General features: G+C 73.0%; 96 protein-coding genes, 1 tRNA gene and 2 pseudogenes. 52 read left to right on the top strand and 47 right to left on the bottom strand.

Translation table 11 applies throughout. The features are described 5' to 3' along the window. Positions 1 to 2,105 (bottom strand): annotated as a pseudogene (locus tag ACGFZF_RS21105) (sugar-binding protein); the annotation flags it as partial. A gap of 525 nt (positions 2,106 to 2,630) precedes the next feature. Between ACGFZF_RS21105 and ACGFZF_RS21110 the strand changes: the two are divergent. After that, positions 2,631 to 5,759: a hypothetical protein gene (locus tag ACGFZF_RS21110; protein WP_393556215.1), complete on the top strand. Its 3,129-nt coding sequence runs from the start codon at positions 2,631 to 2,633 to the stop codon at positions 5,757 to 5,759. A 190-nt stretch (positions 5,760 to 5,949) separates the two neighbouring features. Here ACGFZF_RS21110 and ACGFZF_RS21115 read toward each other — a convergent pair whose 3' ends face one another. Beyond that, the gene (locus tag ACGFZF_RS21115; protein ID WP_393556217.1) at positions 5,950 to 6,978 is read right to left on the bottom strand and encodes a DUF3533 domain-containing protein; all 1,029 of its coding nucleotides are present in this window, start codon (positions 6,976 to 6,978) and stop codon (positions 5,950 to 5,952) included. Between the two features lie 150 nt (positions 6,979 to 7,128). On the opposite strand from ACGFZF_RS21115, the gene ACGFZF_RS21120 reads away from it, so the two are divergent. The 3 genes from ACGFZF_RS21120 (at position 7,129) to ACGFZF_RS21130 (ending at position 12,948) form a co-directional block, all read left to right on the top strand. Next, positions 7,129 to 10,839, top strand: coding sequence for a DNA polymerase III subunit alpha (locus tag ACGFZF_RS21120; protein ID WP_393556219.1), 3,711 nt, complete (start codon positions 7,129 to 7,131; stop codon positions 10,837 to 10,839). Continuing rightward, positions 10,836 to 11,795, top strand: coding sequence for a hypothetical protein (locus ACGFZF_RS21125; protein WP_393556221.1), 960 nt, complete (start codon positions 10,836 to 10,838; stop codon positions 11,793 to 11,795). Before ACGFZF_RS21120 ends, ACGFZF_RS21125 begins: the two co-directional genes overlap by 4 nt. Positions 11,796 to 12,087: 292 nt before the next feature. Beyond that, positions 12,088 to 12,948, top strand: a complete 861-nt coding sequence (locus ACGFZF_RS21130; RefSeq protein WP_393556223.1) for an esterase/lipase family protein — start codon at positions 12,088 to 12,090, stop codon at positions 12,946 to 12,948. Between the two features lie 14 nt (positions 12,949 to 12,962). Here ACGFZF_RS21130 and ACGFZF_RS21135 read toward each other — a convergent pair whose 3' ends face one another. Then, the gene (locus ACGFZF_RS21135) at positions 12,963 to 13,997 is read right to left on the bottom strand and encodes a lytic polysaccharide monooxygenase (protein WP_393556225.1); all 1,035 of its coding nucleotides are present in this window, start codon (positions 13,995 to 13,997) and stop codon (positions 12,963 to 12,965) included. Between the two features lie 570 nt (positions 13,998 to 14,567). Here ACGFZF_RS21135 and ACGFZF_RS21140 point away from each other — a divergent pair. Further along, a complete protein-coding gene (locus tag ACGFZF_RS21140) occupies positions 14,568 to 15,170 on the top strand; it encodes a hypothetical protein (RefSeq protein ID WP_393556227.1) in 603 nt (200 codons plus the stop codon). 22 nt (positions 15,171 to 15,192) lie between these two features. Here ACGFZF_RS21140 and ACGFZF_RS21145 read toward each other — a convergent pair whose 3' ends face one another. Next, positions 15,193 to 15,861 carry a response regulator gene (locus ACGFZF_RS21145; RefSeq protein ID WP_393556229.1) on the bottom strand — a complete coding sequence of 223 codons (669 nt, stop codon included), beginning with the start codon at positions 15,859 to 15,861 and terminating at the stop codon, positions 15,193 to 15,195. 122 nt (positions 15,862 to 15,983) lie between these two features. Here ACGFZF_RS21145 and ACGFZF_RS21150 point away from each other — a divergent pair, with 122 nt between their 5' ends. The 5 genes from ACGFZF_RS21150 to ACGFZF_RS21170 all read left to right on the top strand — a co-directional run bounded on the left by ACGFZF_RS21150 (position 15,984) and on the right by ACGFZF_RS21170 (position 20,022). After that, entirely contained in the window at positions 15,984 to 16,967 is a 984-nt protein-coding gene (locus tag ACGFZF_RS21150; RefSeq protein ID WP_393556231.1) for a Bug family tripartite tricarboxylate transporter substrate binding protein, read from the top strand. After that, positions 16,964 to 17,539, top strand: coding sequence for a tripartite tricarboxylate transporter TctB family protein (locus ACGFZF_RS21155; protein WP_393556233.1), 576 nt, complete (start codon positions 16,964 to 16,966; stop codon positions 17,537 to 17,539). Before ACGFZF_RS21150 ends, ACGFZF_RS21155 begins: the two co-directional genes overlap by 4 nt. A 3-nt stretch (positions 17,540 to 17,542) precedes the next feature. Next, a complete protein-coding gene (locus ACGFZF_RS21160) occupies positions 17,543 to 19,039 on the top strand; it encodes a tripartite tricarboxylate transporter permease (protein WP_393556235.1) in 1,497 nt (498 codons plus the stop codon). Then, on the top strand, positions 19,036 to 19,500 hold the full coding sequence (locus tag ACGFZF_RS21165) for a GNAT family N-acetyltransferase (RefSeq protein ID WP_393556237.1): 465 nt from the start codon (positions 19,036 to 19,038) through the stop codon (positions 19,498 to 19,500). The genes ACGFZF_RS21160 and ACGFZF_RS21165 overlap by 4 nt, the downstream gene beginning before the upstream one ends. Before the next feature lie 69 nt (positions 19,501 to 19,569). Beyond that, entirely contained in the window at positions 19,570 to 20,022 is a 453-nt protein-coding gene (locus ACGFZF_RS21170) for a DUF6299 family protein (RefSeq protein WP_393556239.1), read from the top strand. A 178-nt stretch (positions 20,023 to 20,200) separates the two neighbouring features. Here the strand turns inward: ACGFZF_RS21170 and ACGFZF_RS21175 are convergent, their stop codons facing one another. Further along, positions 20,201 to 20,695: a DUF402 domain-containing protein gene (locus ACGFZF_RS21175; RefSeq protein WP_393556241.1), complete on the bottom strand. Its 495-nt coding sequence runs from the start codon at positions 20,693 to 20,695 to the stop codon at positions 20,201 to 20,203. Next, positions 20,676 to 21,599, bottom strand: a complete 924-nt coding sequence (locus tag ACGFZF_RS21180; RefSeq protein ID WP_393556243.1) for a GNAT family N-acetyltransferase — start codon at positions 21,597 to 21,599, stop codon at positions 20,676 to 20,678. The genes ACGFZF_RS21175 and ACGFZF_RS21180 overlap by 20 nt, the downstream gene beginning before the upstream one ends. Before the next feature lie 71 nt (positions 21,600 to 21,670). Here ACGFZF_RS21180 and ACGFZF_RS21185 point away from each other — a divergent pair, with 71 nt between their 5' ends. Continuing rightward, positions 21,671 to 22,045, top strand: coding sequence for a GntR family transcriptional regulator (locus ACGFZF_RS21185; protein WP_393556245.1), 375 nt, complete (start codon positions 21,671 to 21,673; stop codon positions 22,043 to 22,045). A 152-nt stretch (positions 22,046 to 22,197) separates the two neighbouring features. Here ACGFZF_RS21185 and ACGFZF_RS21190 read toward each other — a convergent pair whose 3' ends face one another. Then, positions 22,198 to 23,343 carry a DUF5925 domain-containing protein gene (locus ACGFZF_RS21190; protein ID WP_393556247.1) on the bottom strand — a complete coding sequence of 382 codons (1,146 nt, stop codon included), beginning with the start codon at positions 23,341 to 23,343 and terminating at the stop codon, positions 22,198 to 22,200. Positions 23,344 to 23,616: 273 nt separating this feature from the next. Between ACGFZF_RS21190 and ACGFZF_RS21195 the strand changes: the two genes are divergently transcribed. Further along, complete coding sequence (locus ACGFZF_RS21195; RefSeq protein WP_393556249.1) at positions 23,617 to 24,426, top strand: SGNH/GDSL hydrolase family protein; 810 nt, start codon at positions 23,617 to 23,619, stop codon at positions 24,424 to 24,426. Here ACGFZF_RS21195 and ACGFZF_RS21200 read toward each other — a convergent pair. After that, on the bottom strand, positions 24,410 to 26,023 hold the full coding sequence (locus ACGFZF_RS21200; protein ID WP_393556251.1) for a serine/threonine-protein kinase: 1,614 nt from the start codon (positions 26,021 to 26,023) through the stop codon (positions 24,410 to 24,412). The two genes, ACGFZF_RS21195 and ACGFZF_RS21200, sit on opposite strands and share 17 nt — an antisense overlap. Before the next feature lie 337 nt (positions 26,024 to 26,360). Between ACGFZF_RS21200 and ACGFZF_RS21205 the strand changes: the two genes are divergently transcribed. After that, positions 26,361 to 26,624, top strand: a complete 264-nt coding sequence (locus ACGFZF_RS21205; protein ID WP_356601104.1) for a hypothetical protein — start codon at positions 26,361 to 26,363, stop codon at positions 26,622 to 26,624. 191 nt (positions 26,625 to 26,815) lie between these two features. Here the strand turns inward: ACGFZF_RS21205 and ACGFZF_RS21210 are convergent, their stop codons facing one another. The 3 genes from ACGFZF_RS21210 to ACGFZF_RS21220 all read right to left on the bottom strand — a co-directional run bounded on the left by ACGFZF_RS21210 (position 26,816) and on the right by ACGFZF_RS21220 (position 29,886). Further along, positions 26,816 to 28,012: a CaiB/BaiF CoA transferase family protein gene (locus ACGFZF_RS21210; RefSeq protein ID WP_393556254.1), complete on the bottom strand. Its 1,197-nt coding sequence runs from the start codon at positions 28,010 to 28,012 to the stop codon at positions 26,816 to 26,818. Positions 28,013 to 28,135: 123 nt separating this feature from the next. Continuing rightward, on the bottom strand, positions 28,136 to 28,951 hold the full coding sequence (locus ACGFZF_RS21215; protein ID WP_393556256.1) for an ABC transporter permease: 816 nt from the start codon (positions 28,949 to 28,951) through the stop codon (positions 28,136 to 28,138). After that, positions 28,948 to 29,886: an ATP-binding cassette domain-containing protein gene (locus tag ACGFZF_RS21220; protein WP_393556258.1), complete on the bottom strand. Its 939-nt coding sequence runs from the start codon at positions 29,884 to 29,886 to the stop codon at positions 28,948 to 28,950. Before ACGFZF_RS21220 ends, ACGFZF_RS21215 begins: the two co-directional genes overlap by 4 nt. Before the next feature lie 62 nt (positions 29,887 to 29,948). Here ACGFZF_RS21220 and ACGFZF_RS21225 point away from each other — a divergent pair, with 62 nt between their 5' ends. Continuing rightward, the gene (locus ACGFZF_RS21225) at positions 29,949 to 30,671 is read left to right on the top strand and encodes a TetR/AcrR family transcriptional regulator (protein WP_393556260.1); all 723 of its coding nucleotides are present in this window, start codon (positions 29,949 to 29,951) and stop codon (positions 30,669 to 30,671) included. 15 nt (positions 30,672 to 30,686) lie between these two features. Here the strand turns inward: ACGFZF_RS21225 and ACGFZF_RS21230 are convergent, their stop codons facing one another. The 3 genes from ACGFZF_RS21230 to hmgA form a co-directional block, all read right to left on the bottom strand. Then, entirely contained in the window at positions 30,687 to 31,898 is a 1,212-nt protein-coding gene (locus ACGFZF_RS21230) for a type ISP restriction/modification enzyme (protein ID WP_393556261.1), read from the bottom strand. Between the two features lie 74 nt (positions 31,899 to 31,972). Next, positions 31,973 to 32,725, bottom strand: coding sequence for a GntR family transcriptional regulator (locus ACGFZF_RS21235; protein WP_393556262.1), 753 nt, complete (start codon positions 32,723 to 32,725; stop codon positions 31,973 to 31,975). Between the two features lie 23 nt (positions 32,726 to 32,748). Next, positions 32,749 to 34,071 (bottom strand): homogentisate 1,2-dioxygenase, encoded by a 1,323-nt coding sequence (gene hmgA / locus ACGFZF_RS21240; protein ID WP_393556263.1) that lies wholly within the window; start codon positions 34,069 to 34,071, stop codon positions 32,749 to 32,751. A 153-nt stretch (positions 34,072 to 34,224) separates the two neighbouring features. Here hmgA and ACGFZF_RS21245 point away from each other — a divergent pair, with 153 nt between their 5' ends. From ACGFZF_RS21245 to ACGFZF_RS21285, 9 genes are all read left to right on the top strand, one after another. Continuing rightward, positions 34,225 to 36,483, top strand: a complete 2,259-nt coding sequence (locus ACGFZF_RS21245) for a right-handed parallel beta-helix repeat-containing protein (protein ID WP_393556265.1) — start codon at positions 34,225 to 34,227, stop codon at positions 36,481 to 36,483. Then, positions 36,480 to 37,514, top strand: coding sequence for a hypothetical protein (locus ACGFZF_RS21250; RefSeq protein ID WP_393556267.1), 1,035 nt, complete (start codon positions 36,480 to 36,482; stop codon positions 37,512 to 37,514). Before ACGFZF_RS21245 ends, ACGFZF_RS21250 begins: the two co-directional genes overlap by 4 nt. Then, complete coding sequence (locus ACGFZF_RS21255) at positions 37,511 to 38,800, top strand: hypothetical protein (protein ID WP_393556269.1); 1,290 nt, start codon at positions 37,511 to 37,513, stop codon at positions 38,798 to 38,800. The genes ACGFZF_RS21250 and ACGFZF_RS21255 overlap by 4 nt, the downstream gene beginning before the upstream one ends. Positions 38,801 to 38,819: 19 nt before the next feature. Then, positions 38,820 to 39,461, top strand: coding sequence for a TetR/AcrR family transcriptional regulator (locus tag ACGFZF_RS21260; RefSeq protein ID WP_393556271.1), 642 nt, complete (start codon positions 38,820 to 38,822; stop codon positions 39,459 to 39,461). Between the two features lie 125 nt (positions 39,462 to 39,586). Further along, positions 39,587 to 41,806, top strand: a complete 2,220-nt coding sequence (locus tag ACGFZF_RS21265) for a molybdopterin oxidoreductase family protein (protein ID WP_393556273.1) — start codon at positions 39,587 to 39,589, stop codon at positions 41,804 to 41,806. A gap of 278 nt (positions 41,807 to 42,084) precedes the next feature. Beyond that, positions 42,085 to 42,957, top strand: a complete 873-nt coding sequence (locus ACGFZF_RS21270; protein ID WP_393556275.1) for a hypothetical protein — start codon at positions 42,085 to 42,087, stop codon at positions 42,955 to 42,957. Beyond that, positions 42,944 to 43,717, top strand: coding sequence for a class F sortase (locus tag ACGFZF_RS21275; RefSeq protein WP_393556277.1), 774 nt, complete (start codon positions 42,944 to 42,946; stop codon positions 43,715 to 43,717). The genes ACGFZF_RS21270 and ACGFZF_RS21275 overlap by 14 nt, the downstream gene beginning before the upstream one ends. Positions 43,718 to 43,936: 219 nt before the next feature. Then, positions 43,937 to 45,328 carry an aldehyde dehydrogenase family protein gene (locus ACGFZF_RS21280; RefSeq protein WP_393556279.1) on the top strand — a complete coding sequence of 464 codons (1,392 nt, stop codon included), beginning with the start codon at positions 43,937 to 43,939 and terminating at the stop codon, positions 45,326 to 45,328. A gap of 20 nt (positions 45,329 to 45,348) precedes the next feature. Then, complete coding sequence (locus ACGFZF_RS21285) at positions 45,349 to 46,428, top strand: zinc-binding dehydrogenase (RefSeq protein ID WP_393556281.1); 1,080 nt, start codon at positions 45,349 to 45,351, stop codon at positions 46,426 to 46,428. A 133-nt stretch (positions 46,429 to 46,561) separates the two neighbouring features. Here the strand turns inward: ACGFZF_RS21285 and ACGFZF_RS21290 are convergent, their stop codons facing one another. The 4 genes from ACGFZF_RS21290 to ACGFZF_RS21305 all read right to left on the bottom strand — a co-directional run bounded on the left by ACGFZF_RS21290 (position 46,562) and on the right by ACGFZF_RS21305 (position 49,660). Beyond that, positions 46,562 to 47,077 carry a DinB family protein gene (locus ACGFZF_RS21290; protein ID WP_393556283.1) on the bottom strand — a complete coding sequence of 172 codons (516 nt, stop codon included), beginning with the start codon at positions 47,075 to 47,077 and terminating at the stop codon, positions 46,562 to 46,564. Positions 47,078 to 47,117: 40 nt separating this feature from the next. Then, the gene (locus ACGFZF_RS21295; protein ID WP_393556285.1) at positions 47,118 to 48,131 is read right to left on the bottom strand and encodes a DMT family transporter; all 1,014 of its coding nucleotides are present in this window, start codon (positions 48,129 to 48,131) and stop codon (positions 47,118 to 47,120) included. Between the two features lie 32 nt (positions 48,132 to 48,163). Continuing rightward, positions 48,164 to 48,859, bottom strand: a complete 696-nt coding sequence (locus tag ACGFZF_RS21300) for an ArsR/SmtB family transcription factor (RefSeq protein ID WP_393556287.1) — start codon at positions 48,857 to 48,859, stop codon at positions 48,164 to 48,166. 135 nt (positions 48,860 to 48,994) lie between these two features. Beyond that, positions 48,995 to 49,660, bottom strand: coding sequence for a TetR/AcrR family transcriptional regulator (locus ACGFZF_RS21305; protein WP_393556289.1), 666 nt, complete (start codon positions 49,658 to 49,660; stop codon positions 48,995 to 48,997). A gap of 74 nt (positions 49,661 to 49,734) precedes the next feature. Here ACGFZF_RS21305 and ACGFZF_RS21310 point away from each other — a divergent pair, with 74 nt between their 5' ends. The 3 genes from ACGFZF_RS21310 to ACGFZF_RS21320 all read left to right on the top strand — a co-directional run bounded on the left by ACGFZF_RS21310 (position 49,735) and on the right by ACGFZF_RS21320 (position 52,028). Continuing rightward, entirely contained in the window at positions 49,735 to 50,886 is a 1,152-nt protein-coding gene (locus ACGFZF_RS21310) for an acyl-CoA dehydrogenase family protein (protein WP_393556291.1), read from the top strand. A gap of 61 nt (positions 50,887 to 50,947) precedes the next feature. Then, the gene (locus ACGFZF_RS21315) at positions 50,948 to 51,235 is read left to right on the top strand and encodes a YiaA/YiaB family inner membrane protein (protein WP_147977281.1); all 288 of its coding nucleotides are present in this window, start codon (positions 50,948 to 50,950) and stop codon (positions 51,233 to 51,235) included. Between the two features lie 166 nt (positions 51,236 to 51,401). Then, the gene (locus tag ACGFZF_RS21320) at positions 51,402 to 52,028 is read left to right on the top strand and encodes a TetR/AcrR family transcriptional regulator (protein ID WP_393556293.1); all 627 of its coding nucleotides are present in this window, start codon (positions 51,402 to 51,404) and stop codon (positions 52,026 to 52,028) included. Here ACGFZF_RS21320 and ACGFZF_RS21325 read toward each other — a convergent pair. Then, positions 52,019 to 52,480: a MaoC family dehydratase gene (locus ACGFZF_RS21325; RefSeq protein WP_393556295.1), complete on the bottom strand. Its 462-nt coding sequence runs from the start codon at positions 52,478 to 52,480 to the stop codon at positions 52,019 to 52,021. The two genes, ACGFZF_RS21320 and ACGFZF_RS21325, sit on opposite strands and share 10 nt — an antisense overlap. 116 nt (positions 52,481 to 52,596) lie before the next feature. Here ACGFZF_RS21325 and soxR point away from each other — a divergent pair, with 116 nt between their 5' ends. Then, positions 52,597 to 53,070, top strand: coding sequence for a redox-sensitive transcriptional activator SoxR (gene soxR, locus ACGFZF_RS21330; RefSeq protein ID WP_393556297.1), 474 nt, complete (start codon positions 52,597 to 52,599; stop codon positions 53,068 to 53,070). Positions 53,071 to 53,185: 115 nt separating this feature from the next. Here the strand turns inward: soxR and ACGFZF_RS21335 are convergent, their stop codons facing one another. The 5 genes and pseudogenes from ACGFZF_RS21335 to ACGFZF_RS21355 all read right to left on the bottom strand — a co-directional run bounded on the left by ACGFZF_RS21335 (position 53,186) and on the right by ACGFZF_RS21355 (position 58,570). Beyond that, entirely contained in the window at positions 53,186 to 54,256 is a 1,071-nt protein-coding gene (locus tag ACGFZF_RS21335; RefSeq protein ID WP_393556299.1) for an RNA ligase (ATP), read from the bottom strand. Between the two features lie 161 nt (positions 54,257 to 54,417). Next, positions 54,418 to 54,702, bottom strand: a pseudogene (locus ACGFZF_RS21340) (3-keto-5-aminohexanoate cleavage protein); the annotation flags it as partial. 18 nt (positions 54,703 to 54,720) lie between these two features. Then, positions 54,721 to 55,332, bottom strand: coding sequence for a hypothetical protein (locus ACGFZF_RS21345; RefSeq protein WP_356601078.1), 612 nt, complete (start codon positions 55,330 to 55,332; stop codon positions 54,721 to 54,723). Between the two features lie 500 nt (positions 55,333 to 55,832). Next, on the bottom strand, positions 55,833 to 57,062 hold the full coding sequence (locus ACGFZF_RS21350; protein ID WP_393556302.1) for a serine-threonine protein kinase: 1,230 nt from the start codon (positions 57,060 to 57,062) through the stop codon (positions 55,833 to 55,835). A gap of 266 nt (positions 57,063 to 57,328) precedes the next feature. After that, positions 57,329 to 58,570 (bottom strand): exo-beta-N-acetylmuramidase NamZ domain-containing protein, encoded by a 1,242-nt coding sequence (locus ACGFZF_RS21355; protein ID WP_393556304.1) that lies wholly within the window; start codon positions 58,568 to 58,570, stop codon positions 57,329 to 57,331. Positions 58,571 to 58,737: 167 nt separating this feature from the next. Between ACGFZF_RS21355 and ACGFZF_RS21360 the strand changes: the two genes are divergently transcribed. From ACGFZF_RS21360 to ACGFZF_RS21380, 5 genes are all read left to right on the top strand, one after another. Further along, positions 58,738 to 59,508 (top strand): SDR family oxidoreductase, encoded by a 771-nt coding sequence (locus tag ACGFZF_RS21360; protein WP_393556306.1) that lies wholly within the window; start codon positions 58,738 to 58,740, stop codon positions 59,506 to 59,508. After that, positions 59,505 to 61,151 (top strand): AMP-binding protein, encoded by a 1,647-nt coding sequence (locus ACGFZF_RS21365; protein ID WP_393556308.1) that lies wholly within the window; start codon positions 59,505 to 59,507, stop codon positions 61,149 to 61,151. Before ACGFZF_RS21360 ends, ACGFZF_RS21365 begins: the two co-directional genes overlap by 4 nt. A 29-nt stretch (positions 61,152 to 61,180) precedes the next feature. Further along, on the top strand, positions 61,181 to 61,774 hold the full coding sequence (locus ACGFZF_RS21370) for a TetR/AcrR family transcriptional regulator (protein ID WP_356601073.1): 594 nt from the start codon (positions 61,181 to 61,183) through the stop codon (positions 61,772 to 61,774). A gap of 70 nt (positions 61,775 to 61,844) precedes the next feature. Beyond that, positions 61,845 to 61,994, top strand: coding sequence for a hypothetical protein (locus ACGFZF_RS21375; protein WP_356601072.1), 150 nt, complete (start codon positions 61,845 to 61,847; stop codon positions 61,992 to 61,994). A gap of 108 nt (positions 61,995 to 62,102) precedes the next feature. Then, on the top strand, positions 62,103 to 66,365 hold the full coding sequence (locus ACGFZF_RS21380; RefSeq protein WP_393556311.1) for an AAA family ATPase: 4,263 nt from the start codon (positions 62,103 to 62,105) through the stop codon (positions 66,363 to 66,365). A 12-nt stretch (positions 66,366 to 66,377) separates the two neighbouring features. On the opposite strand, the gene ACGFZF_RS21385 is transcribed toward ACGFZF_RS21380, so the two are convergent. Further along, complete coding sequence (locus ACGFZF_RS21385; RefSeq protein WP_393556313.1) at positions 66,378 to 67,592, bottom strand: acyl-CoA dehydrogenase family protein; 1,215 nt, start codon at positions 67,590 to 67,592, stop codon at positions 66,378 to 66,380. A 6-nt stretch (positions 67,593 to 67,598) separates the two neighbouring features. Next, entirely contained in the window at positions 67,599 to 68,621 is a 1,023-nt protein-coding gene (locus ACGFZF_RS21390) for a phosphotransferase family protein (protein ID WP_393556315.1), read from the bottom strand. Positions 68,622 to 68,784: 163 nt separating this feature from the next. Between ACGFZF_RS21390 and ACGFZF_RS21395 the strand changes: the two genes are divergently transcribed. Then, entirely contained in the window at positions 68,785 to 70,056 is a 1,272-nt protein-coding gene (locus tag ACGFZF_RS21395) for a glucarate dehydratase family protein (protein ID WP_393556317.1), read from the top strand. 59 nt (positions 70,057 to 70,115) lie between these two features. Here the strand turns inward: ACGFZF_RS21395 and ACGFZF_RS21400 are convergent, their stop codons facing one another. Together ACGFZF_RS21400 and ACGFZF_RS21405 are read right to left on the bottom strand one after the other, a co-directional pair. Further along, positions 70,116 to 71,027, bottom strand: coding sequence for an MBL fold metallo-hydrolase (locus ACGFZF_RS21400; protein WP_393556319.1), 912 nt, complete (start codon positions 71,025 to 71,027; stop codon positions 70,116 to 70,118). Positions 71,028 to 71,133: 106 nt separating this feature from the next. Continuing rightward, entirely contained in the window at positions 71,134 to 71,430 is a 297-nt protein-coding gene (locus ACGFZF_RS21405) for a hypothetical protein (RefSeq protein ID WP_393556321.1), read from the bottom strand. Positions 71,431 to 71,633: 203 nt separating this feature from the next. Between ACGFZF_RS21405 and ACGFZF_RS21410 the strand changes: the two genes are divergently transcribed. Then, a complete protein-coding gene (locus ACGFZF_RS21410) occupies positions 71,634 to 72,572 on the top strand; it encodes an NADP-dependent oxidoreductase (protein WP_393556323.1) in 939 nt (312 codons plus the stop codon). 56 nt (positions 72,573 to 72,628) lie between these two features. Here the strand turns inward: ACGFZF_RS21410 and ACGFZF_RS21415 are convergent, their stop codons facing one another. From ACGFZF_RS21415 to ACGFZF_RS21430, 4 genes are all read right to left on the bottom strand, one after another. Beyond that, the gene (locus tag ACGFZF_RS21415; RefSeq protein WP_393556325.1) at positions 72,629 to 72,937 is read right to left on the bottom strand and encodes a DUF202 domain-containing protein; all 309 of its coding nucleotides are present in this window, start codon (positions 72,935 to 72,937) and stop codon (positions 72,629 to 72,631) included. Continuing rightward, on the bottom strand, positions 72,934 to 73,329 hold the full coding sequence (locus ACGFZF_RS21420) for a YidH family protein (protein WP_147977266.1): 396 nt from the start codon (positions 73,327 to 73,329) through the stop codon (positions 72,934 to 72,936). The genes ACGFZF_RS21415 and ACGFZF_RS21420 overlap by 4 nt, the downstream gene beginning before the upstream one ends. Before the next feature lie 9 nt (positions 73,330 to 73,338). Beyond that, positions 73,339 to 73,869: an NUDIX hydrolase gene (locus ACGFZF_RS21425; RefSeq protein ID WP_393556327.1), complete on the bottom strand. Its 531-nt coding sequence runs from the start codon at positions 73,867 to 73,869 to the stop codon at positions 73,339 to 73,341. Positions 73,870 to 74,005: 136 nt separating this feature from the next. After that, positions 74,006 to 74,659 (bottom strand): TetR/AcrR family transcriptional regulator, encoded by a 654-nt coding sequence (locus tag ACGFZF_RS21430; RefSeq protein WP_393556329.1) that lies wholly within the window; start codon positions 74,657 to 74,659, stop codon positions 74,006 to 74,008. An 84-nt stretch (positions 74,660 to 74,743) separates the two neighbouring features. On the opposite strand from ACGFZF_RS21430, the gene ACGFZF_RS21435 reads away from it, so the two are divergent. After that, complete coding sequence (locus ACGFZF_RS21435; RefSeq protein WP_393556331.1) at positions 74,744 to 76,399, top strand: FAD-binding dehydrogenase; 1,656 nt, start codon at positions 74,744 to 74,746, stop codon at positions 76,397 to 76,399. A 76-nt stretch (positions 76,400 to 76,475) separates the two neighbouring features. On the opposite strand, the gene ACGFZF_RS21440 is transcribed toward ACGFZF_RS21435, so the two are convergent. The 3 genes from ACGFZF_RS21440 to ACGFZF_RS21450 form a co-directional block, all read right to left on the bottom strand. Continuing rightward, positions 76,476 to 76,901, bottom strand: a complete 426-nt coding sequence (locus tag ACGFZF_RS21440) for an ASCH domain-containing protein (RefSeq protein WP_393556333.1) — start codon at positions 76,899 to 76,901, stop codon at positions 76,476 to 76,478. Positions 76,902 to 77,034: 133 nt separating this feature from the next. Beyond that, positions 77,035 to 78,432 carry a GntP family permease gene (locus ACGFZF_RS21445; protein WP_393556335.1) on the bottom strand — a complete coding sequence of 466 codons (1,398 nt, stop codon included), beginning with the start codon at positions 78,430 to 78,432 and terminating at the stop codon, positions 77,035 to 77,037. A 109-nt stretch (positions 78,433 to 78,541) separates the two neighbouring features. After that, positions 78,542 to 79,066, bottom strand: coding sequence for a gluconokinase (locus ACGFZF_RS21450; protein WP_393556337.1), 525 nt, complete (start codon positions 79,064 to 79,066; stop codon positions 78,542 to 78,544). Positions 79,067 to 79,202: 136 nt separating this feature from the next. Here ACGFZF_RS21450 and ACGFZF_RS21455 point away from each other — a divergent pair, with 136 nt between their 5' ends. The 4 genes from ACGFZF_RS21455 to ACGFZF_RS21470 all read left to right on the top strand — a co-directional run bounded on the left by ACGFZF_RS21455 (position 79,203) and on the right by ACGFZF_RS21470 (position 83,500). Then, positions 79,203 to 79,904 (top strand): FadR/GntR family transcriptional regulator, encoded by a 702-nt coding sequence (locus ACGFZF_RS21455; protein WP_393556339.1) that lies wholly within the window; start codon positions 79,203 to 79,205, stop codon positions 79,902 to 79,904. A gap of 276 nt (positions 79,905 to 80,180) precedes the next feature. Then, positions 80,181 to 81,650 carry an amino acid permease gene (locus tag ACGFZF_RS21460; RefSeq protein WP_393556341.1) on the top strand — a complete coding sequence of 490 codons (1,470 nt, stop codon included), beginning with the start codon at positions 80,181 to 80,183 and terminating at the stop codon, positions 81,648 to 81,650. A 135-nt stretch (positions 81,651 to 81,785) separates the two neighbouring features. Further along, positions 81,786 to 82,871 (top strand): S-(hydroxymethyl)mycothiol dehydrogenase, encoded by a 1,086-nt coding sequence (locus tag ACGFZF_RS21465; protein ID WP_356601055.1) that lies wholly within the window; start codon positions 81,786 to 81,788, stop codon positions 82,869 to 82,871. Then, positions 82,871 to 83,500 carry an MBL fold metallo-hydrolase gene (locus ACGFZF_RS21470; RefSeq protein WP_393556343.1) on the top strand — a complete coding sequence of 210 codons (630 nt, stop codon included), beginning with the start codon at positions 82,871 to 82,873 and terminating at the stop codon, positions 83,498 to 83,500. The genes ACGFZF_RS21465 and ACGFZF_RS21470 overlap by 1 nt, the downstream gene beginning before the upstream one ends. Here the strand turns inward: ACGFZF_RS21470 and ACGFZF_RS21475 are convergent. Continuing rightward, the gene (locus ACGFZF_RS21475; RefSeq protein WP_393556345.1) at positions 83,484 to 84,410 is read right to left on the bottom strand and encodes an RluA family pseudouridine synthase; all 927 of its coding nucleotides are present in this window, start codon (positions 84,408 to 84,410) and stop codon (positions 83,484 to 83,486) included. The genes ACGFZF_RS21470 and ACGFZF_RS21475 overlap by 17 nt on opposite strands. 150 nt (positions 84,411 to 84,560) lie before the next feature. Here ACGFZF_RS21475 and ACGFZF_RS21480 point away from each other — a divergent pair, with 150 nt between their 5' ends. After that, positions 84,561 to 84,911, top strand: coding sequence for a hypothetical protein (locus ACGFZF_RS21480; RefSeq protein ID WP_393556347.1), 351 nt, complete (start codon positions 84,561 to 84,563; stop codon positions 84,909 to 84,911). 81 nt (positions 84,912 to 84,992) lie between these two features. On the opposite strand, the gene ACGFZF_RS21485 is transcribed toward ACGFZF_RS21480, so the two are convergent. Further along, positions 84,993 to 85,080, bottom strand: a tRNA-Leu gene (locus ACGFZF_RS21485). 229 nt (positions 85,081 to 85,309) lie between these two features. Here ACGFZF_RS21485 and ACGFZF_RS21490 point away from each other — a divergent pair. From ACGFZF_RS21490 to ACGFZF_RS21500, 3 genes are all read left to right on the top strand, one after another. Next, complete coding sequence (locus tag ACGFZF_RS21490; protein ID WP_147977252.1) at positions 85,310 to 86,638, top strand: M20/M25/M40 family metallo-hydrolase; 1,329 nt, start codon at positions 85,310 to 85,312, stop codon at positions 86,636 to 86,638. A 146-nt stretch (positions 86,639 to 86,784) separates the two neighbouring features. Beyond that, a complete protein-coding gene (gene chpH, locus ACGFZF_RS21495) occupies positions 86,785 to 87,018 on the top strand; it encodes a chaplin ChpH (protein WP_147977251.1) in 234 nt (77 codons plus the stop codon). A gap of 154 nt (positions 87,019 to 87,172) precedes the next feature. Further along, positions 87,173 to 87,952: a chaplin gene (locus tag ACGFZF_RS21500; RefSeq protein ID WP_393556350.1), complete on the top strand. Its 780-nt coding sequence runs from the start codon at positions 87,173 to 87,175 to the stop codon at positions 87,950 to 87,952. 50 nt (positions 87,953 to 88,002) lie between these two features. On the opposite strand, the gene ACGFZF_RS21505 is transcribed toward ACGFZF_RS21500, so the two are convergent. Further along, positions 88,003 to 88,191, bottom strand: a complete 189-nt coding sequence (locus tag ACGFZF_RS21505) for a DUF5703 family protein (protein ID WP_147977249.1) — start codon at positions 88,189 to 88,191, stop codon at positions 88,003 to 88,005. Positions 88,192 to 88,238: 47 nt separating this feature from the next. Here ACGFZF_RS21505 and ACGFZF_RS21510 point away from each other — a divergent pair, with 47 nt between their 5' ends. After that, positions 88,239 to 88,883, top strand: coding sequence for a hypothetical protein (locus ACGFZF_RS21510; RefSeq protein ID WP_356601049.1), 645 nt, complete (start codon positions 88,239 to 88,241; stop codon positions 88,881 to 88,883). 102 nt (positions 88,884 to 88,985) lie between these two features. On the opposite strand, the gene ACGFZF_RS21515 is transcribed toward ACGFZF_RS21510, so the two are convergent. After that, entirely contained in the window at positions 88,986 to 91,286 is a 2,301-nt protein-coding gene (locus tag ACGFZF_RS21515; protein WP_393556353.1) for a helix-hairpin-helix domain-containing protein, read from the bottom strand. After that, on the bottom strand, positions 91,283 to 92,269 hold the full coding sequence (locus ACGFZF_RS21520; protein ID WP_393556355.1) for an aldo/keto reductase: 987 nt from the start codon (positions 92,267 to 92,269) through the stop codon (positions 91,283 to 91,285). The genes ACGFZF_RS21515 and ACGFZF_RS21520 overlap by 4 nt, the downstream gene beginning before the upstream one ends. A 129-nt stretch (positions 92,270 to 92,398) precedes the next feature. Between ACGFZF_RS21520 and ACGFZF_RS21525 the strand changes: the two genes are divergently transcribed. Both ACGFZF_RS21525 and ACGFZF_RS21530 read left to right on the top strand, forming a co-directional pair. Beyond that, positions 92,399 to 93,448: an LLM class F420-dependent oxidoreductase gene (locus ACGFZF_RS21525; protein ID WP_356601046.1), complete on the top strand. Its 1,050-nt coding sequence runs from the start codon at positions 92,399 to 92,401 to the stop codon at positions 93,446 to 93,448. Positions 93,449 to 93,663: 215 nt separating this feature from the next. Beyond that, positions 93,664 to 94,449 (top strand): ferritin-like domain-containing protein, encoded by a 786-nt coding sequence (locus tag ACGFZF_RS21530; RefSeq protein WP_393556357.1) that lies wholly within the window; start codon positions 93,664 to 93,666, stop codon positions 94,447 to 94,449. Between the two features lie 25 nt (positions 94,450 to 94,474). On the opposite strand, the gene ACGFZF_RS21535 is transcribed toward ACGFZF_RS21530, so the two are convergent. Continuing rightward, positions 94,475 to 95,458 carry a magnesium and cobalt transport protein CorA gene (locus ACGFZF_RS21535; protein WP_393556359.1) on the bottom strand — a complete coding sequence of 328 codons (984 nt, stop codon included), beginning with the start codon at positions 95,456 to 95,458 and terminating at the stop codon, positions 94,475 to 94,477. Between the two features lie 166 nt (positions 95,459 to 95,624). Here ACGFZF_RS21535 and ACGFZF_RS21540 point away from each other — a divergent pair, with 166 nt between their 5' ends. The 5 genes from ACGFZF_RS21540 (at position 95,625) to ACGFZF_RS21560 (ending at position 102,413) form a co-directional block, all read left to right on the top strand. Further along, positions 95,625 to 96,314 (top strand): histidine phosphatase family protein, encoded by a 690-nt coding sequence (locus ACGFZF_RS21540; RefSeq protein ID WP_361315262.1) that lies wholly within the window; start codon positions 95,625 to 95,627, stop codon positions 96,312 to 96,314. Between the two features lie 77 nt (positions 96,315 to 96,391). Further along, a complete protein-coding gene (locus ACGFZF_RS21545) occupies positions 96,392 to 96,982 on the top strand; it encodes a DUF3090 domain-containing protein (RefSeq protein ID WP_147977241.1) in 591 nt (196 codons plus the stop codon). Then, a complete protein-coding gene (locus ACGFZF_RS21550; protein WP_393556362.1) occupies positions 96,946 to 97,869 on the top strand; it encodes an SCO1664 family protein in 924 nt (307 codons plus the stop codon). The genes ACGFZF_RS21545 and ACGFZF_RS21550 overlap by 37 nt, the downstream gene beginning before the upstream one ends. A 145-nt stretch (positions 97,870 to 98,014) precedes the next feature. After that, on the top strand, positions 98,015 to 99,244 hold the full coding sequence (gene mshC, locus ACGFZF_RS21555; protein WP_393556364.1) for a cysteine--1-D-myo-inosityl 2-amino-2-deoxy-alpha-D-glucopyranoside ligase: 1,230 nt from the start codon (positions 98,015 to 98,017) through the stop codon (positions 99,242 to 99,244). 115 nt (positions 99,245 to 99,359) lie between these two features. Beyond that, complete coding sequence (locus ACGFZF_RS21560; protein WP_393556366.1) at positions 99,360 to 102,413, top strand: NPCBM/NEW2 domain-containing protein; 3,054 nt, start codon at positions 99,360 to 99,362, stop codon at positions 102,411 to 102,413. Between the two features lie 69 nt (positions 102,414 to 102,482). Here the strand turns inward: ACGFZF_RS21560 and ACGFZF_RS21565 are convergent, their stop codons facing one another. The 6 genes from ACGFZF_RS21565 to ACGFZF_RS21590 form a co-directional block, all read right to left on the bottom strand. Beyond that, complete coding sequence (locus ACGFZF_RS21565) at positions 102,483 to 103,556, bottom strand: PAC2 family protein (RefSeq protein ID WP_393556368.1); 1,074 nt, start codon at positions 103,554 to 103,556, stop codon at positions 102,483 to 102,485. Positions 103,557 to 103,697: 141 nt separating this feature from the next. Further along, positions 103,698 to 104,759 carry an LLM class flavin-dependent oxidoreductase gene (locus ACGFZF_RS21570; protein WP_393556370.1) on the bottom strand — a complete coding sequence of 354 codons (1,062 nt, stop codon included), beginning with the start codon at positions 104,757 to 104,759 and terminating at the stop codon, positions 103,698 to 103,700. A 156-nt stretch (positions 104,760 to 104,915) separates the two neighbouring features. Beyond that, positions 104,916 to 106,526 carry a glycerol-3-phosphate dehydrogenase/oxidase gene (locus tag ACGFZF_RS21575; RefSeq protein ID WP_356601037.1) on the bottom strand — a complete coding sequence of 537 codons (1,611 nt, stop codon included), beginning with the start codon at positions 106,524 to 106,526 and terminating at the stop codon, positions 104,916 to 104,918. A gap of 16 nt (positions 106,527 to 106,542) precedes the next feature. After that, positions 106,543 to 108,069 carry a glycerol kinase GlpK gene (glpK, locus tag ACGFZF_RS21580; protein WP_147977234.1) on the bottom strand — a complete coding sequence of 509 codons (1,527 nt, stop codon included), beginning with the start codon at positions 108,067 to 108,069 and terminating at the stop codon, positions 106,543 to 106,545. A 51-nt stretch (positions 108,070 to 108,120) separates the two neighbouring features. Beyond that, a complete protein-coding gene (locus ACGFZF_RS21585; RefSeq protein ID WP_356601035.1) occupies positions 108,121 to 108,909 on the bottom strand; it encodes an MIP/aquaporin family protein in 789 nt (262 codons plus the stop codon). A 381-nt stretch (positions 108,910 to 109,290) separates the two neighbouring features. After that, on the bottom strand, positions 109,291 to 110,052 hold the full coding sequence (locus ACGFZF_RS21590; RefSeq protein WP_393556373.1) for an IclR family transcriptional regulator: 762 nt from the start codon (positions 110,050 to 110,052) through the stop codon (positions 109,291 to 109,293). 291 nt (positions 110,053 to 110,343) lie between these two features. Between ACGFZF_RS21590 and metH the strand changes: the two genes are divergently transcribed. Next, positions 110,344 to 113,853, top strand: coding sequence for a methionine synthase (gene metH / locus ACGFZF_RS21595; RefSeq protein WP_393556375.1), 3,510 nt, complete (start codon positions 110,344 to 110,346; stop codon positions 113,851 to 113,853). The last annotated feature ends 38 nt before the right edge of the window (positions 113,854 to 113,891 follow it).

The following is a 113,891-nucleotide window of genomic DNA, read 5'->3' on the forward strand; positions in this document are numbered from 1 at the left end:
CCGGTGCGCTGGATCGACTCCAGCCACAGGGCCGTGTTCGGGCCGGTCTTCAGCTCCGCGAAGCTCTGGTTGAGCTGGTACTCGTCGACGACCTGGCGGGCGGTGGTGTCGGTGCGGCGCTGGGCGGAGGTGGTGATCTTGTCCAGGCGCTTGCGGGTCCAGAACGTCGGTCCGGCGTTCCAGCACTTCTTGCCCGACTCGCAGCGGAGGTCGGCCGGGGTGTCGAACCAGATCCGGTAGTCGCCCGGGTTCTTCGACTTGAAGTTGGTGTCGGTGCAGGTCACCGCGCCGACGTCGTAGCAGCGTTCCTTGACCTCGAAACCGATCCGCGCGGGCGCGGTGGCCGAGAAGATCGAGTCCTTGCGCTGTCCGTAGTAGATGTGGGACAGGTAGCCGTCACGGTGGTACTCCACCGGGGACTTGAAGTTGAAGTTGCGCGCGTAGTAGTTGCTGTCGCGCTTCCACCACAGCGACATCGCGTTGCCGTGGACGTCCTCGACGTAGTCGAGGTTCCAGCGCCAGGCCTGGTTGCAGTAGGAGTGGGCCCAGTCGCCGGCCTTGTAGCAGGGCTCACCGGCGTGGTTGCCGTAGACCGGCGTCGCGAGGACGGAGTCGGTGTACGGGTCGTCGGCGGCGGTGCCGTTGTCCGACCAGCCCGGCAGCTTGTTCAGGCCGAAGTGGTACTTCGTGCCGTCCTTGGTGGTGACGACCCAGTACTCGCCGTCCGCGTCCTTCATGCCGGAACGCGGGTCGGTGGAGGTGTCCTTGACCCGCTCGATCTTCGAGCCGTCGCCGTTGCCGGTGAACCACTTGCCCTTGGACTCGTCCCAGACCAGCTCGGTGGTCGTGCCGCCGAGCGAGAGGGTGGCGTTCTCCGAGCCGTAGCAGAGGTCCGCGGTCTTGTGGGTGGCGTTGTTGGAGCCGGCCTTCTTGGAGTCCTGGCGGCAGTTGACATACGTGCGCGTGATGGAGCCCGCGTTGTAGTCCCAGCCGTCACCGATCCAGGAGGCCTGGTTGTTCGTCGACGAGGTGCGGCCGTCCACGGACTGCGAGGAGTAGGACAGCGCGACCTTCGGCATCAGACCGCCGGCGGTCTCCGGGCTCTGCACCTGGTACGAGTAGGTGAAGGCACCCGACGAGGAACCCGCCGACCACGAACCCGACGACAGCAGCGGGGACGCGGTGAAGTCACCCTGCACGGACGAGCCGGTGTCCATCGCGCCGATGACCTGCGAGCCCGAGGTGTCCGCGGCGGAGAACGCCGCGGTGCGGGCCGAGGCGCCCGAGACCGTCGAGGCGGTCTCTCCGCCGAGGAGGTCGGCGACCGGAACGGAGCCGGTGAGGATCTTGCGCGACTTGGCGTTCTTCGCCGCGGTGGTCCTGGTGGGAGCGTCCTTCGGAGCCACCACCTGGACCGAGCTGCGCAGCCGCTCGAACGACTCGGTGTCGTCCTTGCCCGCCATGGTCTCCACGCCCTCTTCGACGGCGCAGTCGCCGGTGTCGGGGGAGGAGATGACGCACTCGGGCAGCAGGACCAGGCCGAAGCGGTCGGCGGCCTGCGGACCGTAGAGGTCGGCGAACGCCGTCGTGTCGACGCTCAGCGAGACCTGCGCGGCCGGGTCGACCGTCGCCGGCGGCGTGACCTTCATGATCAGGCCGGAGACGCCCGCGTCCTGGGACGTCTCGGGGGCGGTGAGGTCGACGGTCCACTGACCGGCGAGAGCGGCCGGGTCCGTTCCCTGGGGAACTCCGAGGGCGACCGGCAGACCGTTGGAGACGGGAACCGTCTCACCCGCAGGCACCGTGCTCAGGTCGGCGGATCCCGTTCCCTGCGTCCACGGGGTGGTGTTCTTGGGGTCGTACGGGTCGACCGGGACCTCGGGCGCCAGGGTCAGCGCCTTCTCGGCGGTCGAGTCCCCGTCGGCCTCCGTGGCCTCGGGCAGGTCCGGCAGGTCGACCTGCGCGTTCTCCTGCTCGCGGCTCATGCCCGGGCCGGGGATGGCGAGCGCCTGCCCGCCCAGGCTCGTCACGGTCAGCGTCGAGGACAGCAATAGGACGATCGCCGCGCGGCTTCGCCGCCGGCGCCGTCGTTGTGACTCTGTCATGGCGAGGCGTCCCCGCCCCAGCCATGACAGTGGACCTGAAGCACGCATACGCGTTGACTCCCACCCAGGCAGATCGATCATCGGACGAGGTGCGGAAACACCAAAGAGCACGCACCTGTCTCAGGCGCGTGCGTGCGCACTCTCTGTCATGAACGCCTCGCATGACAAACGGAGAAAGGCGAGGTCAGAGGGGGTAGAGTGAGTTGGATCACGGTCGAGTTCAGGCCAGAGAGCCCCACGGGTGATCTTCGACGCGCAACGGTCATTTCGGAGCAACTGCATCACCACGGCCGGGCAAATGCCGCAGGTAAGCGCATTGTTGATCGCACGTCAAGGCCACCCCACCTCCGGGTAACGGATTCATAAAATCCTCATGTGTGGACGGCGTGTGGCGAGTGTGTGATCGTGTGCCCGCCCTCTGCCCCGCGGCCTGCCGTTCGGGGCTGTCTGTGCTGTCCTCAATCCGCCTGGTTCACACGGGAGTAGACCGCAGTGACTGCGCTGCCTCGTTTTCTCAGCCCCTTCGTGCGCACGCGCACCAGGCTGATCTGCACTTTCGGCCTTGTTCTGGCCGCTCTGACCGCCTCGTTGCTGCCCTGGTGGCAACCCGATGCCTCGCCCACCGCCCATGGCGGTTCGGCTACCGAAGCGAAGCCGGCCTCGACCGGCCCCCGCGACGCGACCGCCGCCAGGGCCGAGGCGCGACGTACCCGCAAGCAGGTGCTCGTCGACACGGCGACCACCGCCACCGAGCTCACCTGGGCGCTGCCGAACGGGCAGTTGCGCACCCGGATCCACGCGCTGCCCCAGCGGGCCAAGAACGCCAAGGGCCAGTGGGCCCCGATCGACAACAAGCTGACCCGGACGAAGAAGGCCCCCCGCGGCCTCGGCATCGCGCCGGCCAACCCGGCCGTCCCGGTCCGCTTCTCCAGCGGCAGCACCGATGCGACCCGGGCCGACCGCTCGTTCGCACGCGCACCGCAGCCCGGCGAGACGACGCTGGCCGAGGTCGACCTCGGCGGCCACACCATCGCCTACACCTGGCCCGGCACCCTGCCCGAGCCGGTGCTCGACGGCCCCCGTGCCCTCTACTCCGAGGTCATGCCCGGCGTCGACCTGCTGCTCGTCGCACGTGAGGAAGGCGGCTTCGCCCAGGCCCTCATCGTGAAGACCCCGGAGGCCGCGAAGCAGGAGGCGCTCACGTCCGTCTCGTACGGGCTGCGCTCCGCCACCGCGACCTTCCAGCACGACACCAGGACCCACCGTGTCCTGGTGCTGGACAAGGGCGGCAAGGAGGTCGGCTCGATCCCGACGCCGTTCGCCTGGGACTCCAGCGGCCGCGACCCCGAGCTGCCCGAGGGCACCGTCAACCGGACCGCCACGGCCACGCCGGCCGACGTGCTGAAGCTGTCCGGTCTGACCGGTATCGAGCCGGGCGCCAAGTCCGCTCAGCTTCCGGTCCAGCTCGACGGTGACAGGACCGGTGCCGCCCGCCTCGCGCTGAACGTGGCTGCCACCAAGCTCCTCGACGACAAGAACGTCACGTTCCCGCTCTTCGTGGACCCGACCATCAACTCGGGCTGGCAGGCGTGGACGACGGCCTACCGCCCGTACCCGAGCAGCAGCTTCTGGAACGGCACCAACTTCTCCTCCGGCACCTCCGACGCCCGCGTCGGCTACGAGTCGGACACCGGCGGCCTCGGCCGCTCCTTCTGGCGCATGGGCTTCTCCTCCAGCATCAAGGGCGCCACGATCACCAGGGCCTCGTACAAGGTCCTCAACAACCACTCGTGGTCGTGCACCACCCGTGAGTTCCAGTTCTACCTGACGGGCGCGATCTCCTCCGGCACCACCTGGAACGCGCAGCCGAGCTGGACCACGCAGCTGCAGAAGAAGTCCTTCGCGCACGGCTGGTCCTCCAGCTCCTGCCCCGATGACTACGAGATCTTCGACAACGCCACCGTGAAGGCCGCCGCCCAGACGGCCGCCGACAACGGCTGGTCGAACATCACCTTCGGCATGCGGGCCACCTCCGAGTCCGACACCCAGACCTGGCGCAAGTTCCGCGCCACCTCGGCGACGTTCGAGGTCGACTACAACACCAAGCCGTCCGAGCCCACGGCCGGCACGACGTCGCCCGGTGGCGACTGCGTGCCCGGCCCCGGCGGGGGTCTGACGGTCGCCAAGACCAACATCACCCTGTCGGCGAACGCCAAGGACCCCGACGGCAACCTGTCCAAGCTGCGCTTCCGCTTCCTGAAGACCGGTGGCACGCCGACCGAGTACCTGGCGACCCCGAACGCCTCCGGTACGGCCACGGTGACGATCCCCGCCACCTTCCCGCTGGACGACAAGACGATGTACTCGTGGGACGTGCGGGCCGAGGACTCGACCGGAGCCGTCTCCACGTTCTTCCCGCCCGGCACCGAGCCCTGCCGGCTCACCATCGACGCGACCGCGCCGCCGCAGCCCGACGTCACCAGCGCCGTGTTCAAGAAGGCCACGTCCGACGGTGCGACCTGGGCCACGGTGAACTTCGGCGGCACCGGTGCGATCACCTTCAAGTCGGCGGGTGCGGCGAAGTTCCGCTTCGGCTTCGAGGGCATCAACTACGTCGACGTCAACGCCGTCAACGGCGAGTACACGAAGACCGACCTGACCCCTCCGCACGCCGGCCCGAACTGGCTGCACGTCTTCGCCCTCGACGCGCTCGGCAACGTCAGCGCGCGGACGGACTACAACTTCTACGTCCCGCCGCGCGACACCGCCGACGGTCCCGGTGACGTGGGCGGCGACGGCATCGCCGACCTGCTCGTCATCGACGCCAACGGCAACCTGTTCTCGTACCCCGGCTACCCGGGCGGCGAGCTGTACGCCGGCCTGGCCGGCTCGTACACCACGGACAAGAAGCTCCACCCGGCGGGCCACTGGTACGACTCGGCCACCGGCAAGGCCGCGCTGATCAGCAAGTACGGCGACGTCTACCCCGGCGACGGCACGACCGACGTGTTCGCCCGTACCCCGGACGGCGGCTTCTGGCTGTACCCGGGTGACGGCTACGGCACCTTCAACGTCGACGACCGGATCAGGATCCGGCTGCCCGCGAACGCGCCGGCGCCCTCGACCTGGACGCAGATGAAGGCCGTCGGCGACATCACCGGCGACAAGCTGCCCGACGTGGTCCTGCGGGCCGGCACGGCCTTCTGGACGCTGTCCGGTTACACCGGCGCCACCTTCCAGACGGCGACCCTGATGAACGCCGACGTGTGGGAGCGCCGCGAGATCGTCAACGTCGCGGACATCGACCTGGACAACACGCCCGACATGCTCTGGCGCAGCCTGGACTCCGGCACGATCTACCTCCGGTACGGCAAGCCGGGTCCGGTGGCGGGCAGCGTGGACATCAACTCGCTGATGGTCGCGGCCAACTCCCGCGGAGGCGTCGACGTCTCGTACGGCACGAACTGGACCGAGGCCAACATCTCCGCGATCGTCGGCATCCCCGACGTCAACGGCGACCGGATCCCCGACCTGTGGGTCCGTTACGCCTCGGACGGCACGATGAAGGTGTACTACCCGTCCACGACCAACACCAACGCGGCGGTCAAGACCGTCCTGTCGGTCAACTGGAGCGGCATCAAGTCCTTCGGATGACGCCGGGCGGACGGTGACCCGTCTGCCGTGACCGAGCCCCGGCCGCCCCTTCGGGCGGCCGGGGCTCGGTCGTTCCCGGCGGCACTCCCGCGCGCCGATCGACCGGACCTGCGTGCCCGCTTCCTGCGTTCCGCTTCCTGACCGCCCGCCGCCCGCCTTCTGCTCGCCCGCCCTTCTGACCGCCCGCCTTCTACGCGCCCGCCTCCCGCGCGATCGGCTCCGCCGGCGGCCTCCGCTTCAGCGAGGCCGTCACGAGCGTGATCGCGGTGCCGGCGACCGCCCACGCGGAGAGGACCAGCAGGGGGCCCGTGACGTCGTTGCCCTTGAAGTAGGCGATCGAACGGGCCACCCAGGTGCCCGCGCCCGGTGGCAGGGCCGGGCCGATCGCGTTCCAGAAGGGGGGCAGCATCGGCAGGGGGAAGGCGCCGCCCGCGCTCGGGTTGCCCGCGACCACGATCAGCAGGATCGCCAGGCCGATGCCCACGATGCCGAAGACGGACTGCAGGGCCAGGGTCGCCGCCCCGACGGCGAAGACGACCAGCGTGCCCAGGCCCCACAGGGCCGCGACGCTGCCCGGCAGGGCGCCCAGGATCGGGCCGACGATGATCGCGCCGCCGAGTCCGCCGATCACCGAGTAGACCGCGAGCGTGCCGAGCCGGATGACCGCGCGTGTGGTGTTCGCGGGCCGGGAGCCCGCGCTGATGGCCAGGATCGCGGCGCAGATGTAGCCGCCGACGCACCAGCCGACCACCAGGTAGAACGCCGAGAGCCCGTCGAAGTCCTGGGGGGAGGCCGGGGCCACGTCGACGGTGCGGACCGTGCGCCGGTTCGCCGCCTCGACCGTGGTGAAGAGCGACTCCAGGGTGGAGGACAGTACGGTGCCGCCGCCGGAGGCGACGAGCAGGGTGTCGGTGGACCCGGCCGGGTCCACCAGCAGGGCTCCGTCGATGTCCCGGTTCATGATCTGGCGCCTGGCCTCGTCCGCGTCGGCGACCGGCCGGGGGGCCAGCGGCTCGCCGGGGAGCCGCTCCAGCCGCCCGACGAGCTGGGCCGTGACCTGCTGCGGCGCGACCACGCCGAAGGGCACGTCCCGCGGCTTCGGGTCGTGCAGCGCCCCGACGTAGGAGGCGATGAACAGCAGCTGGAGGGCGAGGACGCCGACGACGAGAAGGGCTGCTCGGGGCGTGACGGCACTCTTCAGCTCATCGACGAAAGTCATGCCCCCACGCTCCGGGGCGAGGGGTGTCCACGCAGGTGGGGTGGGGCCGGATGGCTGACGTGCGCGCAGTATCGTACGCGCGTTCGAAATGAGCTAGGGTGAGGAAGAGGGGGGTGGGAACAAACGTACGAATCGATGCGGGAGGTGCGCATGCCGGGATTCACGCATCTGCACACCGCGTCGGGCTTCTCCCTGCGCTACGGCGCCTCGCACCCCGAGCGGCTGGCCGAGCGGGCCGCGGAGCGCGGCATGGACGCCCTCGCCCTCACGGACCGGGACACGGTCGCGGGCGTGGTGCGCTTCGCGAAGGCGTGCGAGAAGGCGGGCATCCGTCCCCTGTTCGGCGCCGACCTCGCGGTCGCGTCATCCCCGCCCTCCTCGGCCGGGGCTTCCTCGTCCTCCCCGGGCCGTCGTGGCGCCGGCGCGGATCCGTCCGCCTCCACACCGCCGGCCGGCCCCCGCGGCCGGAGCGTCGTGGGCGCCACCGCCCCCTCCGGTGACCACGACGTCTCCGGCCGGTCGGGTGACCACGACGTCTCCGGACGCTCCCGCGCCGGCCGCGGGCGCGCCCCGTCCGGTACGGGAGCGTCCGAGGGTGTGCGGTGGCCCGGGTCGGGAGAGGTGCGGACCTCCGCGCGGCGGGTGCCCGTACGGGGCGGGGCCTTCGTGGACGAGTCCGCGGCCCGGGCCGTCCTGCTCGCCCGCTCCCGGGAGGGCTGGGCCGCCCTCTGCCGGATGATCACCGCCGCCCACGCCGGGGGCGGGCAGCCCCTGCTGCCCTGGGACGCCAACCACGGCGACGGCCTGTTCGCGCTCCTCGGCCCCGACTCCGACGTCGGCCGGGCCCTCGCCGCCGGCCGCCCCGACCGGGCCGCCCGGCTGCTCGCCCCCTGGCGCGAGCGGTACGGCGACGCGCTGCGGCTGGAGGTCGTCCACCACGACCGCGCCGGCACGGGCCCCGGCTCGCTGCGGCTCGCCGCCCGTACGCTCGGCTTCGCCGCCGAGCAGGGCGTCCGCCCGGTCCTCGCCAACGCCGTCCGCTACGCCGACCCCGGCCAGGGCCTCGTCGCCGACGTCCTCGACTCCGCCCGCCGCCTCGTCCCCATCGACCCGCGCAAGCAGCTCGACAGCGGCCGGTCCTGGCTCAAGGGCGCCGACGCCATGCTGGCCGACGCCGAGCGGATCGTCGAGGCCGCCGGTTTCCGCCGGGACACCGCGTACCGGCTGCTCGAACAGACCCGGACGGTCGCCGAGGCGTGCCTGCTCGACCCCCGGGACGACCTCGGCATGGGATCCGCCCACTTCCCCGAGCCCCGGCTCGTCGGCGCCGGTCACCGCACCGCCCAGCGCGTCCTCACCTCCCGGGCCGCCGCGGGGATGGTGCTGCGGGGCTACGACCGGCGCCGCGACCACCGGGTCTACTGGGACCGGATGCGCCACGAGCTCGACATCATCGCCCACCACGGCTTCGCCACCTACTTCCTGACGGTCTCTCAGGTCGTCGACGACGTGCGCCGGATGGGAATCCGGGTCGCCGCCCGCGGGTCCGGAGCCGGCTCCCTCGTCAACCACCTCCTCGGCATCGCCCACGCCGACCCGGTCGAGCACGGTCTGCTGATGGAGCGCTTCCTGTCCAAGAACCGCACCGCCCTGCCCGACATCGACATCGACGTCGAGTCCGCCCGCAGGCTGGAGGTCTACCGCGCGATCATCGACCGCTTCGGCGCCGAGCGCGTCGCCACCGTCTCCATGCCCGAGACCTACCGGGTGCGTCATGCCGTACGGGACGTGGGCGCCGCCCTGTCCATGGACCCGGCCGAGACCGACCGGATCGCCAAGGCGTTTCCGCACATCCGCGCCCGCGACGCGCTCGCCGCCCTCGACGAACTCCCCGAGCTGCGCGAACTCGCGGGGGAGGTCCGGCGCGGCGGGGAGAGGTACGAGAGGTTCTGGCAGCTGGTCGAGGCCCTCGACGCCCTGCCGCGCGGCATCGCCATGCATCCGTGCGGGGTGCTGCTCTCGGACGCCTCGCTGCTCACCCGTACCCCCGTCGTCCCCACCAGTGGCGAGGGGTTCCCCATGTCGCTGTTCGACAAGGAGGACGTCGAGGACCTCGGGCTGCTCAAGCTCGACGTGCTCGGAGTGCGGATGCAGTCCGCGATGGCGCACGCCGTCGCCGAGGTCGAGCGGGCGACGGGCGCCCGGGTCGACCTCGACGACCCGGAGCGGGTACCGCCGGGGGACCCGGCCACCTACCGGCTCATCCAGTCCACCGAGACCCTCGGCTGCTTCCAGATCGAGTCGCCCGGCCAGCGCGACCTGGTCGGCCGGCTCCAGCCCGCCACCTTCCACGACCTCGTCGTCGACATCTCGCTCTTCCGGCCCGGCCCGGTCGCCGCCGACATGGTCCGCCCGTTCATCGAGGCCCGCCACGGCCGGGCACCCGTCCGCTACCCGCACCCGGACCTGGAGGGGGCGCTGAAGGAGACGTACGGCGTCGTCGTCTTCCACGAGCAGATCATCGAGATCGTGCGGATCATGACCGGCTGCGGTCGCGGCGAGGCCGACCAGGTGCGACGGGGTCTCTCGCACCCCGAGTCGCAGGGCCGGATCAAGCTCTGGTTCGCCCGGCAGGCCGCGCTGCGCGGTTACGAGGACGACGTCGTCGCCCGCACCTGGGAGATCGTGGAGGCCTTCGGCTCGTACGGCTTCTGCAAGGCGCACGCGGTGGCCTTCGCCGTACCGACCTACCAGTCCGCCTGGCTCAAGGCGCACCACCCGGCCGCGTTCTACGCCGGGCTGCTCACGCACGATCCGGGGATGTACCCGAAACGGCTGCTGCTCGCGGACGCCCGCCGGCGCGGGGTGCCGGTACTGCCGCTGGACGTGAACCGGTCCGCGGCCACTCATCGGATCGAACTGGTGTCCGAGTCGCCCGAGGTGTGGGGGCTCCGGCTCGCGCTCGCCGACGTCCACGGCATCAGCGAGGCGGAGAGCGCCCGGATCGCGGCGGAACAGCCCTACGCCTCGCTGCTCGACTTCTGGGAGCGGGCCCGCCCCCGCAAGCCGGTCGCCGAACGGCTCGCGCAGGTCGGCGCGCTGGACGCCTTCGGCGCCAACCGCCGCGACCTGCTGCTGCACCTGACCGAACTCCACCGCACCCAGCGCGGAGCCGCCTCCTACGGCGGCCAGCTCCCGCTCGCCCAAGGCCGCAGGACCGCCCCCGTCGGCCTGCCCGACCTCGACGAGTCCGAGCGGCTCAGCGCCGAGCTGGGCGTGCTCGGCATGGATGCCTCACGCCATCTGATGGGCGACCACGACGCCTTCCTGCGCGAACTCGGCGTCGTCTCCGCCCGGCGGCTGCGCGAGACCCCGCACGGCGCGACCGTGCTCGTCGCGGGCGCCAAGGCGGCCACCCAGACCCCGCCGATCCGCTCCGGCAAGCGCGTCATCTTCAGCACGCTCGACGACGGGACCGGCCTGGTCGACCTCGCCTTCTTCGACGACGCCCACGAGGCCTGCGCGCACACCGTCTTCCACTCCTGGCTGCTGCTCGTCCGGGGCGTGGTGCAGCGCCGCGGCCCCCGCAGCCTCAGTGTGGTCGGGGCCGCGGCCTGGGACCTCGCCGAGCTGGTCGAACTGCGGGCGGCGGGCGGCCTGGAGGCGGTGGGCGCGCGGCTCGCGGAGCCCGTGCCCACGTCCTCCGGCTCCGGCTCCGGTGACAACGGTCGCCGGATCACGATGGGGACCGGATACGAGATGAACCCCTGGGCGGACCTGAAACCGGCCGGCGAGGGCGCGCAGCCCGCGGCGAGGAAACTGAGGAAGCTGTGGCACCAGAGTCAGGGGAGCGCGGGATGATCCTCTGCGTGCGGTTCCGGCTCGCGCCGATGCACGAAGCGCTGCTGCCCCGACTGGTCGCGCTGCTGGGCGAGTTCACCCCCGTCGTCGAGGCCGCCCCGCCCGACACCCTGCTCGCCGACGTGCGCGGCGCGCTGCGCTACTTCGGCTGGAGTCCGACGGAACTGGCCTCGGTGGTACGGGTCAGGGCGCTCGCCCTGTACGGGGTCGACTGCGCCATCGGGGTCGGGCCGAACCCGATGCTGGCCCGGATGGCGGCCCGCGAGGCCCTGCCCGGCACCACCCCGGTCGTCGAGGACCCGGCCGCATTCCTCCGGGACCGGCCGGTCGTCGCGCTCGACGGGGTCGGCCGCGCCCTCGCCCGTACGCTCTGCGGCTACGGCCTCGACTCCGTCGGCCGGGTCGCGGACGCGCCGCTCGCCGTCCTCCAGCGGCTCGTCGGGGCGAAGGCCGGCCGTGACCTGTCCGAGCGGGCGCGGGGCGTCGACCGCACACCCGTCGTCCCGAACGCGGTCTCCCGCTCGACGGCGGCCGAACGGTCCTTCCCGCACGACGAGCTGGACCACGCCGCCCACCGCAGGGCGCTGCTCTCGCTCGCCGACGAGCTGGGTGCCCGGATGCGGGCCGAGGGGCAGGTGTGCCGGTCCCTGACGGTCACCGTGCGCTACGCGGACCGGTCCGTCACCAGCCGGACCCGGACCCTGTCCGAGCCGACCGCGCACTCGGCGGCGCTCACCGCCCTCGCCTATACGGTGCACGCGTCGTTCGGGCTGCAGCGCGCCCGGGTGCGGGGGATCGCGCTCCGGGCGGAGGGGCTGTCCGCGGCGGAGGGGACGGCCCGTCAGCTCTCCTTCGACCCGGCGGACGAGAAGGCCCGGCGGATCGAGGCGGTGGCGGACCGGGCCCGGGCGAAGTTCGGCCCGAGAGCGGTCCTGCCGGGCTCGCTGGTGGCCTGAGGGGCGATCGGGGCGGCGGAGCCGTACGGGCACGGCGGCGGTCCGGTCCGTGCCGGCGGCGGTCCGGGGCCCGACACGATCGGCGGTCCGGATCGGCCGCGGTGGTGGTGGACCGGTCTCCGGGGTGGCGCGTTCGGCCGTATTGACGACAGGTCAGTTTTTACCGACGCGTAACTTCCCAGTGAAGGCTACCCGTCCGTAGCTTGTTGAGTGCAGAGCATCCCCACTTGTGGTCCGGACCGCAGGGCTCCACGCATCCATCACTCCCCTTGAGCCGCAAGGAGATCACCCGATGCTGCCCTGGAAGCACGCGCTCAGAGCTGTCTCCGTCCTGCTGCTGACCGCCGCCGCCACCCTCGCCCCCACCGCTTCTGCCCAGGCCGCCGCCGCCCCCAGCCGGGGCTGGAACGACTTCGCCTGCAAGCCCTCCGCCGACCACCCCCGCCCGGTCGTCCTGGTCCACGGGACGTTCGGCAACTCCGTCGACAACTGGCTTGGCCTCGCCCCGTACCTGGTCAACCGCGGGTACTGCGTCTTCTCGCTCGACTACGGCCAACTGCCGGGCGTGCCCTTCTTCCACGGGCTCGGCCCGATCGACAAGTCGGCCGAACAGCTCGACGCGTACGTGGACCGGGTCCTCGCCGCCACCGGCGCCGCCGAGGCCGACCTCGTCGGGCACTCGCAGGGCGGCATGATGCCGCGCCACTACCTGAAGTTCCTCGGCGGCGCCGACAAGGTCAACGCACTCGTCGGCATCGCCCCCGACAACCACGGCACCACGCTGCTCGGCCTGACCAAGCTGCTGCCGTACTTCCCCGGCGCGGAGGACCTCCTCAACGCCAAGACCCCCGGACTCGCCGACCAGGTGGCCGGCTCGCCGTTCATCACCCGCCTCAACGCGGGCGGGGACACCGTGCCGGGCGTCCGCTACACGGTCATCGCGACCCAGTACGACGAGGTCGTCACGCCGTACCGCTCCGGGTTCCTCTCCGGCCCGAACGTCACCAACATCGTCATCCAGGACAAGTGCGTCCTCGACCTCTCCGAGCACGTGGCGATCGGGACGCTGGACCGGGTGACGTTCCACGAGGTGACCAACGCCCTCGACCCGGCTCACGCGACCCCGACCACCTGTCTGTCCGTGATCGGCTAGGGCTCAAGACGCCCCTAGCGGCTGTGTCGGCCCGCCGGCAGCGACCTGCGGCGGACCGTGGTGAAGAGCAGCGCCGCGCCCAGCGCCAGCACCGTGGCGCCACCGGCCGCCAGGTACGCGGTCGACGAGTCGCCTCCGGTCTCGGCGAGGTTCTCGCCGGAGCCGGCGGCGGCGGGCTCGTTGGGCGCGGCGGGCTCCTCGGAGGCCGGGGCGGCCGGGTCCGTGCCGGCCTCCGTGCCGTCCGCGTCCGTCGTGGCGGCCGGAGCCGCGGCGGTCTCCTTCGCTCCCGTCCCGGCGTCGGCGTCCCCGTGCCCGCCGTGCTCGACCGAGGACTCGTCCGTGCCGTCCTCGATCTGCTCGTCGGTCGGCGCGCTCGCCGTCGGCGCCGGGGCACCGCCCGCGCTGCCGTTGTCCTTGCCGAAGACGACGTCGGAGCAGGTGTAGAACGCCTCGGGGGAGTCGGAGCGCTGCCAGACCGAGTAGATCAGGTGCCGGCCGGACTTGCTCGGCACGGTTCCGTCGAAGACGTAGTCACCGTTCTCCATCCGCGGGTCGGTCACCGTCGCGAACGGCTTCTCCTCCAGGTCCGACCACTTCAGCGGCTTGGTGGGGTCGTAGCCGTCCTTGGTGACGTACAGCGCGAACGACCCCTTGTGCGGGGCGGTGCCCTTGTAGCGGAAGGTGTGCTTGCCCGAGGCGAGGTTGCTGGCCGGCCAGTCGCCACGCGCGAGGTCCAGCCCGCGGTACTTGTCGTTGCCCGCGCTGCACAGCTTGCCGTCCGGGATCAGCTCACGGTGCTTGCCGGCCGCGTTGGCGATGTTCACCGCGTTCCAGTCGTAGAACGCCTGCGTCCCGCTCGCCGCCACCGCCGCCTTGCACGCGGCGGACTTCGGGCTCTCCGGCCCCTCCGCGTAGCACGCGGACACCCGGCTCACCGGATCGGTCATCGACCCGTGCGCGACGGCCGGCGCGGCGCCGATCCCGGCGAGCGCGAGGGGCGCGATGCCGAGCGTGAGAACGGTGGCGACCGTACGACGACGAGAGGTCATGACGGGGCAACTCCTTCGAGGGGGGAAGTGGGGCCGCGGAACAGCCGCGGTCCACGGACCCGCCTGCTCCGGCGCTCAGCAAGCTAGCCCCTGGGAACGCCGAATCCGGCTGCCGGGACGGGGTGACGGTGATCCTTATGGTCGCTTTAAGGGGCCTGTAAGCGGCGGCTCAGGAACACACCGCCGAGCCCGGGAAAGGGCATGCGGGCGGCTCACCCAGGAGTCGCTGCCGCCGTGTCAGCGCACCACACGATGACTTCGCCGGGACCAAGGGGCGTTGTCAGTGCCATGTGTTGGGATGGGCGGTGGGGCGGACCATGCAGAGGAGACGCAGAGAGTGGCGACGGACACGGACTTCATCCATCGTGTGGGGGACCTCGCACCAGCTCGACGGACGCCGGAGAGCATGATCGCGCTCTGCCCGAACTGCCACACCCTCAAGACGCGGGGGAGTGGCCGGCGGCAGCTGCGTCAGGCCTTGCTGGTGCGCGCTCAGGCACTGCACCGGTCGTTCGCAGGAAGCCAGGGCGAAGGCAAGGAGGGGCGGGAACCGACGACCGGGAGGCCCCTGTGACCGGCCCCGGCATGCCGTTGCTGCCGCGCGTGTTGCGGACGCTGCCCTTCGACTGGGGGGCGTGGCCCGCCGAGGAGAGTGGCGAGCTGGTCGCTCTCGCGCGGGCGGTGCTCGAAGCCGGGCTGCCGGATCGGCGACTCGACGTGGCGGAGCCGCCGGTGGAGGTGGATGAGTCGTGGCTACCGGACGGTGTCCTCCCGCCCGACTGGGTCGACGTCCGAGCCGTCCTGCTGTCGGCGGTGCGCAGCCTTCCGACCGTCACCGTGGAGCAGTTGGCCGCCGTCGAGGCCGAGTGCGCCCGGCGGGGGCTGGACACCACGGACTTCGTGGAGGTCTGGACGCGGCGGATCACGGCGTGGGTGGTGGAGCACGCGCTGGTGTGGTGCGGGCTGATGGTCGACGATCTTGACACGCTCGCCCCCTGGTTCCCCCGGCTCGCCGGACTGTACGTCCGGCGTCGCATGGCCGTCGACGCGGCGGTCGGGGCCCTCATCGCCACATGCGAGCTGCCGGGGAGCCGGACGGTCCTGGCCGGGCTGGCGGCGGACGCCTGCCTGCCGGGCGGGACCCGCGAGAGGATCACGGAGGCGCTGGGGTAGCGGCGCGCACCGCCCCGCCGCTTCAGCCCAGTCGGCGGTAGCGCCGCTCCGGGCGACCCGTCCCCCCGTACCGCAGCGTGATCTCCGCGCGGCCCGTCTCGGCGAAGTGCTCCAGGTAGCGCCGGGCGCTCACCCGGGACAGGGCGCCCTCCCGTGCGCACTCCGTCGCCGACAGGCCCTCCGGGTGCGCCCGCAGGATGCCGTCGACCAGCTCCGCGGTCGGGGCGGCGAGGCCCTTGGGGAGGTCGCGCGAGCCGGGCGGACGGGTGCCGAAGATCTGGTCCACGTCCTCCTGGCGCGCCTCGTCCAGAGCGTCCAGCCGGGTGCGCAGCGAGGCCACGTGCCGCAGCTGCTCCTGCAGCGCGGTCTGGTGGAAGGGCTTGATCAGATAGTGCAGCGCCCCCGCGCGCAGCGCCGAGCGGATCGTCCCCGCGTCCCGTGCCGCCGTGATGAACAGGGCGTCGACGGCCAGCCCCGTCCCGCGGAGCGCGCGCAGCACGCTGATCCCGTCCATGTCGGTCAGGAAGATGTCGAGCAGCACGAGGTCCGGGCGCAGCCGGTCCGCCGCGCGCAGCGCCTCCGCGCCGTTGTGCGCCACTCCCACCACGGAGAAGCCGTCCACGGCGGAGACACAACGGCTGTGCAGCTTCGCGACCATGAAGTCGTCGTCCACCACCAGCACCTTCGTCACGCCGACACGCTAGGTGGTGACCACAAGGACCACAACGTCCGTTGGTTGCGGAAGAGAGACAGCTTGTTCACGCGCGGGCAACATGTGGGCCACTTCACATCCCCTACCGAGAGGTGGCACCCGTGCGTCCACGCACTCCCCTCGCGCTCCTCGGGGCGGCACTGCTGGTGTTCGTGGGGCCGCCGCTGCTCTCGACCGGCAGCGGCGCCGACACCGGCACCCGGATACCCGGCCTGCGCTTCATGGTCCCGAACACCCCCGGCGGCGGCTACGACATCACCGCCCGCACCGCGGCGAAGAACGCCGAGGACGCCGGGCTGACCAACGGCATCGAGGTCTTCAACCTCCCCGGCGCCGGCGGCACCGTCGGCCTCACCCGGCTCGTCGGCGAGCACGGCAACGGCCGGCTCGCCATGTCGATGGGCCTCGGCGTCGTCGGGGCGGTCCACACCAACAAGACCCCGAGGACCCTCGCCGACACCACCCCGATCGCCCGGCTCACCGAGGAGCAGGACATCGTCGTGGTCGGCCGGAACTCCCCGTACAGGACCATCCAGGACCTGCTCGCCGCCTGGCGGAAGGACCCCGGCAAACTGCCCGTCGGCGGCGGCTCGTCGCCCGGCGGTCCCGACCACCTCGCCCCGATGCTGATGGCCCAGGCTGCCGGCATCGCGCCGAGGAGCGTCAACTACGTCCCCTTCGACGGCGGCGGGGAGCTCCTCGCCTCGATCCTCGGGGACAAGGTCGCCTTCGGCGTCTCGGGCGTCGGCGAGTACCTCGACCAGGTCAGGTCGGGCGAACTGCGCCTCCTCGCCGTCACCGGCGCCGAGCGCGTCCCCGGCCTCGACGCCCCGACCCTCCGCGAGGCCGGTCTGGACACCGAGTTCACCAACTGGCGGGGGATCGTCGCCCCGCCCGGCCTCACCGACGCCGAACGCGACAGGCTCGTCGGACTCGCCCGGGAACTGCACGCCTCCCCGCAGTGGCGCGAGTCCCTCAGGACCCACGGCTGGAACGACGCCTTCCTGGCCGGCGAGGAGTTCGGAGACTTCCTCACCGCGCAGGACCACCGCGTCGGCGCGGTACTCGAGGAGCTGGGACTGTGAGCATCCGGACCGACGCCACACCCGGCGGCGCCCCCGACGAGGCGCCCGAGGACACCACCGCCCCGGCCTCCGCGGCCAGAACCTCGTGGCTGCGCGAGCACTCCGAACTCGGCGTCGGCGTCCTCCTCTTCCACCTCGGCGTCCTCGTCCTCACGGACGCCCTCACCATGACCGTCGACCTCACCCAGCGCGGCCCGGTCGGCCCGCGGACCGTCCCGTTCGTCGTCGGCACCGGCCTCCTCGTCGTCGCCGTCCTCCTCGCGCTCGACGTCCTGCGCGGCGGCCGGGGCGAGGCCGAGGCCGGCGAGGACGTCGACCTCTCCGAGCCCGCCGACCGGCGCACCGTCCTCCTCCTGGCCGGAGTCTTCCTCGGCTTCGCCGTGCTCATCGGCCCCGTCGGCTTCCCCGTCGCCGGAGCCCTGCTGTTCTGGGGCGCCGCCTACGCGCTCGGCAGCCGTCACCTCCACCGGGACCCGCTCATCGCGGCCGTGCTCTCGCTGCTCACGTACGTCGTCTTCGACCACCTGCTCGGAGTGCCGCTGCCCGGCGGTCCGTTGATGGGAGTGCTCTGACCCATGGACTCGATCAACTCCCTGATCGACGGTTTCGGCACCGCGCTGACCCCGATGAACCTGCTGTGGGCGGCCGTCGGCGTGCTGCTGGGCACCGCCATCGGCGTCCTGCCCGGCATCGGCCCCGCGATGGCGGTCGCCCTGCTGCTCCCGGCGACGTACGGGCTCGAACCGACCGGCGCCTTCATCATGTTCGCCGGTATCTACTACGGAGCCATGTTCGGCGGCTCCACCACCTCGATCCTGCTCAACACCCCCGGCGAGAGCGCCGCGGTCGTCGCCGCCCTGGAGGGCCATCCGATGGCCAAGGCGGGCCGCGGCGCCCAGGCGCTCGCGGCGGCCGCCATCGGCCACTTCACCGGCGGCCTGGTCGGCACCCTGCTGCTCGTCGCCCTCGCCCCGACGGTCGCCGCGCTCGCCGTCGGCATCGGAGCGCCCGACTACTTCGCGATCATGGTCCTCGCCTTCATCGCGGTGACCTCGGTCCTCGGCTCCTCCCGCATCCGCGGCCTCGCCTCGCTCCTCGTCGGCCTCACGATCGGCCTGGTCGGACTCGACCAGATGACCGGCCAGCAGCGCCTCACCTTCGGCTCGCTCCAGCTCGCCGACGGGATCGACGTCGTCATCGTCGCGGTCGGTCTCTTCGCGATCGGCGAGGCTCTGTGGGTCGCCGCCCACCTGCGCCGTACGAGCGGTCAGGCCATCCCCGTCGGACGGCCCTGGCTCGGCAGGGACGACGTGCGGCGCACCTGGAAGTCCTGGCTGCGCGGACCGCTCATCGGCTTCCCGTTCGGCGCCGTCCCGGCGGGCGGCGCGGAGATCCCCACCTTCCTGTCGTACGTGACGGAGAAGCGGCTCTCCAAGCACCGGGACGAGTTCGGCAAGGGCGCCATCGAGGGCGTCGCCGGACCCGAGTCCGCCGCGTCCGCATCCGCGGCCGGCACCCTCGTCTCCATGCTGACGCTGGGGCTGCCGACCACCGCCGTGGCGGCCGTCATGCTCGCCGCCTTCCAGCAGTACGGCATCCAGCCCGGCCCGCTGCTGTTCGAGCGGGAACCCGACCTGGTCTGGGGCCTGATCGCCTCCCTCTTCGTCGGCATGGTGCTGCTGCTCGCGCTGAACCTGCCGCTCGCCCCGGTCTGGGCCAAGCTGCTGCGCATCCCGCGCCCGTACCTCTACGCCGGCATCCTCTTCTTCGCCGCCGTCGGCGCCTACGCGGTGGGCGGTGAGGCGCTCGACCTGGTCGTCCTGCTGGTCGTCGGGCTGATCGGCTTCGGCATGCGGCGCTACGGACTCCCCGTCCTGCCCGCCGTCATCGGCGTCATCCTCGGCCCGGCCGCCGAACAGCAGCTGCGCCGCGCCCTGCAGATCAGTGACGGGTCGCCGGCCGGACTGGTCGACACGCCCTTCTCGCTCACCGTCTACGCGGTCGTCGTGCTGCTGCTGGGCTGGCCGCTGCTGAGGAAGGTGATCACCCGCCGTCGTAACGTGACGGTATGACCCACGCGCTGCCCCGCCCCGCCGTCGCCACCGACGTGCCGGCCGTCAAGGCCCTGATCGACGCCGCCTTCGGGCACTACGTCGAGCGGATCGGTCTCGTACCCGGCCCGATGCGGGCGGACCACGCGTCGAACGTGGCGGCGGGGCGGGTGTTCGTCCTCGGCGATCCGGTGCGGGGACTCGTGGTCGTCGTCCCCGAGGACGACCACCTCTACCTCGACACGATCGCCGTCGACCCCGCGGCCCAGGGCACCGGCCTGGGCCGCACCCTCATGGCATGGGTCGAGGCGCGGGCCCGCGCGCTCGGCCTGCCCGAGGTCCGCCTGCTCACCAACGCGATGATGTGGGAGAACCAGAAGCTGTACGAGCGGTACGGGTACGAGGTCGTCGGGCGGCGCGTGGACGGACCGTACGACCGTATTCACTACCGGAAGCTGCTCAACTCGCCCCCGATCGAGTGAGTTTCGATGCCGGAGCGGCGTGATCCGGTATCCCTGGCGGGCGACATCCCCCCACCGAAGGACCTTCCCGTGCGTCTCCGAATCGCCCTCGCCCTCGGCACCCTGCTGCTCGCCGCCACCCCGAACGCCGCGACCGCCGCCCCGGCCCGTCCCCTCGACAGGGCGGGAGTCCTCCTCGCCGACGGGCTCACCGTCGACGGGACCGGAACGGTCGCGCCCGACGGGACGGTCACCCTCTCCGGCACCTACCGCTGTGCCGACGACAGCGCCGGAACGGTCTTCGTGAGCAGCTCGCTCGTCCGGCAGGACCGTTCCACCGGCATCGGCGGCACCCGCGCCGTCTGCGACGGCCGGGTGCGCGCCTGGTCCCACTCGGGTGTCGTCGAGGAGCCCCTCCAGCGCGCGGGCGCCGCCCACGTGCGGGCCGCGCTGATGCAGCTCGTGCCGGGCCCGATGGGGCTCCCCCTGCCCGGCGTGCGCGCCACCGAGGAGGCGGACGTCGAACTGGGCCTGCGCGCCTGACCGGTGAGCGACGCCCGTGGCCGGCGCCGCACCGGCCGCCTGACGGGTGATCACCGTGCGGAGCTGCCCGGCCGCGGTACGCGGACGGTCGGGCCGGCCGCCGCCCCGCCTGTCCGGCGGGCACTCCACCTGTCCGGCGGCCGGCGCGGCCGGTCGGCTCCGCGGGCACCGCGCCCGATCAGTGGGACGGGCCGGCGCCCAGCAGGTCGATCAGGCCCTCGCGGCCGAGGACCTCCAGCTCGTCGAGGGCGACGACGGCGCAGGCCGCCGCCTCCGGGTCGGCGGCGGCCAGGCCGCTCGCCGCGAACTCGTCCTCGTCCAGCCGCAGCACCTCGCTGCCGTCGGCCGACACCCACAGGTCCAGGTCCAGGTCCTCGACCACGACCTCGTCGCCTTCGACCGCGGCCGGCCGGGTGACGTCGCAGTACCAGCCCTTGAGCGTGCCGTCGGCGGAGCGGACCTCCTTGACCGCGTACCAGCGGTCGCGCCAGTAGTGCTCGACGAAGACGTCCCCCGGCTCGAAGCGGACGAAGCCGAAGTCCCGTACTCCCTCGGCCGCCCACGGGGCGCGGACCGTGAGCCGGCGACCGTCGTCGGACACGACGTCGGCGGGATACCGGATCTTCGTCCGGCCCGCCTTCGTCAGCACCACCTCAACCGACCGTGCGGACATGGCGCACCTCCGTCGCGCAGATCTCGTACCCGAACCACTTGTTGATCGCGAGCATCGGCTCGTTGCCCGCGTCGTTGCCGGTGAAGGCCTCGGTGCAGCCGGCGGCGCGGGCCCGGTGCAGCGAGTGGTTCTTCGCCAGCTTGGCCAGGCCGCGGCCCCGGAAGGCCGGATCGGTGCCGGTCATCCCCGAGTTGTAGCGGCCGAGGCCGTCGGTCTGGGCGGCGCTGAACGCCGCCGGCCGGCCGTCGACGACCGCGACGGTCGTCAGCTCGGGGTCGAAGAGGGGGTGGTTCCAGGTGGTCGCCAGCCAGTGCGCGTAGTCCGTGAGCTCGGCCCCCACGTCGCCCGGCTCGTCCGCGGTCGTCAGCGCGTCCAGCGTGAACAGCGGCCGCGGGTCGTCCGCGTACGCCGAGGCCGGGCGCAGTTCGACCCCCGCGGGCGGCTCGGCGAGGGGCGGGAGCTCGGCACCGGCCAGGTCGAGACGGAGGAAGTGGGCGGAACGGCGGGAGGTGTAGCCGTGCCGTTCGGCGAAGGCCCGGTTCGCCGGGGCGTCGAGGACCCAGCTGTACAGGGTGGTCGCGCCGCGTTCCGTCAGGTGCTCCTCGGCGGACCGGGCGAGCAGGGTGCCGGCGCCGAGGCCCCGGTGCTCGGGATGCACGTAGATGTTGAGGGAGCCGACGTGCGGTTCCGGTGCGTCGTGCGCGATCCGGACCTGCGCGCTGCCGATGATCTCGCCCTCGGCGGTCGCGGCCACCAGCGGCCGTTCGTGGCCGTCGGGGTGGGCGTGCGCCCAGTCGAAGGCCACCTGCTCGGCGGTGGCGAGCATGAAGGGGAGGGAGGCGCGCCGGACGCGGGCGAAGCCCTCGGCGTCCTCGGGCCGGACATCGCGAACGATCACAGTCATGGCCCGAAGGTACGCGCGGGTCGGGGACGGCCGCCTCCCAATTTTGCCCGGATCGGGGGCAGAATCGGGCCGTGACCTTGCGAATCAACGTGGACACCGGCGCCACCACCGCTCCGTACGAACAACTCCGCGCCCAGATCTCGGAGCGCGCCCGCTCAGGGGCGCTGCCCGTGGGCTACAAACTGCCGACGGTGCGCGGCCTCGCCGAGGACCTGGGCCTGGCGGCGAACACGGTCGCCAAGGCGTACAAGGCGCTGGAGGCGGACGGGGTGATCGAGACGCGCGGCCGGCACGGCACGTTCGTGGCCGCGGCGGGCGACGCGGCGGACCGGCTGGCGGCTGCCGCCGCGGCCGGCTACGCGGCGGAGGCCAGGCGGCTGGGGCTGACACGGGAGGCGGCCCGGGCGGCCGTCGAGGACGCGCTGCGGGCGGCCTACGGCGGCTGACCTGGGGCGGCCCGGCGCGGGGCCCGGGCGGCGGTCGGGGAGGACCGGCCGATCGCGCACCGGGAGCCGGAACCGTTCCGGCGGCGCCCGCCCGTCCCGATCCACGTCCCGACCCCCGTTCCGACCCCCGTTCCGGCGGCGCCGGCCCCGGCTCACAGGTAGAGGCCGGCCTCCGGGGCGCGGGAGCCGGGGACGCCGGCCGCGGGTGTGCCCCGGCGCAGCGCGAACAGCTCCGCGAGCGTGGCTCCTTCGCGCCCGATCCCCTCCTCGGTGCCGAGCCAGGTGGCCGCCTCGTGGTGCGTCAGGGCGCCCACTTCGACCCGCGCCAGGCACCGGCCCGGGCGGACGACCGCCGGGTGCAGCCGCTCCAGGTCCTCGTTGGTCGTGACGCCGACGAGGACGTTGCGCCCCTGCCCGAGGAGACCGTCCGTCAGGTTGAGCAGCCGGGACAGCGCCTGGCCGGCGGTGTGCTTCGCCTCGCCGCGGATCAGCTCGTCGCAGTCCTCCAGGAGCAGCAGCCGCCACCGCCCCTTGGCCGTGCCCTCGTCCTCGCCGATCGCGATGTCCATCAGGTAGCCGACGTCGTTGAAGAGCCGCTCGGGGTCCAGGACGCAGTCCACCTGGCACCAGTCCCGCCAGGAGCGGGCGAGGGTACGCAGCGCCGAGGTCTTGCCGGTCCCCGGCGGCCCGTGGAGGAGCAGCAGACGCCCCGCGATGTCGTCCGGGGTGACCTTCATCAGCCCGTCCATCGCGTCGGCCACCGGCGCCGTGTAGTTGGGGCGGATCTCCTCCCAGGTGCCGGCGCTGATCTGACGGGTCGTGCGGTGCGGGCCGCGCCGGGGCGAGACGTACCAGAAGCCCATCGTCACGTTCTCGGGCTGCGGTTCGGGATCGTCCTTCGCCCCGTCCGTCGCCTCCCGCAGGATCTTCTCCGCGAGGTCCGGGTCCGTCGCGGTGACGGTGACGTCCGCGCCCCGGTTCCAGCGCGAGACGAGTAGCGTCCAGCCGTCGCCCTCGGCGAGTACGGCACGGCGGTCGTCGTCCTTGGCGGCGCGCAGCACGTGGGCGCCGGCCGGCAGCAGGGTCGCGGCCGGCTTCACGCGGTCCAGGGTGGTGCTGTGGGAGTGCGGCTGCTCGCCGGTCGCGAAGCGGCCGAGGAACAGCGCGTCGACGACGTCGGCGGGGGAGTCGCTGTCGTCGACGTTGAGCCGGATCGGCAGCGCCCGCCGCGGGTCGGTCGATTCCGACGGCCCCGGTGGCCCGGACGGTACGGGCGATGTGGCAGACATGGCGCCCATGATCCGGCAACCGGGCATTTCGCGCACGGTGTTTTGAACGGGACGCTCCGCGCGTCGTATCGGACCACGTCACCGGCTTGAACCCGCTGCTCCATCCGGGGATTTCGAGCCACTCGGCCAGGGCCGTCGGCGCCCCCGAAAGCGGCTTGGGGGGCGGGTTCGTGACGGCGTCTCAGTGAGCGCTTTCCAAACGTTCTTGGCATGGACACTTCCAGAGCGTCGGGTCCGCTGCTACTACCTAGTAACGCAGAGATCCTGCTACAGGGAGGTTTCATGAAACTGTCGCGCATCACGGCGTTCACGTCCTCACTCCTGCTCGGCACCGTCCTCGCCCTCACCACCGGCGCGGGGGCCGCCCAGGCCGCCGAGACCGCCGCACTCGACTACGTGGCTCTCGGTGACTCCTACTCCTCCGGTGTGGGGGCCGGGAGTTACGACAGCGCCAGCGGCAACTGCAAGCGCTCCACGCGCGCCTTCCCGGTTCTCTGGGCGAACGCGAACTCCCCCTCCTCCTTCGCCTTCACCGCCTGCTCGGGCGCCCGAACGGGTGATGTGACGAGCAGCCAGCTCGGTCCCCTGTCCGCCGCCACCGACCTCGTCTCGATCACCATCGGCGGCAACGACGCCGGCTTCGCGGACGTCATGACGACCTGTGTCCTCCAGTCCGAATCCACCTGCATCAACCGCGTCAATCAAGCCAAGGGCTACGTCGACAGCACCCTGCCCGGGAAGCTCGACGCGGTGTACTCGGCGATCAGGACCAAGGCCCCCGCCGCCCGGGTCGTCGTCCTCGGCTACCCCCGCTTCTACAAGCTCGGCGGCGGCTGCATCGCCGGACTGAGCGAGAACGAGCGGACCGCCATCAACAACGCCGCCGACTACCTCAACGCGGCCACCGCCAAGCGCGCGGCCGACCACGGCTACACCTTCGCGAGCGTCGTCCCCACCTTCACCGGACACGAGATCTGTTCCGGCTCGGCCTGGCTGCACAGCGTCAACTGGCTCAACATCGGCGAGTCCTACCACCCCACCGCCTCCGGGCAGTCCGGGGGCTACCTGCCCTCCTTCAGGAGCGCGGCGTAACCGCACCCCCCGCGCCGGTGGCCCCGCCCGTCGGGGTCGCCGGTGCGCAGGTCACCGAGAACGCCTCCCAGTCCGACTCGACCCGGGCCGGTGCGCGGACCTCCAGCCGGACCCGGTCGCGATGCGCCCCGGCGCCCCGATCCGCCGTCTCCGTGTGGTCCAGCTGCCGCGAGGCCGGGCCGCCTTCGGGGAACTCCAGCTTCCGCCAGTCGGAGTCGGACCCCTCGCCGCTCTCCGTGACCCAGCGGTACTCGACCGAGGCGGGTGTCCGTCCCACCGCCACGGCCGCCGTGAACGCGGGCGCGGCGTCCTGCGGCGGCGGGCACGGGCCGGTGTACCGCGCGCGCACGGCGGTCACGAACACCTGCACCGTCTGAGCCGGCGGTGTGGGGCTCCCGCTCGTCGGCCCGCTCGTCGTGGGGCTCGGCGTCGGGCTCGCCGAGGCCGTCCCCTCCGACGGGGCCGACGAGGCGCTCGTCGGGGCGGTGGTGGTCGCGGGCGCGCCGGTCGTGGTCCCGCCGCCCGGAGGCGTACCGCCGGGCTCGTCGTCCCGCAGCAGTACGTACGCCAGCCCGCCCACGGCCAGCAGCAGGAGGGCGATCGCGACGGCGAGCACCACGACGGCACGCCTCTGCCGCTCCTCGTCCACCCCGCGCCGCGCGAGCGTCGGCGACTCGCCCCCGGGTCCGCGGGCCGGCGTCGGCGGAGGGGCGGGGGCGCCCCCCTCGGGTGATCCCGCCGGCCGTGCCGCGCCGGCCGGCTCCGCCCGCACCGGCCCCGAACGCGGCGTCCCGCCCGCCCCCACCAGCCGCAACTGCCGCTCGGCCTCGGCGGCCTGCAGACGCTCCTCCGGATCCTTGCGCAGCAGCCCCTCGATCACCGGGGCCAGCGCGCCGGCCCGGAGCGGCGGCGTCGGCTCCTCGTCCACCACGGCCCGCAGGGTGTCGAGCGCCGAGTCCCCACGGAACGGCGGACGGCCCTCCACGGCGCGGTACAGCAGCACCCCGAGCGACCACAGGTCCGAGGCGGGACCCGGGGTGCGCCCGAGCGCCCGCTCCGGAGCCAGGTACTCGGGCGACCCGACGAGCTCCCCGGTCATCGTCAGCGGGGAGGTCCCCGCCACGGTCGCGATGCCGAAGTCGGTCAGCACGACCCGGCCGTCGTTGGACATCAGGACGTTGCCCGGCTTCACGTCCCGGTGCAGGACCCCCGCCTCGTGCGCCGCGCGCAGGGCCGCCAGCACCTCGGCGCCGACGTGGGCGGCGCGCTGCGGGGGCATCGGGCCCTCCGCGTCCAGGACCTCGGCGAGGGTGAGCCCGGGGACCAGCTCCATCACGATCCACGGGCGGTCGTCCTCGGTGGCCACGTCGTAGACCGTCACGACGTTGCGGTGCGAGATCCGGGCCGAGGCCCACGCCTCCCGTTCCAGGCGGGCGTACAGCCGGCGCCGGTCGTCGGCGGGGAGTCCGGCCGGGGCGCGGACCTCCTTGACGGCGACGTCACGGGCCAGGGCCTCGTCCCGGGCCCGCCAGACGGTCCCCATGCCGCCCTCGCCGAGCACGTCCAGGAGCCGGTACCGCCCTGCGATCACGGTCATGGCGCGTCCCCTGTCCGGCGATGGGTGCAGTGGGGCATATCTGCCCCCGGGCGGGGTACTTCGAACTCACCCGGCCGGGTTCACGTTGATCTTGGTGGTGGAGATCACACACCGTCAGGTGATCAGGAGTGACGACCTTGAGTGCAGGATGGTTCGTGACGGTTCGGCAGGTGTTCGATCGCTGTCCAACTCGCCCTGGAATCACACGGATTCGGAGAGTGACCGTCAACCCCCGTACGAGTGTGGTCAATCGCGTCGTCGGGATACACGGGTGTCACAGCGGGGCGATAGGGTTAACCTGCCCGGGCCGGGTGCCCTCGTTAGGGTGGGGAGTGACATGGAACAGATAGCAATGCGCAGCAGGCCGCGAGTGCCTGCCATCACCTGCGGTAGCAGCGCGACCAGTTCGCGGCTCGACCGTCATCTCGCGGTGCTCGGCGGCCCCGCCGTGCCGCAGCGCGAGGCGGCCGAGGCGACGCTGCTGATGCGCGAACTGACCGCGCGCGACCGCACGCACAGCCGTCGCAGCAAGAGCGCGCGCGTCTCGCTCTTCGCCCCGCTGCGCCGCCTGCGCCGCTCGCTCTTCGGCAACCACGGCTGACGGGCCGGACCGGTCGGACCGGGACGCCGCGTGCTCCCCGCACGCGCACCCCGCCCGCTCCCCGCTCGGCCCGACCGCCGTCCTCCGCCTCACCAGCACGATCGCGGGCATCTGTTCCGCCTCCGGGTCCCGCCCGGGAAGCCGGCGGAACAGATGAACGCACCCGACGGCGCCGCCTCCCCCGGTGTCCGTCAGGCCACCACGCCCCGCTCGCGCAGCTCCCGCAGCTCGCCCTCGGCGACCCCCAGCTCCCCGAGCACCTTCGCGGTGTCCTCGCCCAGCGCCGGGATGCGGCCCATGCGCGGCTCCGGCCCGTCCGGGAACGTCACCGGCGGGAGCAGCGCACGCAGTGACCCGACCGGCGAGTCCACGGAACGCCAGCGGTCCCGCGCCGCGAGCTGCGGGTGTTCCGCCAGGTCCGCGACGGTGTTGAGCCGCGCGCAGGCGATGCCCGCCGCCTCCAGCCGCGCCAGCGCCTGGGCCGCGTCGAGCGGCGCCAGCGCCGCCGCGACCGCCTCGTCGGTCCTGCCGCGGCCGGCCACCCGCGCCGTGTTCGTGGCGAACTCGGGGTCGTCCGCGAGCTCCGGCCGCTCCAGCACCCGTTCGGCGAGACGCCGCCATTCGCGGTCGTTCTGCACGGACAGCAGCACCAGGCTCCCGTCCGCGGTCGGGTAGGCGTCGTACGGCGCGATGACGGCGTGCGCCAGACCCGTACGCGCCGGGGCCGTGCCCCCGTGCATCACATGGTGCAGAGGGTGACCCATCCACTCGGCCAGCGCGTCCAGGAGCGAGACCTCCACCGGGCCGCCGCGTCCGGTGGTGCCGCGCCGGACCAGCGCGGCGAGGACGCCCGTGTACGCGTACATCCCGGCCGCGATGTCGGCCGCCGGGACACCCGACTTGACCGGCTGGTCCGGCGTCCCGGTCACCGACACGAGCCCCGCCTCGCACTGGACGAGCATGTCGTAGGCCCGCTTGTCCGCGTACGGCCCGCCCGGGCCGTACCCCGAGACGTCGACCGCGATCAGCCGCGGATGCGCGGCGCACAGGGTGGCGGCGTCCAGGCCGAGCCGGGCCGCCGCGCCCTGGGCCAGGTTCTGCACGAACACGTCGGCCCCGGCGACCAGCCGCCGGACCAGGGCGAGCCCCCGCGGATCCTTGAGATCGACCGCGACCGACTCCTTGCCCCGGTTGCACCAGACGAAGTGCGAGGCGAGTCCGCCGGCCGCCGTGTCGTACCCGCGCGCGAAGTCGCCGCCGTCCGGGCGCTCGATCTTGACGACCCGGGCGCCGAGGTCGGCCAGCTGGCGGGTGGCGAAGGGGGCGGCCACGGCCTGTTCGACCGCGACGACCGTGATCCCCTCCAAGGGGAGTGGCTGAGTGCTCATGGAAGCCCTGCCTACCCTGCGGATACCGCCGTTGTCACCTGCCGACCGTTCCTCGGTCACCCGGCGCGGGCGGGCGCCCGCGCGGAGCGGGCGCGGCTCACCCGGCGGCCGCCCCGCACCGGCTCACCCGCGCGCGTACCGGCGTACGGCGGGCGGCGCGAAGAGGGCGATCAGGAGCAGGGACCAGAGCACCGCCCCGGCCACCGGATGCGCCACCGGCCAGGCGGCGTCCGCGGGAGCGGACGCGTTGCCGAAGAGCTCGCGCACCGCCGTCGTCACCGCCGAGATCGGGTTCCACTCGGCCACCGTGCGCAGCCATCCCGGCAGACCTTCGGTCGGGATGTACGCGTTGGACAGCAGCGGCAGCATGAACGAGGCGCTGCCGAGCTGGCCGGCGGCCTCCTCGCTGCGCGAGGAGAGGCCCAGCAGGATGCCCGCCCAGGTCGTCGCGAAGCGGAAGAGGAGCAGCAGCCCGACGGCGCCGAGCGCCTCCCAGGCCGTCCCCTCGATCCGCCAGCCCATCGCCAGCCCGGTGAGCAGCAGGGGCACCATGCCGACCGCGCTGACGAGCACGTCCGCGAGCGCCTGGCCGAGCGGCACCGCGGCCCGGCTCATCGGAAGGGTCCGGAACCGGTCCATCACCCCCCGGTGGGCGTCCTGCGCGGCCTGCATCATGCCGGTCATGAGGCCGCCGGCCGCCGTCGCCACGAGCAGGCCCGGCACCAGGAAGGCGCGGTAGTCCGCGCCGGGCATCGCGAGCGCGCTGCCGAAGACGTACCCGAAGAACAGGAGGAAGACGATCGGCATCGTCTGGGTGAGGACGACGATCGCCGGGGCGTGCCGGACCCGCCGCAGGTGCCGGCCGAGCATCGCCCACCCGTCGGCCAGCGCCGCCCGCGCGGACGGCGCCTCCGTCCCGCCCTGGACCCATGCGCTCATGCCGCGAGCTCCTTCCGGTGCGTGAGGCGCAGGAACACCTCGTCGAGGGTGGGCGGGCGCAGGCTCGCGTCGACGATCCCGACGCCGGCCGCGTCCACCGCCCGGACGAGCCGCGGCAGGGTGAGGGTGGCGTCCGTGGTCACCACGCCGACCGTGCGGCGCTCGGGGTCCAGCACCGGCGCGGAGCCGGTGAGCTGGTCCAGGACGGCGGCCGCGGCGGTGAGCAGGGCGGGGTCGGCGACCACCACCTCCGCGCGGTTGCCGATCGCGGCCTTCAGTTCGGCCGGGGTGCCCCGGTGGGCGGCCCGGCCCTCGTCGATCAGCACGATGTCGTCGGCGAGCTGATCGGCCTCCTCCAGGTACTGGGTGGTGAGCAGCACGGTCGTGCCCTGGGACGCCAACCCCCGTACGGCGTCCCAGATCCCGTTCCGGCTGTGCGGGTCCAGCCCGGTGGTGGGCTCGTCGAGGAAGAGGACCCGGGGCGGCACGAGGAGGCTCGCGGCCAGGTCCAGCCGGCGGCGCATGCCGCCCGAGTAGGTCCGGGCGGGCCGCCCGGCGGCCTCGGCCAGGCCGAACCGCTCCAGGAGTTCGTCGGCGCGGGCGCGCGGGGCGCGCAGCAGCCGGGCGAAGAGCCGCAGGTTCTCGGCGCCCGTGAGGTCGCCGTCGACCGAGACGTGCTGCCCGGTGACCGCGATGCGCCGGCGCACTCCCGCCGGATCCCGGACGACGTCGTGCCCGGCGACCCGCGCGCTGCCCCCGTCGGGGGCGACCAGGGTGGTCAACACCCGTACGGCGGTGGACTTGCCCGCGCCGTTCGGGCCGAGGACGCCGCAGACCGTGCCTTCCGGGACGGCCAGATCGAGCCCGCGCAGGGCATGGACCTCCCCATAGCGCTTCTGCAGACCTTCACTAAGTACAGCGTACGTAGTAGTCATGGCCTGACCATACCCCACTACGTACGGCGTACGTAACTACGATGGAGGCGAGGTGATGATCCATGGCGGGCCGAGCGGCCGAACCCGAAGTGATCTGGGCGCGCCCCGAGCGCGCGGGTCGCGGCCCCAGGCCGGCGTACAGCCGTGCCGACATCGTGGCCGCGGCGGTGCGCATCGCCGACGCCGACGGCATCGACGCGGTCTCGATGCGCCGGATCGCGGCCGAGGTCGGCTGCGGCACGATGTCGCTCTACAACTACGTGCCGCGCAAAGAGGATCTGTACGAGCTGATGGTCGACGCCGTCAGCGCGGAGTACGAACTGCCCGACCCGCCGAGCGGCGACTGGCGGGCCGACATGCTCGCCGTGGGCCGCCAGGCCCGGGCGATCCTGCGCCGCCACCCCTGGGTGATCCGGCTGATGACGACCGCGTACGCCTTCGGCCCCCAGGCCCTGCGCTTCCTGGAAGGATGCCTGGCGTGCCTGGACGGGCTCGACCTCCCCGGCGGCACCAAGATGGAGCTGATCGCGACGGTCAACGGTACCGTGATGACGATCGTCGCCAACGAACTCGCCCTCGCCGAGCGGGCCCGGGGGCTTCCCTGGTCCGAGGAACAGGAACAGGCCGTGCGCGGCGCCTATCTGATGGGACGGCTCGCCGAGGGCGGCCACCCGCGACTGGCCGCGGTCCTGAGCGAGTCCGGCGGCGCGCCGCTCGACCCCGAGGAGATCTTCGAACGGACGCTGGGGCGGGCGCTCGACTCGTTCGTGGTGGGTTCGGCCTGATCGGCAGGGCACCCCCTAAAGCAGCGCGAACTGGCCCTCCGGGCCTTCCTCCTGGTGGTCGAGGACGGATGCCGGGCGGCGCGCCGCCGCCGGTACCGGGAGCACCCCGGCCGCCCGGAGCTCCGCGCGGGTCGTGCCCGGGTGCGCGGCGAGCGCCGCACGCTCCGGCTCCCGCTGGGCCAGCAGCGCGAGCACCGTGATCAGCTCCAGCAGCTCCGAGGTCCACTCCTGGGGCCAGGCCGCCGGGCCCATCGCCTCCAGACTGCCCGGCTCGGCCTGCGCCGTACGGTGCGCGAACCACTGCTCCAGCATCCGCGCGCCCGACACGTGGAAGTCCCATGCCTCGGCGGGCACGGGGGAGATCCGGCCCTCGTCCAGCTCCAGGGTCTCCTGGCCCGCGTCGTACGCCACCGTGGCCGGCCGGGCCGGGATCGGGGCCCGCACGTAGGGCCGACGCCCGCCCGGCAGTCGCGGCTTCTCGCCACCGTGTGCGCCGCGCAGCTGGATGTCGGTGAGGCGCCGCCCGAGCTCCACGCCCGAGCGCCAGACGTCGGGGTCGCGTGGCAGCGGCACCCGGCACCCGGCGGGGGAGGGGAGCGCCGCCGCCACCACCCAGGCCGACAGGTCCGCGGCCGTGACGGCCTGCCCGTACCGCTCGCACAGCAGGGGCAGCAGACCGGGCGTGACGTTGGGCTCCAGACCGCCGGGGCGGCGGAACAGGGGGCGGATCCTGCCCGGCCGTCCGGCCGGCGAGCGGCCGTCGGGCACCGCGGCGGTCACCAGCAGCGCGGGCCCGGTGGCGCCCGGCACGTGACCCTGCTCGACGACGAACAGCTGGGAGGCGTCGGCGACCCGCCACAGCTCGGGCCGGGCGTTGTCGATCAGCCGGTGGTCGGGGAGCAGCCACTGTTCGTCGAAGGGCCCGTGGGCGAGGCGTACGGGTGCGGGGCAGGGGCCGTCCTCGCGGGCGAACCGGCCGGTGCCGGTGCGCTGACCCGGCAGCGCGGCCACCGAACTCGCCGTCGTACGCGCCCTGCTGGGGCGGAACAGCTCCTCCCGCTCGTCCCCGCGGGCGGCCACCAGCCGCTCCCAGCGGGCCCGCAGCGTGCGGACGTCGGGCGCCACGATCCAGGACCGCCCGAGCCGCAGCGGTGCCACGGACCAGGGCATGAGCTCGTCGAGCAGCGGCATGTCGTCGAGCCGCGGGTCTTCGGTCACGCCCCGCATGCTAAAGCGTGTTGCGGAAGTCCCTCCCCTGGGCTCCGCCCGGGAGGTGCCCCCGGCCCGCGGTGCACCGGTGCTCAGTGCTGGGCCTCGACCGTGACCGTGAAGGAGAAGCGGTCGCCGCGGTAGCGGATCCGGGCCACGTCCACGACCCGGCCGTCCTCGTCGTACGTCACGCCCGTGTAGTGCAGGATCGGCGACAGCAGCGGCACCTGGAGCAGCGCCGCCGTCTCCGGGTCCGCGAGCCGGGCCTCGACCGTGTCCGTGATGCGGCTGATCCGGACACCCACCACGTCCCGCAGCACCTTCGTCATCGGCCAGCGTTCCAGGTCCGCCGGATCCACCGCGGCCGCCAGCTCGGGCCGCACGGCGTTCTCCGCCCAGTTGGTGGGTTCGCCGCTCTCGCCGTCGCAGCGCAGCCGCCGGTACGCGACCACCTCCGGCAGGTCCGGGAAGTACTCGGCCAGCTCTCCCGGCACCGGCTCGGTGCCGTGACCGAGCACCGTCGTCCGCTCGCCCGACTGCTGGGCCACGATCGCGTCGATCGAGCCGAGCAGCCGGCGAGGGGTCGAACGACGGGCGCCCGGCTCGATGAACGTGCCGCGCCGCCGGTGCCTGCTGATCAGCCCCTCCTCCTCCAGCTCTTTGAGGGCCTGGCGCATGGTCAGCACGCTGACGCCGTAGTGCGTCGCGAGCTGCTCCTCGGTGGGCAGCCGCAGGGAGGCGTCGGGCGTGCGGCCGAGTATGGACGCGCGCAGGGACTGCGAGACCTGGTACCAGAGCGGCAGCTTGCGGTTCAGGACCAGGGAGTCGGGGGCGAAGGCGGTCACGGCGTTCTCCGTACTACGGCGTACTACGACCGGAAGTGGCGCTCAAGACCCTGCCACACGTCGTCGTACCCCTTCTGCAGATGGTCGGCGTTCGCCGCCTGCGCGGTGGCCGTGACGGGCCAGCGGGTCTCGAACATGAAGGCCAGGCCGTCGTCGATCTTCTGCGGCTTCAGCTTGGCGGCGCTCGCCCGGTCGAAGGTCTCCCGGTCCGGGCCGTGCGCGGACATCATGTTGTGCAGCGAACCGCCGCCGGGCACGAAGCCCTCCGCCTTCGCGTCGTAGGCGCCCTCGATCAGGCCCATGTACTCGCTCATCACGTTGCGGTGGAAGTACGGCGGGCGGAAGGTGTCCTCGCCCACCAGCCAGCGCGGGGCGAAGACCACGAAGTCGACGCCCGCCAGGCCGGGGGTGTCGGACGGCGAGGTGAGCACCGTGAAGATCGACGGGTCCGGGTGGTCGTACGAGATCGTCCCGATGACGTTGAAACGGTGCAGGTCGTAGACGTAGGGCGTGTGGTTGCCGTGCCAGGCGACGACGTCCAGCGGGGAGTGGGTGTAGGTCGCGGACCAGAGGTTGCCGCAGTACTTGTTGACGACCTCGACCGGGCCCTCGACGTCCTCGTAGGCGGCGACCGGCGCGCGGAAGTCGCGGGCGTTGGCCAGACCGTTGGCGCCGATCGGGCCGAGGTCGGGGAGCTGGAAGGGGGCTCCGTAGTTCTCGCAGACGTAGCCGCGGGCGCTCTCGTCGAGCAGGTCGACGCGGAAGCGGACGCCGCGCGGGATCAGCGCGATCTCTCCCGGGCGGACGGCGAGCAGGCCGAGCTCGGTGCGCAGGAGGAGGCCGCCGCGCTCCGGCACGATCAGCAGCTCGCCGTCGGCGTCGCTGAACACCCGGTCCATGGAGGCGTTGGCGTGGTAGAGGTGCACGGCCATGCCGGTCCGCTGGGTCGTGTCGCCGTTGCCGCCGAGCGTCCACAGACCGGCCAGGAAGTCGGTGCCGGGCGCGGGGTCGGGCAGCGGGTTCCAGCGCAGCCGGTTCGGGTCGGGGACGGCCTCGGTGAAGGGGGCGGACCGCAGCGCGCCGTTGTCGGCCCGGGTGAACGGCGGGTGCGCGGCCGACGGGCGGATCCGGTACAGCCACGAGCGGCGGTTGTGGGCGCGCGGCTCGGTGAACGCGCTGCCGCTCAGCTGCTCGGCGTACAGGCCCAGCGGTGCGCGCTGCGGCGAGTTCCGCCCGTGCGGCAGTGCGCCCGGTACCGCCTCCGAGCCGTGCTCGTTGCCGAAACCGGTGCTGTACGCCAGCGACTCGGCCGTCTTTCTCGCCTGCGCTGTGGTCTCCGTGGTCATCGCCCGCTCCTGTCCTGAGCCCGCAAGGGAATCCTATGGATGACCGTAGGATTCCGCGACCGCTCACGTCAACGGGATCCCGGCAGGTCTCGATTCGACGTGGTGCGTGCACGGGGGGTTCCAAAAGATGAACATTGCTCTACTCTCACGCCCATGTCGTGGACCCGCAGGCTCCTTGTCGCGCTCTCGGTCGTTCTCGCGGCGCTCGCCGCCGCGCTCGTCACCGCCCCCGGGGCCCTGGCCCACGAGGAGCGGCCCGTCACCTTCCCCGACGGCTCCGGCAGCGTGCCGGTGCTGCGCACGGGGGAGCCCGATCTCCTGGTCTGCAAGACCGACCGGGCCGACTTCGCGCGCCGGACGGCCGGCTTCCCGGCCGATCTCCGGGCCCGGAACCAGGCCCTCTTCGAACGCTGCGCCCGCACCGGACACCGCCACCTCCAGCAGGCCGTCGACGCCGTCGACCGCCCCGGCATGACCATCGCCGTCCTGCCCGGCCTGTACGAGGAGGAGCCCTCCCTCGCCCCGCCGGCCGGCGCCTGCGCCACGCTGAAGGCGCCCAAGTCGGCGCTCGGCTACCAGATCCTGTCGTACGAGCAGCAGAAGCAGTGCCCCCACAACCAGAACCTGGTCGCGATCCTCGGCAAGAAGAACCTCCAGATCGAGGGCACCGGAGCGTCACGCCTCGACGTCGTCGTGGACGCCAAGTACGCCAAGCTCAACGCCATCCGGGCCGACGAGTCGGACGGGATCTACTTCCGCAACTTCACCGCACAGCGCACCACCTTCAACTCGCTGTACGTGCTCGCGGGCGACGGGTTCGTCATCGACGACGTCCTGACCCGGTGGAACGACGAGTACGGCTTCCTGACCTTCGCCTCCGACCACGGCCTGTACAAGAACTGCGAGTCCTACGGCAACGGCGACTCCGGCATCTACCCCGGCTCGGCCTCCGACATCAACGACGGCCGCGGCTACGACGTCCCGCGCCACTCGATCGAGATCACCGGCTGCCGCAGCCACCACAACATGGTCGGCTACTCCGGCACGGCCGGGGACTCCGTCCACGTCCACGACAACGAGTTCGACCACAACATGGGCGGCGCCTCCATGGACTCCGCCTTCCCCGGGCACCCCGGCCTCCCGCAGAACCACGCCCGCTTCGAGCGCAACCTGATCCACGACAACAACCAGAACTACTACCGGTACGTCGCCGACGGCACCTGCGCCAAGCCGCCGGTGGAGCGCGGCTACGAGCAGGGCGTCGTCTGCCCGCAGATCTCCATGCCGCCCGGCACCGGCATCATCACCGCGGGCGGCAACTGGAACCTCTACGAGAACAACTGGGTGTACGGGCACCAGCGCGCCGCCTTCTTCCTCAGCGCGGTCCCCGCCTTCATCCGCGGCGAGTCGGCGTGGGGCAAGCAGACCGACACCTCCCACCACAACCGCTACGCCGGGAACCGCCTGGGCGTCGACGCGTCCGGCGCCTCCCGCCCCAACCGCACGGACGTGTGGTGGGACGGCCAGGGCGGCGGCAACTGCTGGCAGGTCGACGCGGAGGTCTCCACCCCGGGCTCGCTGCCCGAGTGCGGAGCCCGCTGGGGCGAGGTCTCCGGGAACACCGACCGGCTGGTCGGCGAACCGGTCAAGATCGCCCAGCTCCTGGTCTGCGCCGACTACAACGTCCAGGCGCGGCGGCTGCCGGCCGGCTGCGACTGGTACGGCGCCCGCGGCGTCCAGCGCGTCGAGACCCAGCTGGCCCTGGCCTGTTCGCTCGTCCTGGCGCTGGTGGGCGGCATCCTGTGGTGGCGCCGGCTGCGCGGCAGCCGGCTCGCCGGAACGGCGACCCTGCTGGGCCTCGCGGGCCTGGTCCTGGACGTGGCCGGGTCGACCCTGCGGCTCACCCCGGGCCCGCTGCCCGCGCTGGCACTGCTCCTGATCGGCGCCTGGTGGGTCGGCGTGGGCCTCGCGCTGCGCCCCACGCGCCCCGCCTTCGCCTGGACCACGCTCGCCCTCGGCGCCCTCACGCTCCTCGACGCCTTCGACAAGGCCGTCCTGATGATCCCCTGGATCCCGCTCAGCCCGGCCTGGCTGCGTGTGCTCCTCGCGGTGGTGTGGGTGCTCTGGGCCGTGATCGCCGCGGGCCGCACCACGAGCCCCGCCCCGGACGGCGGTACGGCACCGGGCGGCGGTACGGCACGGGACACCGCGGTCCCGGGCACCGAGGCGGCCGACGCGGTGGCGACGGGCGCAACGGTTCCGGGCGCGGCGGTCTCGGGCCCCGCGAACCCCGCGCAGTCCAGCGCGGCGCCCACCTCCTCGCCGGGCTCCGCACAGCCCACCGCGGCGAACCCCGCCACCGAGCCCCCCGAGCGGCCGGGCACGGATCTCCCGGCCGGCGGTGCGGCGTGAGGGCCGGAACGACGCCACCTTCGGGCGGCGACACCGACCCCGCCCGCGGCGATTTCACGGGTCACTCCGCCCGCGGCGCCGATCCGGTCGGCACAGCCCGCGGCGCCCGGCGCAGCGGGCCCGGCGGGCGCACCGGGCCCGCCCGGCCCGCCCGGCCCGCCCGGCAGGGCGACCGTACGGCAGCGCGCCCTGCCGCGACCCGCGGCACGGCAGCGCGCCCCGCCGCCTCCGTGGCCGTCGTCCTCGCCGTCGTCCTGACCGCCCTTCTCGCCGGCGGCTGCGGCGGGCGGGCCACGACCCACCACAAGCCGGGGACCACTCATCAGGAGGCGACCGGGAGCAGCGGCACGCTGCTCGCGGCGAAGGACGAGTCCGGGCACCGGCTGCGGGAGGTGCCGGCCACCGGTGCCCCCGCCGTGCGGGTCGAGGCGCGGCCCGACTCCGAGGGCGGCTGGAACATCCACCTCACCGTGGAGAGGTTCCGCTTCACCCCGGAGAGCGTCGGCGGCGCCGCCATCCCGGGCCGGGGGCACGCCCGGCTCCTCGTCGACGGACGCGAGACCGCCCGTCTCTACGGCCCCTGGCACCATGTCCCCGCCGGCGCCCGCACCCTGACCGTCCGCCTCCACGCGGACGACCACACCGTGTGGGCCGTCGCCGGGAAGCCCGTGGAGGCCACCCTCCGCCCGGGCGCCGCGGCCGCCCCCACACCGGCCCCCGCGCCGACGGCGGCGTCCTCGGCTCCGTCCCCCTCGCCGACCGCCGACCCCGGCCGCACCGTCGCCATCACCGTCACCGGCACCTCGGTCCGGCCCCGCCCCTCCCGCATCGAGCTGAAGAAGGGCGACCGCCTCACCCTCCGGGTCACCGCCGACCGCGCCGACACCCTGCACGTCCACGGCTACGACCGCGAACTCGCCCTCCAGCCGGGCCGGCCGGGCACGATCAGCCTCACCGTCGACCGCACCGGCCTCTTCGACGTCGAGACCCACGAGTCCGGACTCGTCCTGACCCAACTCGTCGTCCGGTGACCGCCGCCCCTCCCGTCCCCTTCCTGCCGCTCGCCCACGGCGTCGGCTCCCGGCACGACCTCCCGCTCTCGCCCTTCTACGCCTACGCCGGCGCCTTCGCCGCGCTCTTCGTCTCCTTCCTCGCCCTCGGCCTCCTCTGGTCCGCCTCCCGTTTCCGGGGGGCGGCCGCCGGCCGCCCCCTGCCCGCCGCCGTCCAGCGCGTCGCCGACGCCCGGGCCACCCGCGTCGCCCTGCGCGCGCTCGGCCTCGCCGCCGCCGTCACCGTCCTGCTGCACCTCCTCCTCGGCCCCGACGACCCCGACCGCAATCCCGCGCCCGGCGCCGTCTACGTCCTCCTCTGGGTCGGACTCGTCCCCGCCTCCCTTCTCCTCGGCCCCGTCTGGCGCCTCCTCAACCCGCTGCGCGCCGTCCACTCCCTGCTGCCCGCACCGCGCACCCCGCGGCCCCTGCCCGCCGCCGTCGGCATCCGTCCGGCCGCCGCCGGCCTCCTCCTCTTCGCCTGGCTCGAACTCGCCGCACCCGAACCGGCGGCCACCCCCACCCTGCTGGCCTTCCTCGCCGTGCACGCGGGCGTGCAGCTCCTCGGCGCGGCCCGCCACGGCGCCCGCTGGTTCGCCCACGCCGACCCCTTCGAGGTCTACTCCTCCCTCCTCGCCCGGCTCTCCCCGCTCGGCCGCCGCGCCGACGGCCGGCTCGTCCTGCGCTCGCCCTTCGACGGCCTGGACTCCACCCCCCAGACCCCCGGCCTGGTCGCCTGCGTCTGCGTCCTCCTCGGCTCCACCGCCTACGACGGCCTGTCCGACAACCCCCGCTGGCTCACCGCTCTCCAGACCTCCCCCCTCGGTCCGACCGTCACCGCCACCCTCGGCCTGCTCGCCACCGTCGCCCTCGTCGCCGCCCTCTACGGCCTCTGCGCCGGCGCCCTGCGCCTGATGAACCGCTCGCTGACCCGCCCCCTCACCGCCTTCGCCCACTCCCTCCTGCCGATCGCCCTCGGCTATCTCGTCGCCCACTACTTCACACTCCTCGTGACCGAAGGGCCACGTACCGTCATGATGGCAGCGGGCACTGACAACGCCCCCGCCCCGGACCCGCCCCTCGCCCCCGGCGGCCTCGCGACCCTCCAGGTCGCCGCCATCGTCACCGGCCACGTCCTCGGTGTCGTCGCCGCCCACGACCGCTCGGTCCGCCTCTTCCCGCCCGCCCGGGCGGTGGCGGGCCAACTGCCGCTGTTCGCGCTGATGATCGCGTACACCCTCGGCGGTATCGGACTGCTCATCGCCTGACCCCGAGCGGAGCGGCATCATGGTCCCCGTGCCCCAGTCCCGCCCGACCCACCCGCCCACACCGCCCGCCCTGCGCCGCACCCCCGTCCAGCAGCGCAGCGCCGAGCGGCTCACCCGGATCCTCGACGCGTGCGCCGAACTCCTCGACGAGACCGGCTACGAACAGCTCAGCACCCGGGCCGTCGCCGTCCGGGCGGGCGTCCCCATCGGGTCCGTCTACCGCTTCTTCGGCAACAAGCGCGCCCTGGCCGCCGCCCTCGCCCACCGCAACCTCGACCGCTACGCCGAGCGGATCACCGCCCGGCTCGCCGCGCTCCCGGCGATCGACGCCCGCCGGGCCATCGACACCGTGCTCGACGAGTACATCGGCATGAAGCGGACCGTGCCCGGCTTCGCCCTGGTCGACTTCGGGGTGCCCGCACCCGGCGAGGCCGGCGACGACGACCCGAACCACCTGGTCGCCGGCCGGCTCTGCGAGCTGCTGGCCCCCCCGCTCGGCCGGGCCGACGACGAGATCCTGCGCCGCAAGATCCTCGTCGGGGTCGAGGCCACCGACGCGCTGCTCCAACTCGCCTTCCGCACCGACCCGTCCGGCGATCCCGCCCTCATCGCCGAGACCCGCGCCCTCCTCCACGCGTACCTGGCACCCGCCCTGTCCTGAGGTGTCCGGCCGGGCTCCCGCCGATCCGGCCGGGCGATGTCCGCTGCCCGCGGCCAGACCCTCCCCATCATCCCTACCGGTCGGTATGCTCGGCCCAGCCCGTCGCCGCCCCAGGGGAGACCGTCATGCCCGACGCCAGGTCCGACGCCACATCCAACGCCCTGCGCATCTGTCCGCTGTGCGAAGCCACCTGCGGGCTGACCCTGACCCTGTCCGGTACCCGGGTCACCGGCGCCCGCGGCGACCGCGACGACGTGTTCAGCCAGGGCTTCATCTGCCCCAAGGGGGCATCCTTCGGCGAGGTCGACGCGGACCCGGACCGGCTCAGGGCCCCGCTCGTCCGCACCGACGGCGTCCTGCGGGAAGCCACCTGGACCGAGGCGTTCGACCTCATAGCCGCCCGCGTCCGCCCCCTCGTCGAGGAGTACGGACCGGACTCCGTGGGCATCGTCCTGGGCAACCCGAACGTGCACACCATGGCCGGCGCGCTCTACCCGCCCCTGCTGATCGGAGCCCTGCGCACGCGCAACCTCTTCACGGCCTCCACGCTCGACCAGATGCCCAAGCACGTCTCCAGCGGGCTGCTCTTCGGCGACCCCTTCGCCATCCCCGTGCCCGACCTGGACCGGACCGCGCACCTGCTCATGCTGGGAGCCAACCCGCTCGACTCCAACGGCAGCCTGTGCACCGCCCCCGACTTCCCCGGACGGCTCAAGGCGCTGCGCAGGCGCGGGGGCACCCTCACCGTCGTCGACCCGCGCCGTACCCGTACCGCCGCGCTCGCCGACCGGCACATCGCGATCCGGCCCGGGGCCGACGCGCTCTTCCTCGCCGCGCTGGCCCACACCCTCTTCGAGGAGGACCTCACCGACCTCGGTGACCTCGCCGCCCACGTCGAGGGTGTCGAAGAGGTGCGCGCGGCGGTACGGGAGTTCACCCCCGAGGCCGTCGCCGACGCCTGCGACCTGGACCCCGCCACGATCCGCGACGTCGCCCGCGAACTCGCCGCCGCGCCCTCGGCCGCCGTCTACGGACGGATGGGCAGCTCCACCGTCGAGTACGGCACCCTCGCCAACTGGCTCGTCGACGTCCTCAACGTCCTCACCGGCAACCTCGACCGCGCCGGCGGCGCCCTCTTCCCGCTCTCCGCGACCGCCCCCGCGCCCCGCCCCGCGGGCCCCGGCCGGGGCTTCGCGCTCGGCCGCTGGAGCAGCCGGGTCTCCGGTCACCCCGAGGCCAAGGGCGAGCTCCCCACGGCCGCGCTCGCCGAGGAGATCGAGACCCCGGGCGAGGGCCGCATCCGTGCCGTGATCACGATCGCCGCCAACCCGGTGCTGTCCGCGCCCGACGGGCGGCGCCTCGACGACGCCCTGGACACCCTCGACTTCATGGTCGCCGTCGACCCGTACCTCAACGAGACCACGCGGCACGCCGACGTGGTGCTGCCCCCGCCGCCGCCCTCGCAGAGCGCCCACTTCGACTTCGCCTTCAACGGGTTGGCCATCCGCAACCAGGCCCGCTTCACCCCGGCCGCCGTTCCGCTGGACGAGGGCCGCATGGACGAGTGCGAGATCCACGCCCGGCTGATCCTCGCCGTCTCCGGCATGCACGGCGCCCCGCCGTCGGCCGTCGACGACCTCGCCGTCGACACCGCGCTCGCCAAGGCCGTCACCCAGCGGCACTCCCCGCTGTACGGGGCCGATCCCGGCGAGCAGGCGCGGCTGCTCGCCGGCGGTACCGGCCCCGAGCGCCGCCTCGACCTGATGCTCCGCCTCGGCCCGTACGACCTCGGGCTGGACGATCTCCGCGCGGCGCCGCACGGCGTCGACCTCGGCCCGCTGGAGCCGCGGGTCCCGCAGGTCCTCAAGACCCGCAGCGGGCGGATCGAGCTGCTGCCCGCGCCGATCGCCGCCGACCTGCCCCGGCTGCGGGCCGCCCTGGACGCGGGCCGGGACGCGCTCGTCCTGGTGGGCCGCCGTCACCTGCGGTCCAACAACAGCTGGCTGCACAACGTCCCGTCCCTCAACGGCGGCTCGAACCGGTGCACCCTCCAGGTCCACCCGGCCGATGCCGACCGTCTGGGCCTCGCGGACGGCAAGCCCGCACGGATCTCCTCCGCGGGCGGCGCGCTGGACGTCGAGGTGGAGGTCACGGACGCGGTGCGGCACGGGGTGGTCAGTCTCCCGCACGGCTGGGGACACGACCGCCCGGGCACCCGGCTCACGGTCGCGGCCGGTCGCCCCGGCGTGAACGTGAACCAGCTGCTCGACGGCTCCCGGCTGGACCCGCTCTCGGGCACCGCCGTGCTCAACGGCTTCCCCGTGGACGTGGCACCCCTGCCGTGACCTCCCCGGTCCCGCCGGTGCCGGGCTCGGCCCGGCCGCGCTCGTCGCGGCGGGCGGCGGTACCGCGAAGCCCGCCGGTACCCCGGGGGCGGGCACCCGAGGGCGGTCCTGTCGATCAGGCTGGACCGGGCAAGATCGACAAGACACCCCCAGGACCGATGGGGTGAAGATCGGAGGGTGACGCGGCGCTGCCGCCACCCTCTGTCTCCCTGTCGCCACAGATAGTCAGATTATCTGCCGAATCATCTGGCCTCGTCGCGACCGGGAGGAACCCCTTCATGACCGTCCTGACCGTCCGTCCGCTGCTGTCCACCGCACTCGCCGCCCTGGCCGCCGGCGGCGTGCTGTGGACCGGCGCCCCCACCGCCGACGCCGTCGCCGGGGACAGCGGTGACCTCAAGATCCAACGCGTGGGCACGGACCCCGACAGCCGCGCCGACCACACCCGGGTCTGCCAGTTCCACCTCGCCGCCTTCGACTTCGAGACGCTCCGCGAGGTCGACTGGGAGATCGCGCCCCAGCCCCGGGTCGGCGCGGCGACCTCCGGCGGCCGCATCCCGCTCCGCGGCGGCAGGGGGCACACCGTGGACCTGGCCCTGCCCGAGGGCCGGTACCAGCTCACCTGGACCTTCGACGGCGCCGTCGAGACCGGCCGGGCCAAGGGCTTCCGGGTCGACTGCGCCGGTGACCTGACCAACCCTCAGCCCAACGATGCCGGAGGCGGCGGAGGCGGCGGAGGCAGCGGTGACGGCGGCGCCGGGGAAGCCGGAGGCGGCGCCCCGGGCGCGAACGGCAACGCCTGGAGTGGCGACGGCGGTGACGGCGGCGGGGAAGGCGCGGAGCCGGAAAGCGCGGAGCCGGACGGCGCCGGAGCCGACGGCGAGAGGGGTGCGGAAGCCGGCGCCGGAGGGGGTGACGACGTCCGGGCGAGCGGTGCCGACGAGGCGGTCGCCGCGGCCCGGCGCGCCGACCGCGGCGACGGCCGCCCGCCGTACGGCCCGGTCGGCGCCGGCGGCGGTGGCAGCGCCGAGGTCGCCGCGGACGACGGCTCCGACTTCGGTGCCGGGTCGGCCCTCGCCGCCGGGCTCGCGGGTACGGCCGTGCTGATCCTCGTCCGCCGGTCGCGGCGCCGCACCGATGGCACCGCGTAGATCCCGCTCCGCGCGCCGGCGACGGCGTCGCCTCCGGCTCCTGCGGACCGTCGTGGGAGCCCTGTCCCTGACCGTCGGCGGGGTCTGGTGGGCGCAGGGCGGGGAGCCGCCCGACCCGTCGGCGAACGCCGCCCCGGCCGTGGACGGGCGGCGCGCCGGTGACGGGTCGGCGGCCCACCCCGGCCCGCCGGCGGCCGGACCCGCCGTCCGGCCGGCGGCGAGACCGAAGCAGGCGGTGAGGCCGAAGCCGCCGGCGCGCCCACCGCACCCGCCCAGGCCGTCCCCCGCGCCGCTGTCCGCCTCGCGCGCGACCCGCCTGGCCATTCCGGCGATCACGATCGAGGCACCGGTGCGCGGCATTGGCCTGGACCGCTCCGGAAGGCTGGGCTCGCCGCCGGTCGACAACCCGCGCGTCGTCGGCTGGTACGCCCGTGGTGCCACGCCGGGGGAGCGCGGCACGGCCATCTTCGTCGGGCACCGCGACACCCTGACGGGCCCCGCCATCTTCCTCAACCTCGACTCGCTGACCACCGGCCACACCATCCGGGTCGCCCGGGCGGACGGCCGTGTCGCCGTCTTCACGGTCGACAAGGTCCGCACCTACACCAAGGCCGCGTTCCCCGACACGGAGGTGTACGGCTCCACGGGCCGGCCGGAGCTCCGGCTGCTCACCTGCGGGGGAGCGTTCTCGCCCAGGACCGGGTACGAGGCGAACATCGTCGTCTTCGCCCACCTCACCGACGTCGCCCGCCGGATCTGACCGGAGGCGGCGGCGCGACGGAGTCCCTGCGGACCGCCCGGCGGGCGCGCGACCACCCGGCGGGCCCGCGCCCTCGCGGCGCGGGCCCGCCGGATCCGGTACCCCGGGGCGGCCGGTGTGGGATGCGTGACAGTGGGTACGGCCGACCCTGGCGCCAGAAAACTAACAGCGCTAGTTTGGGTCCGGATGACGAACCGGCCGGCCCCAAGGAGACAGTCGATGAAGGCCCACGACGCGATGTACATCGGCGGAGCATGGCGCGCAGCCGCCTCCTCCGACACCATCCCGGTGATCAACCCGGCGGACGAGCAGGTCATCGGGCACGTCCCGGCCGGGACCGCCGAGGACGTGGACACCGCCGTACGGGCCGCCCGCGCCGCCTTCCCCGGCTGGGCCGCCACCGCGCCCACCGAGCGGGCGGCCGGCATCGCGGCCCTCCGCGACGCACTCGCGGCCCGCGCGGAGGAGATCGCCGCCACGGTCACCGCCGAGCTCGGCGCCCCGCCCCAGCTCGCGGCCGCCGTCCACACCGGGCTGCCGATCGCCGTCGCCGGCTCGTTCGCCGAACTCGCCGCCACCCACCCCTTCGAGGAGAAGGTCGGCAACTCCACGGTCTACGCCGAGCCCGTCGGCGTGGTCGGCGCGATCACCCCGTGGAACTACCCGCTCCACCAGATCGTCGCCAAGGTCGCGCCCGCGCTCGCCGCCGGCTGCACCGTCGTGCTCAAGCCCGCCGAGGACACCCCGCTGACCGCCCAGCTCTTCGCCGAGGCCGTCCACGAGGCGGGGCTGCCGGCCGGAGTCTTCAACCTGGTCACGGGTCTCGGCCCGGTCGCGGGTCAGGCGCTCGCCGAACACCCCGACGTGGACCTGGTCTCCTTCACCGGCTCCACCGCCGTCGGCCGGCAGATCGGCGCCACCGCGGGCGGGGCCGTCAAGCGGGTCGCCCTGGAGCTCGGCGGCAAGTCCGCCAACGTCATCCTGCCCTCCGCCGACCTGGGCAAGGCCGTCGCCGTCGGCATCGCCAACGTCATGTCCAACTCCGGACAGACGTGCAGCGCCTGGACCCGCATGCTGGTGCACACCGACCGGTACGACGAGGCCGTGGCGCTCGCCGCCGAGGCCGTCGCCAAGTACGTGCCGGGCGAGCGCGTCGGCCCCCTCGTCAACGCCAAGCAGCAGCAGCGCGTCCGCGGCTACATCGAGAAGGGCGTGGCCGAAGGCGCCCGGATCGTCGCCGGCGGCCCCGAGGCCCCGAAGGAGACCGGCTACTACGTCTCCCCGACCGTGTTCGCCGACGTCACGCCGCAGATGACCATCGCCCAGGAGGAGATCTTCGGCCCGGTCGTCTCGATCCTGCGCTACGAGGACGAGGAGGAGGCCCTCGCCATCGCCAACGGCACCGTCTACGGCCTCGCGGGCGCCGTCTGGGGCGACCAGGAGGCCGCCGTGGCCTTCGCGCGGCGCATGGACACCGGCCAGGTGGACATCAACGGCGGACGCTTCAACCCGCTGGCCCCCTTCGGTGGTTACAAGCAGTCGGGTGTCGGGCGCGAGCTGGGTGCGCACGGCCTGGCCGAGTACCTCCAGACCAAGTCCCTCCAGTTCTGAGACCCCGAGGAGTCACGAGCGTGATCCGCGCCGCCGTCCTGACCGCCGTCGGCTCTCCTCTGGAGATCACCGGCATCGAACTCCCCGAACCCGGCCCCGGCCGGGTGAAGGTGCGCCTGGCCGCGGCCGGGGTGTGCCACTCCGACCTGTCCCTGTCGAACGGCACCATGAAGGTGCCCGTTCCTGCGGTACTCGGACACGAGGGCGCCGGCACCGTCGTCGCCGTCGGCGAGGGCGTCGCTCATGTCGCCGTCGGCGACCGCGTCGTCCTCAACTGGGCCCCGTCCTGCGGGGCCTGCCACCACTGCTCGATCGGCGAGGTCTGGCTCTGCGCCGACGCCCTCAAGGGCTCGGCCGCGGTGCACGCGGTCGCCGAGGACGGCACCGCACTGCATCCCGGGCTCAACGTCGGGGCCTTCGCGGAGGAGACCGTGGTGCCCGCGAACTGCGTGCTGCCGGCGCCCGACGGCGTCCCTCTCACGGAGGCGGCCCTTCTCGGCTGCGCCGTCCTCACCGGCTGGGGTGCGATCCACCACTCGGCGCGGGTCCGGCAGGGGGAGTCCGTCGTCGTCTTCGGCGTCGGCGGCGTGGGCCTGGCCACGCTGCAGGCCGCCCGGATCGCCGGCGCCGGGCCGATCATCGCGGTCGACGTGTCGCCCGAGAAGGAGGAGCTCGCCCGGGCCGCCGGGGCCACCGACTACCTGGTCGCCTCGGACACGACGGCCCGGGAGGTCCGCAAGCTGACGGGGGGCCAGGGCGCCGACGTGGCCGTCGAGTGCGTGGGCCGCGCCGTCACCATCCGTACCGCCTGGGACTCCACGCGGCGGGGCGGGCGCACCACCGTCGTCGGTATCGGCGGCAAGGACCAGCAGGTGACGTTCCACGCCCTGGAGATCTTCCACTGGGGCCGCACGCTGTCCGGCTGCGTCTACGGCGACTCCAACCCGGCCGAGGACCTGCCGGTCCTCGCCGAGCACATCCGGGCGGGCCGGTTCGACCTGTCCATGCTCGTCACCGAGCGGATCACGCTGGACGGCATCCCGGGCGCCTTCGCCAACATGCTCGCGGGCAAGGGCGGCCGGGCGCTGGTCGTCTTCTAGGGCCGGTCCCGGTCCCGGTCCCGGTCCCCGTCCCCATCCCGGTCCCGGGACCAGGACCGGCTCCCGGGTGGTGTCCCGTCGATTCCGCCGCGAAGGCGGCGCGGCCGACGGGACACCGGCGTTCGGACAGACCTCAGACGCCCGTCCGGCCGTCGACGAGCTCGCGCACGATGTCGAGGTGGCCGTTGTGGCGGGAGGTCTCCTCGACGAGATGGAGGATCACCCAGCGGAGGTCCACGTGGCGGCCGTCCCGGAGGGGGCGCACGGCCTTCGCGTCCAGGTCGTGGTCGGCCAGCAGGCGACGGTAGCGGGCGCTCTGCTCCTCGTACTCGGCGAGAAGCCGGGGCAGCGGGATGTCGACCGCGGTCCGCATCTCCGGGTCGGGGTCGTCGTCGGTCGCCTCCGTGAGCGGTCCCGCGGGTTCCTCCCCCAGGAACACCACCTGGACCCAGTGGTGCTCGACCCATCGCAGATGGCTGATCAACCCGCTGATCGTCATCAGCGGCGAGCCCGGGAGCGGTGCCTTGCGGGCGTCCTCCGCGGTGACCCCCTCGCATTTGGCTCGTGCGGTGTCACGGGCGTAGTCGAGGAAGGTGGACAGCTGCGTGCGCTCGTCCCAGCTGGGCGGCGTATCGGTTCGTTGAGTCATCGAAGGGAGTGTCCCGTGGCTCGGTGGGGGCGTCGAGCGATTAACGGGCGGAACCCGCCGTGCCCTTGCCGGACTCGTCGCCCACGGGGGTGGCGGACGGGGCCGGCTTCACGGTGTCCACCGCGCCCGGGGCGTCCGCCGTGCCGGTGACCGCCACGGCGGGCTCGGCGTCCGCCGTCTTCGGACGGGAGCGCGAGACGGCCACACCCGCCAGGCACAGCACACCGCCCGCGAGGGTCAGGAGGCCCGGCAGCTCGCCCAGGAGCGCCCACGCCATGACGACCACCAGCGCCGGCACGGCGTACGTCGTCGCGCCCATCCGCCCCGCCGTCGTGCGGGCCAGGGCGTACGCCCAGGTCGTGAAGGCCAGCGCGGTCGGGAAGACGCCGAGATAGACCATGTTCAGGGTGGCCGACACCGGCGCCTCACCCAGCTCGCCGATCAGCTGCCAGGAGAAGGGCAGGCACACCACCGTGCCGATGAGGCAGCCGAACGTCGTGACCTGCAGGGCGGTGGCGTGCGCGAGCGCCGGCTTCTGGGCGACGACGCCGGCGGCGTACGTGACGGCGGCGACCAGGCAGAGCACGACGCCGAGCACCGAGGCGTGCCCCTTCCCCGACATCGACAGACCCACGGCCACCGCGCCCGCGAAGGACACGCCCATGCCGGCGATCAGCCGGGGCGGCAGCTTCTCGCCGAGGAACCGGGCGCCGAGCAGGGCGATCAGCAGGGGGCCGATGTTGACGAGCATCGCGGCCGTGCCCGCGTCCACCTCCTGCTCGCCCCAGTTGAGCGCGACCATGTAGCCGCCGAACCAGAGCAGTCCCGAGACGAGGATTCCCGGCCATGCCCCGCGGGACGGCAGTCCCTCCCGCCGGACCATCAGCACGAGAACGAGGACGAGCGAACCGGCGACGAGTCGGCCGAGCGCGAGGGCGCCGGGGGAGTATGCGGCTCCGGCGCTGCGGATGGAGACGAAGGCGGAGGCCCACAGGACGACGGAGACGCCGGCGGCGGCGAGGGCCGACCGGGAGGTGGTGCGGGAGTTCGTCATGGGGTGACCGTAGGCCGTGAACGGTTCGGTCTTCACCTAATTTCCAAGGGGTCTACTCCCAGGGCCTGTTGGAGCGCATCCTCGCCCTCGGGCGTCACCTTCACGGCCCGTTCGGACCCGATCCGCACGCACCAGCCGCGGTCGAGCGCGTGACGGCACAGCGCCGCTCCGGCGAGCCCCGCGAGGTGCGGTCGCCGCTCGGTCAGGTCGAGGCAGCCGCGGGCGACGGGCCGGCGTCCCGTGCCGGCGAGCGCGATCCCCAGATCCGCGAACCACGTCATGCCGCGGTCGGTGAGCGCGAATCCGGTGTCCTGCCGCAGCAGCCCGCGCGCGGTCATCGCCTCGGTGACGACGATCCCGAGCCGCCCCGCGAGATGGTCGTAGCAGGTACGGCCCCGGGCCATGGCCTGCCCCGCGCTCGCGGCCCGCAGCGTCCGCGGCGGATCCGGGTCGGTGGGTTCCGCGCGAGCGGCGAGGTCCTCCACGAGGTGGGCGATTCCCGGATCGGCGAGGCGAACGTACCGGTGCCGGCCCTGGCGCTCCTCCGCGAGCACCCCGCCCGCGACGAGCTTGCCCAGGTGTTCGCTGGTGGTGGAGGCGGCCACGCCCGCGTGGCGGGCGAGCTCGCCCGCCGTCCAGGCCCGTCCGTCCAGCAGGGCGAGCAGGAAGGCGGCGCGGGTCTCGTCGGCGATCAGGGCCGCGAGTGCGGCGAGGTCTCGGGGAGCCATGGAACCAGGGTCCCGCACGGTTGCTTCGGCCCCGGCCGAACGGTCCCGCCGCCGTGTGCCGAGGACGCCCGGGCACCTGTCCCGCGTCGCGCGGGCGCCCGTCCCGCTCTCCCGCGCCGACGGGCAGGCCCGGGTTCAGGCCCCGCGGCCCGCCCAGGCGCCGCGGATCCCCGCCTCGTACTGGATCGCCAGCCCGTCGAGCAGCGCGCGCAGTCCCGTCTCGAACGCCCCCTCGTCGACCTTCTGGCGGTGCTCCGCCAGGAGGTGCGCCTGGCCGAGGTGCGGATAGTCGGCCGGGTCGTACGCCGTCTCGTCGTCGACGAAGCCGCGGGCGAAGGAGCCGAGCGCCGAGCCGGTGACGAAGTACCGCATCAGCGCGCCGATGGAGGTCGCCTGGGCCGGCGGCCAGCCGGCCCGGACCATGGCGCCGAAGACGGCGTCGGCCACCCGCAGGCCCGCCGGGCGGCGGCCCGGGCCCTGCGCGAGCACGGGGACGATGTGCGGGTGGTCGGCCAGCGCGGCCCGGTAGGAGCGGGCCCAGTCGTACAGCGCGGTCCGCCAGGCGCGGCCGTCGTCCTCGTCGAACATCGACAGGTCGATCTTCGCGCTGACCGCGTCGGCCACGGCGTCGAGGATCTCGTCCTTCGTGCGGAAGTGGTTGTAGAGCGAGGGGCCGCTCACGCCCAGTTCAGCCGCGAGCCGCCGGGTGGAGAGGGCGGCGAGACCCTCCGCGTCCACGAGCGCGCTCGCCGTCTCGACGATCCGGTCTCTGCTGAGGAGGGGCTTGCGCGGTCGGGCCATGGCCCACATAGTAGGCCCGTACACCAGAAACTAGCAGTGCTAATTAAAGTCCGCGATCGAAGGTCGGTGCCGCAGTGAACCTGGAGCTCAGCGAGGAGCAGGAAGCCGTCCGGCGGCTCGCCGAGGACTTCGTCGCACGCGAGGTCGCCCCGCACGTCGTCGCCTGGGACCGCGGCGAGAGCGTCGATCGCTCGATCGTGAAGAAGCTCGGCGCCGTCGGCTTCCTCGGGCTCACGGTCCCGGAGGAGTACGGCGGCTCCGGCGGTGACCATCTCTCCTACTGCCTGGTCACCGAGGAGCTCGGGCGGGGCGACTCCTCCGTGCGCGGCATCGTCTCTGTCTCCCTCGGCCTGGTCGCCAAGACGATCGCCGCCTGGGGCGACGAGGAGCAGAAGCGCCGCTGGCTGCCCCCGCTCGCCTCGGGCGACGCCATCGGCTGCTTCGGACTCACCGAGCCCGGCACGGGGTCCGACGCCGGGAGCCTGGCGACCAGGGCGGTCCGCGACGGGGACGGCTACGTCGTGAACGGCACGAAGATGTTCATCACCAACGGCACCTGGGCCGACGTCGTCCTTCTCTTCGCCCGGACCGACGACACCCCCGGTCACAAGGGCGTCTCCGCCTTCCTCGTCTCCACGGACACCCCCGGTCTCACCCGTCGCACCATCCACGGAAAGCTCGGTCTGCGCGGCCAGGCCACCGCCGAACTGGTCCTGGAGGACGTCCGCGTCCCGGCCGCGGCCATGCTCGGCCCCGAGGGCAAGGGCTTCTCGATCGCCATGTCCGCCCTGGCCAAGGGCAGGATGTCGGTCGCGGCGGGCTGTGTCGGCATCGCGCAGGCGGCGCTCGACGCCGCCGTCCGCTACGCGGGGGAGCGCGAGCAGTTCGGCAAGCCCATCGCCTCCTACCAGCTGGTGCAGGAGCTGATCAGTGACATCGCCGTGGACGTCGACGCGGCCCGGCTGCTGACCTGGCGGGTCGCCGACCTGGTGGACCGGGGCGAGGAGTTCGCCACGGCCGCGTCGAAGGCGAAGCTGTACGCCTCGGAGGCCGCCGTGCGCTGTGCCAACAACGCTCTCCAGGTCTTCGGCGGCTACGGCTACATCGACGAGTACCCGGTCGGGAAGCTCCTCCGCGACGCCCGGGTGATGACGCTCTACGAGGGCACCAGCCAGATCCAGAAGCTGATCATCGGGCGGGCGCTGACGGGGGTCTCCGCCTTCTGAGTACCGGGATGAGTAGCCGAGCGGATGTGGCCCCCGGCACATCCGCCGGATGCTGTCGGGCATGAGTGAGACACCGGTCAAGCAGCAGAACACGGCCGCCTACCACATGCAGGCCGTCATCTCCTTCGGACTCGCCCTCACGGCGGTGGCCGTCGGGATCTACAAGCTCGAAGCGGACGCCTGGGTGCGGTCCTTCCTCGCCATCGCGGTCCTCTACCTGACGACCTCGGCCTTCACGCTCGCCAAGGTCGTCCGCGACCGCCAGGAGGTCGGCCAGATCGTCAGCCGGGTCGACCAGGCCCGCCTGGAGAAGCTCCTCGCCGAGCACGACCCCTTCCAGAAGCTCTGACGCCGTGCGCCGGCTCCGGCCCCTCCGGCGCTCCGGCCCTCGGAAGGCCCGATCCGGCTCGCCCGCTCCCGGCGTCCGGCGACAGGGATCCTGCGCCACACCTCTAAGCGCTTGCTCAGCTTCGTTGTATGGTGTTCGTCCTTGACGGATGAAGAAGGGGCGAGCGATGAGCGTGGCGGAGGAGACGCCCGGCGGCGAGGACGTGCCGTGGGGCGAGGTCACGCCCGAGGCCGCCCGGCGTCTGCTGGTCGCGGCCGTCGAGGCGTTCGCCGAGCGCGGCTACCACGCCACCACGACCCGTGACATCGCGGGCCGCGCGGGCATGAGTCCGGCCGCCCTCTACATCCACTACAAGACCAAGGAAGAGCTGCTCCACCGGATCAGCCGCATCGGTCACGACAAGGCGCTGGAGATCCTCCGGGTCGCGGCCGACGGCGACGGCACGGCCGGGGAGCGGCTCGCCGACGCCGTACGGTCCTTCGTCCGCTGGCACGCCGAGCGGCACACCACCGCGCGGGTCGTCCAGTACGAGCTGGACGCGCTCGGCCCCGAGCACCGCACCGAGATCGTGGCGCTGCGCCGCGAGTCCGACGCCGTCGTGCGCCGGATCGTCAACGAGGGTGTGGCGGCAGGGGAGTTCGACGTGCCGGACGTGGCCGGCACGACGGTCGCGGTGCTCTCGCTGTGCATCGACGTGTCCCGCTGGTTCAACACGGAGGGCCGCCGGACGGCCGACGAGGTCGGCGCGCTCTACGCCGACCTCGTGCTGCGGATGGTCGGGGCTCAGAAGTAGTAGCGGGAGACCGACTCGGCGACGCACACCGGCTTGTCGCCGCCCTCGCGCTCCACGGTCACGGTCGCGGTGACCTGCACGCCGCCGCCGGCATCCGTCACCTCGGTCAGGACGGCGCTCGCGCGCAGTCGCGAGCCCACGGGCACGGGGGAGGGGAAGCGGACCTTGTTGGTGCCGTAGTTGATGCCCATCTTCATGCCCTCGACGCGCATGATCTGCGGTACGAGCGCCGGCAGCAGCGACAGCGTCAGATAGCCGTGTGCGATGGTCCGGCCGAAGGGTCCGCCGGCGGCCCGCTCCGGGTCCACGTGGATCCACTGGTGGTCGCCGGTCGCGTCGGCGAAGAGGTCGATCCGCTTCTGGTCGACCTCCAGCCAGTCGCTCTGCCCCAGCTGCTCGCCCACTCCGGCGCGCAGCTCCTCGGCGGACGTGAAGATCCTCGGCTCAGCCATGTCCCTGCTCCCTGCCTCTCATCCGGTCGGTCCCACATCTAAGCGACTGCTTAGTCTGGCCGTATCGGGGTGCGCTGTCAACGGGTCGCCCGGACCGAACCAGTAGGGTTCGAGGAGTGCCTCAGATTCCGGAGAAGATCCACGAGCTCACCGTCGGTCAGCTGTCCGCGCGCAGCGGCGCCGCCGTGTCCGCCCTGCACTTCTACGAGACCAAGGGCCTGATCAGCAGCCGCCGTACGAGCGGCAACCAGCGTCGCTACGTCCGTGACACCCTGCGTCGCGTCGCCTTCATCCGCGCCGCCCAGCGCGTCGGCATCCCGCTGGCCACCATCCGCGAGGCGCTCGCCGGACTCCCCGAGGAGCGCACCCCCACCAAGGAGGACTGGGCGCGGCTCTCGGAGGCGTGGCGCACCGAGCTGGACGAGCGGATCGACCAGCTCGGACGGCTGCGCGACCACCTCGCGGACTGCATCGGCTGCGGCTGCCTCTCGCTGGAGAACTGCGTGCTGTCCAACCCGGACGACGTCGTCGGCGAGCGCATGACGGGCTCGCGCCTGCTGCCGGAACGCCGGCGCGCGCCGCGGGACTGAGGGCTGTCCCGTCCTCCCCGGGCCGCGACGCCCCGCTCCCCGCGCCGGACACGGCGCAGGGGCCCGACACCCCCGTGGTCGGACCCCTGCTGTTCTCGGAGGGCGGTGACCCGCCCTACTCGTACTCGGTGCCGCCCTTGCGCGTCAGGTACGCGGGGCTGACCGCCTTGGCGATGGCCCGCCCTCCGACCACCGGGCTGTACCGCTCCGTCACCGGGCGGATCACGACGCCCTCCCGCAGGTGCAGCTCCCGCCCGGAGACGGTCTCGCGGCCGGTCGCCAGCTCCAGCACGGTGCCGAGGTCGTACGGCCCCGTGTACAGCCGCGGGACGAGCGGCAGTTCACCCGGCTCCAGGACCTCGGCCGGGTCCAGCCGGCGCACCTCGCCGTCGATCTCGGCCGACACGTCGAAGACCGCGTAACCGAGGTCCTCGCCGCGCGCGTTGGCGCCGTAGCCGAGGTCCTGCACCCCGGCGCCGTACACCTCGCCGAACAGGCCGATCCGGCGCGCCCCCAGCCGCTCGGCGAGCCGTGCCGCGACGGCCGGGGCATCGTGCCCCAGGACCGCCCGCCAGTACAGGTTGCGCGGATCCTCCCGGAGGGCCAGGCCCTTCGCCCCGAACCCCTTCGAGGACACCTGGACCCGCCCGTCCTCCGCGAAGTACGTGAGCAGGCAGGCCGATCCGTGCAGCTTCTCCGTGAGGACCACCGGCTCGCCGGGCTCGAAGATCCCCGGATAACGCTGGAGGTTCTCGATGTCGCACCAGGGCAGCAGATCGGGCGCGGCCTCCACGTCCCCGGACATCGTCGTCGGGATCGGTGGTGTCCACTTGGTGATCCCGAGCAGTTCGGCGAAGTCGGTCTCCACGGCGACCGCCTCGGCCAGGTCGACGTCCGCGAGCGCCTTCGGCCGACACACGAGTCCCTGCGACAACTCACCCCGCAGGCGCACCGCCTTGACGCGGTCCGAGGCCTTTCCGGCGAGCCGCCCGGTCAGTCCGAGCTCCTCCACCAGGGCGAGCGGGAGCACCGCCTGCTCCGGGATGTAGATCGCCATGTCGCCCGTGCGGTACGCGCCCTTGGCGACGACGGCGCGGTAGAGGCCCACCTGGGCCAGCTCGAGCGCGTCGGCGTTCGGATGGGCGTGGACGGTCAGCACTTCGGCGGTGACGCGCAGCGTCGACATGGCGGTTCTCCGGTGGATTCAGGGTGTCGTCATCGCCGGACACACTGCGGCATGCGCATACCGCTGGGCCACCGATTTACCGCCTGGTACCGTCACTTGCTTCCACCGGGCACCGCGGAGCCACGAGCCGGCGAGGCGAGTTCGGCATCGCCCCTGCTCCCCGTCCACGACCGGACGCGCTCCACCCGCCGTACCGGATCGGGCTCCGCCCACGCGCCGGTCGTCACGCCCGCCGGGACGTCGACCGCGGCGCGGCTCGCGGTGAGGGTCGCCGCCGGCACCGGGGGCGAGAGCGTGTCGTCACCGCACGGCGTTCCGGGGTGGACGTGCGCGTCCACCGCCCCGGCCCCGACCGCCTGCGCCGCCGGCGGCCATGGCACCGGGCGACATCGGCACGGCCGCGGTGTCACCGGGGCCGCGCGTGCTTTCGGGCAGACCTGGATCACACGTTCCCGCTCCGCCGCTCAGGCCGCGGACACCAGACGCGGCAGGGACTCGCCCCGCGCCCGGGCCAGCGCTCCCGCGGTGAGGACCGCCTGCGGTACGACCACCCCGCAGTTCCCGCACACCGGGCCGAACCACGGTTCCTCGCGCAGCTCCGGACGCCACTCGATCCGGGGTCCCGCGCACACCGGGCAGGCATCCCCCGGGCCCGATCGCAGGGCGGCTATCAGTCGTCGCAGCACCTCGGCCAGCGGCTCCGAGGGATGCACGGCGGGATCGTCGCACCGCGCCACCCCGTTGCCGCCCCAGGTCCGCCGGTGCCAGTCGTCGAGCGCGCCCGGCCGGCGCAGCCCGTCGTGCTTCTCGCGCCGCCGCCGCTCGGCGAACTCCTCCTCGTAGGCGAGCCACACGGCCCGCGCCTCCTCCAGTTCCTCCAGTGCGGCCACCAGCCGCCCCGGATCGAGCTCCCGGTCCTCGGGCCCGAACCCGTGCCTCCGGCACAGGTGGGCCCAGGTCGCTCGGTGCCCGTAGGGGGCGAACCGCTCCAGGCACTTGCGCAGCGAGTACCGCCGCAGCGCCGTGTCGCACCCCGGATCACGCACCTGTCTCGCAAGACTCCGGAAACCGGCCATCGCTCCGCACCTCCGTCGCTGGTACTTCGGCGTCAAGGACGTTATGGGATGGACGAACGAGTGCCCCGTCCTGTTCCATCGAAAATTCGAAGAGGTCCGTGAACGGCGTACGGGGGACGTTCGGCACGGGACGCGACAGGCGGACTCGCGGGCGGTCCGGCCCTCCCGGACCGGGGGTCCGACCGGCTTGCCGACGCCGCGGACGAGGCGCTCACGGACGGGCTCGCCGTCCGTGAAGAACCGGATTCTTCCCAGGTCAGGACACCTGTGGCGCAGGGCTCCCCGAAGCCGGCCGGCGCACCGGTCCGGTCCGGCGAGGTGCCCTGGCCCGGGCTCCCGGGGGGCGGCCCGGAAGCCCTTCCGGGCGCCGCGGCCGGCGGTTCCGGCGCTCCCGAGGTCTGGCGAGAACTCGCCGCCCGACCGGCCCCCGCGGTCCGCGACGGGATCGACGGCGGGCCCGGCGGGCCCACCGACGCGACGACTCCCCGGCCGACGGACCCTCAGGCCCCGAACCGGCCCGCCGAGGCGATCACCCGTGCCAGCTCCACGTGGATGATGTCGCTGTGCGCGCCGCCGGGAGGGCCGCCGTCCTTGACCACCGCCGCCGCGTCCACGCTCACGCAGCCCGAGGCCGGAACACCGTCGCGCAGCGCCGTGGCCAGACTCAGGGAGGCCGTGCCCGGCACCGCCTGGATGCCGTCGTGGCCGATCGCCCACCAGCGGCGGTCGCTGCCGAGGATCGACTCGGCGTCCCGGGCCAGCCGCGCGGCCAGCGGGTAGATCACCCCGAGGGCCGTGTCGTGCCGGGAGTAGCAGGCCACCACCGGCCCGTCGACCCGCCGCTGCATGTCCCGCAAGGCCCCGCCCCGGCCGGGCTCGTGCGGCAGGCTCGCCGCGAAGGCGTAGTGCGAGAAGGACCCCTGGAGCAGGGTCACGGACCGGACGGTGCGCACGCCGTCGGGCAGGCCGCGCAGCGCGTACGCGACGAGCCGCCCGCCCATGCTGTGGCCGACGAGATGGATCCGCAGGCCGGGGGCGGAGCGGGCGAGCCGGCCGAGCAGCGGCCCGAGTCCCCGCTCGCCGACCGTGCCGGCCCGGCGCTTCATCGTGTAGTACGTGGCCTGGCGCAGCGCCTCGCGGGCGCCCTTCCAGTACCGTCCGAGCCGGCCCCCGAACGCCTCGCGCGGCGTCGGTACCGCCCCCGGTCCGGCCGCCTCGTCCAGCGCGTCCGCGAACATCGCGCAGACCGCCACCGGATCCCCCAGCAGGAAGTCGGGCACCGGCGGCCCCTCGGCGAGGGACCGGGAGGCCGAGCCGGTGTCGGTCAGCTCCCTGAGCAGATCGCCGAACTCGGTGAAGGCGGCCTCGTCCTCCGGCTGCTCCCGCAGCAGCACGGACAGCCGTTCCACCACGGCCTCCTTGCCGGGATGCACCGCCGCCACCGACTCGAAGTCGGGGATCGGCTCGTCCGTGAACATCGTCGACGGCCACACCACACCGGCGTACGCCGGCCGCACGCCCGGTCGCACCAAGCCCGGGAAGGGGGCGAAGAAGGCCGCGTACATACGGGTGGCCACGGACGGGTCGCTGTTCCACCCGTGGGCGAACACCACCAGGTCCGTGGTCCCCCGCGCGGTGAGCGCCGACAGCGCCTCGTGCTGCCCGGCCGCGCCGTCTCCGTCCTTGTCGAAGGTGATCTCCCGGTACGGCTCCACACTCATCCCGGCCATGGGCGGTCCGTCCCTCCGTGTCGAGGACACTGTCGCGGAAGGAGTCCGGGGGACCCCTCCCGCGACAGCATCCTGCGCGCACGGGGGGACGGCCAGGCTTTCGGCGCAGACGCGCCGCGGAGTCCACCGGGACGTGCGGCAACAGGTCGTACGAGCCGGCCGGGCGGACCGGTGCCGGGCTGCTGCCGGGGGCGCGGGGCCGTGCCGATCGACCAGGGCGGGCGGGACCCGCTCGGCCCGCGTCCCCGCAAGATCGGCAACACGCCCTAGCGGTAGAGCAGGTGCTCCCGGCGCACGGCGCGGAAGGCCGCCAGGTCCGCGGCCCAGGCGCCGACCACCTCGTCCGTGTCCGCGCCCGCGTCGACGAGGGTCCGCACCCGGGTGGAGCCGGTCAGCTTGTCGATCCAGTTGTCCGGACGCCAGGCGAACCCGCTCCACGACCGCTTCGCGCTGATCAGCAGCCCGATGCCGGTGCGTACCGGGTCGAAGACGTCGCGGTCGTGCACGTGGAGCTGGACGCCGCCGACCGTCTTTCCCTGGAACTTGGAGAAGGTCGGGGCGAAGTACGCCTCCCGGAAGCGGACCCCGGGCAGTTCCAGGGCGTTCGCCTCCTCCGCCCAGCGCCGGTCGATCCCCTCCGCGCCCAGCAGTTCGAAGGGGCGGGTCGTGCCGCGCCCCTCGGAGAGGTTGGTGCCCTCGAAGAGGCAGGTCCCGGAGTAGACGAGCGCGGTCTCCGGCGTCGGCATGTTGGGGCTCGGCGGCACCCAGGGCAGCCCGGTCGCGTCGAAGAAGTCCCGGCGCCTCCACCCCGACATCGTCACGGTCCGCAGCCGCACCGGGGTCGTCAGGAACTCGGCGTTGAACAGCAGGGCCAGTTCCGCCACCGTCATCCCGTGCGCCTGGGCGATCGGTTCGCGTCCCACGAAGGTCGCGAAGGCCCGGTCCAGGACCGGGCCGAGGGCCGCCCGCCCGGTCACCGGGTTCGGCCGGTCGAGGACGACGAAGCGCTTGCCGGCCAGGGCGGCGGCCGCCATGCAGTCGTACAGCGTCCAGATGTAGGTGTAGAAGCGCGCGCCCGCGTCCTGGATGTCGAAGACGACGGTGTCCACGCCGGAGGCGGTGAACACGTCGGCGAGCGGCTGACCGCTCTTCAGGTACGTGTCGTAGACGGGCAGTCCGGTCGCCGGGTCGTCGTGGCGGCCCTCGGAGCCGCCCGCCTGCGCGGTCCCCCGGAAGCCGTGCTCGGGGCCGAAGACGGCCGTCAGGTCCACCCGGTCGTCGGCGTGCATGACGTCCACGATGTGCCGGGCGTCGGCGGTGATCCCGGTCGGGTTGGTGACGATGCCGACCCGTTCTCCGGCGAGGAGCGCGTAGCCGTCGGCGGCGAGCCGGTCGAAGCCGGTGCGCACCCGGCGCCCACCCTCGTGCGCGGCGGCCGCGGGGGCGGCCACGGCCCCCGCGCCCAGGGCGCCGCCGGCGGCGAGCAGACCCCGTCTGGACAGGCTCATGCGGAAACCTCCTTGATCGCCTTCCCTGACATGGGCACGCACGCTAGCGCCTGCACCGGCCGCGCGGAACGAGGCGTGCGGTGCGAGGTGTCGTCGAGGAGGGCTTCCGTGACGACATACCGACTGGTTAGTCTGCTGTCACTGTCGCAACGGAGAGGCGGGTCCCGATGAGTACGGTGCAGGGCGCTGGAGTGGTCGTCACGGGTGCGGGAGGCGGGATAGGCGCCGCACTGGCTCGCCGGTTCGCCGCCGAGGGCGCCCGGGTCGTCGTCAACGACCTCGATCCCGACCGCACCAAGGCCGTCGCCGAGGAGATCGGCGGCCTGGCGATCGCGGGCGACGCCTCCGCCATCGTCGAGGAGGCCCGCGACGCCCTCGGCGGCCCCGGCTCCATCGACGTGTGGTGCGCCAACGCCGGGCTCGCCTCCCCCGGGGACGCCTTCGCCGACGAGGCCGTCTGGGCCGCCGCCTGGGACGTCAACGTCATGGCGCACGTCCGCGCGGCCCGCGCCCTGCTGCCCGAATGGCTGGAGCGCGGCAGCGGCCGCTTCGTCTCCACCGTCTCCGCCGCCGGCCTGCTCACCATGGTCGGCGCCGCGCCCTACAGCGTCTCCAAGCACGGCGCCTACGCCTTCGCCGAATGGCTCTCGCTGACCTACCGGCACCGCGGGATCAAGGTCCACGCGATCTGTCCGCAGGGCGTCCGCACGGACATGCTCACGGCCGCCGGATCGGCCGGCGAACTCGTCCTGGCCCCCACCGCCATCGAGCCCGAGGACGTCGCCGACTCCCTCTTCGACGCCATCGACACCGACCGCTTCCTGGTGCTGCCGCACGCCGAGGTCGCCGACTACTACCGGGCCCGCGCGACCGACCCCGAACGCTGGCTCGGGAACATGAACCACCTCCAGCAGAAGTGGGAGGGAGCCGGCGCATGACCTCGATCTACGCCGCGATGCCCTGGGTGGCCCAGCTCACCGAGGCGCAGCGGGCCCCGATAGCGCCGCCGCCCACCGTGCTGCACGCCTTCCGCGCCGCCGCCGCCCGCACCCCCGGTCATCCCGCCCTCGCCTACTTCGACGGCCGGCTGACCTACCGCGAGACGGACGCGCTCTCCGATTCGGTCGCCGGACACCTCGCCGCCCGGGGCGTGGCCCGCGGCGACCGGGTCGCGATCATGCTCCAGAACAGCCCCCACTTCGTGCTGGCTCTGCTCGGCGCCTGGAAGGCGGGCGCCACCGTCGTCCCGCTCAACCCCATGTACAAGTCCGGCGAGGTCGGCCACGCCCTGCGCGACTCCGGCGCCACCGCCCTGATCTGCTCCGACCGCGCCTGGGAGAGCCATCTGCGCGACACCGCGGCCGCGGCCGCCGTCGGCGTCACGCTCACCGCCTGCGAGCGCGACCTGCAGACCCGCGACGACCCCCGCGTGCTCGCCTTCGAGCGGGTCCCCACCGAGACGGACGACCTGATCGAGGTCGCCCGCGCCGGACACCCGGCCCCCGCGGACCGCGACCCCGGCGCCGACGACGTGGCCCTGATCAGCTACACCTCCGGCACCAGCGGCACCCCCAAGGGCGCGCTCAACCTGCATCGCGGCATCGTCCACAACGCCGAACGCCAACGCACCGGCCACCCGGTCCCCGAGGGCGCCGGCTACTTCGTCCTCGCGCCCCTCTTCCACATCACCGGCCTCGTCTGCGAGCTCGGCGCCTGCTTCGTCAACGCCGGCACCCTCGGCCTCGCCTACCGCTTCGAGGCCGGGGTCGTGCTCGACGCCTTCCTGGAGCACCGGCCCGCCTACACGGTCGGCCCCTCCACCGCCTTCATGGCCCTGGGCGCCCACCCCGCCGCCACCCCCGACCACTTCTCCTCGTTCCTGGTCGTCTCCTCGGGCGGCGCCCCCGTGCCGCCCGCCCTGGTCGAGAGGTTCCGCGCCGGCTTCGGCCCGTACATCCGGAACGGCTACGGCCTCACCGAGTGCACCGCGCCGTGCGCCGCCGTACCGCCGGAGAAGGAGGCCCCGGTCGACCCCGTGTCCGGGACCCTGTCGGTCGGCGTCCCCGGACCGGACACGCTCGTGCGCATCCTGGACGAGACGGGTGCCGAGGTGCCCTTCGGGGAGCAGGGCGAGATCGCGGTCCGCGGCCCCCAGGTCGTGCCCGGCTACTGGGGGATGCCCGAGGCCACCGCCGCGACCTTCCCCGACGGGGAGTTGCGCACCGGCGACATCGGCTTCATGGACACGGACGGCTGGCTGTACGTCGTCGACCGCAAGAAGGACATGATCAACGCCTCCGGCTTCAAGGTGTGGCCGCGGGAGGTCGAGGACGTGCTCTACACGCACCCGGCCGTCCGGGAGGCCGCGGTCGTCGGGGTGCCCGACGCCTACCGGGGAGAGACCGTCAGGGCCTACGTCAGCCTGCGCCCGGGAGCCGAGGCGAGTCCCGAGGAACTGGCCGCCCACTGCGAGCAGCGCCTGGCCGTGTACAAGTATCCCCGCGAGGTCGAGATCCTGGCGGAGCTGCCCAAGACGACAAGTGGGAAGATCCTCAGGCGGGAACTCCGTTCCCGCCCGTGACGACGATGACGAGAGAGAGGCGGCGGCGCATGGCCAGGACGACGGACGGGAGCGGTACCCCCGTCCCCCAGAGGCTGCTGGCCGCCGCCACCCGGCTCTTCGCCGAGCAGGGCTACGACCGGACCTCCGTGCAGGAGATCGTCGAGGCGGCGGGAGTCACCAAGGGCGCGCTCTACCACTACTTCGGCTCCAAGGAGGACCTCCTGCAGGAGGTCTACTCCCGGGTGCTGCGGCTCCAGCAGGAACGGCTCGACGCCTTCGCGGGCGCCGACGCCCCGGTCGAGCAGCGGCTCCGCGCCGCCGCCGCGGACGTGGTCGTCACCACCATCGAGAACCTCGACGACGCCTCGATCTTCTTCCGCTCGATGCACCACCTGAGCCCGGAGAAGAACAAGCAGGTGCGGTCCGAGCGGCGGCGCTACCACGAGCGGTTCCGGGCGCTGATCGAGGAAGGCCAGCAGGCCGGCGTGTTCACCACCGAGACCCCCGCCGACCTGGTGGTCGACTACCACTTCGGGTCCGTCCACCACCTGTCCACCTGGTACCGGCCGGACGGCCCGCTCACCCCCCAGGAGGTCGCCGACCAGCTGGCCGGCCTGCTGCTGCGGGCGCTGCGGCCCTGACACCACCGGGCCGCGACGGTCCCGGCGCCCCCCGGTGGACCGGGCGCCCGCGCAGGTCCACGCTGGAGACATGAGCAACCGCGTACCACGCCTGTGGAGCGCGGCCTACGGACCGTCGCGCGCCCCGCTCACCCGCCTGCTCGCCCGCGGTGCCCTGCGGATCACCGCCTTCGTCCGGGAGCTGGCCCTCGCCGACCACCGGCCGTTCGTGAGCCTGTGACCTGCGCCCCTCCGGGGTCGCACCCGCCGTCCGGCGCACCCTCCGCACCGGGTCACCGCCTTTCGGATTCCCCGGTCCCCGAGCGGGCGCGGAAGGTATAACTTCCGGGTGGAGGTCGACCGAAGGCTCGTCGTCGCCGGCACCGGCGCCTACGACCACGAAGATGAACTGCCGCTCGTCCGCGAGGAGTTGAAGGCAGCGATCCGGCTCTTCGGCGGCCTCGGCTACCGCCTCGACGAGCGGATCGAGGAGGTCACCACCGCGGAGCTCCGTTCCCGCCTGGCGGACTGGGCCTCCCGCTGCGACCACACCGGCGAAGCCGTCGTCGTCTACTGCACGGGCCACGGCGCCCAGGGCCCCGACCGGCACTATCTGCTGTGCCGGGACAGTCACGGACAACGCCTGAACGGCACCGCGCTGGCCGCCGAGGACCTCACCCGCCTCGTCCTGGACGCGGGCGCCGGACGCGTCCTGCTCGTCGTCGACACCTGCTACGCGGGCGGGGCGGGAGCGGACGCCGCCCGGATCGCCGGCACGCTGCACCGCTCGCTGCGGGACGGCGCCGGCCGATCCGGCGGCCTGACCGACTTCTCGGTCATCGCCGTCGCCCGCGCCGGGGAACCGGCCGCGCCGATGGTCTTCGCCGGCGCCCTGGAGACCGCGCTCGCCCGGCTCTCGCTCTCCCACAAGCAGCAGTACCTGTCCGTGGAGCAGGTCGTCCGCACGGTCAACGACATCTACCGCAGCGCCGGCATGCACCAGACCGCCCACGCCCACGTCGTGACCGAGGGATACGCCTTCTTCTCCTTCGAGAACTCCGGCTACCGCCCCGAGGCGCGCTACGACGACTGCGATCTCGCCGAACTCACCGTGCGCCTGAGCCCCGAGGGGCGCCGCCGCCGCGCCGAACTGGAGAACCACTTCGTCCCCCGGGGCCGCGGCTTCGAGGACGGCGGCGCGAGCGGCCGGGCCTCGTACTTCATGGGCCGCACCGCCGAACTCGACCGCCTCACCACGTGGCTGGGAGGCGGAGACGGCGGGTGGGGCCGGGGAGTGGTGGTCACCGGGAGCCCCGGGGTCGGCAAGTCCGCCCTGCTCGGCCGGCTGCTCCTGCGCGCCGCGTCCCCCGCCTCGGCGACCCCCGTCCCCACGGCGATCCACGCCCGCCACCGCTTCCTGGAGGACATCGTCGCCGGCATCGCGGACGCGGCCGGCCTCGACGGCGCGACCACCGTGCAGACGCTGCTGGTGGGCCTCGCCTCGCGCCGGGAACCGCTCGCCGTCCTCGTCGACGCCCTCGACGAGGCGGGCGAGGCAGGCGCCGACGACGCCGAGGCCCGGCGCATCGCCACCCTGCTCCTGGCGCCGCTGTCGCGGATTCCGTGCGTCCGGCTCCTGGTCGGCACGCGGCGGCATGTCCTGGACGCACTGCGCGGCGAGCTGTCGGTGCTGGACCTCGACGACCGGATCGCCGCCAGCCGGGACGACGTCGCGCGGTACGCCCGCCGGCTGCTCCAGGCCCCCGACGGACCCGGCAGCACCGGGCCCTACGACGACCCCACCGCCGTCGCCGTCGCCGAGGAGATCGCCGACCGGGCCGGGGGCAGCTTCCTCTCCGCCCGGATCGCCGCCCGCTACCTCGGCCGCATGCCCCGCTCGATCGACCTGACCGACCCGGGCTGGCGCGCCGGGGTCCCGGTGGTGGGGGAGGCGCCGGGCGACACGTTCCTGCGGGTCCTGCGGCACCGGCTCGGCGCGCAACGGGCCCGCGGCCTCCCCCTGCTGGGCGCGCTCGCCCTCGCCCAGGGCCGCGGCCTGCCACCCGACGAGGTGTGGCGGGCCGTCGCCGGAGCACTGGGCCGGAGGTCCTACTCCTGGGAGGACGTCGAGTGGATCGTCCGGGCCGCCGGCGAGCACCTCGTGGAGGACCTCGACGAGTCCGGCCGGTCCGTCTACCGGCTCTACCACCAGTCCTACGCCGACGCCCTCGCCGCCGACATCACCCCGGCCGCCCGGGACCGGGTGGCCCGGGCCCTGCACACCCTCGTCCCGCGCGCCGACCGGGTGCGGGACTGGCCCGCCGCGCCCGCGTACGTGCTGCGCCACCTCGCCGAGCACGCCGAGGGGACGGACCTCCTCGACGTCCTCGCCCTCGACCCCGCCTACCTGCTCACCGTCGACACCGACGCCCTCCGACGCGTCCTGGACCGCGCCCCGTCGGGCCCGGCCCGCGACGCGGCCCGCACCCTGAACCACGGGGCGGCCCTGCTCCGCACCACGGTGGACCCGGCCACCCGCGCCGCACGCCTGAGACTGTCCGCCCTCCAGTCCGGCGCCGGCGCACTCGCCCGGGCCGTCCGCGACCATCACCCCGATCTTCCCTGGGACACCCTCTGGGCCGACGTCGCTCCCGTCCCGTACACCACGCTCGGCACCCTCACCGCACCGGTCGGCGGCGCCGCCGTCGCGACCGCGCACGGCCGGCCGGTCCTCGTGACGGCCGAGATCGGCGGCCCGGTATCGGTCTGGGACTGCACCGACGGCCGGCCGCTGGGACTGCTGCCGGGTGACGTCGGCCGGGTGACCGGGGTCCACGGCTGCGACGGGCACCCGTGGGCGGCCCTGCGGACCCGGACCCACGTCTGGGTCTGGGACGTGGAGAGCCGGGACCTGATCGGAGCGATCGAGCACGAGGGCCGCGCCGCGCTCGTCGACTGCGCGGTACTCGCCCTGGACGGCCGGTGCGTGGTGGTGACGCTCGACGCGAGGGGCGAGGTCGTCCTGCACGACCTGACGCGGGACCGCGTCCTCGCCCGGCTGCGCGAGGGACGGCGGCGCAGACCGTGGCGGGCGGTCCGGCTGGCGGCGGGACCCGCGGAGGACGGCGGGTTCCGCGTCGCGACGGCCGTCGAGTGGGATCCGGACGAGTTCTCGTTCCGCCGGGCCCGGCTGACCGTCTGGGAGACCGGCCCGGACGCCGAGCGGCCGGCCCGGACCTGGACCCGGGTCCTGCGGGGACGCCGGGTCTCCGCCCTCGCCGTCCAGGGCGCGACCGTGGCCGCGGCCACGAGGCGCGCCTGGCTCCCGACCCGCGAGGGCTGCTCCCCCGCGCGGGAGGTGCGCGGGCTGAGGATCGTCGAGTGGGCCGGGGGCCGGCGTCATCTCCCCGCCCTGCGTGTCTGCCCCGGTGCGCCGGACGGCACGGGGCTGTGGTCCCTCTACGAAGCGCGGGGCACGGTGTACGCCTTCGACGAGCGGGGCGAGGCGGTTGCCGCGACCCCGGTCGACGCCCCGGTGCGGCACCTCCTGGCGGCCGGTCGCGGGCCGAAGGGCCTGTGGCTGGTCTCGCTGGCCCCCGACGCCGCGTCCGCCAAGTCCTGGACGCTGGCCCCCGGCGGCGCCGACGACGCCGCGGACGCCGTCGACACGTCCATGGCGGTCGGGACGAGCGACGGCCGGCCCGTGGTCGCGAGCCGCCGCGGGCCACGGGTGCGCCTGCTGGACCCGGAGACCGGTGCCGAACTGCGCGCCGACGACATCGACACCGGCCGCGTCACGGGCAGTCCGGGGGCGCCCCTGATGCGGCTGCGCCCCGGGAAGCGGGCCCCGGTCGTCCGGTGGGCCGACGAGGGCGGCAGTCCGCCCGTGCTGGATCGCCGCGGCACGGTGGAGGACCTGCGTCCCGTCCTCCTGGGCAAGGTCCCGCACCTGGCGCTGATCAAGGACTACGGCGGCCTGGGGGAGAAGTACATGGTGCTGCGGGAGGCGACCGGCGCCGCCGCCTGTGCGCGGGCGGTGGGGCTCGTACGCATCGGGCCGTTACGCGCCGTTCCGGCCGGGGAGCACGTCCTGATGGCGGTGGCCGGCGCACTTCCGAGCGGCGGCGGCAACGACCAGGGAGCGTTCGACATGGGACCGGAGCACTTCATGCTCGCGGTCCGCTCGCTGCCGGGCGATGCCGTCGACCACTGGGAGGAGGTCCACTCCCTGGACCTCGTGCACGACGTGGGCGTGTGGCCCGGAGGCCCGGTCGTCGGGTACGTCACGGCCGGTGGACGCCTGGTCGTCCGTACCCGTTTCCTGCCTCCCGGGACGAGGAGCCGGGACCGTCACCCGCCCGAGCCGGTGGCCCGGCCCGACTCCGCCCGGATCTCCGTCTTCCGGCTCCAGACCCGGCACGGGCGGCCGACCGTCCTGACGGCCACCGCCGACGGGTACGTCACCCTCTTCGTGCCGCCCGAGGCCGACGAGCGGCCCGAGGTCCTGCACCGGATCCCGCTCGGCTGCGCGGTGCGCGACCTGGAATGGGTGGACGACGAGCGGCTCGCCGTCCACACCGCCACCGGGGTGATCTGCCTCAGGCTGCCCTGAACGCGGCTGCCGCTACAGGTACTTCTTGATCTCGCGGCGCGCCAGCGAACGCTGGTGCACCTCGTCCGGCCCGTCCGCCAGCTTCAGCGTCCGCGCCGCGGCCCAGAGTTCGGCCAACGGGAAGTCCTGCGAGACGCCTCCCGCGCCGTGCACCTGCACCGCCCTGTCGATGATGTCCACCACCGCTCGGGGGGTCGCGATCTTGATCGCCTGGATCTCCGTGTGCGCGCCGCGGTTGCCGACGGTGTCCATCAGCCAGGCGGTCTTGAGGACCAGCAGCCGCAGCTGCTCGACCGTCACCCGCGCGTCCGCGATCCAGTTCTGCACGACGCCCTGCTGGGCGATCGGCTTGCCGAAGGCCGTACGGGACACGGACCGCCGGCACATCAGCTCGATGGCCCGCTCGGCCATGCCGATCAGCCGCATGCAGTGGTGGATGCGGCCCGGGCCGAGGCGCGCCTGGGCGATGGCGAAGCCGCCGCCCTCCTCGCCGATCAGGTTCGAGGCGGGGACGCGGACGTCGTGGAAGAGCACCTCGGCGTGACCGCCGTGGGAGTGGTCCTCGTAGCCGTACACCTGCATCGCGCGCCGCACCTCGACCCCGGGGGTGTCGCGCGGCACGAGGATCATCGACTGCTGGCGGCGGACGTCCGAGCCCTCGGGGTCCGTCTTGCCCATCACGATGAAGATCCGGCAGTCGGGGTTCATCGCCCCGGAGATGTACCACTTGCGGCCGTTGACGACGTACTCGTCACCGTGGCGCTCGATCCGGGTCTCGATGTTCGTGGCGTCGGAGGAGGCCACCTCGGGCTCGGTCATCGCGAACGCCGACCGGATCTCCCCGGCGAGCAGCGGCTCCAGCCACTGCTTGCGCTGCGCCTCGTCGCCGAACTGGGCCAGTACCTCCATGTTCCCGGTGTCCGGGGCGGCGCAGTTGAGGGCGGTCGGCGCCAGGTGGGGGCTGCGGCCGGTGATCTCGGCGAGCGGCGCGTACTGGAGGTTGGTCAGCCCCGCACCGTACTCCGCGTCGGGCAGGAAGAGGTTCCACAGGCCCTGGCGCTTCGCCTCGGCCTTGAGGTCCTCCACGACGTCCGGGGTGTCCCAGGGGGAGGTGAGCAGCGCCCGCTGCTCGTGCTCGACCCGCTCGGCCGGGTAGACGTGCTCGTCCATGAAGGCGAGCAGCTTGGCCCGCAGTTCCTCGGTGCGGGCGTCGAACGCGAAGTCCATGGCGGATCAGCCTTCCTGGAGGGTGGTGAGGCCGTGCTCGATGAAGACGGGGACCAGTTCGCCGATCCGGTCGAAGCCGGCGCCGACGGTCTGCCCGAGGGTGTAGCGGTAGTGGATGCCCTCCAGGATCACGGCGAGCTTGAACCAGGCGAAGGCCGTGTACCAGGAGATGGCGGAGGTGTCCCGGCCGGAGCGGGCGGCGTAGCGCTCGATCAGCTCGGCGGGATCGGGGTGCCCCGCGGCGGCCGCGGTGGTGCTGACGGGGGAGTGGGGAAGGTCCAGCTTCGCGCTGTACATCACGAGCAGGCCGAGGTCCGTCAGCGGGTCGCCGAGGGTCGACATCTCCCAGTCGAGGACGGCCTTGATGCGGTCGTCCTCGCCGATCAGCACGTTGTCCAGGCGGTAGTCGCCGTGGACGACGGTGGCGGCGGGGGAGGTGGGCAGGGCCCGGCCGAGGGCGGCGTGCAGTTCGTCGATGCCGGCCAGTTCCCGGTTGCGGGAGGCGTCGAGCTGCTTGCCCCAGCGGCGGAGCTGACGGTCGAGGAAGCCCTCGGGGCGCCCGAAGTCGGCGAGGCCGACCTCCGCGGGGTCCACGGCGTGGAGGTCGACGAGGGTGTCGACCAGGCCGAGGACGGCGGCGCGGGTGCGCTCGGGCCCGAGCGGGGCGAGCTGCTCGGCGGAGCGGTAGGGCGTGCCGCCGACGAACTCCATGACGTAGAACGGCGCCCCGAGCACCTGGTCGTCCTCGCAGAGCACGACCGGCTCCGGAACGGGCACGGCCGTCGGGTGCAGGGCGCTGATCACCCGGTGCTCGCGCTTCATGTCGTGCGCGGTCGCCAGGACGTGGCCGAGCGGCGGCCTGCGCACCACCCATTCGCCGGCGCCGTCGGTGACCCTGTACGTGAGGTTGGACCGGCCGCCCTCGATGAGCCGGGCGGTCAGCGGGCCGGAGACGAGCCCGGGCCGCGCGCGGTCGAGGAATCCGCGCAACTGCTCGGGATCGAGACCTGGCGGCGGGGCTGGGCTCATCGTGCGTACCTCCGGGTGGCTTCGCGGGCCGGGCGCGGCCGGCGGGTCGGCGTTCATGATGACCGACCAGTCGGTATGTCGTCCAGGGTCCGTCCGGCCGCGACACCGGGAAAGCCTGTCCGGCACCCTGGTCGCGAATCTGATCCATGAATAGAGTTCACATATGAATCCTGAGCTGATCGTCGACGAAGTCCGGCTGACCCCGATCCTCATCTCCGACCCGCCCCTGCTCAACACGCAGGGCGTTCATCAGCCGTACACGCCGCGCCTGGTGGTCGAGGTCGTGACGCGCGGGGGAGTGAGCGGAATCGGGGAGACCTACGGCGACGGGAGGTACGGGGAGCTCGCACGGCCCCTGGCCGAGGCGCTGCCGGGGCGATCGGTCACGGATGTGAACGGCCTGTTCAGGTTGGCCGCCGAGGTGTGCGGCGATTCACGTGCCGTCGACGGGCGGGTGGACGCGGGCGGCCTGCGCGGGGTGCAGACCGCCGACAAGCTCCGCCTGTCCGTCGTGTCCGCCTTCGAGGTCGCCTGCCTGGACGCCCTCGGCAAGGCGCGCGGCCTTCCCGTCCACGCCCTGCTCGGCGGCAGGGTCCGCGACAGCGTCGAGTACAGCGCCTACCTCTTCTACAAGCACGCCGGCCAGGACGCGTGGGGCCCCGCGCTCGACCCCGCCGGCATCGTCGGGCAGGCCCGCCGCTTCGACCGGGAGTACGGCTTCCGCTCCTTCAAGCTCAAGGGCGGGGTCTTCCCGCCCGAGCAGGAGATCGCCGCGATCCGCGCCCTGGCCGAGGCGTTCCCCGGCCGCCCGCTCCGGCTCGACCCCAACGGCGCCTGGTCCGTCGAGACCTCGCTGGCCGTGGCCCGCGAGCTCGCGGACGTCCTCGAGTACCTGGAGGACCCGGCCACCGGCACGGCGGCCATGGCCGAGGTCGCGGCCCGCACGGACGTGCCGCTCGCGACCAACATGTGCGTCACCACCTTCGAGGAGGTGCCGGAGGCCTTCGCCCGCGACGCCGTGCGGATCGTCCTCTGCGACCACCACTACTGGGGCGGCCTGCACCGCACCCGCGAACTCGCCGCGCTCTGCCGTACCTACGGCGTCGGACTCTCCATGCACTCCAACACCCATCTCGGCATCAGCCTGGCCGCCATGACCCACGTCGCCGCCACCCTGCCGCTGCTCGACCACGCCTGCGACACCCACTACCCCTGGCAGACCGAGGACGTCGTCACCACCCGGCCCGAATTCCGGGGCGGCCGCCTCGCCGTCTCCGACGCGCCCGGCCTCGGGATCGAGCTCGACCGTGACCGGCTGGCCGACCTGCACCGCCGCTGGGTGGAGGACGACGGCGCGATGCGCGACCGCGACGACGCGGCGGCGATGCGGCGCCTCGACCCGGACTGGCGGGCGCCCGCGACCCCGCGCTGGTAGCGGGCCGTGCGGCGGGCGGGCGGCGACGCTCGGGCGTCCGCCCGCCGCGCGGCCGGCCGTCACGCGTGGCAGGCCACCGGCACGCCCCCGTTCATCGCCGCCATGTCGCCGAAGACCGCCGCCGGGTCCAGCGGGGAGCCTTCCGGCAGGCCGTCCAGTTCCGCGTACGCCCGGTGCAGGTTCGCCACCAGGCGCTCGCTCTCCCGCCACGCGGCGAACTCCCCGAGATCCGCCTGTCGAGCCGTCTCCAGCGGCGTGGCCCCCTTGGCGTGACCCTCGCCGGCCAGCTCGGCGACCCAGCGCAGATAGCGCTCCGTGGCGTCGTACGCCGACGGGTCGGTGACCCTGCCGTGGCCCGGCACGACCGTCGGGGCGTCCAGCGAGCGGAGCAGGTCCAGGGCGCGCAGCGAGCCGGCGAGCGAACCCATCGGGAGGAACGGCGTCCCGCCGTGGAAGACCAGGTCCCCGGTGAAGACGATGCCGTGCCCGGGAAGGTGCACGATCGAGTCGCCCGTGGTGTGGGCGGGCCCCGGGTGCAGCACCCGCACCTCCGTCTCGCCCACGTGCAGCGTCAGCCGCTCGCTGTACGTGAGGGAGGGCGGCGCCACCTCGATGTGCCCGAAGTCCGTCTGCGGCCACAGCAGGTGCAGCTGGCGGCCGGCGGCCAGCTGTTCGGCCCGGCAGTTCTCGTGGGCCACGATCCGCGCCTCGGGCAGGAACACCCCGTTGCCGTAGGTGTGGTCACCGTGGTGGTGGGTGGAGACGACGGTCCGCGGCAGCGGCAGGCCCTCGGCGAGCACCGCCTCGCGCAGCAGCCGGGCGCGTCGCTCCGTGGCCGCCGTGTCCACGAGCAGCGTCTCGCCGCCGCCGCCGAGGAATCCGGCGTTGTTCAGGCACCAGCCGCCGTCGGGCTGGACGAAGGCGTGCACGGACGGGGCGAGCGTGACGACGTACGGATCGGTGGCAGGCAAGAGGATCCCCCCGGAAGGAAACTGACGCATGGTCGGACGACAGGAGCAGCCTGCCAGTCGGATCCGTCCGGGGGGAAGTTCGGCCGTCGCGGGGGCGCGGACGGCGTCAGTGGTCGTCCCAGTGCCCGTCGTGGGCCGCGTGCCGGTGCCCGTCGTGGACGTAGTCCTGGTGGTCGCCGTGGGTCACCGCCGGGTGCCCGCATCCGGGTCCGTGCTCGTGCGTGTGCCCGTCGTGCGCCAGGTGCCCCTTCCGCTCGCACTCGTCCCAGTGTCCGGCGTGCTCGCGGTGCAGGTGCCCGTCGTGGGCGTAGTCGACGTGGCCCTCGTGCTCGATGGCCGGGTGCCCGCAGGCCGGCCCGTGGGCGTGCTCGTGCGTGGGGTGCTCGGGATGGGGAGCGGTCATGGTGTCGCCTCGGTGATGAGGGGGTGGGTGACCGCTCCAGGCTAGTCCGTCATGCCCGTTCAGTCCGCTTTGCGGCTCCGGGGTGGCGTGGTGTCCCCCTCGGTGTACGCGCATCGATCCGGCCGATCGCGCCGCACGGCCGCCGCCCCCGGCCGGGCGACCCCGGCTTGCGGGAGGCCGGGGCCGCGTCGATCGTTCGGGGTATGAAGGCGATCAGCTACAGCCGGTACGGCGGACCCGAGGTGCTGGAGTACGGCGAGCGGCCCGACCCGAAGGTCGGACCGGACGCGGTGCTGGTCAAGGTACGCGCCGCCGCCGTCAACCCGGTCGACTGGAAGGCCCAGGCCGGGTACCTCGACGGCATGATCGACGCGGTCTTCCCCGTCGTCCCCGGCTGGGACGTCTCCGGCGTCGTCGTCCAGCCCGGCGTCTCCGTCAGCGAGTTCGCCGTGGGCGACGAGGTCATGGGCTACGTCCGGGAGGACTTCCTCGCGCGCGGCACCTTCGCCGAGTACGTCGCCGCCCCCGTCCGCACCCTCGCCCGCAAGCCGCGCACCGTCGGCTTCGAGGAGGCGGCCGCACTCCCGCTCGTCGGACTCACCGCCTACCAGTCGCTCCACCACGCCCTGGCGGTGCGCTCGGGCGAGACCGTCCTGGTGCACGCGGCGGCCGGTGGGGTCGGCTCCATGGCGGTCCAGATCGCCCGGCACCTCGGCTGCCGCGTCATCGGCGCGGCGCGCGAGGCGGGCCAGGACCGCGTCCGTGAGCTGGGCGCCGAACCGGTGGTGTACGACGAGCGGACCTTCACCGAGCAGATCCGCGCCCTCGCCCCGGACGGCGTGGACGCCGCGCTCGACACCATCGGGGGTCCCTTCCTCAAGCTGACTCCGGACGTCCTCGCGCCGGAGGGCCGCCTCGCCTCGATCGCCGACGGCGAGGTGCTCGCCCTCGGCGGCCGGTACTTCTGGGTCCGCCCCGATCCCGAGGACCTCGCCGCCCTCGCCGTGCTCGTCGACGAGGGCGTCCTGACGGTCCAGGTGGCCCGCAGCTTCCCCCTGGAGGAGGCGGCCGACGCCCAGCGCGCCAACATGGAGGGCGGCCTGAACGGCAAGGTCGTCGTCACGGTCGCCTGGCCGGACTGAGGTCCGGGGGGCGTCTTGCCGGGCTCCCGGCTGTGCGCCGATCGACACGACACCCCCTACAGCACCACCGCCACGGCGAACACCGCGAGCGCGGCCGTGCACGTCGTCGCGAGCAGCGCCCCCCGGTGCGAGAGCGCCCGCGGCGCCGGGGCGTCCAGGTGCTGGATCCGCCGGTGGGCCACCGCAAGGAAGGCCACCCAGACGAGCGCCACCCCTGCCGCGCCGGCCAGCCCGGCGGCGGTGATCTCGTCGTGGATGGCCGCCTTCGCCGCCAGTACCGCCACGATCGTGCAGGTCAGGGTCGTGCGCCGCCAGGCCAGCCGGGTTCGCTCGGGCTGCAGTCCGGGGTCCCGGACCCCGGTCATCGTCCGGCCCAGCCGAAGAGGACGACCACCACCATGGCCAGCGCCACGACGGCCACCGCCAGGCTCAGCAGGGTCGGGAAGCGCGACACCGGAAGGTCCTCGCCGCGGCGCATGGCGCGCTCGCAGCGCACCCAGTGGTTCACCGCCCGCAGGGCGCACAGCACACCCGCCGCGAGCAGTGCCAGCGCCAGCCCGACCCGCACTCCCCAGCGCAGGTCCGGGAGGAACTGGTCGACCGCGAAGCCGCCGCCGACGAGGGCGAGAGCCGTCCGGATCCAGGCGAGGAAGGTGCGTTCGTTGGCGAGGGAGAACCGGTAGTCGGGAGTCTCCCCCTCCTCGCTGATCCGCTGCGGGGCGAACCATAGCCGCAGACTCTGTACGAAGTCGCTCACGCGGGCACCTTATAGGCCCGGTCCGCCGGTCGCCCGGTACGTGAGCAGCCGCTCGTACGCCGCCCTGCCGTCCGGGACCCACTCCCAGTCGCCCAGCCTGTGCGTCAGTTCCTCCTCCGACAGGAAGGTGTGCCAGGCGACCTCCTCGGTCTGCGGACGCACCGGCAGCGTGCACCGCACCTCGTACACGGCCGACCACCACTTCCCGGCGACGCCCTCGGAGTCGTGCAGGAAACGGAACAGCGGCTCGGGGCGCGGGAGCCCGGACACGCCGAGTTCCTCCTCCGCCTCGCGCAGCGCCGCCTCGTCGTAGGACTCGCCGGCGCCGACGACACCGCCGACGAACATGTCGTAGAGGGAGGGGTAGACCAGCTTCGTCGGCGTGCGGCGGTGCACGAAGATCCGGTCCTCGGCGTCGCGGACGAGGATGAACGCGCAGCGATGGATCAGACCCCGGGCGTACGCCTCTCCACGCGGGGCCCGGCCGATCACCCGGTCGTCCTCGTCGACGACGTCGATGATTTCGTCAGTGGCGCTCATGCGGCCATCCAAGCAGGTCCGCGGGCGCCCCGGCCCGGCCTACCGGCCCATGACGTGCTGCACCGTCGGACCGGTCGTCCAGCCGCCGTCCCCGATCAGGACGGTCTTGCCCGTGAGGTCGTTCATGGAGGTCCCCTCAGGACGTGGATCGGGGGTCGGTGCCGCTCGGGGGTGCCGGAGGCGGCGCGGCGGAGAGGAGCGCCGTGGTGGTCCCGGCGAGGTCGGCGAGGAAGAGGGCCTCGCCGGTGAGGGGTTCGGAGCCGTCGAGGTACTGCCGGGCGCGGTCGGCCATCGCCGCGCCGACGACGGTGAGCGCCAGGTCCAGGCGCTCCAGGCGCAGGGGCTCGGGCAGTGCGGCCAGGCAGCCCTCCACGCGTTCGATCAGCCGCCAGTAGGCGGTGCCGGCGAGCGTGGGATGGGGGGTCCGGCTGCGCACCCCGCTCTCGTGGCTGAGCTGCGCGGAGATCCGCAGGCAGCGTCGGCCGCGGTCGGTGCGCAGCTCGCTCGCCTCGGCGGTGACCAGCGCCGTGATCAGGGCGCCCGGCTCGTCGGGGGCCGCCGCGAGCAGGGGCGCGAGCACCTGCTCCGTACGCAGCTGGCGGCCCGCCATCACCGCGTCGAGGAGCCCGCCCCGCGAGCCGAAGTGGTACTGCACCGCGGAGGGATTGCCCTGTCCGGCCCGGGCGACGATGTCGCGCAGCTGGGCGCCGTCGACGCCCTGGGTGGAGAAGACCTCCTCCGCCGCGCGGATCAGCTTCTCCCGGGTCTCCGGTCCCGATGTCCTGGCCATACCCTCATATTAATGCTGGACATTAGAAAACGGGAGGGCCCCGGGCGGTTGACTGGATACATTCGTGTATCCAAGATTCGGTCCATGTCGTACGACGCTGATGTGATCGTCATCGGAGCCGGGCTCGCAGGGCTCGTCGCCACCGCCGAGCTGGTCGACGCAGGACGGAGCGTGATCCTGCTCGACCAGGAATCTGAGCAGTCCCTCGGCGGCCAGGCGCACTGGTCCTTCGGCGGCCTCTTCCTCGTCGACTCGCCCGAGCAACGCCGGATGCGGATCAAGGACAGCCCCGAGCTGGCCCTCCAGGACTGGCACGGATCGGCCGGCTTCGACCGCGCCGAGGACCACTGGCCGCGCAAGTGGGCGCAGGCGTACGTCGACTTCGCGGCGGGCGAGAAGCGCAGCTGGCTCCACAGCCGCGGCGTGCGCTTCTTCCCGGTGGTCGGCTGGGCCGAGCGCGGCGGGTACGACGCGAACGGGCACGGCAACTCGGTGCCCCGCTTCCACATCACCTGGGGGACCGGACCGGGCCTCGTCGCCCCCTTCGAACGCCGGGTCCGCGAGGGCGTCGCCGCCGGCCGCGTCCAGCTCCGCTTCCGGCACCGGGTCACCGGCCTCGGCCGGACCGCCGGAGCGGTGGACACCGTCAGCGGCGAGATCCTGGAGCCGTCGGACGCCGAGCGGGGCACCGCGAGCAGCCGCGAGGTCACCGGGTCGTTCGCCTATCGCGCCCAGGCCGTGATCGTCACCTCGGGCGGCATCGGCGGCAACCACGACCTGGTGCGCAAGCAGTGGCCCGAGCGGCTCGGCACGCCGCCGGCGAAACTGCTGTCCGGTGTGCCCGCCCACGTCGACGGACTGATGCTGGGGATCGCGGAGGACGCCGGCGCGCACCACATCAACCGCGACCGGATGTGGCACTACACCGAGGGCATCGAGAACTGGAACCCGATCTGGGCCCGGCACGGCATCCGCATCCTGCCCGGCCCCTCCTCGCTCTGGTTCGACGCGCGAGGCCGGCGCCTGCCCGTGCCGCTCTTCCCCGGCTTCGACACCCTCGGCACGCTCGAACACATCATGCGCACCGGCCACGACCACACCTGGTTCGTGCTCGACCAGCGGATCATCGGCAAGGAGTTCGCGCTCTCGGGCTCGGAGCAGAACCCCGACCTGACCGGCAAGTCGATCCGCGACGTCATCGGACGGGCCCGGGCCGAGGTGCCCGGCCCGGTGAAGGCCTTCATGGACAACGGCGTGGACTTCGTGGTGGAACGCGACCTCGGAGCCCTGGTCCGGGGGATGAACGCGCTGACCGACGAGCCCCTGATCGACGAGGCCGACCTGCGGCGCGAGATCACCGCACGGGACCGCGAGATCGCCAACCCCTTCACCAAGGACCTCCAGGTCACGGCCATCCGGGGCGCCCGCGCGTACCTGGGCGACAAGCTGATCCGCACGGCCGCGCCGCACCGGATCCTCGACCCCGAGGCGGGTCCGCTGATCGCCGTACGGCTGAACATCCTCACCCGCAAGTCGCTCGGCGGTCTGGAGACGGACCTCTCCTCGCGCGTGCTCACCGAGAGCGGTGAGCCGCTCCCGGGGGTGTACGCGGCGGGCGAGGCGGCCGGATTCGGCGGAGGCGGCGTCCACGGATACCGCTCCCTGGAGGGCACGTTCCTCGGCGGCTGCATCTTCTCGGGCCGCGCTGCGGGCCGGGCGGCGGCCGAGGCGGTGCGGTAGGTCCTGTCCGGGCGGGGCGGGCGTTCCCGGCCCGGGGCCGTCGCCGGCCGTCGGTGTCGTGCGGGAGGGGAGCGACTCAGACGAGCCGCTCCACCACCCGGAAGCGCTCCGCGACGAGCAGCGTCGCGTCGTCGACGGTGTACCCGGGGTCGCCCAGGCCCTCCCGCATCTCGTCCGAGTGCCAGAAGCGTTCGTGCGCCTCCCGCCAGGCCGCGACCGAGGTGTACCCCTCGCCCTCGTCGACCGCGTGCCGCAGGTCGACCTCGCCGAGCGGCAGGACCCGTACCTCCGTCACCTCGACGACCGCGACCTCGCGGCCGTCGGAGTCGACGAGGGCCGAGCGCTCGCCCACCTCGGGCAGTTCCTCGTCCTCCACCGTCCATTCGGCGAGCAGCCCGGTCGTGGAGACCTTCTCGCCGGAGAGCACCGCGGCGACGAGACGGTCGCGCAGCGGACCGGGGAAGGCGAGCAGGAAGGGCTTGAGCGCGTGAGGGCCGGTCATGGCCGACAGTCTGTCAGCCATGACCGGCCCCAGGGGGATCCCCGCCGATCTCGCCGGGCCCGGCCCGGTCGGCAGGACGCCCCCTCGTCGCCCGTTCACCGTGCGGGTCGCGCCGCACGCGCCGGCGTTCGCGTCACAACACCAGCGACAGCAGCAGGACGAAGACGATGCCGACGACCGAGATGATCGTCTCCATCACCGACCAGGTCTTCACCGTCTGGCCGACGTCCATCCCGAAGTACTCCTTGACCAGCCAGAAGCCCGCGTCGTTCACATGGCTGAAGAAGAGTGAACCCGCTCCGATCGCGAGGACGAGCAGTGCGGTCTCGCTCGAGCCCATGCCCTCGGCGAGCGGGGCCACCAGACCGGCGGCCGAGATCGTCGCCACCGTCGCCGAACCGGTCGCGAGCCGGATCGCCACCGCGATCAGCCAGGCGAGCAGCAGCGCCGGGATCGACCAGTTCTCGGAGAACTCCAGGATCATCTGGCCCACACCGGCGTCGATGAGGGTCTGCTTGAAGCCGCCGCCCGCGCCGACGATCATCAGGACGCCCGCGATCGGGGCGAGGGACTTGTCGACGGTCGTGGAGAGCCGCTGCTTGCTGAAGCCGGCCGCGCGGCCCAGCGTGAACAGGCCCACGATGACGGCCGTGAGCAGCGCGATCAGCGGCGAGCCTATGACGTCGGTGACCTTCTGCAGGCCGTTGTCCGGGTTGTCCACGACGATGTCGACCAGTGCCTTGACCAGCATCAGGACGACCGGCAGCAGCACGGTGGAGACCGTCGCGACGAAGCCGGGACGCTTCTCCAGGTCCTCCGAGGGCCGGGTCGGGATCATGTTCTCGGGAGCCGGGATGTCCACCCAGCGGGCGGCGTACCGGGAGAAGACGGGACCGGCGATGATCACGGTCGGGATCGCGACGACGACGCCGAGCGCGAGGGTGACGCCGAGGTTCGCCCCGAGCGCGTCGATGGCGACCAGCGGACCGGGGTGCGGCGGGATCAGACCGTGCATCACGGACAGCCCGGCGAGGGCCGGGATGCCGATCCGCATGAGCGAGAAGTTGCCGCGCTTGGCGACGAGCAGGACGACCGGGATCAGCAGCACGATGCCGACCTCGAAGAAGAGCGGCAGACCGATCACGGAGGCGATCAGGACCATCGCCCACGGCATGGACCGGCGGCTCGCCTTGGCCAGGATCGTGTCGACGATCTGGTCCGCGCCGCCGGAGTCGGCGAGCAGCTTGCCGAGGATGGCGCCGAGGGCGATCAGCACGCCCACGCTGGCGACGGTCTTGCCGAGGCCGGCGGTGAAGGAGTCGATGGTCGCCGCGAGCGGGGCGCCCGCGAACACGCCCAGGGCCAGCGACCCGATGGTCAGGGCGAGGAAGGCGTGCAGCTTGAACTTGGTGATGAGCAGGACGATGACGGCGATGCCCGCGAGCACGGCGATGCCGAGCTGGGCGTTGCCGGCCGAGGTGATGGGCTCGACGGCGTCCGCTGCCAGCACCTCGACGCTGAGACTGGTCACGGTTGTTCCTTCTGGAGGACGGGGACGGGAAGGGGACGGGAGTGCGGCGGTCCGGGGGACCGGGACGGCGGCTGCGCGTCCCGCCGGACCGGGGGAGCGGTGACGGACCTCAGCCGGCGAGCCGGCGCAGGGCGTCGACGGCCCGTTCGGTGATCTCCGCGGGGGAGCCGGAGACGTCGACGGCGACACCGGCCTCGTCCTCCTGCAGGGGCTGCAGGGTGGCGAACTGCGAGTCGAGCAGGGCGGTCGGCATGAAGTGGCCCCTGCGGGCGCCCATCCGCCGCTCGATCAGCGCGCGGTCGCCGGTCAGATGGAGGAAGACGACACCCGGGGCGGCGGCGCGCAGCCGGTCCCGGTAGATCCGCTTCAGGGCGGAGCTGCTCACCACCCCGCCGAGCCCGGCCCGGTCGTGCGCCCACGCGCCGATCGCGTCCAGCCAGGGACCGCGGTCGGTGTCGTCCAGCGGCACGCCGGCCGACATCTTGGCGACGTTCGCCGCCGGGTGGAAGTCGTCGCCCTCGGCATAGGGGATGCCGAGCGCCTCGGCGACCAGTGGACCGATGGTGGTCTTGCCGGTGCCGGCGACGCCCATCACGACGACGACCTGAGGGGTCGTCCGGGGAGTGGTGCTCATGGGGGTGCCTCGCTGTCTTCTTCGACAGATGTCCGTCGCGCTCATGAAACCCATTGAGTACGACGTATTCAAGAGCGTGTGACATAAAAGTCATACTTTTAGTTCCCGGCTTCCCGACCCGCATAGGCTGAGCCCCATGACGACACCGGCTCAGGGGCTTCATCCGCACGTCCTCGCCACCCTGGGTCTCGCGATCACCGCGGGGGAGTACAAGCCCGGCAGCGTGCTGCGCAGCGACGAGCTCGCCCAGCGCTTCGACGTCTCGCGCACCGTGGTGCGCGAGGTGGTGCGGGTCCTGGAGTCGATGCACCTGGTCGAGTCCCGGCGCCGGGTCGGCGTGATCGTGCTGCCGACCGAGCGGTGGAACGTCTACGACCCACAGGTCATCCGCTGGCGCCTGGCCGGCGCGGACCGCCCCCGCCAGCTGCGCTCCCTGACCGTCCTGCGGTCGGCGGTCGAACCCGTCGCGGCCGGGCTCGCCGCCCTCCACGCCACTCCCGAGCAGTGCCGCGAACTGACCGAGCAGGCCCTCGGCATGGTCGCCACCTCGCGCGGCCGGCAGCTGGAGGCGTACCTCGTCCACGACGTCGCCTTCCACCGGGTCGTCCTGAACGCCTCCGGGAACGAGATGTTCGCCCGGCTCGGCGACGTGGTCGCCGAGGTGCTCACCGGCCGCACCCGCCACCAGGTGATGTTCGAGGACCCCGACCCGGCGGCCGTCACCCTCCACGTCCGGGTCGCCGAGGCGGTACGGGAGAAGGACGCGGTCCGCGCGGAGGAGCTCACCCGGCAGATCGCCGTCGGCGCCCTCCGGGAGCTGGACGTCCTCGCACCGTAGGCCGGACCCGGGAGCGGGCAGGCACAGCGCCGTCGGGGAGTCCGGCGCGCCGGCGGTTCCGGCAGGTCACGCCCCTCCCGGGTGCGAAACCGGCGCACAACGCCCGTACCTCCTTGCGCAAGCTCAGAAGTCGCTCAAATAAGGGCGTTCAGTGACATTGGCCACTGCCGACGACCCCGCCCAGCCGTGACGATGTGCGCTGGCCGCGTCGGGGACACCCCCCACCGCGTGGCCGGGTACCGCACAGACCTCCCCCTCACGAAGGCGAACAACTCCATGAGTGACCGCATGTCCCCTGCGGCCGACACGCTGTCCGCCACGCCACCGGCGTCCGCGACTCCCGCCTCCCCCCATGTCGACGCGGGCGACGCCGGCTACCGCAAGGACCTGAAGTCCCGCCACATCAACATGATCGCCATCGGCGGCGCGATCGGCACCGGCCTGTTCCTCGGCGCCGGCGGCCGCATGGCCAACGCGGGCCCGTCGCTCTTCATCGCCTACGCGGTCTGCGGTGTCTTCGCCTTCTTCGTGGTCCGGGCCCTCGGCGAACTGGTCCTCTACCGCCCCTCCTCCGGCGCCTTCGTCTCCTACGCCCGGGAGTTCATGGGCGAGAAGGGCGCCTACACGGCCGGCTGGCTCTACTTCCTCAACTGGTCGACCACCGCCATCGCCGACATCACGGCCGCCGCCACGTACGCCCACTTCTGGGCGATGTTCAGCGACGTCCCGCAGTGGATCCTCGCCCTGGTGGCCCTCGCCGTCGTCCTCGCCGCCAACCTGATCTCGGTGAAGTACTTCGGCGAGATGGAGTTCTGGTTCGCGATCGTCAAGGTGGGCGCCCTCGTCGCCTTCATGCTGATCGGCATCTTCCTCGTCGCCACCCAGCACGAGATCGGTGGCCACACCCCGGGCCTCGCCACCATCACGGACAACGGCGGCATCTTCCCCAGCGGCGTGATGCCCATGCTGCTGCTCGTCCAGGGTGTCGTCTTCGCCTACGCCTCCGTCGAACTCTGCGGCGTCGCCGCCGGCGAGACCGAGCACCCCGAGAAGATCATGCCGAAGGCGATCAACTCGATCATGTGGCGCGTGGGCCTGTTCTACGTCGGCTCCGTCGTCCTGCTGGCACTGCTCCTGCCGTACACCGCGTACTCCGGCGACCAGAGCCCCTTCGTCACCGTCTTCGAGAAGCTCGGCATCCCCGGCGGCGCCGGCGTCATGAACCTGGTCGTCCTCACGGCGGCCCTCTCCAGCCTCAACTCGGGCCTGTACTCCACCGGCCGCATCCTGCGCTCCATGTCGCTGTCCGGCTCCGCGCCGAAGTTCACCGGCGTCATGAACAAGGGCGGCGTCCCCTACGGCGGCATCCTGCTCACGGCCGGCTTCGGCGTCCTCGGCGTCGTCCTCAACTTCGTGATGCCCGGCGACGCCTTCGAACTGGTGCTGAACTTCGCCTCCGTCGGCATCCTCGGCACCTGGGCCATGATCATGGTCTGCTCGCTGCTCTTCCACCGCCGCTCCCGGGAGGGCCTGGTCACCCGCCCCTCCTACCACCTGCCCTGGGCCCCGTACACCCAGATCGTCACGCTCGGCTTCCTCGCCTCCGTCCTCGTCCTGATGTGGATGGACGGCGGCATCGGCCGCACCACCGTCGCCTGCCTGCCGCTCATCGCGGCGCTGCTCGTCGGTGGCTGGTTCCTCGTCCGCAAGCGCGTCCGCTCCACCGCGGTCACGCTCGAGGACTGACACCCACCCGGTACGTCTCCCCGCGTACATCCCCCACGGGTGAGGAAGACCCCCGCAGGCGCGACCTGCGGGGGTCTCGCCCTTCGTCAGGGGATAGTGGTAGCCAAGAGCCTTACCGAGGAAGGGAAGTACACGATGGCGCAGCAGGTCCAGGGAGTCGTCGCCCCCGGCAGGAACGAGTCCGTACGGGTGGAGACGATCGTCGTCCCCGATCCCGGACCCGGTGAGGCCGTGGTGAAGATCCAGGCGTGCGGGGTCTGCCACACCGACCTGCACTACAAGCAGGGCGGCATCAACGACGACTTCCCCTTCCTCCTCGGCCACGAGGCCGCCGGTGTCGTCGAGTCGGTCGGCGCCGGCGTCACCGACGTGGCCCCCGGCGACTTCGTCGTCCTCAACTGGCGAGCCGTGTGCGGCACCTGCCGGGCCTGTCTGCGCGGCCGTCCCTGGTACTGCTTCGCCACCCACAACGCGAAGCAGAGGATGACCCTGCTCGACGGCACGGAACTCTCCCCGGCCCTCGGCATCGGCGCCTTCGCCGAGAAGACCCTGGTGGCCGCCGGCCAGTGCACCAAGGTCGACCCCGCCGTGGCCCCCGAGGTCGCCGGCCTGCTCGGCTGCGGCGTCATGGCCGGCATCGGCGCGGCGATCAACACCGGAAACGTCGGCCGCGGCGACACGGTCGCCGTCATCGGCTGCGGCGGCGTCGGCGACGCGGCGGTCGTCGGGGCCCGCCTCGCCGGGGCGGCCAGGATCATCGCGGTCGACATCGACGACCGCAAGCTGGCCAAGGCGAGGGAGATGGGCGCGACCGACACCGTCAACTCCCGCTCCACCGACGCCGTGGAGGCGATCCGCGAGCTGACCGGAGGCTTCGGCGCCGACGTCGTCATCGAGGCCGTCGGCCGCCCCGAGACCTACCGGCAGGCGTTCTACGCCCGCGACCTCGCCGGCACCGTCGTCCTCGTCGGCGTCCCCACCCCCGAGATGAAGCTCGAACTCCCGCTCCTCGACGTCTTCGGCCGCGGCGGCTCCCTGAAGTCCTCCTGGTACGGCGACTGCCTGCCCTCCCGCGACTTCCCGATGCTCATCGACCTGCACCAGCAGGGACGCATCGACCTCGGCGCCTTCGTCACCGAGACCATCGGCCTCGGCGACGTCGAGAAGGCCTTCGCCCGGATGCACGAGGGCGACGTCCTGCGCTCGGTGGTGATCCTCTGATGGCCACCCGCATCGACCACCTGGTCACCTCCGGCACCTTCTCCCTCGACGGCGGCACCTGGGACGTCGACAACAACGTCTGGATCGTCGGCGACGACACCGAGGCGATCGTCATCGACGCCGCCCACGACGCCTCCGCGATCCTCGCCGCCCTCGACGGCCGCACCCTGCGCGCGATCGTCTGCACCCACGCGCACAACGACCACATCGACGCGGCTCCCGCCCTCGCCGCCGCCACCGGCGCCCGGATCCTCCTGCACCCCGACGACCAGCCGCTCTGGAAGCAGACGCACCCCGACCACAGCCCCGACGGCGACCTCGCCGACGGCCAGGTCCTGACCATCGCCGGCACCGACCTCCAGGTCCTGCACACCCCCGGCCACGCCCCCGGCGCGGTCTGCCTGTACGCCCCCGACCTGGGCACCGTCTTCACCGGAGACACCCTCTTCCAGGGCGGTCCCGGCGCGACGGGCCGGTCCTTCTCCCACTTCCCGACCATCGTCGAGTCCATCCGTGACCGGCTGCTCACCCTCCCGCCGGAGACGGTCGTACGGACCGGACACGGCGAGTCGACCACCGTCGGCGCGGAGGCGCCCGCGCTCGACGAGTGGATCAGCCGAGGCCACTGAGCCTCAGCCGGCTCTCGAACCTCCTCGGCACACCCGTGAGCGGGTCGGTGAACTCCAGCGTCCGCGCGAGCAGTTGCAGCGGCCGCCTGTAGTCCTCCGGCCCGTCCGGGTGCACCACGGGATAGATCGGATCGTGAAGGATCGGCACCCCCAGGGCGTTCATGTGCACCCGCAGCTGATGGGTGCGCCCGGTGGCCGGCGACAGCCGGTACCGGGCGAGCCCGCCCTGGTGCCCGATCAGCTCGATCCGGCTCTCGCTGTTCGGCTCGCCCGGCTCCTCCCGGGCGGCCAGCACCCCGCGCTCCTTGACGATCCGGCTGCGCACCGTCACCGGCAGCGCGAGCCCCGGCAGGTACGGCGCCACCGCCTCGTACTCCTTGGCCACCAGCCGGTCCCGGAACAGCGTCTGGTACGCGCCCCGGTCCTCCGGGCGCACGACGAAGAGCACCAGTCCCGCCGTGAGCCGGTCGAGCCGGTGCGCCGGCTGGAGCGCCGGCAGACCCAGATCACGGCGCAGCCGTGCGAGCGCCGTCTCGGTCACGTGCCGGCCACGCGGCATCGTGGCCAGGAAGTGCGGCTTGTCGACGACCACGAGCCGCTCGTCGCGGTGCACCACCCCGATCTCGAAGGGCACCCGCTCCTCCGCCGGGAAGTCCCGGTGGAACCACAGGATCCGGCCGGCCTCGTACACCTCGTCGCCGGTGACCGGCCCGTCCACCCCCACGAAACGGCCGTCGCGCAGCATCTCCTCGACCCGCCCGACCCCGATCGCGCCACCGAACCGCGCCCGGAGATGATCCCCGACCGTCGGCCACGCCCCCTCGGGATCCTCGGGCAGCCGCACCCGCGCCGGATCGATCCCGTCCCGCTGCGGCAGCGGGGCGGCGGGGGTCCTCGTTCTGCGTCTCACCGTCCCCACGGTAACGACCGCACGACGCGCCCTACGACGACCGTGCCCTCACGCACTCCACCGAACGCCGTAGAGCGGGCCCGGCTTCGCCCCACGAGGCGTCGCGCGTCACGGGAAGGGCACACTCCCGCTGACACAAAGGGGTACCGGATGGAACCACTCGCCGCGGGCGCGGTCGCCGCGCTCATCGCCCGCTACGCCGAACACCTCGCCGCGGGCCCGCCCGACCCGGACCTCACCGAACGGCTCGGCGGCCTGTGGGACGCCGTCGCCGCGCGCTTCGAGGGCGACCCGGTGGCCGAAGGCGCCCTGCGGCGGCTGCGTGACCAGCCGGACAACACCAACCGGCGCTGCGCCGTCGAGGACCACGTACAGGAGCTGGCGGACGACGACCCGGAGTTCGGCGCCGCCCTCGCCGGGCTGCTGGAGCGGGCGGGCCGCCCCGCGTCCACGTACCGGCCGCGCATCCCTGCGGCCCGCCCCTCGATCGAGAACGGCTGACCGGTCCCGCCGGCCCACGGGCACGCGCGCCGCACCGAACGCCGAAGTGCCCGTCGAGATCATCTCGACGGGCACTCCGTGTGGTGTCCGAGGGGGGACTTGAACCCCCACGCCCGATAAAGGGCACTAGCACCTCAAGCTAGCGCGTCTGCCATTCCGCCACCCGGACAAGGTGTCTGTCCTCCCGGCCCGCTGGGCCGTTCCGACGTGGAAAACCATAGCAAACATTCGGGGTGGCCGATCACCACCCCCTTCCCGGGCCGCCCCGGGCCCAAACCGCGGGTCGTGTGACAGCCGCATGTCGGCCGGCTGCCGCCCTTGGGTCCGGAGGGCCGGGCGCGCGAGGATGGGGGAGTACCACCGGCAATCACGTGGGGCACGTAGTGGGAGGAAGCAGCGTGAGCGAGTCGAACACGGCGGCACGGAGGATCTCGGGCGAGGACGAGGTCGTCGACCTCTGTCGCGACCTCATCCGCATCGACACCAGCAACTACGGCGACCACTCCGGCCCCGGCGAGCGGCTGGCGGCGGAGTACGTCGCCGAGAAGCTCGCGGAGGTCGGACTCGAGCCGAAGATCATCGAATCGCACAAGGGGCGTGCCTCGACCGTCGCCCGCATCGAGGGCGAGGATCCCTCGCGACCCGCCCTGCTCATCCACGGCCACACCGACGTCGTCCCGGCCAACGCGGAGGACTGGACGCACCACCCCTTCTCCGGCGAGGTCGCCGACGGCTGCGTCTGGGGCCGGGGCGCCGTCGACATGAAGGACATGGACGCGATGACCCTGGCGGTCGTGCGCGACCGGATGCGCAGCGGTCGCAAGCCCCCGCGGGACATCGTCCTCGCCTTCCTCGCGGACGAGGAGGCGGGCGGCACCTACGGTGCCCGGCACCTCGTGGACCACCACCGGGACCTCTTCGACGGGGTCACCGAGGCCATCGGCGAGGTCGGCGGCTTCTCCTTCACGGTCAACGAGAACCTGCGGCTCTACCTGGTCGAGACGGCCCAGAAGGGCATGCACTGGATGCGGCTGACCGTCGAGGGCACCGCCGGCCACGGTTCGATGACCAACAACGACAACGCCATCACCGAGCTGTGTGAGGCTGTCGGCCGGCTGGGCCGCCACCAGTGGCCGGTGCGGATGACCAAGACCGTCCGGTCCTTCCTGGACGAGCTCTCGGACGCGCTCGGCACCCCGCTGGACCCCGAGGACATGGAGGCCACGCTCGCCAAGCTCGGCGGCATCGCCAAGATGATCGGCGCCACGCTGCGCAACTCCGCCGCCCCGACCATGCTCGGCGCCGGCTACAAGGTCAACGTGATCCCCGGCCAGGCCACCGCCCACGTCGACGGACGGTTCCTGCCCGGCTACGAGGAGGAGTTCCTCGCCGACCTCGACCGGATCCTGGGCCCGCGGGTCAAGCGGGAGGACGTGCACGGGGACAAGGCCCTGGAGACCGGCTTCGACGGCGACCTCGTCGACGCCATGCAGCTCGCCCTGAGGGCCGAGGACCCGATCGCCCGCGCCGTGCCGTACATGCTCTCCGGCGGCACCGACGCCAAGTCCTTCGACGACCTCGGCATCCGCTGCTTCGGCTTCGCGCCGTTGAAGCTGCCGCCGGAGCTGGACTTCGCCGGGATGTTCCACGGTGTCGACGAGCGGGTGCCGGTCGACGGTCTCCGCTTCGGCGTCCGGGTGCTCGACCGGTTCATCGACGCCTCCTGAGCCCACTCTTTCCGGCTATTCGCCCGCGCGTGCGCATGTGACCGGAAAGAGTGAATGCACGCATGGGCTCGTAGCCCGCCCATCTCCCCCTCGTTACAGGTGATGCGGTCCGAGGTTGGGATCGCATTTGCCAACAAGGAGGAATAATGATCAAGAAGGTCGTCGCTGCTGCGGCTGCCACGGGCGGTCTCGTTCTCGCGGGTGCGGGCATGGCCGTTGCCGACTCGGGTGCCCAGGGTGCCGCCATCGGTTCCCCCGGCGTGCTCTCGGGCAACGTCGTCCAGGTGCCGGTTCACATCCCGGTGAACGTGTGCGGCAACACGGTCTCCGTGATCGGGCTGCTGAACCCCGCCTTCGGCAACACCTGCGTCAACGCCTGACGTTGTGCCTCGACCCCCGGGGGTCTGAGCCAGGCCGGCCCTGGAGTGCGTGCCATGCACTCCGGGGCCGGTGGGCATTTCCGCCCCGGGCCGTGCGGCCCGGAGGCCCCTTCTGCGGTGCAGAAGACAGAAGCCGAGAAGCAGGGAACAAGCTATGCGACAGGTCACGCGCAAGGGTCTGATCACCGTTGCGGCAGCCGGCGGCGTCATCGCCCTCGGTGGTGGTTACGCCCAAGCCTCCGCGGGTGCGGGCGGCACGGCCACGAACTCGCCGGGCGTCGCGTCCGGCAACTCCGTCCAGGTGCCGGTGCACGCGCCGGTCAACGTGTGCGGGAACACGGTCAACGTGGTCGGGCTGCTGAACCCGGCGGCGGGCAACAAGTGCGCCAACGTCTCCAGGCCCGGCGGCGGCGCCTCGGCCGGGGGGCACGCGAGTCACTCGCCGGGCGTCGGGTCAGGCAACTCCCTCCAGGTGCCGATCGACATCCCGGTCAACCTCTGCGGGAACAGCATCACGGGTATCGGCGGGCTCAACCCGGCGATGGGCAACGACTGCGCCACCGGCATCGAGCCGGCGCACCCGGGGCACCCGGGCAACCCCGGTAACCCTGGGAACCCCGGCAACCCGGGCAACCCTGGGAACCCCGGTAACCCGGGCAACCCCGGTAACCCTGGCAACCCTGGGAATCCCGGTAACCCGGGCAACCCCGGTACGCCCGGCACCCCGGGCAACCCCGGTACGCCCGGCAACCCCGGAGAGCCGGGCACGCCGACCGGACCGAACACGCCCGGTACGAACGTTCTCACCCCGCCGCAGGGCGCCGAGGAGCTCGCGCAGACCGGTGCCGCCCCGCTCGGGATGACCATCCCGGCCGGCGCGGGCCTGCTGCTCGCCGGCTCCGTCCTCTACCGCCGCGCCCGCCGGTCCGCCTAGTACGACCGAGGAACGCGCAGGGGCCCCGCACGGCGGGGCCCCTTGTCATGTCACCAGGTGGCGCGGACCTGACGGATGATGCGCCGCCGGAGCCGCACCCTGCGGCTCCCGTCCCGGTGCAGGGTCAACCGGTCCAACTCCCAGTGCTGGTACTCGGCATGATCGGTGAGGAGCCGCGTCGCCTCCTTGCGGGAGACGCCCCGTGGCACGTACAGGTCGACAAATTCGTATTCCGGCATCGCATCTATTGTGCGGGCACCGGCCCCGTACGGATAGCGTCTGTCCCATGTCTGATGCTGCGCAGCCCACCGCTGCCGAGGTACGTGCCGCCGCCGAGGCGGTCAAAGCCGCACTGGACCGTCACCTCGAGGCGGTCGAACGCCGCACGGGGGACGACGACCCGGCCGTCTACGAAGCCTTCAACGCCCTCGCCGCGGCGGCGGAGGCGTACGACGAGCGGCTCTACGACCGGTACGACGAGGTCACTCCCTTCGAGATCCCCGGCGCCGACGACTCCCTGCCGCCGTACGCCGGGCCCGAGGAGCCGCACGCGCTGAGCGTGCTCATCCGCCGTGACTACGCGGTGGTGGAGCCGAAGCGGCTGCTCGCCCAGGCGCAGCGCATCGCCGACCTGGAGAACGAGGACGGCTCGGAGGCGCCCGCGACCGTCGGCGCCAGCGCCCACGCGGCGCTCGGCGTGCTGTTCGGTGAGTACGAACCGGACGAAATCGCCTCGCGGCACAAGGAATTCGGTCTCGAGGAGGGCGACTCCACCCTCTGGGTGTCGGCCACCGACGAGCTGCCCGAGCCGGGGGAGTGGCTCGGCGCGCCCTTCGAACAGGCCGACCCCGAGCGGATCGTCTGCCGGTTCGACGTCAGCGCCGTCTTCGACGACGAGTCGGACGAGGACCCGGAGGACCGGGAGCCGTGACCGCGCCGGCCGCACGGCGGTCGGCGGCACCACGGCGGAGGGCGGGGCGGCCCGGCGGCGGCCCCGCCCTCCGGCGTCTCCTCAGGCGGCCCCTCGATCCCCTCAGTCCTCCGGCGTCGCCAGCAGTGCTTCCAGGAGGGGGCGCAGCCGGGTCGTACGGTCCGCCGTGAGGCCCTCCGCCACCGCCCGGGGCAGCGCCTGGTCCACGCCGTGGACGACCGACAGATGGCGCTCGGCGCGACCGAACGCGGTGTAGACCCAGGCGCGGCTCAGCCCGCCCGCGGCGTCGCCCGGCAGCACCACCACGGCGGCCGGCCAGCACATCCCGGCCGCCTGGTGCGCGGTCACCGCCCAGCCGTGCCGCAGCGCCCGTTCCACCCGCTCCTTCGGTACGACGACCTTCGCGTCCTCGCACTCCAGGTGCAGCCCCTCGGCGTCCGCGGAGACGACCGTCCCGGTCACCGTCCTGCCGGGCGCGGGCGCGTAGGCCACCGCGTCGCCCGGGTCGTAACCGCCGAACCGGCCGGGACCGGGGTTGAGCCGCTGCTTCAGCGCCGTGTTGAGCGCCCGGGTACCCGCCGAACCGCCGTGGCCCACCGTGATCACCCGGGTCTGCCCGGCCGGCACGCCGAGGGCTCGCGGAATGGAGTCGGCGACCAGCTGCACCGTGCGGTGGACGGCCTCGCCGGCGTCCCTGACGGGCACGATCACGACCTCCTTGCCGGGGGCCTCCACCTGGTTCAGCTCGCCGATGCCGATACCGGAGACCAGCTCGCCGAGCGGGCCGGGGTCGGGCGTCCGGGACGCGATCTGCGGGCACACCCGGGCCGCGAGGAGGTCGGCGAAGACCCGGCCCGCGCCCGCCGAACCCAGCACGCCGGGGTCGCCCCCGAGCACCAGACGGCAGCCGTCGGGCAGGGACTCGACCAGCATCGCGGCGTTCTCGACGTCGAGCTGCGGCGCGTCCAGCACCACCAGCAGGTCCAGGGCGAGCGCGCCGTCCTCGTCCCGCCCCGGCCCGTCCGCCCCCGACAGCAGGGTGGCGACGGTGGTCGCGGCCGTGCCCAGGCGGGCGCGGCCGTTCTCGCTGTGGACCGCGACCGCGACGCGCAGACCCCGCTCGCGCGCGGCCTCGGCGAGCGCGACCGGCTCGCTGCGGGCCGCCTCACCACCGGTGTGCAGCACCAGGCCGTGCTCCCCGGCCGCCCGGACCAGCTCGGGGCCGTCCCAGACCTCGGGCGTCACCGTCTTGACCAGCCGGGCCAGGCCGTCGGCCAGACTCTCCTCGGCGAGGGCGTACCGGTCGAGACCGAGGAGGACGGGCAGCTCCGGGGCCGGCTCGGCCGCCGGTGCGGCCTGCTCCGCCCCGTCGGCGTCGGCATCGTCGGTGTCGTCGAACCCTTCCGCGGCCGGCTCCTCCTCCTGGAACACGAGCACCGTGGCATCGGACACCGCCTGCCGGACGGCCTCGTCCGGGTCCGGCACCGACAGCTTGGCCAGCCCCGCCCGCACGTCTCCGGCCTCCAGGGCGGTGTGTCCCTTGAGCGCGGCCTGTTCCAGCAGCCAGCCGACCAGCGCCGCCCCGCGGCGCGGATCGCCGGGCCCGCACGCGTCGCCGAGCAGCGCGCGGGCGAAGCCGTCCGCCTGCTCGGGCTGCACGCCCGGGACCGAGAGCAGCTGCCAGGGATCCTCGCCCAGTACCTGGGCGGCGCCCTCGCCCAACAGCGGCGCGACCCGCTCCGCCAGCGCCTCGGGAGCCCCGCCGCGGGCGAGGATCTCCCGCACCGCCGCCACGGTCCCGGGCGCGGCCGACAGCACCTCGGCCGCGGGCCGTACGACGGGCGTGGGCGCCGGCTCAGGGGCGGCGCGCCGGGGCGCGGGGGCCGGCGTCTCGAAGAGGTCGGTGTCCGTCCTGGTCCCGCTCTCCACGGCCCGTACCGCCGCCAGCAGATCGGCCGCCTTGCCGCTGAGCTTGGCACCGGCGTCGACGGGGCCGTCCTTGTCGGCCTTGCGCTGCTCGATCCTGGCCCGCAGCTCGCGCTGCGCGGCCAGTTCGGCCTGTGCCTCGGACACCTCCGGCGACGTCGCGGCACCCTCCGCCGTGCCGCCCTCGCCCGCGGTACCGCCGGCCGCGTCGCCCGCTTCCGCCGCCTCGGGATCCGCGTTCTCCGCGCTGTCGCTGTCGCTGTCGCTGTCGCTGTCGCTGTCGCCGTCGCTGTCGCCGTCCGCCGCCTCCGGGGCGGCGTCCCGCGTGTCGTCCTCGTCCGGCCCCGCCCCCGCGGTGTCGTCCGGAACGTCGGCGGCCGGTGCGGCGCTCTCCGGCGCCGAGTCCTCCGCGGCCGATCCCACGACCGCCTCGTCGTGCTCGGCCTCGGGAGTGGTCTCGCGGGAAGGCTCGGTCACAAGGTGCTCCAGTCCTGGTCCGGATAGCGGTGCACGGGCGCCGACACGTCGTCGAGAGCCCGACAGATCTCGTCAGGAAGACTAAGGCTCTCCACTGACAGAGCGGCCGCGAGCTGCTGCGCGTTGCGCGCGCCGACGATCGGCGCGGTCACGCCCGGCCGGTCGCGCACCCAGGCGAGGGCGACCTGCAGCGGTGTGACCGCCAGTCCGTCCGCCGCCGTCGCCACCGCGTCCACGATCCGGCTCGCCGCCTCGTCGAGGTACGGCTCCACGAACGGCGACATCGTCTCCGAGCCGCCCCGCGAGTCCGAGGGCGTGCCGTGCCGGTACTTGCCCGTCAGCACCCCGCGGCCGAGGGGAGAGGACGGCAGCAGGCCTATCCCCAGATCGAGGGCGGCCGGCAGCACCTCGCGCTCGATGCCCCGCTGCAGCAGCGAGTACTCCATCTGCGTCGCCGCGAGGCGGGTCCGCGCGCCGGCCGCCGAGCCGAGCTGCCAGGTCCCGGCCTTCGCCAGCTGCCAGCCGCAGAAGTTCGACACCCCCACGTACCGCGCCCGTCCGCTGCTCACGGCGATGTCCAGGGCCTGGAGCGACTCCTCCAGCGGTGTGTGCGGATCGAAGGCGTGCAGCTGCCACAGGTCGACGTGGTCGGTGCCCAGCCGCGCCAGGGAGGCGTCCAGTGCGGCCAGCAGATGCCCCCGGGAGCCGTCCATGCGCCGGTCCGGGTCGGGCACGCTGCCCGCCTTGGTCGACACGACCAGGTCCCGCCGCGGCACCAGCCGCTCCATGAGCTGCCCGAGCAGGTATTCGGCCTCGCCGCCGCCGTAGACGTCCGCGGTGTCCACGAGCGTGCCGCCGGCGTCCCAGAACGCCTTCAACTGGTCGGCCGCGTCGTGCTCGTCGGTGTCGCGGCCCCAGGTGAGGGTGCCGAGCCCGAGCCGGGACACGCGCAGGCCGGTACGTCCGAGATGCCTCTGCTCCATGGGCGCGAGATTACTGGCCACGGCCCCACGCGGAGAGACCCTGTGGACAAGCTCCTCCTGACGGATGCCGCGCCCGCGCGCTAGAGTCCCGCGCAAGGGACGTTACTGATCAGTAAAGAGGGTGCGGATATGCGGCTCGGCATCAACCTCGGCTACTGGGGCGCCGGTATGGACGGCGACAACCTCGCCGTCGCCCAGGAGGCGGACCGCCTCGGATACGACGTGTGCTGGGCGGCCGAGGCCTACGGCTCCGACGCGCCCACCGTGCTCTCCTGGGTGGCCGCCAAGACCGAACGGATCGACGTCGGCTCCGCGATCATGCAGATCCCCGCGCGTCAGCCGGCCATGACGGCGATGACCGCCGCCACCCTCGACTCGCTCTCCGGGGGCCGGTTCCGCCTCGGTCTCGGCGTCTCCGGACCGCAGGTGTCCGAGGGCTGGTACGGCGTCAAGTTCGACAAGCCGCTCGCCCGCACCCGCGAGTACGTCGAGATCGTCCGCAAGGCCATGTCCCGCGAGCGGCTCACCTACGAGGGCGCCCACTGGACGCTCCCGCTGCCGGACGGCCCCGGCAAGCCCATCAAGCTCACCGTCCACCCGGAGCGGGAGCACATCCCGCTCTACATCGCCGCGATCGGCCCCAAGAACCTGGAGCAGACCGGCGAGATCGCCGACGGCGCCCTGCTGATCTTCCCCTCCGCCGAGCACCTGGAGGAGACCGCGCTGCGCCACCTGCGCGCGGGCCGCGAGAAGGCGGGGCTGACGATGGACGGCTTCGACGTCCACCCGACCCTGCCGCTGGCCCTCGGCGACGACATCGACGCCCTGGCGGACATCTTCCGCCCGTACACCGCGCTGTACGTCGGCGGCATGGGCAGCCGCAAGCAGAACTTCTACAACCAGCTCGCCCAGCGGATGGGGTACGAGAAGGAGGCCGCCGAGATCCAGGACAAGTACCTGGCCGGCGACAAGACCGGCGCCGCCGCCGCCGTACCGCGGCAGCTGATCGACCAGACCACCCTGCTGGGTTCCGTCGAGCGGATCGCCGACCGCATGAAGGCCTACGCCGAGGCCGGTGTGACCACGCTGACCCTGGCCCCGGCCGGCTTCACCCTGGACGAGCGCCTCGCCGCCCTGCGCGCGGGCACGGAGGCCCTGGAGCGGGCCGGCCTGGCGTAGCGGGAGGAAGTCTGCGGCCGTGGTGGGGGCTCGGGGGTCTTCCCCGCCACGGCCGTCACGCTGAACAACGCTCCACCCCGCCCCCCGGTTACGAGCGCGGGGCTCCTTCTTTCGGCCGAGTCGCCCGGCCCTCGTGTTGCCCACTCGCCCGCGGCGCATTTGACTCGATGTCTGCGGACGTGCGGTGTGCGGACGCCCGCATGGAGGTGGCAGCAATGCTCACGGCCAGGAGCCTTTTCCAGGAGATCGTCGACAACGACGAGTCCTTCCAGCTCTTCTGTTCGATCGCCGCCAGCGGCGAGACGCAGGGAGGCTGGGAGAACGCGCGCATCGCGGCGCTCGTCGCCCCCGGCATGCGGGACCTGTCTCCCAAGATCACCCGACACGGCGCCGACGAGGACAAGCACGGCCGGATCTTCAACGCGCTGATGAAGAAGCGCGGCCTGGAGCCCGTACCGGTTCCTCCGGAGACCGACTACACCATGCTCCTCGAACAGCGCGGGATCGGTCTCGCCCACGACAAGCTGCGCCGCGACGAACCGCTGACCGAGGAGGACGTCGTCGTCTACCTCGCCCACAGCAGGGTCACGGAACAGCGGGCGGCCGACCAGATGGACATGCTGGTCACCTACTTCGGGGACCATCCCGAGCTCGGCAGGGCCATCCACATGATCTGCAACGACGAGGACAACCACCTCGCCTACTGCCACGAGGAGCTGCTGCGCCTCGCGCAGGACGGCCACGGCCGTCTCATCCAGCGCACGCTGCGGCAGTCCGCGCTCACCGAGATCCAGGTCTACCGCGACGTCAGCCTGGCCGTGATGAGCCACATGGGCCGCATCCTGGAGTGGCCGCGGGCCAAGTCGGCCGCGCTCGCGGCCGGAATCCACGGCATGCACGCCTGGGAGCGGTTCGCCGGCTGGCACAAGATGGTCGACCTGAGGATGCCCGAGCGGCGCGACGCGCTCGGCGGGCCCGCCGTCCCCGCGCCGGCCTTCTGACCCCCCGGGGGGACCCGCGCCGCGGCTACATCCAGCCGCGGCGCTTGAACAGCCGGTACAGGCCCCCCACGGCCCCGGCCATCAGCAGGACGACCACCGGGTACGACCACTCCCAGCCCAGTTCCGGCATGTGCTCGAAGTTCATGCCGTAGATGCCCGCGACCATCGTGGGGACCGCGGCCATGGCCGCCCACGCCGAGATCTTCCGCATGTCGTCGTTCTGCCGCACGCCCATCTGCGCCAGATGCGCCGACAGCACGTCCGAGAGGAGCCGGTCCAGACCCTCCACCTGCTCGTTGGCCCGGGTCAGGTGGTCGACGACGTCCCGGAAGAAGGGCATCGAGTGCTCGTGCACGAACGGCACCGACGCGGCCGCCAGCCGCTGCATCGGCACCGTCAGCGGGCTGCTCGCCCGGCGGAACTCGAGCACCTGGCGCTTGGCGGTGTAGATCCGCGCCGCCGTGTTGCCCGGCTTGCCCCCGACCGGCGCGAACACGTCGGCCTCCAGCTCCTCCAGGTCGACCTGGAGCTCGCCGGCCACGTCGATGTAGTGGTCCACCACGGCGTCGCTGATCGCGTACAGGACGGCCGTCGGGCCGTGCCGCAGCACGTCCGGCTCGGCCTCCAGCCGTTTGCGGACCGCCGCGAGCGGGGCTCCCTCGCCGTGCCGGACGGTGACCACGAACGAGTCGCCCAGGAACACCATCAGCTCGCCCGTGGAGACCCGGTCGCTCTTCGGCTCGTACAGCACCGGCTTGAGGACGACGAAGAGCGAGTCCTCGTAGACCTCCAGCTTGGGTCGCTGATGGGCCTTCAGTGCGTCCTCGACGGCCAGGGGGTGCAGCGCGAACTCGGCCGCCACGTGATCGAACTCCGCCTCGGTGGGCTCGTGGAGGCCGACCCAGAGGAAGGCGTCCCCGCTCGCCCGTGCCTCTGCCAGGGCGTCGGACAGGTCGGCGGGGCCTTCGGCACGGGCACCGGCCTTGTAGAGGGCAGAGTCGACGATCATCCGGGTATTCTTCCCCGCTCCGCCGCTTCTCGCACCCGCCCTCCCGCCCCGGTCCCCGGCCCCGCGCGCGAGCCCGGTCCGCCACCCCGGCAACGGCCGCCCCGCCGAGCGGTCGTCAGGGAAGCCGCCGCCCCACGCGCGCGGGCGTGGCCCTACCCTTGCCGCCATGGCCACGTTGATCCTCGTCCGTCACGGACGCTCCACCGCCAACACCTCCGGGGTCCTCGCCGGGCGGACGCCCGGGGTCGCGCTCGACGAGCGGGGCGCCGCTCAGGCCGCCGCCCTTCCCGGGCGCCTGGCCGGTCTGCCGCTGGCCGCCGCCGTCAGCAGCCCGCTGCAGCGGTGCCGCGAGACCCTCGTGCCGCTCCTGGACGCCCGCCCCGGCCTGCCGCTGCACACCGAGGAGCGGATCAGCGAGTGCGACTACGGCGACTGGTCGGGTCGCAAGCTCGCCGAACTCAACGACGAGCCCCTGATGGAGGTCGTCCAGGCGCACGCCTCCGCCGCGGCCTTCCCCGGCGGCGAGTCGATGCGCGCCATGCAGGCGAGGGCCGTCGACGCCGTACGGGACTGGAACGCCCGGATCGAGGCCGAGCACGGCGAGGACGCCGTCTACCTGATGTGCTCGCACGGCGACATCATCAAGTCGATCGTCGCGGACGCGCTCGGGATGCACCTCGACCTCTTCCAGCGCATCCACGTCGACCCCTGCTCCGTCACCGCCGTCCGCTACACCCGGCTGCGCCCCTTCCTCGTCCGCCTCGGGGACACCGGCGACCTCGCCGGTCTCGCTCCCCGAGAGGCACGTGACACGCAGGGGACGGCCGAGGTCGGCGGCGGCGCGGGCGCACCGTGATCCATCCGCGCAGTAGGGTGGACGGGCCGCTGTAGCGCGGGCCTTCACCACTGTCGAGACTCAAGGGAGTCAGGGACGTGTCCCGTCAGGTGTTCCTCTACGACCCACCGGAGCGTTTCGTGGCCGGCACGGTCGGGCTGCCTGGCCGCCGTACGTTCTTCCTGCAGGCGTCCGCGGCGGGCCGGGTCACCAGCGTGGCCCTGGAGAAGACCCAGGTCGCCGCGCTCGCCGAGCGCATCGACGAACTCCTCGACGAGGTCGTGCGCCGCACCGGCGGCAACGCCCCCGTCCCGGCCGTCGCGCCCGCCGACATCGCGGACACCGCCCCGCTGGACGCCCCGGTGGAGGAGGAGTTCCGGGTCGGCACGATGGCGCTGGCCTGGGACGGCGAGGAACAGCGCATGATCGTCGAGGCCCAGGCGCTCGTCGAGCTCGACGCCGAGTCGGACGAGGATCTCGCCGAGGCCGAGGAGCGGCTGCTCCAGGACGAGGAGAACGGCCCGCCGATGCTGCGCGTCCGGCTCACCGGCGCTCAGGCCCGGTCCTTCGCCAAGCGCGCCCTCGACGTCGTCAACGCCGGCCGCCCGCCGTGCCCGCTGTGCAGCCTGCCGCTCGACCCCGAGGGCCATGTGTGCCCGCGCCAGAACGGATACCGGCGCGGCGCATGACGTACGCCGACAGGCCCGACGTGCCCCCCGTTCCCGGCGGCCCCAGCGGACCCGCGGCCCTGGCGTCGCCCGGTGGGCAGCCGCCGCCCGGCCCCTCCGCCGCCGCGGACGTCGAACTGCTCGCCCACGGTGAGCTGACCGTCCGCGGCCAGGTCCGCGAGGCCTCCAACGCGGTCCTGTTCTGCACGGTCGCGCACCGCGGCCGGGAGGCCGACTGCGTCTACAAGCCCGTGGCCGGCGAGCGGCCCCTGTGGGACTTCCCCGACGGCACCCTCGCCCAGCGCGAGGTCGCCGCCTACGAGCTCTCCGAGGCGACCGGCTGGGGCCTCGTGCCGCCGACCGTGCTGCGCGACGGCCCGTACGGCGAGGGCATGGTCCAGTTGTGGATCGAGGCGGACCCCGGCGCGAACCTGCTCGCCCTGACCGAGGACGAGGAGGCGGGCGAGGGCTGGAAGGCCGTCGGGCCCGCCCAGGTCGGTGAGGACCGCACCGCGCTCCTCGTGCACGCGGACATCCCGGCGCTGCGCCGTCTCGCCGTCCTCGACGCGGTCATCAACAACGGCGACCGCAAGGGCGGTCACCTGCTGCCGGCGCCGGACGGACGGCTGTACGCCATCGACCACGGCGTGACCTTCAACGTGGAGGACAAGCTCCGCACCCTGCTCTGGGGCTGGGCGGGCGAGGCACTGCCCGCCGAGGCCGTCGAGGTCCTCGCCGGGCTCCGCGACGCGCTCGCGCCCGGCACGCCGCTCGCCACCCGTCTGGCGGAACTGCTCACCACGGCCGAGGTGGACGCCCTGCGGGCCCGGGTCGAGGTCCTGAGCCGGACCGGCCGGCACCCGGAGCCGTCGGGCCAGTGGCCCGCCATCCCCTGGCCTCCCGTGTGACCGATCGGATCCGGCCACACCCCGCCTGACCGGGTGGGACCCCCCAGGGGTATGCACGAACCGCTCTGACCCGCAAGACCGCGTAATCGGTCAAGATCCCGGATCCGGTTCGTATCCGGAACAGGTGTCCGGTTACGCTCAGGTCATGCATGCCTGGCCCGCTTCTGAGGTCCCCGCCCTGCCCGGCAAGGGCCGCGACCTCCGGATCCACGACACCGCGACCGGCGGACGAGTGACCCTCGCCCCCGGCCCCGTCGCCCGTATCTACGTATGCGGCATCACGCCGTACGACGCGACCCACATGGGTCACGCGGCGACCTACAACGCGTTCGACCTCGTTCAGCGCGTGTGGCTCGACACCAAGCGGCAGGTCCACTACGTCCAGAACGTCACCGACGTCGACGACCCCCTCCTGGAGCGGGCCGTCCGCGACGGCATCGACTGGGTCGGCCTCGCCGAGCGCGAGACCGCCCTGTTCCGCGAGGACATGACCGCGCTGCGGATGCTGCCGCCCCAGCACTACATCGGTGCCGTCGAGGCCATACCCGGCATCGTGCCGCTGGTCGAACGGCTCCGGGACTCCGGGGCCGCCTACGAGCTGGACGGCGACGTCTACTTCTCGGTCGAGGCCGACCCGCACTTCGGCCAGGTGTCGAACTACGACACCGAGCTGATGCGGCACCTCTCCGCCGAGCGCGGCGGCGACCCCGACCGCCCCGGGAAGAAGAACCCGCTCGACCCGATGCTCTGGATGGCGGCCCGCGAGGGCGAGCCGAGCTGGGACGGCGGCAGCCTCGGCCCCGGACGGCCCGGCTGGCACATCGAGTGCGTCGCCATCGCCCTCGACCACCTGGGCATGGGCTTCGACGTGCAGGGCGGCGGCTCCGACCTGATCTTCCCGCACCACGAGATGGGCGCCTCGCACGCCCAGGCGCTCACCGGCGAGTTCCCCATGGCGCGGGCGTACGTCCACGCCGGCATGGTCGCGCTCGACGGCGAGAAGATGTCGAAGTCGAAGGGCAACCTGGTCTTCGTCTCGGCGCTCCGCCGTGACGGCGTCGACCCGGCGGCCATCCGCCTCGCCCTCCTCTCGCACCACTACCGCGCGGACTGGGAGTGGACCGACCAGGTCCTCCAGGACGCCGTGGACCGCCTGGAGCGGTGGCGCGCCGCCGTCTCCCGCCCCGACGGCCTGCCGGCCGACGCGCTCGTCGAGGAGATCCGCGACGCGCTCGCCGACGACCTCGACGCCCCGGCCGCGCTCGCCGCGGTCGACCGCTGGGTGGCGGCCCAGAACGCCGAGGGCGGCACGGACGAGTCCGCGCCCGGCCTCGTCTCCCGCTCGGTCGACGCGCTGCTCGGTGTCGCCCTGTAGCGAGCACCTCCGAGCAACTCCCTTTCACGCAACCGCCCTTGGACTTCCAGCCGAAGTCCGAGGGTGGTTCCGTTTTGTCCTGGCTCCCTGCTCGTTTCTGCGCTAAATACCCTCCATGCAATCAACATTGCGCATGAAGACTGCATTCGCAGGCGCCATGCTCGGACTGCTCGCGACCTTCGCGGGATCCGGCAGCGCCCAGTCCGCCGAACCGGCCCCCACCACGGTCGGGGACGTCACCGGCTTCGCCGCCGAAGGCTCCGTCTACCGCCTGAGCGCCGGCCCGGCCGAGGCCCGCGTCAGCTTCGTCACCCCGGAGACCTTCCGCATCGAACTGTCCCCCGACGGAAAGTTCGCCGACCCCACCGGGCGGGACATCGTCCTTCCCCAGGGCCCGCCGCCCGCCACCCGCTGGTACGACCGCGGCGACCGCTACGAACTCACCTCCGCGAAGGTGACCCTGCGCGCCTACAAGGCGCCGCTCCGCTTCGCCGCCCACCGTGCCGACGGCACCCCCCTGTGGTCCGAGACCAAGGGCCTGACGTGGAGCCAGGACCGCACCACCCAGTCCCTGACCCGGGGCGCCGACGAGCAGTTCTACGGTGCCGGGATGCAGAACGGCCGCGGCAACACCTCACACCGCGGCAAGACCGTCGAGGTCGGCGTCGACTACAACTGGAACGACGGCGGGCACCCCAACTCCGTCCCGTTCTACCTCTCCTCGGCCGGCTACGGCGTCTACCGCAACACGTACGCCCCCAACACCTACGTCTTCGGAGAGCCCGTCACCACCACCGCCCGCGAACAGCGCTTCGACGCCTACTACTTCGCGGGTGACGGCTCCGACGCCGCCAAGGACGTCATCGGCCAGTACACGAGCCTCACCGGCAAACCCTTCCTGCCGCCCGTCTACGGCCTGGAGATCGGCGACGCCGACTGCTACCTCCACAACGCCAACCGCGGCGAGCGCCACACCCTCGACGCCCTCAAGGTCGCCGACGGCTACGTCGCCAACGACATGCCCAACGGCTGGATGCTCGTCAACGACGGATACGGCTGCGGCTACGAGAACCTCGCCGAGACCGCGACCGGCCTCCAGCAGCGCAAGATGCAGCTCGGCCTGTGGACCGAGGACGGCATCGACAGGCTGGGCGAGCAGGTGAGGGCCGGCCAGCGGGTCGCCAAGCTCGACGTCGCCTGGGTCGGCGAGGGCTACAAGTTCGCTCTCGACGGCTGCAAGGACGCCTACGCCGGCATCGAGGCGCACAGTGACGCCCGCGGCTTCACCTGGGCCCCCGAGAGCTGGTCCGGCGCCCAGCGCTGCGGTGTGCAGTGGTCCGGCGACCAGTCCGGCAGCTGGGAGTACATCCGCTGGCAGATCCCCACCTACGCCGGCGCCTCCATGTCCGGCCTCGCCTACACCACCGGCGACGTCGACGGCATCTTCGGCGGCAGCGCCAAGACCTACACGCGCGACCTCCAGTGGAAGACCTTCCTGCCGGTCACCATGACCATGGACGGCTGGGCCCCCAACGACAAGCAGCCCTTCCGCCACGGCGAGCCGTACACCGCGATCAACCGCGCCTCCCTCAAGCTCCACGAGGCCCTGCTCCCCTACATCTACTCGCACGCCCACCGCGCCACCACGACCGGCGTCGGCCTCGCCCGGCCGCTCGTCCTGGAGTACCCGGACGACCCGAAGGCGGCCGGCGAGGCGGCCAGGTACGAATTCCTCAGCGGCGAGGACTTCCTCGTCGCCCCCGTCTACCAGGACGCCGTCGAACGCGACGGGATCTACCTGCCCGAGGGCACCTGGATCGACTACTGGAGCGGGCGCACCTACGAAGGCCCGGTCACGGTCGACGACTACAGCGCCCCGCTCGACACCCTGCCCCTGTTCGTCCGTGCCGGGGCGACGGTCCCCATGTGGCCCGGCGGCATCCGCTCCTACGCCGACCGCACCGCCGGCTCCCCGCTCGCCTGGGACGTCTACCCGCAGGGCACGTCCACCTTCACGCTCTACGAGGACGACGGCGTCACCCGCGACCACCGCGCCGGCCGGTACGCCACGCAGCGCGCGGACGTCGTGGCCCCGCGGAGCGGCGCGGGTGACGTGACCGTCCGGATCGGGGCGAGCCAGGGCACCTTCGCCGGCAAGTCCGCCGCCAGGCCCTACCAGTTCACCGTCCACACCGGCGACGCGCCGTCCGCCGTGAAGCTCGGCGGCACCCTGCCCCGGTTCACCTCGCGCGCCGCCTACGAGGCCGCGTCGCAGGGCTGGTGGTACGACCGGGACGACCGCGGGGGAGTGGTGAAGGTCAAGACCGCCGCCCTGCGCACCGACCGCGCGTTCACGCTGGAACTGAAGGACACCAGCGCGGTCGGCGGAGCGGTCCCCGGCGCGGCCGCCACGCTCGCCGCGCCGGCCGGACAGGAACTGGGCGCCGGCAGCCCGGGCACCGTCGCCGTCGACGTCACCGCGGGAGACCGGGACGCCACCGGTGTCGAGGTCTCCCTCGACGTCCCGGCGGGCTGGCAGGCCGCCCCGGCCGCCCCGATCGCGCGCGTCCCGGCCGGCACCACCCGGCGGGTCGAGGTCGCCGTGACCCCGGCCGGGTCCGCCGCACCCGGCGAGGCCACGCTCACCGCGACCGTCCGTCACCGGTCCGCCGGACAGGACCGCACCGCCGTCCAGCGCTTCGCGGTCGGGGTGATGCCGCAGCCGCCCTCGGCCGACGCCTGGGCGAGCGACCTGGTCTGGCTGAGGTCCACGAACGGCTGGGGGCCGCCCGAGCGCGACCGGTCCAACGGCGAGTCGGGCGCGACCGACGGCCACCAACTCACACTGGCGGGCAGGACCTACGAGAAGGGAGTCGGTGCCCACGCCGACTCCGACATCGAGGTCTACCTCGGAGGACGCTGCACCGCCTTCACCGCCGACGTCGGCATCGACGACGAGATCGACGGCTACGGGGACGTGGCCTTCTCGGTGGAGGCCGACGGCAAGGTCCTGTGGACCTCACCCCGGCTCACCGGCGCCTCGGCGACGCTCCCGGTGGACGTCGACGTCACCGGTGCCCGCCATGTCCGCCTCCGGATCACCGACACGAACGGCTCGAAGAGCGGTGACCACGGCGACTGGGCCGCGGCGCGCTTCGCGTGCGCCTGACGGTCCGACGAGAAGGGGCCGCGCCGGAACTCCGGCGCGGCCCCGTCGCGTCACGAGCGCGTACCCACCTCAGCCGTCGCCGTCCCGGCCGCTGTCCTCGCCGGCGTCGCCGGGCTGCCCCGTGTCGCCTTCGGCGTCCTCGCGGGGTGCGGGCGGCTGCTCGGCACCGCCCTGCTCCGGCGGTGCCTCGGGGCCCGGCTGCTCCGGCTTCGGAGGCCGCGTGCGCCCGCTGGACGGGTCCCTCAGATACGAGGCGTCACCCCCGTCGGTGGCCAGGCCGGGGCCCTGCCCCGGCCCCTGACCGGGCTCGCGCCGCCGCAGGTACCGCTCGAACTCCCGGGCGATCGCCTCGCCGGATGCCTCCGGGAGCTCCGCGGTGTCCCGCGCCTCCTCCAACGTCTGGACGTACTCGGCGACTTCGCTGTCCTCGGAGGCCAGCTGGTCCACCCCCACCTGCCAGGCCCGCGCGTCCTCGGGCAGCTCGCCGAGCGGGATGCGCAGGCCGATCAGGTCCTCGAGCCGGTTCAGCAGCGCCAGGGTCGCCTTCGGGTTCGGCGGCTGCGACACGTAGTGCGGTACGGCCGCCCAGAGGCTCACCGCCGGCACTCCCGCGTGCGTACAGGCCTCCTGGAGGATGCCGACGATCCCCGTGGGGCCCTCGTACCGCGTCTCCTCCAGGTCCATCGTCCGCGCCAGGTCCGGATCGGACGTGACGCCGCTGACCGGGACCGGCCGGGTGTGCGGGGTGTCGCCGAGCAGCGCGCCCAGGATCACCACCATCTCCACGCCGAGTTCGTGGGCGAAGCCCAGGATCTCGTTGCAGAACGAGCGCCACCGCATCGACGGCTCGATCCCGCGGACCAGCACCAGGTCACGGGGCTTCTCGCCGCCGATCCGGACCACCGAGAGCCGGGTCGTCGGCCAGGTGATCTTCCGGACCCCGTTGTCGAGCCACACCGTCGGCCGGTTGACCTGGAAGTCGTAGTAGTCCTCGGCGTCGAGCGCCGCGAACACCTCGCCCTTCCATTCCCGGTCCAGGTGGGCGACCGCGGTGGAGGCGGCGTCGCCGGCGTCGTTCCAGCCCTCGAACGCGGCCACCATGACCGGGTCGATCAGCTCGGGAACCCCCTCGAGCTCGATCACCCAGTGCCTCCTTTTCGACGTTCCTGCCGTACGGACCAACCTTACGGCTTTCCGGCGGTCCGGCCGCAGCCCCCGCAGCCTCCCGGGGGCCTTCGTTCCCGTGATCGACTACCCAGGAACGCGAGTCGGCACACGGCGGGCTCAGTCCTCCCAGAGCGTGCTGGGCGCCTCCTTGCGGACGACGGGCGCGATCTCCTCGGCGAAGCGCTGCAGCGTCTCGGTCTGTTCGGCCGTGGACTGGCCGAACCCGTCGACGGTGACCGACTGGAGGTCGTGGCCGTAGACCTCGTGGTACCCGAGGATCTTGTCGATGATCTGCTGCGGGGAGCCGATCAGCTGCGGACCGTCGGCGATCGCCTCCTCGATCGTGCGGAACGGGGTGTTGTACCCGGCCTTCCCCTCCAGATGCGGTCGGAAGCTCTGCCGTACGCGTGCCTCGTAGAGGTCCTTGTAGCGGACGACCGCCTCGCGGGGCGTGTCGGCGATCAGCAGTCCGCCGGATCCGGCCGCCACGCGCGCCCGCGCCGGGTCGTGCCCGTGCTCCTCGAACCGCTCGCGGTAGTGCGCGATGAGCCTCGCGTAGGCCGCCCGGGGCTGGATCGCGTTCGCGGTGAACAGCGGGTCGCCGTGCCGCGCCGCGAGTTCGGGGGAGTTGCGGCTGGTGGCCGAGCCGTGCCACACGCGCGGCACGCCGTCGTACGGCCGCGGGACCGTGGTCACGCCCTTCAGCGGCGGACGGAACTCGCCCTCCCAGTCCACGCCCTCCTCGCTCCACAGCCGCCGCAGCAGCTCGTACTTCTCCCGCTGGAGGTCCCACTGCCGGCTCTCGTCCAGGCCGAAGAGGTCGAAGTGCCCGGCCTCGGCGCCCTTGCCGATGACGAGCTCGACCCGGCCGCGGGAGAGCTGGTCGAGCGTGGCGTAGTCCTCGGCGACCCGCACCGGGTCGAGGATCGCGACGACCGTGACCCCGGTGAGCAGCCGGATCCGGGAGGTGCGGGCGGCCAGCGCGCCCAGCACCGCCGTCGGGCTGGAGGAGAGGAAGGGCCCCGCGTGCCGCTCGCCGAGGGCGTACGCGTCGAAGCCGAGCCGCTCGGCGGCCTCGCCGACCGCGAGAACCTGCTCCAACCGGTCCGCCGCGGTGGGTAGTTCGCCGGTGAGGGGATGGGGGGCATGGCCGATGAGGGAGAGCACCTGGAACTTCATGGTCCAACTCTCCCGGGCCACTGTTGCGGTGGTGTGGCGGCCGTGTGGCACCCGGCCGGGCCGGCTCGGGACACGTCTCGGGGGCGGTCCGTGAACGGACCGCCCCCGAGACGTGTCTTGCCGATCGCGCCGGGCTCCCGGCGAACCGGGCCGGTGTCAGGCCTTCTTGCCGAGCAGGTCGTCGACCTTGCCGCGGATCTCGTCCGTGGCCAGACCTCGGATCGTCAGCGTGGTGCGGCGGCGCAGCACGTCGTCCGCCGTCTCGGCCCACTCGTGGTCGCGGGCGTAGGCGACCTGCGCCCAGATCTCCGGGGCGTCCGGGTGGATGCGCTCCGCCAGCTCCGGGTTCTCGTTCGCCATCCGGGCGATGTCGAAGGAGAGCGAACCGTAGTGCGTGGCCAGGTGCTTGGCCGTGTCGGCGGCCATGCGCGGACCGGGGGCCGGGCCGTCCACGAGCAGCCGGTGGGCCACCGCGTTGGGGTTGGCTATGCCGGGCAGGGGCAGCCGCTTCGGCAGCGTGGAGACCGGCTCGTAGTCCTCGCCCAGGGGGTGGCCGGGCAGGGCCTCCAGCTTCTTCATCACCGTACGGCCGATGTGACGGAAGGTCGTCCACTTGCCGCCGGCCACCGACAGCATGCCGCCGCGGCCTTCGGTGACGACGGTCTCGCGCTTGGCCTTGGAGGTGTCGCCCGGCCCGCCCGGCAGCACCCGCAGACCGGCGAAGGCGTAGGTGATCAGGTCGCGCGACAACTGCTGGTCACGGATGGAGAAGGCGGCCTCGTCCAGGATCTGGGCGGTGTCCTTCTCGGTGACCTCGACCTGGCCGGGGTCGCCCTCGTACTCCTCGTCGGTGGTGCCGAGCAGCAGCATGTCCTCCCAGGGGAGGGCGAAGGTGATGCGGTACTTGTCGATCGGCGTGGCCAGCGCGGCCTTCCACGGCGAGGTGCGCTTGAGGACCAGGTGCGCGCCCTTGGACAGGCGGATGGACGGGGCCGCGTTGGGGTCCTCCATCCGGCGCAGGTGGTCGACCCACGGTCCGGTCGCGTTGAGCACGAGCCGGGCGGAGACGCCGAACTCGTCGCCGCTGGTGCGGTCCCGCAGCTCGGCGCCGGTGACCCGGCCCCGGGTGAAGCGAAGCCCGGTGACCTCGGCGTGGTTGAGGACGGTGGCCCCGGCGGCGACCGCGGCGCGGACCGTCATCAGCGCCATCCGGGCGTCGTTCATCTGGTCGTCGCCGTACACGGCCACGGCCTTGAGGTTGTCGGTGCGCAGCTCCGGCACGTCCTGCGCGGCCTTGGCGGGGGAGAGCAGGTGCCCGACGCCGTCACCGAACGCCGAGAGGGCGGAGTAGGCGAAGACACCGGCGCCGAGCTTGGCGGCGCCGTGCGGGCCGCCCTTGTAGACGGGCAGGTAGAAGGTGAGGGGGTTGGCGAGGTGCGGTGCCACCTGGCGGGACACCGCACGTCGCTCGAAGTGGTTCTCCGCGACCAGCTTCACGGCGCCGGTCTGCAGGTAGCGCAGGCCGCCGTGGAGGAGCTTGGAGGAGGCGGAGGAGGTGGCGCCGGCGAAGTCGCCGGCGTCCACCAGGGCCACCCGCAGGCCCGACTGCGCGGCGTGCCAGGCGGTGGAGATGCCCAGGATGCCGCCGCCGATCACCAGGAGGTCGTACGTCGCCTTGGAAAGCTGCTCCCGAGTCTCGGCGCGGCTCGGGTGGGAACCGGCGGCCGGTCGCGTCCCGAGGGAGGGGACGCTCTGCAGGGTGGTCATGTCGATCTACTCCTCGTCAGTTTTCCTCGTCGAGCCAGCCCATGGAGCGCTCCACGGCCTTGAGCCAGTTCTTGTACTCGCCGTCACGCTTGTCGGCGTCCATGCGAGGGGTCCATTCCGCCGCGCGGCGCCAGTTGGCGCGCAGGGCGTCGGTGTCCGGCCAGAAGCCGACGGCCAGGCCGGCGGCGTAGGCGGCACCGAGGCAGGTGGTCTCGGCGACCATCGGGCGCACGACCGGCGCGTCGAGGAAGTCCGAGAGGGTCTGCATCAGCAGGTTGTTGGAGGTCATGCCGCCGTCGACCTTGAGCGCGGTCAGCTCGACGCCGGAGTCCTTCGTCATGGCGTCGGTGATCTCGCGGGTCTGCCAGGCGGTGGCCTCCAGCACGGCGCGGGCGATGTGCGCCTTGGTGACGTACCGGGTGAGGCCGGCGATCACACCGCGGGCGTCGGAGCGCCAGTACGGGGCGAACAGGCCGGAGAAGGCCGGTACGAAGTAGGCGCCGCCGTTGTCCTCGACCGAGGAGGCGAGGGTCTCGATCTCGGCCGCGGACTTGATCAGGCCCATCTGGTCGCGCATCCACTGCACCAGCGAACCGGTGACGGCGATCGAGCCCTCCAGGGCGTAGACCGGCTTCTCCTCGCCGATCTGGTAGCCGACCGTGGTCAGCAGCCCGCTGTAGGAGTTGATGATCTTGTCACCGGTGTTCATCAGCATGAAGGTGCCGGTGCCGTAGGTGGACTTGGCCTCGCCCTCGGCGAAACAGGTCTGGCCGAACAGGGCGGCCTGCTGGTCGCCGAGCGCGGAGGCGACCGGGATGCCGTCCAGGACGCCGCCCTTGACGTGGCCGTAGACCTCGGCGGAGGAGCGGATCTCCGGCAGCAGGGCGGCCGGGATGTCCATGGACTGGAGGATCTTGTCGTCCCACTCCATGGTGTGCAGGTTCATCAGCATGGTGCGCGACGCGTTGGTCACGTCGGTGACGTGGTGGCCGCCGTCGACGCCGCCGGTCAGGTTCCAGATGACCCAGGAGTCCATGGTGCCGAAGAGGATGTCGCCGCGCTCGGCGCGCTCGCGCAGACCCTCGACGTTGTCGAGCAGCCAGCGGACCTTCGGGCCGGAGAAGTAGCTCGCCAGCGGCAGGCCGGTCTCGCGGCGGAAGCGGTCCTGGCCGACGTTGCGGCCGAGCTCCTTGCAGAGCCCGTCGGTGCGGGTGTCCTGCCAGACCAGCGCGTTGTGGACCGGCTCACCGGTGTTCTTGTCCCACAGCAGCGTGGTCTCGCGCTGGTTGGTGATGCCGATGGCCTTGACGTCGGCGGCGGAGATGCCGCCCTTCTCGATCGCGCCGGCGACCACTTCCCGGACGTTGGTCCAGATCTCGGCGGCGTCGTGCTCCACCCAGCCGGGCTTGGGGAAGATCTGCTCGTGCTCCTTCTGGTCGACCGAGACGATCCGGCCGTCCTTGTCGAAGACGATGCAGCGGGACGAGGTCGTGCCCTGGTCGATGGCGGCGATGAAGGGGCCGCTGGTGTGTGCGTCGGTCACGGGGTGCTCCCAGGAGGTCTCAGGGGTCGGCTTCGACTACTGCTGTACGGCTCAGGCGAACGCGATGTTGTAGATACCCGCCGCGAGGGCGCCGCCGATCAGGGGACCGGCGATCGGGATCCAGGCGTAGCTCCAGTCGGAGCCGCCCTTGTTCGGCAGCGGAAGCAGGGCGTGCACGATGCGCGGACCGAGGTCACGGGCCGGGTTGATGGCGTAGCCGGTCGGGCCACCGAGCGAGAGGCCGATGGAGACGACCACGAAGGCGGTGATGAGGGCGCCTATGACGCCCAGGCCCTTGCCGCTGTCGTTGAGACCCTGCGTCAGCACCGCGAGGACGAGCACGACCGTGCCGATGATCTCGGTGGCGAGGTTCTGCCAGACGTTGCGGACCTCGGGGCCGGTGGAGAAGACGCCGAGCACCGGGCCGGCCGTGGGGGAGGCCTTCTGGTCGACCATGCCCTCCTCGTGCGGCGGCGCGGCGACGATCTCCGGGTCCGTGAGGTGGGCCTGGAACTGTCCGTAGTAGGCGATCCAGACCAGCGCGGCACCGATCATGGCGCCGAGCATCTGCCCGGCGAAGTAGACCGGGACGTTGCTCCAGTCCCCGTCCTTGATCGCGATGCCGACCGTGACGGCCGGGTTGAGGTGGGCGCCGGACAGCGAGGCCGTCATGTAGACGGCGGTCATGACCGCGAAGCCCCACCCGAAGGTGATGGCCAGCCAGCCGGCGTTCTGCGCCTTCGAGCGCTTGAGCACGACGGCGGCGACGACGCCACCGCCGAGCAGGATGAGCACGGCGGTACCGATGGTCTCGCCGATGAAGATGTCGGAGCTGGACACCCGCGACTCCTTTGTCCTTCGTCCAGGGGAAGGCGAACCACGGGTCCCGCCGGTGGTCCGCGCCCTCGTGTGAGGGCGTTGGCCGGCCCTTGGCACTGTCACACCTTAGCGCGTATTGCCGTTAGGCGTTCGACAATGTCGACCGGTGAACGGAAGTTTTGCCCCAGGGTTAACAGCGCGTCAAGGGTTCTTGCCCGGGAACCGTGCGCATAACGCGATCGTTACCGACCGGTTCCGCGAGGGCACCCCGAGCGCGGCGGCCGCTCCCGGGAAACGCCGAGGCCCGGCCGTCGGAGGACGGCCGGGCCGGAGGGGCGGAGTCGGGCGGCGGACGGGTGTGCGGGCCGCCCGGGAGATGCCCGGGTCGTGGCCGGACGGGATCTAGAAGCGTCCGGCTCCCAGGTCGCGGGAGACGGCGCGGGCGCAGTCGCGTACCGCGGCGATCAGCTCCGAGCGCAGCTCGCCGCCGTCGCAGACCCGCTCCACGGCGCCCGTGATGGCCACCGCGCCGACCGGCATCCGCCGGCGGTCGTGGATCGGCGCGGCCACCGCGGCCACGCCGTCCCAGGTCTCCTCCACGTCCGCCGCCCAGCCCCGCGCGCGGGTGGTGTCGAGCAGCGTCTCGAAGGCCGCGGTCTCGGTGATCGTGCGGGGCGTGAACGGCTCCCGCACCAGCTCCAGGACCTCGCTGTGCGCCACCGGGTCGTAGGCCGAGAGCACCTTGCCCAGCGCCGTGGAGTGCAGCGGCTGCATGGCCCCCACCTCCAGGACCTGCCGGCTGTCGTCCGGCCGGAAGACGTGGTGCACGATCAGCACGCCCTGCTGGTGCAGTACGCCCAGATGGACGCTCTCGCCGCTGGACCGCGCCAGGTCGTCCGTCCACACCAGGGCCCGCGCCCGCAGCTCGTGCACGTCCAGATAGCTGTTGCCCAGCCGCAGCAGCTCCGCGCCCAGCTGGTAGCGCGACGCCGCGTCCTGCTCGACGAAGCCCTCGGCCTGCAGCGTGCGCAGGATGCCGTGCGCCGTGCCCTTCGCCAGGCCCAGGGACGAGGCGATGTCGGACAGGCCGAGCCGGCGCTCGCCGCCCGCGAGCAGTCGCAGCATCGCCGCCGCCCGTTCAAGCGACTGGATGTTCTTCGCCATCGCCCGGCCCTTCTCCCTGTCTCCTGATCGCGGAGTTTCGTGGATCTTACGGAGCAGGATCCCGTGGATCATGCTGTTCGGCAATGCTGAACACTATCGGTCGATGCCGACCGGTCGTTACCCTGACAGTGTCGTTCACGAACGGGTCCGACCGGGAGTCCCCCGACACAGGATGCCGTCCGCCCCGTGGAACACCCTGCCCACCCCGGCATCCGCACGGTTACTCTGGCCCCGTACACCCTCCACCGAGGGTGTGAAGCCGACAGCCGTCGCATCCCAGGGAGCTCATCCATGGCCTCGTCGCCGACCCCGTCCGCTGGCAGCACCGACCGCGCCGCAGCCCTTCGCGAGGCACTCGCGACCCGGGTCGTCGTGGCGGACGGAGCGATGGGCACCATGCTCCAGGCGCAGGACCCCTCGATGGAGGACTTCCAGGACCTCGAAGGCTGCAACGAGATCCTCAACGTCACCCGCCCGGACATCGTCCGCTCGGTGCACCAGGAGTACTTCTCCGCGGGCGTCGACTGCGTCGAGACCAACACCTTCGGCGCCAACCTCGCCGCGCTGGGCGAGTACGACATCCCCGAGCGCGTCCACGAGCTCTCCGAGGCGGGAGCCCGGATCGCCCGCGAGGTGGCCGACGAGTTCACCGCCTCCACCGGACAGCAGCGCTGGGTGCTGGGCTCCATGGGTCCGGGCACCAAGCTGCCGACCCTCGGCCACGCCCCGTACACCGCCCTGCGCGACGCCTACCAGCAGAACGCCGAGGGCCTGCTCGCGGGTGGCGCCGACGCGCTGCTGGTGGAGACGACCCAGGACCTCCTGCAGACCAAGGCGTCCGTCATCGGCGCCCGCCGCGCCCTCGACGCGCTCGGCGCCGACGTCCCGCTGATCTGCTCCGTGACCGTCGAGACCACCGGCACCATGCTGCTGGGCTCCGAGATCGGCGCCGCGCTCACGGCCCTGGAGCCGCTCGGCATCGACATGATCGGCCTGAACTGCGCCACCGGCCCGGCCGAGATGAGCGAGCACCTCCGCTACCTGGCGCGCCACTCCCGCATCCCGCTGTCCTGCATGCCGAACGCGGGCCTGCCCGTCCTCGGCAAGAACGGCGCGCACTACCCGCTGTCCCCGGCCGAGCTCGCCGACGCCCAGGAGAACTTCGTCCGCGAGTACGGACTCTCCCTGATCGGCGGCTGCTGCGGTACGACCCCGGAGCACCTGCGCCAGGTCGTCGAGCGCGTCCGCGACCTCACCCCGGGCACCCGCGAGCCGCGCCCCGAGCCGGGCGCCGCCTCGCTCTACCAGACGGTCTCCTTCCGCCAGGACACCTCCTACATGGCGATCGGCGAGCGGACCAACGCCAACGGCTCCAAGAAGTTCCGCGAGGCCATGCTGGAAGCCCGCTGGGACGACTGCGTCGAGATGGCGCGCGACCAGATCCGCGAGGGCGCGCACATGCTCGACCTCTGCGTCGACTACGTCGGCCGCGACGGTGTCGCCGACATGGCCGAGCTGGCCGGCCGCTTCGCCACCGCCTCCACGCTGCCGATCGTCCTGGACTCCACCGAGGTCGACGTCCTGCAGGCGGGCCTGGAGAAGCTCGGCGGCCGGGCCGTCATCAACTCCGTCAACTACGAGGACGGCGACGGTCCCGAGTCCCGCTTCGCCAAGGTCACCCGGCTGGCCCAGGAGCACGGCGCCGCTCTCATCGCGCTGACCATCGACGAGGAGGGCCAGGCCCGCACCGTCGAGACCAAGGTCGCCATCGCCGAACGCCTCATCGACGACCTGACCGGCAACTGGGGCATCCACGAGTCGGACATCCTCATCGACACCCTGACCTTCACCATCTGTACCGGTCAGGAGGAGTCCCGCAAGGACGGCATCGCCACCATCGAGGCGATCCGCGAGCTCAAGCGCCTGCACCCGGACGTGCAGACCACGCTCGGCCTGTCGAACATCTCCTTCGGCCTCAACCCGGCCGCCCGCATCCTGCTCAACTCCGTCTTCCTCGACGAGTGCGTCAAGGCGGGCCTCGACTCGGCGATCGTGCACGCCTCCAAGATCCTCCCGATCGCCCGCTTCGACGACGAGCAGGTGAACACCGCCCTCGACCTGATCTACGACCGGCGGGCCGAGGGCTACGACCCGCTGCAGAAGCTGATGGCGCTCTTCGAGGGCGTCAACACCAAGTCGATGAAGGCCGGCAAGACCGAGGAGCTCCTCGCCCTGCCGCTGGAGGAGCGCCTCAAGCGCCGCATCATCGACGGCGAGAAGAACGGCCTGGAGCCCGACCTCGACGAGGCGCTGCAGACCCGGCCCGCCCTGGAGATCGTCAACGAGACCCTGCTCGACGGCATGAAGGTCGTCGGCGAGCTCTTCGGCTCCGGCCAGATGCAGCTGCCGTTCGTGCTCCAGTCCGCCGAGGTCATGAAGAACGCGGTGGCCTACCTGGAGCCGCACATGGAGAAGTCGGACGCCGAGGGCAAGGGCACCATCGTGCTCGCCACCGTCCGCGGCGACGTCCACGACATCGGCAAGAACCTCGTCGACATCATCCTCTCCAACAACGGCTACAACGTGGTGAACCTGGGCATCAAGCAGCCCGTCGCCGCCATCCTGGAGGCCGCCGAGGAGCACAAGGCCGACGTCATCGGCATGTCCGGTCTGCTGGTCAAGTCCACGGTGATCATGAAGGAGAACCTGGAGGAGCTGAACCAGCGCGGCCTCGCGGCCGACTTCCCGGTCATCCTGGGCGGCGCCGCGCTGACCCGCGCGTACGTCGAGCAGGACCTCCACGAGATCTACGAGGGCGAGGTCCGCTACGCCCGCGACGCCTTCGAGGGCCTGCGCCTGATGGACGCCCTGATCGCCGTCAAGCGCGGCGTGCCGGGTGCCGCCCTGCCGGAGCTCAAGCAGCGCCGGGTCGCCCAGCGTGCCACCGCGCTCCAGGTCGACGAGCCGGAGGCGGGCGGCCGTTCGGACGTCGCCGTCGACAACCCGGTCCCGGCCCCGCCGTTCTGGGGCACCCGGGTGGTCAAGGGCATCCAGCTCAAGGAGTACGCGAGCTGGCTCGACGAGGGCGCCCTCTTCAAGGGCCAGTGGGGTCTCAAGCAGAACCGGGCCGGCGACGGCCCGAGCTACGAGGAGCTCGTCGAGAGCGAGGGCCGGCCGCGGCTGCGCGGCTGGCTGGAGCGCCTGCACACGGAGAACCTGCTGGAGGCGGCCGTCGTCCACGGCTACTTCCCCTGTGTCTCCAAGGGCGACGACCTGATCATCCTGGACGAGCAGGGCAACGAGCGGACCCGCTTCACCTTCCCGCGCCAGCGCCGCGGCCGCCGGCTGTGCCTGGCCGACTTCTTCCGCCCGGAGGAGTCCGGCGAGACCGACGTGGTGGGCCTGCAGGTCGTCACCGTCGGCTCCAGGATCGGCGAGGCCACCGCCAAGCTCTTCGAGTCCGACTCCTACCGCGACTACCTGGAGCTGCACGGCCTCTCCGTGCAGCTGGCCGAGGCGCTCGCCGAGTACTGGCACGCCCGGGTGCGCGCGGAGCTCGGCTTCGCGGGCGAGGACCCGGCGGACGTGGAGGACATGTTCGCGCTGAAGTACCGCGGCGCCCGCTTCTCGCTGGGTTACGGGGCCTGCCCCGACCTGGAGGACCGGGCGAAGATCGCCGAGCTGCTGCAGCCCGAGCGCATCGGCGTGCAGCTGTCCGAGGAGTTCCAGCTGCACCCGGAGCAGTCCACGGACGCGATCGTCATCCACCACCCCGAGGCGAAGTACTTCAACGCCCGCTGAGCCCGCAGGGCGGGGCCGACCGGTCCCGCCCGCCCGGC

Source organism: Streptomyces sp. NPDC048338, from assembly GCF_043201055.1.
Taxonomy (GTDB): Bacteria; Actinomycetota; Actinomycetes; order Streptomycetales; family Streptomycetaceae; genus Streptomyces.

Coding starts and splice junctions, on each gene's coding strand:
- ACGFZF_RS21115 (WP_393556217.1), bottom strand. CDS start 6,978: ATGACTTTCGTCGATGAGCTGAAGAGTGCCGTCACGCCCCGAGCAGCC.
- ACGFZF_RS21120 (WP_393556219.1), top strand. CDS start 7,129: ATGCCGGGATTCACGCATCTGCACACCGCGTCGGGCTTCTCCCTGCGC.
- ACGFZF_RS21125 (WP_393556221.1), top strand. CDS start 10,836: ATGATCCTCTGCGTGCGGTTCCGGCTCGCGCCGATGCACGAAGCGCTG.
- ACGFZF_RS21130 (WP_393556223.1), top strand. CDS start 12,088: ATGCTGCCCTGGAAGCACGCGCTCAGAGCTGTCTCCGTCCTGCTGCTG.
- ACGFZF_RS21135 (WP_393556225.1), bottom strand. CDS start 13,997: ATGACCTCTCGTCGTCGTACGGTCGCCACCGTTCTCACGCTCGGCATC.
- ACGFZF_RS21160 (WP_393556235.1), top strand. CDS start 17,543: ATGGACTCGATCAACTCCCTGATCGACGGTTTCGGCACCGCGCTGACC.
- ACGFZF_RS21165 (WP_393556237.1), top strand. CDS start 19,036: ATGACCCACGCGCTGCCCCGCCCCGCCGTCGCCACCGACGTGCCGGCC.
- ACGFZF_RS21175 (WP_393556241.1), bottom strand. CDS start 20,695: ATGTCCGCACGGTCGGTTGAGGTGGTGCTGACGAAGGCGGGCCGGACG.
- ACGFZF_RS21180 (WP_393556243.1), bottom strand. CDS start 21,599: ATGACTGTGATCGTTCGCGATGTCCGGCCCGAGGACGCCGAGGGCTTC.
- ACGFZF_RS21190 (WP_393556247.1), bottom strand. CDS start 23,343: ATGGGCGCCATGTCTGCCACATCGCCCGTACCGTCCGGGCCACCGGGG.
- ACGFZF_RS21195 (WP_393556249.1), top strand. CDS start 23,617: ATGAAACTGTCGCGCATCACGGCGTTCACGTCCTCACTCCTGCTCGGC.
- ACGFZF_RS21200 (WP_393556251.1), bottom strand. CDS start 26,023: ATGACCGTGATCGCAGGGCGGTACCGGCTCCTGGACGTGCTCGGCGAG.
- ACGFZF_RS21205 (WP_356601104.1), top strand. CDS start 26,361: ATGGAACAGATAGCAATGCGCAGCAGGCCGCGAGTGCCTGCCATCACC.
- ACGFZF_RS21210 (WP_393556254.1), bottom strand. CDS start 28,012: ATGAGCACTCAGCCACTCCCCTTGGAGGGGATCACGGTCGTCGCGGTC.
- ACGFZF_RS21215 (WP_393556256.1), bottom strand. CDS start 28,951: ATGAGCGCATGGGTCCAGGGCGGGACGGAGGCGCCGTCCGCGCGGGCG.
- ACGFZF_RS21220 (WP_393556258.1), bottom strand. CDS start 29,886: ATGACTACTACGTACGCTGTACTTAGTGAAGGTCTGCAGAAGCGCTAT.
- ACGFZF_RS21225 (WP_393556260.1), top strand. CDS start 29,949: ATGGCGGGCCGAGCGGCCGAACCCGAAGTGATCTGGGCGCGCCCCGAG.
- ACGFZF_RS21230 (WP_393556261.1), bottom strand. CDS start 31,898: ATGCGGGGCGTGACCGAAGACCCGCGGCTCGACGACATGCCGCTGCTC.
- hmgA (WP_393556263.1), bottom strand. CDS start 34,071: ATGACCACGGAGACCACAGCGCAGGCGAGAAAGACGGCCGAGTCGCTG.
- ACGFZF_RS21245 (WP_393556265.1), top strand. CDS start 34,225: ATGTCGTGGACCCGCAGGCTCCTTGTCGCGCTCTCGGTCGTTCTCGCG.
- ACGFZF_RS21260 (WP_393556271.1), top strand. CDS start 38,820: ATGGTCCCCGTGCCCCAGTCCCGCCCGACCCACCCGCCCACACCGCCC.
- ACGFZF_RS21265 (WP_393556273.1), top strand. CDS start 39,587: ATGCCCGACGCCAGGTCCGACGCCACATCCAACGCCCTGCGCATCTGT.
- ACGFZF_RS21270 (WP_393556275.1), top strand. CDS start 42,085: ATGACCGTCCTGACCGTCCGTCCGCTGCTGTCCACCGCACTCGCCGCC.
- ACGFZF_RS21275 (WP_393556277.1), top strand. CDS start 42,944: ATGGCACCGCGTAGATCCCGCTCCGCGCGCCGGCGACGGCGTCGCCTC.
- ACGFZF_RS21280 (WP_393556279.1), top strand. CDS start 43,937: ATGAAGGCCCACGACGCGATGTACATCGGCGGAGCATGGCGCGCAGCC.
- ACGFZF_RS21290 (WP_393556283.1), bottom strand. CDS start 47,077: ATGACTCAACGAACCGATACGCCGCCCAGCTGGGACGAGCGCACGCAG.
- ACGFZF_RS21295 (WP_393556285.1), bottom strand. CDS start 48,131: ATGACGAACTCCCGCACCACCTCCCGGTCGGCCCTCGCCGCCGCCGGC.
- ACGFZF_RS21300 (WP_393556287.1), bottom strand. CDS start 48,859: ATGGCTCCCCGAGACCTCGCCGCACTCGCGGCCCTGATCGCCGACGAG.
- ACGFZF_RS21305 (WP_393556289.1), bottom strand. CDS start 49,660: ATGGCCCGACCGCGCAAGCCCCTCCTCAGCAGAGACCGGATCGTCGAG.
- ACGFZF_RS21315 (WP_147977281.1), top strand. CDS start 50,948: ATGAGTGAGACACCGGTCAAGCAGCAGAACACGGCCGCCTACCACATG.
- ACGFZF_RS21320 (WP_393556293.1), top strand. CDS start 51,402: ATGAGCGTGGCGGAGGAGACGCCCGGCGGCGAGGACGTGCCGTGGGGC.
- ACGFZF_RS21325 (WP_393556295.1), bottom strand. CDS start 52,480: ATGGCTGAGCCGAGGATCTTCACGTCCGCCGAGGAGCTGCGCGCCGGA.
- ACGFZF_RS21335 (WP_393556299.1), bottom strand. CDS start 54,256: ATGTCGACGCTGCGCGTCACCGCCGAAGTGCTGACCGTCCACGCCCAT.
- ACGFZF_RS21345 (WP_356601078.1), bottom strand. CDS start 55,332: ATGGCCGGTTTCCGGAGTCTTGCGAGACAGGTGCGTGATCCGGGGTGC.
- ACGFZF_RS21350 (WP_393556302.1), bottom strand. CDS start 57,062: ATGGCCGGGATGAGTGTGGAGCCGTACCGGGAGATCACCTTCGACAAG.
- ACGFZF_RS21355 (WP_393556304.1), bottom strand. CDS start 58,570: ATGAGCCTGTCCAGACGGGGTCTGCTCGCCGCCGGCGGCGCCCTGGGC.
- ACGFZF_RS21360 (WP_393556306.1), top strand. CDS start 58,738: ATGAGTACGGTGCAGGGCGCTGGAGTGGTCGTCACGGGTGCGGGAGGC.
- ACGFZF_RS21365 (WP_393556308.1), top strand. CDS start 59,505: ATGACCTCGATCTACGCCGCGATGCCCTGGGTGGCCCAGCTCACCGAG.
- ACGFZF_RS21370 (WP_356601073.1), top strand. CDS start 61,181: ATGGCCAGGACGACGGACGGGAGCGGTACCCCCGTCCCCCAGAGGCTG.
- ACGFZF_RS21375 (WP_356601072.1), top strand. CDS start 61,845: ATGAGCAACCGCGTACCACGCCTGTGGAGCGCGGCCTACGGACCGTCG.
- ACGFZF_RS21385 (WP_393556313.1), bottom strand. CDS start 67,592: ATGGACTTCGCGTTCGACGCCCGCACCGAGGAACTGCGGGCCAAGCTG.
- ACGFZF_RS21390 (WP_393556315.1), bottom strand. CDS start 68,621: ATGAGCCCAGCCCCGCCGCCAGGTCTCGATCCCGAGCAGTTGCGCGGA.
- ACGFZF_RS21395 (WP_393556317.1), top strand. CDS start 68,785: ATGAATCCTGAGCTGATCGTCGACGAAGTCCGGCTGACCCCGATCCTC.
- ACGFZF_RS21405 (WP_393556321.1), bottom strand. CDS start 71,430: ATGACCGCTCCCCATCCCGAGCACCCCACGCACGAGCACGCCCACGGG.
- ACGFZF_RS21410 (WP_393556323.1), top strand. CDS start 71,634: ATGAAGGCGATCAGCTACAGCCGGTACGGCGGACCCGAGGTGCTGGAG.
- ACGFZF_RS21415 (WP_393556325.1), bottom strand. CDS start 72,937: ATGACCGGGGTCCGGGACCCCGGACTGCAGCCCGAGCGAACCCGGCTG.
- ACGFZF_RS21425 (WP_393556327.1), bottom strand. CDS start 73,869: ATGAGCGCCACTGACGAAATCATCGACGTCGTCGACGAGGACGACCGG.
- ACGFZF_RS21430 (WP_393556329.1), bottom strand. CDS start 74,659: ATGGCCAGGACATCGGGACCGGAGACCCGGGAGAAGCTGATCCGCGCG.
- ACGFZF_RS21435 (WP_393556331.1), top strand. CDS start 74,744: ATGTCGTACGACGCTGATGTGATCGTCATCGGAGCCGGGCTCGCAGGG.
- ACGFZF_RS21440 (WP_393556333.1), bottom strand. CDS start 76,901: ATGACCGGCCCTCACGCGCTCAAGCCCTTCCTGCTCGCCTTCCCCGGT.
- ACGFZF_RS21450 (WP_393556337.1), bottom strand. CDS start 79,066: ATGAGCACCACTCCCCGGACGACCCCTCAGGTCGTCGTCGTGATGGGC.
- ACGFZF_RS21455 (WP_393556339.1), top strand. CDS start 79,203: ATGACGACACCGGCTCAGGGGCTTCATCCGCACGTCCTCGCCACCCTG.
- ACGFZF_RS21460 (WP_393556341.1), top strand. CDS start 80,181: ATGAGTGACCGCATGTCCCCTGCGGCCGACACGCTGTCCGCCACGCCA.
- ACGFZF_RS21465 (WP_356601055.1), top strand. CDS start 81,786: ATGGCGCAGCAGGTCCAGGGAGTCGTCGCCCCCGGCAGGAACGAGTCC.
- ACGFZF_RS21470 (WP_393556343.1), top strand. CDS start 82,871: ATGGCCACCCGCATCGACCACCTGGTCACCTCCGGCACCTTCTCCCTC.
- ACGFZF_RS21480 (WP_393556347.1), top strand. CDS start 84,561: ATGGAACCACTCGCCGCGGGCGCGGTCGCCGCGCTCATCGCCCGCTAC.
- chpH (WP_147977251.1), top strand. CDS start 86,785: ATGATCAAGAAGGTCGTCGCTGCTGCGGCTGCCACGGGCGGTCTCGTT.
- ACGFZF_RS21500 (WP_393556350.1), top strand. CDS start 87,173: ATGCGACAGGTCACGCGCAAGGGTCTGATCACCGTTGCGGCAGCCGGC.
- ACGFZF_RS21505 (WP_147977249.1), bottom strand. CDS start 88,191: ATGCCGGAATACGAATTTGTCGACCTGTACGTGCCACGGGGCGTCTCC.
- ACGFZF_RS21510 (WP_356601049.1), top strand. CDS start 88,239: ATGTCTGATGCTGCGCAGCCCACCGCTGCCGAGGTACGTGCCGCCGCC.
- ACGFZF_RS21520 (WP_393556355.1), bottom strand. CDS start 92,269: ATGGAGCAGAGGCATCTCGGACGTACCGGCCTGCGCGTGTCCCGGCTC.
- ACGFZF_RS21525 (WP_356601046.1), top strand. CDS start 92,399: ATGCGGCTCGGCATCAACCTCGGCTACTGGGGCGCCGGTATGGACGGC.
- ACGFZF_RS21530 (WP_393556357.1), top strand. CDS start 93,664: ATGCTCACGGCCAGGAGCCTTTTCCAGGAGATCGTCGACAACGACGAG.
- ACGFZF_RS21535 (WP_393556359.1), bottom strand. CDS start 95,458: ATGATCGTCGACTCTGCCCTCTACAAGGCCGGTGCCCGTGCCGAAGGC.
- ACGFZF_RS21540 (WP_361315262.1), top strand. CDS start 95,625: ATGGCCACGTTGATCCTCGTCCGTCACGGACGCTCCACCGCCAACACC.
- mshC (WP_393556364.1), top strand. CDS start 98,015: ATGCATGCCTGGCCCGCTTCTGAGGTCCCCGCCCTGCCCGGCAAGGGC.
- ACGFZF_RS21560 (WP_393556366.1), top strand. CDS start 99,360: ATGCAATCAACATTGCGCATGAAGACTGCATTCGCAGGCGCCATGCTC.
- ACGFZF_RS21570 (WP_393556370.1), bottom strand. CDS start 104,759: ATGAAGTTCCAGGTGCTCTCCCTCATCGGCCATGCCCCCCATCCCCTC.
- ACGFZF_RS21575 (WP_356601037.1), bottom strand. CDS start 106,526: ATGACCACCCTGCAGAGCGTCCCCTCCCTCGGGACGCGACCGGCCGCC.
- ACGFZF_RS21590 (WP_393556373.1), bottom strand. CDS start 110,052: ATGGCGAAGAACATCCAGTCGCTTGAACGGGCGGCGGCGATGCTGCGA.
- metH (WP_393556375.1), top strand. CDS start 110,344: ATGGCCTCGTCGCCGACCCCGTCCGCTGGCAGCACCGACCGCGCCGCA.